Below are 109,110 nucleotides of genomic sequence, written 5' to 3'. Positions count from 1 at the left end.
TCACCACTGCCGCACTCGGCGACAACCGCAAGCCGTCGGCCGCTACCCACCGCCCATAGCACCTCCGACGCGGTCCGCTCACCGCAACAGCGGCCCGCGAGAACCACAAAGGGGAGAACCGTGACGCACGTGTCCGAGCGCAGCGGCGCAGGAACCAGCCCGACGGGCGCCGGCGGCGACCGCCAGCCCTGGACGGCCGGCACGAGCCGTACGCCGCGCAAACGTTCGGTCTCCTACGCCGACGCCGGGGTGTCGATCGAGGCGGGCGACCGCGCGGTCGAGCTGCTGAAGTCCAAGGTCAAGCAGACCCGGCGCCCGGAGGTGCTGGGTGACCTGGGCGGCTTCGCCGGCCTGTTCCGGCTGGACACCAAGAAGTACAAGAACCCGATCCTCGCCTCCTCCACGGACGGGGTCGGCACCAAACTGGTGATCGCCCAGCAGCTCGACATCCACGACACGGTCGGCATCGACCTGGTCGCCATGGTGGTCGACGACCTGGTCGCCTGCGGCGCCGAGCCACTGTTCCTGCTCGACTACATCGCCACCGGTGAGGTCGTGCCGGACAAGGTCGCCGAGATCGGCGCGGGCATCGCCGACGGTTGCCGGTACGCGGGCTGCGCCCTGCTCGGCGGCGAGACCGCAGAGCACCCGGGCGTGCTGCGTCCCGACGAGTACGACATCTCCGCCACGGGTGTCGGCGTGGTGGAGGAGAGCGAGATCCTCAGCTCCGAGCGGGTCGAGGTGGGCGACGTCGTGATCGCGATGCGCTCCTCCGGCCTGCACTCCAACGGCTACTCGCTGGTCCGGCACGTGTTGCTCGGTGCCGGCCGGATGCGGCTGGACGTGGTGATCGAGGACTTCGGCCGGCAGCGCACCCTCGGCGAGGAGTTGCTCACCCCCACCAAGATCTACGCCCAGGACTGCCTCAAGCTGATCGCCGAGGCCGAGGTGCGGGCGTTCGCCCACGTCACCGGCGGCGGCATCCCGGGCAACCTGGTCCGGATCCTGCCGGAGCACGTCGACGCGGTGGTCAACCGCTCCACCTGGAAGCCCCAGCCGGTCTTCGACCTGATCCAGTCCAAGGGCCGGATCGAGGACCCGGAGATGGAGGCGACGTTCAACATGGGCGTCGGCATGTTCGCCATCGTCTCCGCCGAGGACGCCGACCGCGCGCTGGCCACCCTGACCGGCCGGGGCGTCGACGCCTGGCAGGCCGGCGAGATCATCGAGGGCTCCGGCAACGTGCAGATGATCGGGCAGCACACGCGCGGATGATCACGCTCTGGTGATCATCCGGGCACCTGATCGGGGGTTCACCCGAGTAGCCACCGCCGCCTAGCCTGAAGGGCACTTCGGGCTGACGGGGGAGGGTTGATGGCTGCTCGTACGCATCCCGGGATGCGCGGCATCGCCGCCGTCCCCTCGTACGTGGTGATGCAGCCGACCACGCTCTGCAATCTCGACTGCGCCTACTGCTACCTGCCGATGCGGGCGGCGGACCGGCGGATGCCGGTCGCGGTCGCCGAGGCGGTGGCGGCCGCGGTGAACCCGTGGGCGGCCGTCGGCCGCTTCTCCGTCGTCTGGCACGGCGGGGAGCCCCTCGCGGCCGGCCGGGAGCATCTGGCGGCCCTGCTGGCCCCGTTCCACCCGGAGGTGGAGCACCACGTCCAGACCAACGCCACGCTGATCGACGACGCCTGGTGCGCGTTCTTCGCCGAGCACGGCATCCGGGTCAGCGTGAGCGTGGACGGGCCGCGGGAGCGCAACGCCGAGCGGGTCACCCGGGGCGGCCGGCCGGCGTACGAGCGGATCCTGGCCGGCGTGGCCGCGCTGCGCCGGCACGGGTTGCCCTTCTCGGCCCTCGCCGTGGTGTCCCGGCCCGCGCCGGGCCTGGCCACCGAGCTGTACGACTACTTCCTCGACCTCGGCTGCGACGTGCTGGGCGTCAACATCGAGGAGACCGAGGGGGTCAACACCCGGAGCAACGCCCGGGACGCCGTCGCGGTGACCGGATTCTGGGCGGAGCTGGTCGGCGCCTGGCGCCGGGATCCCCGGATCCACCTGCGCGAGGTGGAGTGGACCCTGCGGTACGCCGGGGCCGTCCTGGCCGGCACGGCGGACGACCTGCTGCCCCGCCAGCTCGACCCGATCCCCACCGTCGCCCACGACGGTACGGTGGTGGTGCTCTCCCCCGAGCTGGCCGGCTTCACCGACGCTCGGTACGGGGACTTCAGCAGCGGCAACGTGCTGAGTACCCCGCTGGCCGAGATCCTCTCCGGTGCGGGGCGTACGCCCTGGGTCGGTGAGTTCCTCGCCGGCGTCGAGGCGTGCCGGTCGTCCTGCCCCTACTTCGGGTTCTGTGGCGGCGGCCACGCCGCCAACCGCTACTTCGAGCTGGGCCGTTTCGACGGTACGGAGACCGAGCACTGCCGCAACAGCAAGATCCGCCTACTGGAGGGAGTGTTGGAGCATGCCCGAGACCGCGAGTCGCCGGCAGCCTGAGCGCGTCGGGGAAGCCGCACCGGACCCAGTGGCGGACCGCGTGCGGGAAGCCGCCGTGGGATTGACCGCTCTGCTCCACGAGGCCGAGGCCGCGCGGCTGCTGCGAGCGGAGGTGTCGGGCGGTGACGGGGCCAGTGCGGTGTGCGCCTGGAACCACTTCGAGAACATCCCGACGTTCTACAACTGGAACAACCGGCCGCGCTGACGCCAGCCGTCCGCGATCAAGGACCTGCCGGTGCGCCCGGGCGCGGCCCGGTGCGGCAGGTCCCTGATCGTCGGTCGGTACGCCGGCTTCCGCTGAGCACATGCGTGAGCACGCGGGGGCTACCGCGTGCTCAGATGTGACCGGAGGTCAGCGGGTCGGACGGGCCCAGGTGTCCGGGTCGTCGTCCGCGTGGTCCTCGTCATCGTCGTCGACATACTCTTTGTAGTCGTCGTCGAAGTCGTGGTCCGACTTGCCGCTGCCGCCGAGTTCTCGCTGCAAGGCGGCGAGGTCGGTGTTCGGGGAGTGGTACTTCAACTCCCGGGCCACCTTTGTCTGCTTGGCCTTAGCACGGCCGCGCCCCATGGCTCGACCCCCTCGCACAGAATGCGGGGCAGCCCGAAGGCGGGCCCCGATGACGTCAGGCATCTCTCGTGGCTCATACGGTACATGGGGATGCCACCGTTCGGCACCTCGGGTTACCGCCAGCCGGCCCTGCGCGTCGCAGTGTTCCGGCCGTCACAAATTGTACCCGGTAAGGAGCGGGCACCGTGACTGGCCGTGACACTGGACAAACCGTCGCGAAGCTGCCTAATTTCCAGCTTAACGCCGGCAAGGTCAGCCCCGCACGCCGGGGGACGGAGCGGTGCCCCGCCCCCGGCGTGATGTTCACCGCAGGTGGATCGTCCGCAGCCGGCCGACCTCGGCCATCCGCCGCTCGGCGAGCCGGTCCGCAGCCACCGCCGGCGGGACGCCCTCGTCGTCGGCGAGCCGCAGGATCTCCCGGGTGGTGTCGTAGATCCGGGTCGCCCGCAGCTTCGCCCGCTCGAAGTTGAAGCCCTCGATCTCGTCGGCGACCTGGATCACTCCGCCGGCGTTTACCACGTAGTCGGGGGTGTAAAGGATGCCACGGTCGGCGAGGACCTTCTCGATGCCCGAGTGGGCGAGCTGGTTGTTCGCCGCGCCGGTGACCACCTTGGCCCGCAGCACCGACACTGTGTCGTCGTTCAGGGCGCCGCCCAGCGCGCACGGGGCGTACACGTCGATGTCGGAGGCGATCAGCGCGGCGGTGTCGTCGACCAGCTCGACCTGCGGGTGGGTGGTGCGCACCCACTCGAGGGCCTTCGGGTTGACGTCGGTCGCCACGACCTCGGCCCCGTCGCCCAGCAGGTGCCCGGTCAGGTACTTGCCGACCTTGCCCAGGCCGGCCACGCCGACCCGGCGCCCGGCCAGCGTCGGGGCACCCCAGACGTGCTCGGCGGCGGCCCGCATGCCCTGGAAGACACCCCAGGCGGTCAGGATGGAGGAGTCGCCGGCACCGCCGTGCTCCACGCTGCGTCCGGTGACGTACCGGGTCTCCCGGGCGATCACGTCCATGTCGGCGACGTAGGTGCCGACATCGCAGGCGGTGTAGTAGCGCCCGCCGAGGGACTCCACGAAGCGGCCGTACGCGCGCAGCAGCGCCTCGCTCTTGATCTGCTCCGGGTCGCCCCAGATGACGGCCTTGCCGCCACCGAGGTCGAGGCCGGCCAGGGCGTTCTTGTAGGCCATGCCGCGGGAGAGGTCGAGCACGTCGGCGAGGGCCTCCTCCTCGCTGGCGTACGGGTAGAACCGCGTGCCGCCGAGCGCGGGGCCGAGCGCGGTGGAGTAGATCCCGATGATCGCCTTGAGGCCGGACTGCGTGTCCTGGCAGAACACGACCTGTTCGTGGCCGGTGGATCCGGGGTCGTCGGTGCTGGCGAATACGCCCATTGCTGGCTCCTGTGTCGGTGTGCGTCCTTGTGGGGCGCGGACCTGGTGGCGTGCCGGCGGGATGCTGCCGGTGCTGCAGAGCCTAATATCGGCCGGAACCGTACTGTCGTGCACGTCACGGCCCCCCGTCACGCCGGCGACGCGGGGGTCCCGTCTCGTGGGAGGATCGCCCCGTGCCGTCGCTCTTCGCTTCTTACCTGCGGGTGTACGAGCCGCTGACCGCTTTCGACCGGGACCGCCAGTCGTTCTGGCGCCGGTACGTCAGCGAGGGCCGGGCGGTCGCTCCGTTGGAGGGCCCGGTCCGGCAGCGCACCGCGGTGATCGAGGCGCTCGGCGCGGGCTGGACCCGGCTGCCCGACCTGCCGGACGAGGCGTACGTGCTGGAGACCGACGACACGCTGCTGGTCTGCCCGTGGAACCTGCGGATCCGGGTGGCGGAGGCGGCGCTGAGCGCCCGAGACGGGGTGCCGTCGGTGCTGGCCGACGCGTTCGTCCCGCCCACCCTGGCCGGGCAGGCCAAGGCGGTGGTGGAGGACTGGCGCAGCGGGGCGCGGGTGCTGGAGCACGGGGTGCCCCGGGTGCACGAGCAGATCGCCACCTGGGGGGTGCCACTGCGCTGGTTCGTGCTCTTCGACCGGCAGGAACGGCAGTTGGTGACCGAGCCGGACCGGCGCGCGCTGCGCTACCGGACGGAGATCTCCAAGGCGCGCCGCCGGTCGTCCCGGGCGCTGTCGGTGCTGCGCAAGTCGGTCGGGGACGCCCCGATCACCGAGGCGGTCGAGGAGGCCGCCCGCTGGCTGGAGGAGTTCCACCCGCGCTCGGTGGTGGAGCTGGACTATGGGGGCCTGGTGCAGCTGCTGCCGGACGAGACGCTGGCCGCCGACGACTCGACCGAGCTGGTCGCGACCGGGCTGGCCGGGCTCTCCCGGGGCGAGGCGGAGGAGGCGTCGGCGGCGTACGACAAGCTGGTCGCCCGGTGGCGGGCGGTGCAGCTGCTGGAGCGCTGCAACTAGCCCGAATTGCCCGATAGAGACCTCTCGATGCGAGAGTGTCTCGTAGTTGACGCATCACGAACCGTGATCATGAGTCCTAATAAGGTACTGTCTGCGGCGTAAAAGTCGTAAAAATCGGGCATGGTTCATCCGTCCGTCTAGGGACCTTCAGCCGTTCGGCCCATGTCGGACATCGGGGACTAGCCGGACCATGGGAGACGCGTCGGCCGGCGGGACCCCGGCCGATGTCTATACATGTGGAGGAGTGACCCCGATGGCATCGCGAACGCATGAACCAGAGCCGCTACTCACACCGGCCGAGGTGGCGTCGATGTTCCGTGTCGACCCGAAGACGGTGACCCGGTGGGCCAAGGCTGGCAAGCTTAGCGCGATCCGGACCCTGGGCGGCCACCGCCGCTACCGCGAATCGGAGGTCCGGGCCCTGCTGCAGGGGCAGATTCCCCAGCAGCGCCAGGGGGACTGACCACCGGACTTTCTCAGGCGTTCCGATCAGGGGCGGCCGGACGTACGCGCGAGCGGCGATCCGCCGCCCTTAATCGTGTCCGAGGTTCACTCGTCCAGCACGACGCGCAGCCCCACCGTGCCGCGCTCGCCACGGCGCAGCCGGCTGCCCAGCAGGCTGAGCCGCCCGATCATGCGGTACTTGTGCTTCAGCAGTCCGCGGATCCGTTGGGTGCCGACCAGATCGCAGATCGCCGCGTGCCCCGGTAGCGCCTCGCCGTGCGGCCGGCCGCGGACGTCGCACGGTGCCACGGTCACCCGGCTGTCCCGGCGGATCCGCTTGACCTTGCCGGAGTCCGACGCCGTCCACACCGCCAGCGCGTCCCCGTCCCGCACCGCCCAGACCGGCGTCGCCACTCCCCGGCCGTCCTTGCGGAACGTCGTGAGCAGCACGTACTTCTCCGCCGCCAGGCGGTCCAGGTCGGTCACGCCGCCCAGGATACGGCCGCGACAGCCCGGCCGAGCCCGGATAGCGTGATCGCCGTGAGCGCGAGGAGCGAGCCGGGTCTGCGAGCCCCGCAGTCGCGAACAGAGACAGCGCCCGTGACCGGGGAACCCACGATCGGCGACGTGTTCGGCGAGATGATCCGCGACGCGTACGCGGTCGCCACCGGGGTCGGACCCCGGCCACTTGTCGGCGGGCGGCTGCCCCGACCGGTCATCGAGATCATCGAGCGGGACGACGGCCTGGTCAACGGCGCTCCCGCCGGGCACTACCTGGACCCGCCAGAGGCGTGGCAGCCGTACGACCACCGGGCCGTGGAGCGGGTGCGCGGGCACGCGCTGGACGTGGGCGTCGGTGGCGGCCGGATCGCCCTGCACCTGCAGCAGCGCGGGGTCCCGGTCACCGGGCTGGACACCTCGGCCGGAGCGTTGCGGGTCTGCCGCCACCGGGGCGTACGCGACCTGGTGCACGGCACGATCGACGAGCACGTCGCCGACGGCCGCCGGTATGACACATTCCTGCTGCTCGGGAACAACCTCGGGCTGATCGAGGGACGGGAGCGGGCACCCGGGTTCCTGGCCGCGCTCGCCGCGCTGGCCCGGCCCGGCGCCCAGGTCATCGCCCACGGCACCGACCCGTACGGCACCACCGACCCGGTGCACACGAGCTACCACGAGCGCAACCGGCGGCGGGGCCGGTTCGGCGGCCAGCTCCGGCTGCGGCTGCGCTACCGGCTGCTCGGCACCGAGTGGTTCGACTATCTGGTGTGCTCGGTCGACGAGCTGGCCGAGCTGGTCCACGGCTCGCCGTGGCGACTGGTCGACGTGGACGACCGGGACCATCCGTACTATCTGGCCACGCTGAAGCTGGCCTGAGCACAGGCCCCGAGGCCGGGAAGGGCCCCTGCGTCGCCGCCGCCGAGGCGTTGGCCAGGGGCCCCTCCGTCTCGCTCACACCTGGACGGTCGGGGAGTGCTGCTCCGGCGGGAGGCCACCGTCCCCGTCGACCACCTCGTCGGGGGTGCCGTCCTCGTCGAGGTCGACCATGGTGATGTCCACCTCGCCGTCACCGTCGGTGTCGAACTGGAACAGGTCGGCCTTCCCGTCGCCGTCGGTGTCCACCACCCACACGTCGGTCCGGCCGTCGTTGTTGGTGTCCGCGCGGAGCAGGTCCACCCGCTCGTCGCCGCGGGTCTCCACGGTCTCCGGGTTCTCCGCGTTCTCCGGTGCCTGGCTCATGTCGGTCCTTCCGTGTCGGCTTCGACGGCCGTCGTACCCGATCCGGCGCGCCCCCACGCACGTCGCCCGGGCCGGCCCTGCATAGGGTCGCACCCAGGAACGAGCGGAGCATGCGGGCCGGCGCGGCGGAGACCCCGCGCGCCGCCGCCCGCGGCGAGGGGACGTCATGAGTGGTCGTTTTGTGGTCGTCGGGGCCGGCACCATGGGCCTCGGCATCGCGTACGTGGCGGCCGGCGCCGGTTACGCGGTGGAGCTGGTCGAGGTGGATCCACCCCGCGGGGCGGCCGCCGTGCAGCGCCTCGGCGAGCTGTGGGAGCGCGGGGTGCAGCGCGGCAAGCTGACCGCCGAGGAGGCGACGGCGAACCGGGCGCGGGTCACCCTGCGGGCCGGGTTGGCCGAGGTCGCCGAGGGGCCCGACGTGATCGTCGAGGCGGTCCCGGAGCGGCTCGACCTCAAGCGGTCGGTGCTGCGGGAGGCCGAGGCGCGGCGTCCCGCCCTGCTCGGCAGCAACACGTCCAGCATCCCGATCGCCGACCTGGCCGACGGGCTGGACCGGCCGGCGAACTTCGTCGGGTTGCACTTCTTCAACCCGGTCTGGGCGATGGCGCTGCTGGAGATCGTGGTCGGCCCGGCCACCGCGCCGGGGACCACCGAGGCGGCCGTCGCGCTCGCCGGGCGGCTGGGCAAGGACCCCGTCGTCGTACGCGACATGCCCGGCTTCGCCACCTCCCGGCTCGGCGTCACCCTCGGGCTGGAGGCGATCCGGATGGTCGCGGACGGGGTGGCCAGCCCCGCGGACATCGACAAGGCGATGGTGCTCGGCTACCGGCACCCGGTCGGCCCGCTGGAGCTGACCGACCTGGTCGGGCTGGACGTCCGCCTCGATATCGCCCGCACCCTCCAGGCCGCGTACGGGGACCGGTTCGCGCCGCCGCCGCTGCTGGTGGAGATGGTGGCCGCCGGGAAGCTGGGCAAGAAGTCCGGCCAGGGCTTCTACACGTGGGAAGGCGGGGTCAAGCGGTGAGCGCGAGGAGTGAGCTTGCGAGCCCCGCAGTCGCGAAAGGAAGGTTGGCACCGTGAGCGCGAGGAGTGAGCTTGCGAGCCCCGCAGTCGCGAACGAAGGGTTGGCAGAGTGAGCGGGCTGCGGATCGAGGAGCTGCCGGACCGGCTGGTGGTGACGCTGGACCGGCCGGAGAAGCGCAACGCCATCGACGCCGACCTGATCGCCGAGTTGCACGCGGTCTGCGCCGAGCTGGAGGCGCGGCCCCGGCTGCTGCTGCTCACCGGCGGGGCGGAGGGCATCTTCGCCGGCGGGGCGGACATCGGCCAGCTCCGCGAGCGCGGCCGGCTGGACGCCCTGGCCGCCATCAACCAGGCCGCCTTCGCCCGGATCCGGGCGCTCCCGATGCCGACCGTGGCGGCCGTGGACGGCCCCGCGCTGGGTGGGGGCGCCGAGCTGGCGTACGCCTGCGACCTGCGGGTGTGCACGGCGCGCGCGGTGTTCGGCCAGCCCGAGGTGCGGTTGGGCATCCTGGCCGGCGCCGGCGCGACCTACCGCCTGCCGGCGCTGGTCGGGGAGGCCCGGGCCAAGGAGTTGCTCTTCACCGGCCGCCGGATGGACGCCGACGAGGCCCTGCGGATCGGGCTGGTCAACCGGGTGGTGGCCGAGCCGGCGGAGCTGCTGCCCACCGCGCACGGCCTGCTCGACGAGATCGCGAAGGGTTCGGCGCTGGCGCTGCGGCTCACCAAGCTGGCCGTGGACGCCCCGCCCGCCGCCCACCCGCAGCTCGACCTGCTCAGCCAGGCGGTGCTCTTCGAGGACGAGGAGAAGCACCGGCGGATGACCGAGTTCCTGGAGCGGCGCCGGTCCCGCTGACCGGTCCGGACATGCGACGAGGGCCGCACCGGGCGAACCGGTGCGGCCTTCGTCGTCGCGTTCAGTGCTGGATCGGTACTCCGGCATCGGCCAGCGAGGTGATCACGTGCAACGACTCGCCGAAGCCGATGATCAGCACGGCGTCCGCCCCGTAGTCCTTTATCTCCCTGGCGCCGGCCGAGAAGTCCACCTTCTGCCCGTCGGCCGGCAGCGGGTACGTGAGCAGCTTGACCTGGTCGCCGCCCAGACCGGCCCGCTCCAGCTCGGCGCGGACGTTCTCCTGCAGGCCCTCGCCGTAGGAGTCCTTGCGGGCCACGATGGCGACCTTGTGCGAGCCGTCCCGCATGATCACGTCGGCCAGGGCCCGGCCCTGGAGGATGTCCGACGGGGCGGTGCGGAAGTAGAGCCCCTTGTCGTCGATCGTGGTGAGCCCGGCGTCGGTGTTCGACGAGGAGAAGAGGATCCGGCCGGCGGCCACCACGTCGGGCAGCACGGCCCGGGAGATGCCGGACGCGGCCGCACCGATGATGACCTGGACGCCCTTCTGCACGTGCGACGCCACCGCCGCCTTCGCGACCTCGGGGTTGGTGCCGTCGTCGCCGTCGATCCACATCACCGGCTGGCCCAGCACGCCCTCGGCGGCGTTGATGTCCTTGATGGCGAGCGCCGCGCCGGCGGCCAGCGGCGGGTACGCCAGGGCCAGGTCACCGGTCTTCGGCAGCAGACCGCCGATGATCAGCGGCGTGTCCCCCTTGCCCGGCTTGCCGCGCTGCTTCTTCCCCGGCGGCGGGGCCTTGGTGCTCGCCCCGGACTCGTCACCGGCGCCCACGAACTCGGTCTTGCCGTCGTTGATCCGCTCGTGGTCGAAGTGCAGGGTGGCGTAGCTGGCGGTGGCCGGCTCGCCGGCGTCGGTGAACCCGGCCCGGGTCAGCGACACCCCGCGGTACTCGATGTCCTGGCCGGCGCGGGCGAGCCGCAGGCAGGTCGCCGGGTCCTCGCAGCGCTGGCCGCCATTGGTCACCCCGACGATCTGCTTGGCGATCTCCTCCGGCTGGGTGGTGCCGGCGAGCTGGGCGGCCAGCGCGCTGATCACCACCGCGTCGTACGTCTCGGCCGAGTAGAGGTAGTCGGTCAGCTTCGGGTCTACGGTCCGTAGTCGTTCCTTGAAGCTTTCCGGCAGTTGGGTGAGCGGAATTGTGCCCTTCATGCCGTTCAGAAGGCTCGCCCGGTCCTTCAGTTCGGCCGCGTACGAGTTCTGCATGTTGCCGTCGGTCCCGTAGAGGCGCACCTGGGTGGTGGTGTTCGCCTCCTCGGGCTGGTCGCTCCCGCAGGCGCTGGTGGCGAGCAGGAGCGCCGCGCAGGCCACGGAAATGGCCGCGCGCGACGCGCGTGATACGAGCATTGTCGTCCTTCCTCCGGCGAAGGTCCGCTGCGCACATTAGCGTGCCGGGGCGGCCGGCGGGACCGTGGAGGTGGCTCCGTCGGCAGCCCGACTGCGGATATCACGGACCGTGATGGCTGGGCCGTTTCGGGGTCACGGCTTGACCGTCGGTCCTACTGTTCGGCAGGTGACCGACGAAGCACAGCAGACGCTGGACGACGCGACCGCGGTGCTCCGCTCGGCACTGGCCGGTGACGGCGACGCGGTGGTGGGCACCTTCGATGCCGTGGTGGACCGCTCCGGGCTGGCCGGGGCGTACGGGGTGGCGTGGTGCCTGGCCGCCACGATGGTCGGTGACGACGCCCCGGCGGGCGGCTGCGCGCTCGACTTCCCCGGGATCGACCAGGCCGGCTACGACACCCGGTGGGTGGCCCGCTTCGTCAGCGCGTACGCCAACGACGACGCCGACACCGGCGAGGCGCTCTTCGGCGCCGCGGTCGCCGACGGGCTGCTGCCGGACTGCCTGCTCACCCTGGCCGGGTCGACGGTCGCCACGCTGCGCAGCCGGGCGGGCTGACCGCCGGGTCCACGGCTCAGGGCCGGCGCTGCGGGTCGGCCCGGCACGGCCAGCGCGTCGGGCCCGGCGCATCCCGACCGGTCCCGCCACTGTGGTAGCTCTGGGGGCATGTCCGAGGCGATGCTGAGCAAGGTCCGCAAGCTGCTCGCCCAGGCCGAGGACCCGGCCTGCACGCCGGCCGAGGCGGCGGCGTTCATGGCCAAGGCGACCGAACTGATCGCCCGCTACGGCGTGGACCGCGCCCTGCTCGCCGCCCGGGAACCGGCCACCGACCCGGTCGGCGACCGGGTCGTCGAGGTCGTCGCCCCGTACGCCCGGGACAAGGCCGGCCTGCTCGCGGCGGTCGCCGATCCGCTGCGCTGCCGCTGCGTAAGACGCCGGCAGGGCAGCGGCTTCGCGATGCACCTGTTCGGCTTCGCGAGCGACCTGGAACGGGTCGAGCTGCTCTTCACCTCGCTGCTGGTGCAGGCCGCGCACGGGTTGGCCGGTGCCGCCGTACCGGCCGGGGAGCATCCGGCCGCGTTCCGGCGTACCTGGCTGGCCGGCTTCGCCCACGTGGTGACCGAGCGGCTGCGCGCGGCCGAAGCCGACGCGGTGGCTGAGTCCGGCGCGCCCTCGGCGGCGCTGGTGCTGGCCGACCGCTCCGATCGGGTTCAGCGCCGGCTCGCCGAGGTCTACCCCCGGCTGCGTACCGCGCCGGTCCGTCGGCTGGCCGGCACCGGGTTCGGCTCGGGTGCGGCGGCGGGACGCCGGGCCGACCTGGGGGGAACCGGCGTGGCCGGCCGGGGCGCCGCGACGCGGGGCATCGGGGGGTGAGCCCGACCGGTGCGGGTGGGCCGGTCAGGCCGGGTTGCGGGCGACCGTGGCCAGGTAGCGGCTTAGCAGTTCGTGCCAGCCGGCGGTGAGCGCCTCGCGGTAGCCCTCGGCGGCCGCACCGTGCCGGTCGAAGTAGCGGTGCTCGACGTCGACCCGGGTCAGCTCCGGCCCTTCCGGCTGGAAGAGGACCTCGACCTCGCTCGCCCGCGCCGGGTCCGGCACTGCCACCCGGTCCGGCCCGATCTGCCAGGTGAAGACCAGCCGGCGGGGTGGATCCCAGGTCAGCACCCGGCCCCAGTCGCTGCGGAAGCCGTACGGGCCGATCTCGTAGAGCATGCCGCCGGCCCGGGGCTCCATCCCCAGTTCGGCCAGGGCCTCCGGCCCGGACCAGGTGTATTCGCGTACCCACCAGTCGGCCAGCGACCCGCTGAAGACCGCGAACGCCCGTTCGGCGGAGGCTGGGGCGAAAAGGCTGCTGCGGAGAGTGAACCGGTCGAATTCCTGACGAACCTCATCCGGATCGGCCATCTCCTGTCCCATAGGCCCGGACCATACCGGCTGATGCCTCGCTGTGCAGCTTCACAGTGCGCCCGCTTCCCGACACTGGGAGCGAGATTTCCCGAAAGGGAACTGTCAGGCCCACCATTTCGGATACCACTTCAGAACCTCTTCCGCAGACTTCGGCGGCTTGGATTCCCGCTCCCGCCAAGCGGCAACGACGGTCGGTCCGTGAAAGACGGACAGTCCGGCAGCGAGGAGTAGCGACGTGACCTTGTCGGACCAGCCCAACCACAAACCAACACCCCACGCGAGTCCGAGCAGGGACCCGACAAGCTGCGCCAATCCGAGACGCGGAGGCTTCATGCGGCGAGTCTAGGTCTGATCGACAAGGAGGTCGGGTCCCCGAAGTCCGCAATGGCGTACGGATGACGGCGGGCGTCCGGCGGGAACTGCGGTGCGATCACGTGCGATCAGTGACGGTGATCACGAGGGGAAAGCGGTCAACCACGGCCAGCCGGGACACGGCCATCTGGCTAGACGCCGAACGGTCCCCACCGGCGATTCCGCAGGTGGGGACCTCTGTAGCCCGGCGAAAGGCTATGTGGCCAGGGGTGGGGTCGAACCGCCGACCTTCCGATTTTCAGGCACCCGCATTTCCGCAGGTCGGACAGCCGCCGCACCCCGTCGTGCAACGGCCCGTGCAACTAACTCCGCATGGTGATGTGCCGGGGTAGCCGTGCAACATCGCCATGCGCGGCCAACTCGGACAGGGCTTGGCGATCTCCCGGTCACGCCCGTCGACGGCGTGCAGGTAGCGACGAGCTGCCGCCATGGACGAGTGACCCAGCCGCTTCATCAGGTCGGCCAGGGTCGCGCCGGTCTGTGCGGCGAGGGTCTGCCCCGTGTGCCGCAGGTCGTGAAAGGTGAGGTCATCCAGGCCCACTTTCGCCCGTGCGCGGACGAACGCCTGATACAAGGTGTCCCCCCGCAGGGGCGAACCGTCGCGGCTCACGAACAGTCGGTCTTTGCCCGCGTACTCATCCAGGTGCAGACGGATCACCGGCACGACGTGTGGCGGGATGGCGATGGTGCGTTTACCCGCCTCGGACTTGGGGTCCTTGTCGAACGCCTTCCCCCGGTCATGCAGCGGCTCGACCCGTGCCTTGCGAACTGTGATGGTGTGCCACGCGGATCACCTCGCCGGGCACCACAAGGGCTACCAGCCTCCCCGGACGGGGACAAGGTGGAGCGCCCTACCGGACGAGTCTCAATGGCGGCTGTCAAGCGGGCGTGTGGTGGGCAGGGTCTCCTCGGTCGGGCAGGCGTGTTCCTGCCCGGGGTTCTCGGTCGGGTCAAGGCTCGCCGTAGGCGACCGCGTAGCGGCTTGGCCTTGACCTGGCCGGGGTTCTCGGGCAGCCCTTGTGGTGCCCGGCCGAGGGGACCCGTTGCGGTCTCCGAGGGAGGGTTGGGGTGCGGGGCAGCGCCCCGCCGCTCGTGATCAGCCGTGTGTGGGTGCTTCGAGCCGCATGTCGATGCGCGGTTGACGCACCAGGGCCTCTCCCCAGTCGCCGGTCAGTTCCCAGACCTCGGGTCCGTGATCCGCCGCTAGGTGCAGGGTGTCGATGTGGCCGTAGTCGGGCTCTCCTGAGGCATCCGTTGCCGGTGGCGCCATCGACCGGCGGACGTGGATAGCCGCATCGCTGTGCACGGTCAATGTCGCTCTGCGATAGCAATGCATCTCGCCGGGGCGGGCTAACCGGTAGGCAGGATGCTCCGGCGTGAGGGCGGCGTCGAGCTTGAAGACCACCTGGGTCGCGGAGACGTCTACTTCCAAGACCCAGGAGTCCTCCAAGACGACGCCGGCCAAGTCGGAGAAGACCTCGTAGTAATTGCCACTCTCACGTCCTGCCACAGGCCAAGGATGCCTCCCCGGCAAGTAGCGCTCCAGTCGCTGGGATCGGGAGGTGAGCACGAGGGCGACGGCGTTAAGAGACGGCCCTTATCCCGGTGTTAACGGCGTTGGCGGTGGTTGGAGTTGGAAGCACCGGTTGTCGCGGAGCAGGGCCCACAGCACGTCGACGCGGCGGCGGGCGAGGGCGATCAGCGCCTGTTGGTGCTTGCGCCCTTCCGCGCGTTTGCGCTGGTAGTAGTCCCGGCTGGGGCCGTTCATCCGCAGGGTGCTGAGCGAGGACATGTAGAACACGTGGCGCAGCCGCCGGTTGTAGCGCTGCGGCCGGCGTAGGTTGGCGACCCGTTTGCCAGAGTCACGGGCCACCGGCGCCAGACCGGCGTAGGCGGCGAGGTGATCAGGGCTGGCGAAGGTCGACAGGTCCCCGACGGCGACGATGAACTCTGCCGCTGCCAGTGCCCCCATGCCGGGCAGGCTGCGGATGATGTCGGCCTGCGGGTGGGCAGCGAACGCCTGCTCTATGGCCTTGTCGGTGTTCCGCATCCGTTGGTGCAGTTGCAGCAGGTGGGTGGCCAGCTCGCCGGCGAGGGCAGCAGCCGTGTCCTGTCCCGGCAGGGTGAGATCCTGCTCAGCCGCGGCGGCCAACGCCTGATCGGCCACCTTGGCGGCGTTGACTGCCCTGTGCCGGCGCAGATGAGCGATGATCTCGTCGCGTCCGGCGGCGCGGATCTGCTCGGGCGTCTGATAAGCGCTGATCAGAATCAGCGTCGCGACGTTGGTGAAGGTCAACGCGCGTTCCAACACCGGGGAGATTCCGAGCATCAACCGGCGCAGCCGATTCACGGTGCGGACCCAGTCCTCAACCAGGTCCGCACGGTGCGCGACCAGCAGCGCGAGTTTGGCGATCAGTTCGGTCGGTGTCTCGACCGGCAGGAAGTCATGCCGCATCCGAGCGGTGTTCGCGATGACCACCGCGTCCCGCGCGTCGGTCTTGGCCTCGCCGGCGAACCCGGCGGCCATCGTCTTGACCGTGCGGCCCGGGATATACACCGTCTGCTGCCCGGCCAGCGCCAACATGGCCCGCAGCAGCGCGGTCTCGCAGCCGACCAGGTCGACTGCCCACACCACCTCGTCATCCGCGCCGATCCGGCCGACCAGACCCGCGATCGCCTGCTGATCGTTGGCCACCCGCGTCGACCACAGCACCCGCCCGGACACGTCCACCGCCGCAGCGTGGTGAGCCTGCTTGCCCGCGTCGACGCCTACCCATACCTGCGCCAAGCCGTCCTCCCAAAGCACCCACATCCGGGTCACCTCGGACAACCTCGCCGGCAGTTCCTTAGCAAGCGACGACTCGCAGATCTCAATCAGCGGTCAAGGCGCCCTGGGCTGGCTGGGCGGCCGCTCGTCCATAGCCACCTGACGGCAAACGACCTTGAGCCACACCCAGCCAACCCGGCGGCCCGGAACACCATCCAGACGCAGAAACCCTAAGGAACGACCTTGGCCCCGTCCGGGGAGGCTGGACGGTCTACGACTGCCCGACGAGGAGATCCGCTGACTCAGGGGACGATTCCAGCAGCAGCAGCCCAGCGCCAGAAGCAAGCCGCGATAACTGCCGCAACCGCTGTCGCGATCGCGATCACCAAAGATGTTCGGCCACTCCGGGTCCCGCAGTAGCACCATGCCGAGACGGAACTGAGACCAAGAGCAGCCACCAGCGCCGGCGGGAGTATGACGGCAACCCCTAAGCCCGTCATGTTCTCCGGAACGTCAGCGTGGTTGGCGGCCACCGCCATGGAGACGAGAACACCGACAACCAGCCACGCCAACACTGCGAGGGCGGCAGCGAAGACAAACAGGGGGCGCAGGAAATACGCCAGGTCAGACGGACCCCTAGGTATCCGGGACCAGTCGTCGGGGTCGGCCATCGAGTGATAGTGGCATACCGGCGGGATGCAGGCCATCCGCGCGGCGGTCCGCATCTGGTCCGCAAGAGGTCGACGAACGGCGGGGAGTGGTGTGAGGTGTCGAGAGGCGTTTTCGCTGCTGGGCCCCCATGTGCCCAGGTCGACGGGGCGGGCAGTTTGATCTCGTAATGCGTAGGTCGCCGTGCCATCCACGTGCCAGTAGCCGGTACCCCGGACGGTCACGAGGGGGCGCGAACGGTCACGCATGTGCTGGCTTGACATGGGCGACCAGGCCCTTGACGGCAATGATCTTCGTCCTTCCAAACTGAAGCTCGCTTCTAGGCGAGGTACTCCTCAGCCCGGTCGGCGATGGTGCGCCAACCCCACACTCGGTGGACCGCTCCGACGTGCGACGCATCGGGGTCATCAGCGACCAGGCCGTCCAGATCGAGGGGGCGTATCCCCGGCACCTCGCCGCCAGTGTTGGTGATCGCCTCGAACCGCGACTTGGCTTGCTCAAGGACGGGACGACCGGCGATCTGTTCCGAGGTAGGACGCTCCTGACCCAGCCAGTCCATCAGCCCCACGACTACACCAACCCGATCCCTCGGCCCGAATGCCGGAACGGCCATGACTCGCCCACAAGCGAAGCGCCCGTTCCGTAGCGGTAGTGCCCAGTACTGCCCTGCTCGGAGATGCCGGTTGGATCTCGGTACGAACGGGTAGCGGCCCGGGTCTGTCATCAGCGCATTATCGCGGTCCAGTACAGCCATCCGTACAGCCAAGCCGGCGGACGAACACGGATGACCGGCGGCGCTAACCGACATGACGAGCAGGTCAACCGCAGTAGCCGACGCCAGCCGACAGCAGTCTTGATCTTTGCAAGGCAGGGGTCGGCGACGCTCTCCCGGCCGACCGGCATGACGGGGCCGTGCAATCCCCGTGCAACAAGGAGCGGCCACCAGAGGGATTCCGGGGTCAACGAGGGGCAGACCGGACAGGCGGGACCCCGGGGCGAAAAGCAGAACGCCGACCGGCGTTTCCGCTGGTCGGCGCTCCTGTAGCCCGGCGAAAGGCTATGTGGCCAGGGGCGGGGTCGAACCGCCGACCTTCCGATTTTCAGTCGGACGCTCGTACCAACTGAGCTACCTGGCCGTGCCGCTCGGCTCATGCTACCGCATGGGCCGATACGCAGAACGCCGCGCAGATGAGCGCGGCGTCAGCGCTGGCGGTCCTGACGGGACTTGAACCCGCGACCTCCGCCTTGACAGGGCGGCGAGCACTCCGACTGCTCCACAGGACCTGGCTGGTGTTGCATCCGGCCTGAGCCGGACCGTGCCCCCAACGGGATTCGAACCCGTGCTACCGCCTTGAAAGGGCGGCGTCCTGGGCCGCTAGACGATGAGGGCGGCCCCGCCATCATTGCACACTCGCAACTTCAAGCGGACTTGCTCCCATCCGGCCCCGCCGGAGGCATGAGAAGCATATGCCATGCCCCGGCGGTCGACCAAACCGGTATGCCCCTGGCCGTGAGGACGGGTGGAAGCACAGGTCAGCGGGGTGGGGCGAGACCGTACCGGCGCTTGAGGTCGGGAATCAGCTGCCGGCAGGCCGCCATGGTCTGGCGCCGGTCGCCGCCTCCGTCGTGCATCAGCACGATCGAGCCAGGGCGTGCCGCCGCCGTCACCCGCTTGATGATCGTCTTGGCGGGCGGGTGGTCCCAGTCCTGCGGGTCGACGGTCCAGTGCAGCGGGCGCATGCCGAGCTGGCGGGCGACCGTCACCTCCTCCGGCGTCCACCGGCCGCCCGGCTGGCGGAACCAACTGATCTTGGCGTCCGGCACGGCGGCCCGGATGGCCTGGTTGGTGCGCACCAGGTCCGCCCGGATCTGCGCGACCGGCCGCCGGCCGAGGTTCAGGTCGTGCCGCCAGCTGTGGTTGCAGAGCTGGTGGCCCTCCCGGACGATCCGTGCCACCAGCGCCGGGTGGCGGCGGGCCTGCGTGCCGATCAGGCAGAAGGTCGCCGTGACGTGGGCCGCCCGCAACTGGTCCAGGATCTGCGGCGTCCACCGGGGGTCCGGCCCGTCGTCGAGGGTCAGGGCGACCTCCCGGGTGCCGCTCCGGCGCTGCAGCCCGGCGGGCAGGGTCTTGGGCAGCGGACGCAGCTTCGGCTTCGGCGGGGTGGTGCGCTTGGGCTTCGGGGTGGGGCTCGGCTCCGGCGCTGGGGTGGCCGAGGCCGTCGGCGGGCTGCCCGCCTGGGCGGGGGGCTTGCCGGGCTTGCCGCAGCCGGTCACCAGCAGGACCAGGCCGAGGGTGAGCGCCAGCACGGCGCGTGAACGCATCGTCGCTCCCGAAGAGGGGTCGGGGTATGACTTACCGACGGTAGTGGACGTCGCGCCGAACCGGGAGGGGGTGTCAGCCCGCCGTCGGCTGCTCCAGCGAGTCCCGTACGGCCACCGCCAGCGAGACCGCCTCGGTCAGGTCCACCGGCCGCACCACGCCGGCCGGCAGCGTGTCGGCCTGCCACCCTGGCCCGGCGGCGAGCACCAGCAGCGGCCGGCGAGGGGCGGCGAGCAGCGCGGAGAGCTGGTGCGGACCGGCGGTGGCCCGGGTGTGCGACCAGAGCGCCACGGCGGCCGGCCCGGTCCGGTCGACCGCCTCGAGCAGGGCCGCCACCGGCACCCGTGCCCCCAGCATCCGGTAGCCCACGCCCGTCTCGGCGAGCGCGGCGCCCAGCGCCTCGAGCGGCAGCGTGTGCTGTTCCTCGTCGGCGCAGGAGAGCAGGATCGGGGGTGGGCCGGCGGTCGGGTGCGACCGGGCCGCCGCGGCGAGCGCCTCGGAGACGCACCGGGACATCAGGTGTTCCACCTCGATCAGCGCGGCGGTGGCGGCGTGCCGTTCGCCGATCCCGGCAAGCACCGGCCGGAGCAGCCCGTCCCAGGTCGCCACCACGCCGTCGGTGGCGAGGGCGTGCGTGATCGTCTCGCCGATCGCCACCGAGTCCAGCCGCATGGCGGCGCGGGCCAGCCCGCGGGCGACCGGACCGGCCCGGCCGACCGGGATGGTCGTCCCGCCGCCGTCCCGGGCGGCCTGCGGGGCGATGGCCCCGGGTCGCCGCGCGGCGGCAGACCCGCCGGGCTGGCGTTGTCGCCGGAGCCGCGCGCCAAGGTCGGGCGGGATCACCGCGGGCGCCTGCCGGGCCCAGCGGGCCGCCTCGGCCGGGGCCACCCCTTCGACGGTGAGCCGCCGCATGATCTCCAGGCGGGCGAGGTCGGCCGGCGTGTAGCGCCGGTGGTGTCCCGGTAGGTGCGCACTGGGACCGAGGCCGTAGCGCTGGTGCCAGGTGCGCAGGGTGGTGACCGCGACCCCCAGGCGGCGGGCGACCGCCCCCGCGCTCAGCGCCTCATCGGCCACCCGGCCGCTCCGCTGCCTGATCGGCCGGCGCCGGACGGGACGGGCCGGCGACGGGAGCCGCCGGCCGCAGCAGCCGGCTCACCACCCCGCCCAGCCACGGCGCGTACGCGCGGGGGTCGACGTCGAGGTCGGCCGCCAGTTCGCCCGGGTCGACCCAGCGCAGACCGGCCACCTCTTCGGGGTCGGGTCGGGTGGGCAGATCGGCGGGCACCGCGGCGCGCAGCACGTGGTCGTACTCGAACTCGACGCGGCCGGTGGCCGGGTCCTCGGCGTAGTAGACGTACACCCCGACCTCGGTGAGGTCGACCGGGTCGACGCCCAGTTCCTCGGCCAGCCGCCGGTTGGCGGCCTCGGCCAGCGACTGGCCGGGCAGCGGGTGACCGCAGCAGGAGTTGGCCCAGCGCAGCGGGAACCGCGTCTTCACGGCGGCCCGCTGCTGGAGCAGGATCCGCCCGTCCGGGTCGACCAGCAGCACCGAGAACGCCCGGTGCAGCCGACCGGGCGGCTGGTGGGCGGCGGCCACGGTGGCCTCGCCGAGCGCGTGCCCGGCGTCGTCGACCAACTCGACCAGGTGTTCTTCGCGGGACGTCACGGGACCGGCCTTTCGTTCGGGGCCGCGTCGCGCCACGCGCTCACCGACCGGCTCCGGTGATACGCGCGGCGGCGAGCTTGCCGCTGATCAGGACCATGGGCACCCCCACCCCGGGCTGCGTGCCGGAGCCGACGAAGACCACGTTGCCGAGCGCCCGGTGCAGGTTGGTCGGGCGGAACGGCCCGGTCTGGAATAGGTTGTGCGCGGCGGCGAACGGGGTGCCGGCGGCCATGCCCTGCTCCGCCCACTCGGCCGGGGTGACGGTGCGCAGCACTTCGATCCCGGCCCCGAAGCCGACGTAGCCCCGCTGCTCCAGGGTCTCGACGAGCTGGTCGGCGTACCGGCTGGTCAGGTCGCCGCGCCAGTCGAGGGGCGCCCGGGCGAGGTTCGGCACCGGGGCGAGCACGTAGTAGGTGTGCCGCCCGGCCGGGGCCACCGACGGGTCGGTCCGGCTCGGGTTCGTCACCAGCAGCGACGGGTCGGTCATCAGCTCGCCTCGCCGGATCACCTCGTCGAACGTGCCCTTCCAGGATCGTCCGAAGTGGATGTTGTGGTGGGCGATCTTCGCATAGCCTTGCCTCGAACCGACGTGCAGCACCACGCAGGAGGGCGAGTAGGTGAGCCGCCGCTGCCGGCCGGCGGGCAGCAGGTCCCGGTAGGCGACCGGCAGGTCGGGGTTGAGCACCACGACGTCCGCGGGGACGAACTCGCCGTCGGTGGTCACCACCCCGGTGGCCCGGCCGCCGGCGGTCTCCACCCGGCTCACCGTGGTCGCGTACCGGATCTGCACGCCGTGCTTCTCCGCCGCTCCGGCCATCGCCCGGGAGACCGCGTGGATGCCGCCGCGCGGGAAGGACACCCCGGCCACCGAGTCGAGGTACGCGATGACCGCGTAGATGGCCAGCGCGTCGTGCGGCGCGAGGCCGGCGTACATCGCCTGGAAGGAGAAGATCCGCTGGGTACGCGGGTCGCGGAAGAACTGGTTGATCTTCGTCTGGAGTCGGCGGAACGCCCCGTTGGCCAGCAGCTTCACCAGGTTGGCGGTGAGCAGGTCGGTCGGCGCGTCCAGGTTGCGCTCGATGAAGTCGGTCCGCTCCCACTGCCACAGGTTCCGGGCGTAGTCGACGAACCGCAGGTAGCCGTCGGCCTCGCGGGGGCCGCAGACCCGGGCGATCTCGGCGGCCATCCGGGTGGTGTCACTGATCACGTCGAGCGTCGACCCGTCCGGGTAGTACGCCCGGTACGCCGGGTCCAGCGGGGTCAGGTCGAGCCAGTCGGTCAGTTCCTCGCCGACCGCGCCGAGCGCCTCGGCGATCAGGTCCGGCATGGTGAGCACGGTCGGGCCGGTGTCGAACTCGTACCCGTCGACGGCGAGCCGCCCGGCGCGCCCGCCCGGCACCGCCTCGCGTTCCAGGACGGTCACCTCCCGGCCGTGGCCGGCCAGGTGCAGCGCGCAGGCCAGGCCGCCCAGGCCGGCGCCGACGACCACCACCCGGTCGGTCCGTCCGGTCACGCTCCGCATGTGCCCACCTCCCTCACCGCTGCGTCGGTCTCGCCGCCACCGCGTCGTTGGCCATGTCGGCGAGCGTACCTTAGGCTACGAGTTGCGTCGATTGATGCGTCGATATGAGGAGGAGGGCCGGTGGACGCCGATCTCGCCGCGGCCTACGACCGTTGTCGTGAGCTGCACCGACGTCACGGTCGGACCTACTATCTCGCCACCCGACTGCTGCCCGCTTGGAAACGGCGGCACGTGCACGCCCTCTACGGATTCACCCGGTACGCCGACGAGATCGTCGACTCGACCGAGGACCTGACGCCGGCCGAGCGCGCCGCCCGGCTCGCCGCCTGGTCCGACCGCTTCGCCGCCGGACTGCGCGGGGAGCCGGTCGACGACCCGCTGCTCCCCGCGGTGCTGCACACCATCGCCATCTTCGAGCTGGACCCCGCCGACTTCGCGTCGTTCCTGCACAGCATGGCGATGGACCTGACGGTCACCGGGTACCCGACCTATGCCGACCTGCTCGACTACATGGAGGGCTCGGCCGCCGTCATCGGCACCATGATGCTGCCGATTCTGGGCAGCTCCGACCCGGCCGCCGCCCGGGAACCGGCCCGCCAGCTCGGCCTGGCGTTCCAGCTCACCAACTTCATCCGGGACGTCGCGGAGGACCTGGACCGGGGCCGGACCTACCTCCCCGACGAGCACCTGGCGATGTTCGACGTCACCCGCGCCGACCTGCTCGCCGCCCGGGCGGTCGGGCACAGCACGCCGCAGATCCGCGAGCTGATCAAGTACGCGGTGACGCGCGCCCAGGCCCACTACGCGACGGCCGCGCCGGGCATCCCCCTGCTCACCGCCGCCTCGCAGGCCTGCATGCGCACCGCGTACGAGCTCTACGGCGGGATCCTGGACGAGGTGGCCGCCCAGGGCTACGACGTCTTCGCGCGGCGGGCCCGGGTACCCGTGCCGCGACGGCTGGCGGTGGCCGCGCGGGCACTGCTCACCCCGGCCGGCACGCCGGTGGCCGTCCCCGGGCCGGCGATCCAGCCGGCGCTGGCCGTGTGAAAGGGCCCGTCACAGGCAGGAGTGCAGGGCCTCGACCAGCTCTTCCACCCGGTCGTGCTCGGCGAGGCGGGAGGTCGCGTACGCGAACGTGTAGCCGCGCTCCGGGTCGGCCCAGGCGCTGCTCCCGCCGATCCCGCCCATGCCCCAGCTCCCGTCCGGCTCCCACTGCATGCCCAAGGTCCAGTACGCCCGCCGGTCCAGCACCAGGTCCGGGCCGTCGTACTGCGCCCGGGTCGCCTCGGTGACCAGCTCCGGGCTGACCAGGCGTACCCCGTCGAGGGTGCCACCGGCGAGCAGGCCCGCGTAGAGGCGGGCCAGGCCGGACGCGGTGGCGTGCAGGTTCACCGCCGGCACCTCGGCGGACCGCCACAGCGGGTGGTTCACCACCGCCAGGTCGAGGCCGCCGGCCGGGTTGCCGATCGCCCGGGCCCGCAGCGATCCGGGCTCGCCCAGCATGCGGGTCGGCCAGCCCGGATCGGCGTACGTCAGGTCGGCGCAGCGCCGCTGGTCGGCCGGGCGCAGGCCGAAGCCCAGGTCGAGGCGCCACGGTCCGGCGATCTCCTCGGCCAGGAACCGGCCCAGCGACCGCCCGTCCACCCGGCGCACCAACTCGCCCACCAGGTGCCCGTACGTCCAGGCGTGCTCGCCCGCGACGCTGCCCGGCGCCCACTCCGGCTCGGCGGCGGCCAGGTCGGCGCAGAGCAGCGCCCAGTCGGCGACCGCCCCGGCCGGGCGAGGCACCGGAAACGCCGGCAGCCCGGCGGTGTGGCTGAGCACCTGGCGCACGCTCGCCGGGGTGCGGAACTCCGGCCAGTACGCGGACACCGGCCGGTCCAACTCGACCCGGCCCCGGTCGACCAGCATGAGCAGGCAGAGCGCGGCCACCGGCTTGCCGACCGAGTAGACGTTGACCAGCGTGTCCGGCCGCCACGGGTTACCGGCGGCGGCGCGGTCGGCGGTGGCCGGGCCGGACGGGACGCCCGCGCGGCGCCCGCCTGTCAGGTCGACCACCGGCTGCCCGTCATACCAGATGGTCAGGCCGGCGCCCGTCTCCCGCCCGGTGGCGAGCAGGTCGTGGAAGCAGTCCCGGACCGGGGCGAAGCGCGCGTGCATCCGGCCACGGTAGGCCGTCCACGTCGGACCGGACGCGCGAATTCCGCCCGCTGCGGTGGCTCACCGCCCACGCGTACGGGATGCTGGCGGGATGGCGGAGCCGGAACTGGTGGACGTGGTCGTGGTCGGGCTCGGGGTCGGCGGCGAGGAGGTGGCCGGGCGGCTCGCCGAGGCCGGCCTCACCGTCGTCGGGATCGAGCGGAACCTGGTCGGCGGCGAGTGCCCCTACTGGGGCTGCATCCCCAGCAAGATCATGATCCGGGCGGCCAACGCGCTGGCCGAGGCGCACCGGGTCAACGAGCTGGCCGGCTCGGCGCAGGTCCGGCCGGACTGGGCGCCGGTCGCCAAGCGCATCCGCGAGGAGGCCACCGACACCTGGGACGACAGGGTGGCGGTCGAGCGCTTCACCGGCAAGGGCGGCCGGTTCGTCCGGGGCAGCGGCCGGCTCGACGGCCCCAACCGGGTACGCGTGGGCGACCAGGTCTTCGAGGCCCGGTACGGGATCGTGCTGGGCACCGGCACCCGCCCCTCGATCCCGCCGATCGACGGCCTGGCCGACACCCCGTACTGGACGAACCACCAGGCGATCGAGGTCGAGGAGCTGCCGGCGTCGCTGCTGGTGCTGGGCGGCGGCGCGATCGGGCTGGAACTGGCCCAGGTCTTCGCGCGGTTCGGCGTCCAGGTGACCGTGATCGAGGCGGCCGACCGGGTGCTCGCCATCGAGGAGCCGGAGGCGTCCGAGGTGGCCGCCCGGGCGCTGCGCACCGACGGCGTACGGATCGAGACCGGGGTGCGGGCCGGGCGGGTCAGCCACGACGGCACCACCTTCACGGTGCACGCGGACGGCACCGAGTTCACCGGCGAGCAGTTGCTGGTGGTGACCGGCCGGAGGGCGCACCTGGAGGAGTTGGGCCTGGACACCGTCGGCGTGGACGCCGCCCAGCGCTACCTGCCGGTCAACGAGCGGATGCACGTCACCGAGGGCATCTGGGCGGTCGGCGACCTCACCGGCGAGGGCGCATTCACGCACATCGCCATGTACCAGGCGGCCATCGTGGTGGCCGACGTGCTCGACCACATGCGGCATACCAGGGGCGGCCCGGACGCGAGCGGCACCGCCAGCGTGGTCGGCGGCGCCGCCGGGGCGGCCAGCGCGGTCGGCGGGGCGATGAGCGCCGGCGGGCCGACCGCCGCGCCGGGCAGCGTCCCGCGCGCCGACTACCGCGCGATGCCCCGGGTCACCTTCACCGACCCGGAGGTGGGCGCGGTCGGCCTCACCGAGCGGCAGGCCCGCGAGCGCGGCATCAACGTCCAGATCGGGTACGCCGACCTGACCGCCTCGGCCCGGGGCTGGATCCACAAGGCCGGCAACGAGGGCTTCATCAAGCTGGTCGCCGACGCCGACCAGGGCGTGCTGGTCGGCGCCACCTCGGTCGGCCCGGCCGGGGGCGAGGTGCTGTCCGCGCTGGTGGTGGCGGTGCACGCGGCGGTCCCGATTAGCCACCTCCGGCACATGATCTACGCGTACCCGACGTTCCACCGCGCCATCGAGGACGCGCTGCGGTCGTTGAAGTAGGCCCGGCTCAGTCGGCCGGTGCGCCGTGGCGGCCGGCGCCCTCGGTGAACCGGGCGGCGCCCTTCATCGCGTCGGTGATCAGCGACTCCGTGCCGAAGGCCAGCTCGGTGGCCATCGCCTCCGGCTCGGGCAGGCCGGCGTTGGCGAGCAGTGCCGCGCGGTCGTTGCGCAGGCAGGTCTGCGGGTGCCGGGCGATCTCGACCGCCAGCCGCTCGGCCGCCGCGCGGGCCTCGCCCGGGGCGACCAGCCGGTTCACCAGACCCATCGTGTACGCCTCGTCGGCGGGGACCGGGCGGCCGGTGAGGATCAAGTCCATGGCCCGGCTCTCCCCGATCAGCCGGGGCAGCCGCACCGTGCCGCCGTCGATCAGGGGTACGCCCCAGCGCCGGCAGAACACCCCGAGCGTCGCGTCCGACTCGGCGATCCGCAGGTCGCACCAGAGCGCCAGCTCCAGGCCGCCGGCCACGGCGTACCCGGAGATCGCGGCGAGCACCGGCTTGGAGAGGCGCATCCGGGTCGGGCCCATCGGGCCGTCGCCCTCCGGCTCGACGCGGTTGCCGCGGGGCGTATCGATGGACTTGAGGTCGGCGCCCGAGCAGAAGATGCCGCCCGCGCCCCAGAGCACGGCGACCGCCGCGTCCGGGTCGGCCTCGAACGCGCGGAACGCGTCCGCCAGGGCCCGGGCGGTCGGGCCGTCGACGGCGTTGCGGGCCTCCGGCCGATCCAGGATCACCGTGGTCACCGGCCCGGCGTGCTCGACGCGTACTCCCATCGGGTCAGCATGCCGTCGGCGGCGGCCGGCGCGCCAGAGATCGGCGCGGTGACGGCAGGTCTCGGTCCGTGGTGCGGAACATTCCTCACTTGATCGAACCGGCCGGGGCCAGCCAGCGCATCGGCTGGCCGGTCACCGCGCCGACCTGCTCGAAGTCCCGGTCGTAGTGCAGCAGGGACAGCCCCTGGTATTCAGCCGTTGCCGCGATGAGCAGGTCAACGGCACCAGCCGACCGGTGAGTTCCGCGCTCGGTCAGCTCCAGCTGTATCTCGGCCGCCCGCTCATACACCCGGTCGGGCATCGCCACCCAGCCAAAGGCGGCGCGAAGCTGCTGTTCAAGTCGGGTGCGGTCGGCGACGGAGCGGGCCGAGTAGAGGAACTCCAGCTCGACGAGGGGGCAGATGGCGACCAGACCGGCGGTGATGGTGGGTTCCCAGCGGGCCAGCACCTCCGGGTCGCGGAGTAGCCGGACGAGTGCGCTGGTGTCGACGAGATAGTCGGCGAGCTTCACGACCGGTAGGCGTCCTTGTCGAGCAGCTCGTCGAAGTCACCGGCCTGCCCGCGGCTGGCCAATTCGGCCAGCGCGCGGGCCCGGCGCAGCCGTGCCGCTCCCTCGCGGAGCGCGACGTTGACCGTGTCCTTCTTCGTCTTGGTGCCGAACGCCCTGGCCGCGTCGGCCAGCGCCTCATCGTCGACGTCCACGAGGATCTTGGTCATTCGCGCCTCCTATATACGGCAAGCAGTAGCAGTATATCCGAGCGCGGGCCCTGAACAGGGATGGTGAATGGATCGCGTCAGGCGCGGGTGGGTGGCTGGGTGAGGAAGGTGCGCCAGGCGGTGGGGGTGAAGGTGAGGGTGGGGCCGGTCGGGTCCTTGGAGTCGCGGACGGCGACCAGGTCGGGAAGGTTGTCGGCGACCTCGACGCAGTCGCCGCCGTTGCCGCTGCTGCGGCTGCTGGTGTAGCGCGGTGAGGATCGGTGGAATCGGCACCCGGTAGTGGGCTCCGGCGCAGATCAGCGGCACGGGGAAGGCGTTCCGGCGGGCCAGCTTGTAGGCCGCTGACCGTGAGATGCCGAGGATGTCGGCGGCGGTGGCGAGGTCGGTGGTCAGGCCCAGAGCGGCGGCGGGGTGAGGGGGGAGGATTGCGCCGCGAAGCGAGCGTGGGCTCTCTTGGTTATTGACGGTTAAGGACGGTTCGGCGGAAGCACGCTTCCGGCCGTTCGGTAGCACACTTCCGGCCGTCTGGTACTGCACTTCCGCCCGGTCGCGGACCGGGGGGAAGCTGGCTTCCGCCCGCTTTTCCACAGGCTCCGGGGGCTCGGTCGGGCGGCCCGACTCGGCGGCGTTTGCGCTGGGAAGCTGCCGTGACAGGCGCGAGGTGTAGGTCACGAGCCGACCTGAGAGGTGGGGTTTGGGTGATCCCGCTGGCGCGGGCGCATCTGCAGAGGAGCAGACGGGCGGCGGTGCGAGGAAAGAAAGAAATTTTCACCGTACCTTTGTGACCTGACAGCACCGCGCCTGTCAGGAATCACGACCATGCCTCTGACCTGGGCTGACAGGATTCGTCAGGGCTTGTCAGAGCACGAATACGCCGTCGTCGTAGTTCGGGTTGTCCGCCACGGGCTGGCCGTGGTCGCTGGGCAACTCGGCGAGCCGGATCCGGCAGGTGGCGCCGCCGGGGAGTCAGGCCACTGCGGCGGGGTCGGTGGCGTGGGTGGCGGTCGCGAATGGGGCATCGCCGCGCCTGCCGCGCAGGAGCCGGTGAAGGTGTTCGTCGCGTTGCTGGCTGCGGAGCCAGAACAGCACCGGGTAGCCGGGTCCGCCGCGCCGGGGGAGTGGGGCGTAGCGGTCGAGTTTGGCCACGACCCGGCCCAGGGGTTCGGTGCCTGTGTCGGCCTCTAACCAGAACCCTGCGGTGGTGTCGGCGACGCTCCACAGGCCGTGCCCGTCGGCGGTGATGGTGCGGAACCGCTTGGTGGTCGTCGCCTCCGACCACCACCGGTCCAGCCGCGTCGCGGAGTGCTGGCGGGTGTGTGCGGTGAGTCGGACGAAGAATTCGTTGGTGGTGAGCAGGTGTGTCAGGTGCGGGTTGGCCGACATCCGCTGCACCCTCCGTTGGCTCGCGCGGACGGTGGGCTCGGGCTGGTTGTCGGCGGCGGCCTGGAACCGGTGGCCGTTGTGGCCGAGGGTCCAGTGCCACGGTTGGCTGCCGCCGCCGTCGCGGGCGAACCGGAACCGGTCCAGCAGGCCCAGGGCGGCCAGCTCACCGAGCCGGATCTGACAGGTCCGGTGGGCGTGGAACAGGATGCGGTGGATCTGGTCGGTGGTGAGGACCTGATGGTCGTCGAGCAGCTGGAGCAGCAGGCGGTCGCGGGTGGTGGTGTGGGGATAGGTGGCCAGCAGAGCACGATTGCGGCATAGGTGTGTTCACCCCTGGAGAGAGAATCCCGTAGGGAGTCTGGACGAGTCGATCTTGCATGCGACGCTGTTGTCGGCCGGATTTGGGCAGTTCAGGCACCTGACAGGCCGGATGGAGGGGACTCGTGTGGGGCCTCGTCTCGTGGACACCCCCAAACGAGCCCCCCATGCCGTACCCGGCCGAGCCCCCGAACGAGCGAGCGGGTCAGCGTTCGTGTTCGGCCATGCGCCGCTTCATCGCCGTGCGGGCGAGCTGCTGCAACGGCGGCTCGCCGTCGGTGCGGCGGTGGGCGGCGGCGCACTCCTGCCGGATCGCGGTCGCCTCACCCACGACCGGCGCCGGCGGATTGGTCACGAACGTGAACCCGGGCAGTTCCCGGTTGCCGACCAGCAGCCGGGCGGCGGTGTACACGTCGAGGTGGGCGAGGTCGTGCTCGTCCAGCTCGGGTTTGGTGTGCCGGGACAACTCCCTGGCGTCGCCTGGGTCGACGGTGAAGAACAGCTTCGACCGCCGTTGGCGGACACTGCCGCGGCGACGTCCCTGGGCAACCCGGGGGCGCGGCGCGGTGGTCGAGTCCGCCGTCGCGTCCGGCGCCGCTACGCCGGCGTCCGCCCGGTCCGGCTGCCCGCCAGCCTGGTCAGCCTGGTGCCGGCCGGCAGCCCGCTCGACCCGGCCGCCGCCCCCGCCTGACGATCAGCCCGACCGGCCGGCGCCGGCGTCGGGCGAGGTGCCGCCCCGGCGGCGGCCCGCCCACAGCGCCAGCCCGGCGTAGGGCAGCAGGAAGGTGAACCCTAGCCCGACGGGGCTGTCGAACGGCCAGTGCTGCCGCCGGTCCGCTGGCCCCAGCAACACGCACGCGACCACCACGGCCCAGATCACCGGCATCGCGAACAGCCCTGGTGCGGGCAGCCGCAGGATCCGCGCGGCCAGTGGGCCGACGACGGCCATCAGGACCGGCACGGACAGGATGGCGAGGATCACGGGCCCGAGGTCGGGCAGGCACGGCGCATCCTCGGCGCAGGATGCCGGCTCCCCTCGGCGAGCTTGGCGAGAGCCAGGGCTGCCGCCACCGCGACACCGAGCGTCACCAGTCCGACCAGCAGCCCAGCCGCAACCAGGCGGAGGGCCTTTCGCGGGCGGACAAGGCGGGCCGGAGCGGCCGGGGCAACCGGGTCGTCAGACATCCCGGCAGCATAGGGGCAAATGGATCAGCCGGCGGGGCGGCGAAGGACGCAGACCGCGAAGTCGGCGTCCTCCTGCCACCGACGCAGGTCCCAGGTGGCGGGCCGGTGGATGGCGGCGGAACGGCGGCGTGAGATGAGCCGGGCGTCCCGCCCCCACCTGCCGATGCGTCCGCTGTGGCGGTGCCGGCGATGCGGCGCGGAGTGGCCCTGCCAGCCGGCCCGGCTCGCCCTGCTGGTCGAGTACCGGGCCGACCGGACCGCGTTGCTGATCTACCTGAGCACGCTCATGGCCGAGGCCGGCGCGCAGCTGGCGCAGCTCAACGGGCATGCCGCGCCGGAGGACCTGACCCGGCGCTTCCTCTCATGGGCCCGGGCTCGGTGACCGGCTCGAGGACGCGGCCCGCCCGGTGGGCGGCGCGAGCCGCGTGGCCGGTGAGCACTCAGCCGCGGCGGGCCAGGGTGGCGCCGAGGGCGGCCCCCACCACGCAGGCCACGCCGAGTAGTTGCGGCCAGGCGAGCAACTCGCCGAGCAGCAGCGCGCCCACCAGCGCCGCCACCGCCGGCTCCAGGCTGAGCAGCACCGCGAAGACCCGGGCCGGCATCCGGCGCAGCGCGGCCAGCTCCGCCGAGTACGGCAGCACCGACGACAGCAGCGCGACCCCAAGCCCGAGCGCCACGATGCGGGGGTCGAGCAGTTCCGCGCCGCCGGACGCCACCCCGAACGGGAGTACGCAGAGTGCACCCACCGCCATGCCCAACGCCAGCCCCCGGCTGCCCGGCACGTGCCCGCTCATCGCCTTGCCGAGCAGCACGTACCCGGCCCAGCCGACCGCGATCAGCGCGCAGAGCAGCAGGCCGAGCGGGTCGACCCCGATCCCGCCGAGCCCGGCCAGGAGCAGGACGCCCGCCCCGGCCAGCAGCGCCCAGAGCGCGTCGACCACCCGGCGACTGCCCAGCAGCGACACCAGCAGCGGGCCGGCGAAGCCGACCGTGACCGCCACCCCGAGCGGCACCCGCTGCAGGGCGGCGTAGAAGGCGAGGTTCATGGCGGCCATCGCCACCCCGAACGCCCCGACCAGGCCGGCCGCCCGCCAGCCGGGCCACCGCGTGGGGCGGGTGACAGCCAGCAGGACCAACGCGCCGAGGCCGAGCCGCAGCGTGGTGGTGCCCCCGGCGCTGGTGTCGGCGAAGAGCTGCTTGGCCACCGCCGCACCGACCTGGGTGGACACCATCCCGAGCAGCATCAGCAGCGGCGGGGGTACGGCCTCGGGGCGGCTCAGCGCCGCGACCAGCCGGGCCATTGGCAAAGACGGCGGGGTGCGGGAGGTGTGTGCGTACACCCGGACCACGATGGCGGCCGGCGGCGCGGTAGGCGACGGATTTACCGTCGCGAGGCCGCTCCGCGAGCTGACACCCGATGGGGTGATTCGGGGTTGCCGCCCGGTTTGGGAGCTCGACTGCCGGGAAGTTGGACCGGGTGCGCGGACTATTGATGAAACTCGAACAGAACTCCCGGCTCGACGGGATCGGCGACCGGCTTCAGCGGGCCGTCCAGGGCACCCTGCGCGGCCAGCGGATCCGGGACTTCCTGCACGGTGTCTGGCTCGGGCATCCGCTGCACCCGGCGTTGGTGCAGCTGCCCGTCGGTGCCTGGATGAGCGCCGCGGTGCTGGACCTGATGCCCGGGCAGCGCCGGGCCGCGACCACCCTGATCGCGGCGGGCACGGTGACTGCCGTACCGGCCGCCGTCGCCGGACTCAACGACTGGGCGGCCCTGTCCCGCGATCAGCGGCGGGTCGGCCTGGTGCACGCCACCGCCAACAGCATCGCCCTGGCCTGCTACGTCGGCTCGCTGGTCGCCCGGCGGAACGGCCGGCACGGCATGGGCCGGGCGCTCGCGTATGCGGGGCTGTCGGCGGCGAGCGGCGGGGCGTACCTGGGTGGGCACCTCGCCTACAAGCAGGGGGCGCAGGTCAGCCAGAGCATCTCGGAGATGCACCTGATGAGCGAGGGCTGGCACCCGCTGGGTGACCTGTCCAGCGTGCCGCAGCGGCAGCTCGTCACCCGGGAGATCGACGACGTGGCGGTGATCCTCTACCGGCACGGCGACGACGTCACCGTGATGCTGGAGCGCTGCCCGCACCAGAGCGGCCCGCTCGGCGAGGGCAAGGTGGAGCAGGTGGACGGCCACGACTGCGTGGTGTGCCCGTGGCACGGCAGCACGTTCCGGCTCAACGGTGGCGAGGTGGTGCACGGGCCGGCCGCCAACGACCAGGTCATCCTGCCGACCCGGGTGGTCAACGGCCGGCTCGAGGCCCGCCTGCCCTGACCCGGGCCGCCGGTCAGTCCTTCCGATGCCGGCCGGTGGCCAGCGCCCGGCCGGCGGCCCGGGCGGCCACCGGCCGTCTCCGCAGGCCGAGCACCGCCCCGATCTGCGCGCCGACGATGCTCGCCACCGCCAGCACCGCCGAGATCGCCAGCGGCCGGTTGATGCCGTCCTCGGCGGTGGCCGGGGAGGCTCCCGCCGCCATCGCCGGCGGCTGGCCCGCCGGTTCCGCCACCGTGGACCCCGCCCCGGTCCGCCCTGGGGACGGCTTCGCCTTCGGCGCCTGCCCGGTCGCCCCGGCACCGCCCGCGTTCGACGTCACGCCCGCTCCGTTCAGGGGCGTCGTCGACGATCCGGGCGCCGCCGGTCCGTCCGGAGCGGCGGCCGGCGTACCCGGGCCGGGGGCCGGCCGGGCCGGGGTGACCACCTTTCCGGTGGCGTGCCGGCGGGCTCCCTCGTCCACCGCCCCGGCGGGCAGTTTCAGCAGTTGGCCGGGGCGGATCCGGTCCGGGTCGGCGAGCCGGTTCAGCCGGGCCACCTCCCGGTAGCGCTCGAAGTCGTCCAGGTACCGCTCGGCCACCGTGCCCAGGTAGTCGCCCTTCGCCACCCGGTAGACGGCCGGCCCACCGGCGTCGGACACCGGCGGGGCGGCGAGCGCGGGAGCGGCCACCTGTTCCGGCGGGGCGGCGCGCCTCAGCGTGGCCTGTTCCGGCGGCGCGGCCACGACCGGCGGCGCGGCCACGACCGGCGGTGCGGCCACGACCGGCGGTGCGGCCACGACCGGCGGCGCGGCCACGACCGGCGGTGCGGCCACGACCGGCGGCGCGGCGGCCGGGTGCGGGGCGGCCAGGGTGGCGGCGCTCGCTGCGGCCGGGCTCGCCGCCAGGATCAGCGCCACTGAGCCGACCAGCGCGGCCGCCGCCCGCTGCTGCCGGCGCATCCCGGGCAGCCGGGGCGCCGGCCGGCGCAGCGCCGCCGCCAGCAACTCCACCAGTACGGAGAACGCGAACGTCGCCCAGCCGAACCAGCCCACCACGGCCAGCGCCCGCAGGAAGAGCTGTCCGTCGTCGCGGCTGGTCAACGCCGTACCCACCTCGGCGAGGGTGGGCAGGTGATCGGGGAGGGGGTTGCCGGCGAAGGCGAGGAGCGCGATCGGCCCGCCGGCCAGCACCGCGCAGAGCACCAAGAGGGCGCCGAGCCCGGTGAGGACCTGGCCGGTCCGCCGTACGGCGGAGCGTTGCGGTGCGGCCATGGCTGCCTTCCTTCCTTATGGTGCCCCGGTGAGCGCCCGCGCGGTGGCCTCACCGGTGACGGTGACGGAGTTGCCCAGGCCGAACAGGCCGAGCAGGTCCCGGCGGTAGGTGATGCGGACGCGTACCTGGATCTGCTTCTCGCCGTCGACCACCGGGAAGCTGACGTCGTGCCCGCGGACCCCGCCGGCGGCCCGCAGGTAGTCCGCGACGGCGTCCCGGGCGCCCGCCTCGTCGATCTCCTTCGGGCCGCCCTCGATCGCCCGGGCCCGGTCGATGACCTGGCCACCGCTGCGGGCCGCCTCCGCGGCCAGGTTGTCCGCGCGCTGCAACGAGCGGAGCTGCCCGGCGCCGTCGTAGGCCAGGCTGATGATCACGAGTACGCCGGTCATCGCCACGGCGAGGAAGATGCTCACCCGGCCGCTGTCCGACACGTGCCCACCGCTCATCGTCGGCTCCGGTAGGTGTCCAGCGGGGAGGTGAAGCTCGCCGAGACGGTCTTGCCGCCCGGCACCCCGGGCAGCCCGGGCGCCCTCAGGTCGGCGAAGGAGACCCGGCAGGTCACCGTGACCGTGACGGTGGCCGGCACTCCGGGCGCGCTGCGGTACGCGGCGGCGAAGCTGGTTTCCCTCCCCCGTACCGAGCCTCGGAAGGTCAGTGCGGGCGGGGCGGTGCAGTGCAGCCCCGACCAGTCGAGCTGACGGCGGGCCGCGTCGGTGGCCGCGGTCCGGCCGGCACCCGCGTCCCGAGCGATCGAGGCGGCCCGGGCGGCATCGTGCGCGGCCGACTCCACCGCCTCGGCGGCCACGGCCGTCCGCCCGGCCACCCCGGCCAGCACCATCAGCCCGATGAAGGCCGGGGCGAGCACCGCCACCTCGATCGAGACGGAACCCCGTTCCCGCCGGCCCGCCATGCGCCTCACCCCGTCGTCCAGCGTTCGACCGTGCCGTGCGCGGTCTGCCGGACCGGGAAGTGGACCCCCGGAATCACCGACAGGCTGCGCCCGCTGACCGTGCAGGTGACCTCGGTGGCGGTCGTCGTGCAGGTGGGACCGGGGGCCTGCCAGCCGACGAGCCAGTCACCGGCGGCGCGCAGGAAGGCGCTGGCCCGGTCCCGGCCCGCGTCGGGCGGGGCCTGGAACGCACGCTGGGCGTTGACCCCGGTCTGCGCCGCGTTGAGGGCGGTGGACCGGGCGACGAACCAGACGGCGACCTGGATCGAGGCGAAGAGCAGCACCAGGATCGCCGGCATCACCACCGCCAGTTCGACCGGGTTGGCCCCCCGCTCCGTTCCGCCCTCGGCGAGCCGGCCACGGAAGACGGCGGCGATCCGCCCCGGGTCGCACCGGCCGGTGGGCCGGCTGGCGGACGCCGGCCGGGTCCGGTCCGTACGAGCGGGGCGACGCATCACGGTGCCTTCGGCGCCGTGTTGTCCGGGATGGCGTTCATCCAGTTGTTAGCCTTGGCCAGGGCGAGTCCGGTGACCGCCATGGCGACCGCGACCAGGCCAAAGATGATCACCGCGGTCGGCACCGGGCTGTCGCCGCGCTCGGTGTCCCGCCGTAGCTCGGCCAAGCGGCTGGTCATCGCGGCGTACAGGTAGGTGGACAGGCGCATGGGGTTCTCCTTCTCGCAGGTGGTTCACAGACGGGCGAGGAACGGATATACGGCGAAGCCGAGCAGTACGAAGACCAGCAACGAGCCCGGGATGTCCAGCCGGCTGGTCACCCCCTCGGCCCGGGCCAGGTTGTCGGTGCGGATCTGGTCGCGCAGCGAGTCGGCGCGGCTGCGCAGGGTCTCGTGCACCTGGGCGCCCTCGCTGCCGGAGGAGCGCATGATCGCGCCCACGTCGCCCAACTCCGGGATGCCGATCCGGTCGGCCAGCTCCTGGAGCTCGTCCCAGGGCGAGTGCATCTGGAGCTGAGCGATCCGCAGCGCCTCCCGGATCCGGTCGAAGACCCAGCCGTCGCAGACCGCCGCCGCCCGTTCCAGCGACTGCACCGGGCCGTGCGCCGCGGACAGCTGCAACGCCACCAGGTCCAGGTAGGTGCAGACCGCCTGGCGGAACTCGTCCCGCGCGGCGTCCGCCTTCGCCAGCACCTCGCGGTGGGCGAGCAGGCCGGCCAGGAACGCCACCCCCAGGCTGCCCAACACGGGTACGACCAGCGGCAGCGACACCCCGCCGAGGAACAGCACGGCCGACGTCAGGGCCGGCGTGGCGAACCCGATCAGGGCGGAGAGCAGCACCGACAGGGCGTACTGCTCGGGGGTGCGGTCGAGCAGGGCGAGCTGCCGGTGCGGCGGGCGCAGCCAGCGGGAGAAACCGCCCAACCAGTCCGGCCCGCCCCGGGCGGTGGCCAGTTGCCCGGGCGGCTGGTGCAGCCGGCGCAGCGCGGGGCCGAGCGCGGGGGTGGCCGGCAGCGCCTCGCGGACCAGCAGGAAGAGGCCGAGCCCGACGGCGGCCCCGCCCAGCACGGCCGCGGCGAGCTGCCAGTTGAGGATCACCTGAGCCTCTTTTCGTTCGCGACTGCGGGGCTCGCCAGCACACTCCGCGCGCTCACGCGATCACCTCGTCCGGGTCGGGAGCCGGCAGGAAGCGCGCGGGCCGGGGCGGCTGGCTCATCGACCGGACCCAGACCAGCAGCCCGATGAACGCGCCACCCAGCACCGCCATCACGAGCTGCCCGACCGGCGTCCGGTACGGCCGGATGTACTCGGTGTTGACCAGCCCGTACGCGAGCGCGGCCAGGGTCATCCCGGTGAGGAAGCGGACCGCGAACCGGGGCTGGGTGCGCTTGGCCTCCACCTCCCGCCGGGTGGCCACCTCGGCCGACGCGGCGGCGGCGATCGAGCCGAGCACGTCACCCAGCCGCTCGCCGCGGTCGGTAAGGTGCAGGATCAGCGCGGCCACCACCTGGTCGCAGACCGGGTCGCCGATCTCGTCGGCGAAGGCGAGCAGCGCCGACCTCGCCAGCCAGCCCGCCTGGAGCCGGGCGGCGAGGGTGCGTACCTCCTCCTGGATCTCCTCAGGGGCGGTGGCGATGGTGCCGATGATGGCCTGCTGGAGGCCCTGGCCGGTGCCGCAGATGTCCTTCAGCCGGCGGGTCCACTCGCCGACCGCCTCGACCCGGGCGATGGCCCGCTGCTCGGCCTGGCCCACCCCGAAGAGCCACGGCACCCCCGGCACCGCCAGTGCCACCAGCAGGCCGACCACCGGCAGCCCGGTCAGCAGGAAGGCCACCGCGCCGGCCACCACCGCCGCGCCGAGCAGCACCCGGTACTGGCGCTGCTCCCGTCGGCTCGCCCCGGACCCGGTCCAGACCCGGCGCAGCACCGGCCGGGTGCCCGCCGCCGGACCCGCCGGCCGGTCGGTGCCGACCAGCGCGACCACGGCCAGCACCAGCCCGGCCACGGCCGCCGCGCCGGAGAAGAGAGCGACCAGCTCGATCATCGTCATGAGCCTGCCTCTGTTCGCGACTGCGGGGCTCGCCGGACCGGCTCACTCCTCGCGCTCATGACTGCCGCCCGTCGAGGTGGGTGTGCCGGGGGCGGCGCCAGGCGCCGGTGCCGGCCTCGATGAAGCGGGTCAGCAGCCGGGCGTCGTAGCCGACGCGCAGCAGCTGGTCCCGGATCCGCTCGGGGAGGTGGCGGGGGACCGCCCGGCCGTCCGGCCCCGGCCCGAAGACCGAGGTGGTGGTGATCCGGTTGCCGTCACCGACGCCGATCACCTCCTCGACGTGCGAGACGAAGCGGTGCTTGCGACCGCCGATCGCCGTCTCGTCCTCCACCGTGACGTAGACGATCAGGTCGAGCGCGTTGCCCGCCATCCGGCGCGCCTGGTCGACCGTCATCTCCCGGCCGTGGGAGAGCGCGAGCTCGATGATCCGTTCGCTCACCCCCGCCGGGGTACGGGCGTGGATGGTGCACATCGACCCGCGGCTGGTGGTCATGGCCTGGAGCATCGGCACGATCTCCCGGGACCGGACCTCGCCGACGATGATCCGCAGCACGCCCATCCGCAGCGCGACCGGGATCAGGTCGGCGATGCTCACCTCACCGGCCGGGCGGCCGTCCAGCCCGCGTTCGCCGTGCCCCTCCCGGGCCTCGAAGCTCATCACCGCCCGGTGCCGCTGCCCCCGGCGGGCCGGCAGCAGCTCGCGGCTCTCCTCCAGCAGCACGTACGGCTCGTCCGCCGGGATCTCGTCCATCAGCGCCCGGATCACCGTGGTCTTCCCCGCCCCGGCCAGCCCGGCGACCATGATGTTCAGCCCGGCCCGCAGGGACGCGCGGAGGAAGTCGCGCAGCAGCGGGTCGATCATCTCGTCCAGGTCGGGCCGGCCGCCGGCGATGTCCTCCAGGCTCACCGCCAGGGTGTTGTGCTTGCGGATCACCGCGTACGGGCGATGGCTGACCAGGAAGACCGCGGCGAGCCGGCTGCCGTCCGGCAGTTGCAGGTCGAGGGTCGGCTTCGAGGTGGACAGCGACCGCTCGGTGGCCCCGGCCCGGCGGGCCGCCGCCTGGAGGATCTCCACCAGCTCGTCGTCGCTGTCGGCGATCGGCTCGGCCCAGTCCACGCCGCCGCCGTGCCGGGTGATGCGTACCTGGTCGCAGCCGAGAATGTGCACCTCCTCGATGGTCTCGTCGACCAGCAGCGTCTGAAGTCGGCCCAGGCCGACCAGCTCGGCGGTCACCTGGTCGAGCAGCAGCCGTTCCGCATCGGCGGGCATCGGCGTGCCGGCCCGGCGCACCGAGTCCGCGTATGCGGAGACCACCGAGACGGCCAGCCGGGCCCGCTCGACCTCCTCGGCGTCCGCGTCGAACTCCCGGCCCCGCTGCCAGAGGGTGAGCCGCTCGCTCAACTCCCGGCGCAGCTCGCGGACCACCGCGAAGTCGACGCGGGGGCGGGGCGGCGGTGAAGGCGCCGGCGGCGCGACGGCCGGTGCGCCGGGATGGTGCCGGTTCGGCGGGACCAGCGGCGGCACGGTGGAGGTGGTGCCGGGCTGCTGCCCGCGCGGGTCGTGGGAGACCGGCTCAAACCGCACCGGACACCCCCGGCGCGCTCGGCGCGGTCACCGCCCGCGGTGGCGCCGCCCCCGGCCAGGCCAGCCGGGCCCGCCGCCGGTCCAGCAGCGCCCCGACCGGCACCTCCAGGGCGCCGGCCGCGCGCATCAGCGGCCGGCCGGAGCGTACGGTGCCGCCGAGGCTGAGCACCGCGGCGGTACGCGGGTCGTGCGGCAGCCGGGCGATCACGGGCAGCCGCAGCGCCTTGCTGATCTCGCTGGTGCCGTGCCCGTCCCCGACCACCAGCAGGCGCAGGGTGCCCGGGGGGACCCGGTGCTCGGTGAAGTCCCGTTCGATGGCGCGGACGGTCGACCGGGTGGCCGACAGGTCCGGCAGGTGTGCGCGGGTGACCAGCAGCACCACCGCAGCGGCCCGCAGCACCGGCCACGGTGGGCTGCCCACCTGGAGCCGGCCACAGTCGACCAGCACGTCGTATGGCGGGACACCCTGCTCCAGGCTGGTGAAGAAGTCGGCGAAGCGCTGCCAGAGCGGGCTCACGCTGCCGGCCTGGGCCGGGTCGACCACGCCGGGCAGCAGCAGCCGCTCCCGCTTCGGGGCGTCCAGGTCGACCAGCTGCGACCAGAAGGCGCTCTCCAGGTTGCCGTCGCGCAGCTCCCCGACGGCCAGTTCGCCGATGCCCCGGGGACCGTCGAGCGCGCCGCCGAGGTAGCCGGCGAGGATCGAGCCGCCCGCCGGGTCGCACTCGGCCAGCACCAGCCGTCGGTGCCAGCTCAGCGCGGCGGCCAGCGCGGCGGTGGTGACGCCCGGGGAGCCCTTGGCCGAGACCAGGGCGATGACCGCCATCAGGCCGCCCCGGTGAGCACGAGCGCGATCCGGTCGTCCGCGGCGAGCGCCACCACCGCCGGTACGTGCCGGACGGCCAGGGCCAGATAGACCACCACGTCGTCGTGCTCCGGTGCGACGGTGTCGATCACCGTGGCCTCGAACCGGGTGCCGCCGGCGCGCGCCTCGCCCTCGGCGTTCCTGTCCGGGGTGCTGATCAGCAGGACCTTGTCGCCGGGGTGGAGCGTACGGGCCGGCACCTGGCTCGGCTTGAGCCCGAGCGCGATCTGCTGCTGCCCGGGCCCGAGCAGCGGGGCGTCGGTGAGCTGCGCCGGGGTGAGCAGGGTGCCCGGGGTCAGCCGGACGGCCGCCCGCAGGCCCATCACCTCCTTCAGCCGTCGGGTCGGCACCGGCTGCAGCCCCTGGCCGCCGGAGACCCGTACCGCGACCAGGTCGTCGGCGCTGAGCTGCCGGCCCACCTCGACCGGGCGGGCCACCGCCAGGTAGCTGCCGGTGGACCGGACCGAGGTGACCGCGAAGGCCGCGCCCAGCCCGCCGAGGGCGATCAGCAGCACCGCCAGACCGAGCAGGCCGGGGCGGATCCGCCGCTGCCGGACCAGCCGGGGCGGCGCCACCGGCGCGTCCAGCGGGGTCCCGTTCCGGGTCGCCACACTCACCGGGCCACCATCCTCGCGCTCATCGGGTCACCACCTGGAGTTCGTTGATCTGCACCGGGACCGTGCCGCTGACCCGGCTCTGCGCGATGTCGCCGCTCGCGCCCCCGCCGACCCAGCGCACGGTCCAGTAGGTGGTGGCGCTGACCTGGTAGGTGCCGGCCCGGGCGTACCCGCGGTGGTAGCCGCAGTCCGGGGAGGTCAACCCGGCCCGGGGGCCGTCGGCGGCGTACGGGGTGCCCGGCTTGCGGCAGGTGATGCTGCTGCCGTCGCCCATGTTCCAGACGATCCGGGTCACCCGGGCGGTGATCCGGACTGTCAGCCCCCGGTCCGAGGCGGACGCGCGCAGCGGCCCGAAGTAGGAGGACCCGCCGCTGGCCCACATCCAGACCGGCAGGCCGACCAGGCCCGGCCCCTTGCTCCGCCGGGGTGCGACCGCGATCCGGGGCGGCAGCAGCGTGATCGAGGCGAGCGCGCGGCGGGCCAACTCCTCCGGGTCGGGCGGCGCGCCGTAGCCGGGCGGCGGGGCGTCCCGCAGCACCATGGTCTGCGCGCCCAGGTCACCGCCGTTGCAGGTCTGGAGGTACCACTGCTTGCCCTCGGGCGCGGCCTGCTGCGGCTCGGCCAGCTTGTAGTAGCAGCCGTCAGCGTTGTTGAACCAGCCCAGCTCGTCGTGGTAGCAGGGGATGGTCCGGCCGTTCCACTGGCACTTCGGGGCGGTGCCACCACCGTTGCCGCCCCCGCCGGTGTTCCCGCCGCCGCCCGGACCTGGGACGCCCGGATCGTCGTCCCAGACGTTGCAGTCGTTCTGGCCGGGCGGGCAGCCGCCGCCGGGACCGGCCGCCCGGGCGGGTAGGCCAGGCAGCGTGAGGAGCAGCGCCAGGCCGGCGGCGAGCAGCAGCCTTCGGGGTGCCCCGGCCCGGGTCGGGTGGGCCGGGACACCCCCTCCTCCCCAGGTCAGCACGGCTGGTCCTGATGCGCGGCGCCGGCGTTGATCAGCCATCGGCCGTCCGGGTAGCGGGCGGCGGTGGCGGTGGCCAGGTACCGCCCGCCGCGGGTGCCGGGGACGACCCGGTGGTCCTTGGCGTAGACCAGGCGGTAGCCGGTGGCGTCCAGGCAGTCCTGGATCTCCACGACGGGTGGGTCGGCGGCCAGGTCGACCGACACGACGGTGGGATCGGAAACGAGCGTTCCGGTACGCATGGCACCGTGCTCCTTCGCCGCACGAATTGCCACCCGAACCCGGGTCAGCAGCGGATCCGCCAGGAATCGGGCCAGCGCGGGATGCGTCGGGTCGCTGCGCGCGCTCGCCGCACGGGACGCGTCCAGATAGCCGGAATAGGCGGCGAGGGCGGCTTTTCCGGCCGCTTGTTCGTCGGCCGTCGATTGGGTGGCCGGCGCGCCGCCGGGTCCGGTCAGTGGGTGGGCCGCCGCCTCCGGCTCGGTGCCGCAACCGGTGCTCGCGCCCAGCAGGGCAAGGCTGAGCAGGCAGCTTGTCCAGCGGCGGGAATCCCGTGTGCGCAACGCCGTGCCCTCCTCGGTGATGGCCCGGAGCGGTCGCGCGGGCGTACTCCGGGCATGTGGAAGCGCGCCCGGATGAATGTGACCGGGCCTCAACTGACTGCCGCTGCATTTACCTGTGTTGATCTTCAGGGAATTCGAAAGGTTGTCTCCGATTGGCCTCCGACGCCAATTGCTCGGGGTTGCGTCGTACCCAAGGGGCGAGCATAGGCTGACGTCCGCCGATGCAACAGAGGCAATTCATTCGACTACTTTGAGTGATGACAGGTGGTGGTGCGGGTGGGTGTCCGAACGGCGACGTTCGCCCGACAGTCGGTCAGGCCGGTGGCAGGAGTGCCCGCAACCTGTCAAGAGCCCGGCCGGGCCGGTTGGCGGCCGAGCGGTGGAGGAATGGGTGGCATCGGTGCCTCTGGTCCGATCCGTCCCACCGGAATCCGGGCTGTTCCTCCGCAGTTGGTTAGCGGTCTCCCGGCCTCCGGCCGCTGTGGTCGGGACGCCGGTTTCCGCGCCATCTGCCACACGTTGGCGCGGTCAATATCACTCTCCGTGATCCAGAGTGGAACGGTCAGCAACCGTGGCGGAGGGGTGAGGTGACGACCGTACGGCTCCGGGGCGCCGGACCGGAGACCCCTGCCCGGCGTCCGGTGGTGCGGCTGCTCGCCGCCCTGGCGCTCGTACCGCCGATGCGGCTGGCGGTCGCGCGGTACGCCGTACCCCCGGGCTCGGTGGACCGGGCCGGGTGCGACCGCTGCGGCACGCCGGTCGGCCTGGACCGCCCGCTGCCGGCGCTCGGGCCAGCGGCCCGCTGCCCGGGCTGCCGGGCCCGGATCGGCGCGCCGCCCGGCGCGGTGGAAGCGGCCCTGGCCGCGGCGGTGGTGGTGCTCGCACTGGCCGACGGACCGCTCGGCGGGCGGGCGGCGGTGGCCTGGTGGCTCGCCTGGGCGGTGCCGCTGGCCCTGATCGACGCGGCCGTGCACCGGCTGCCGGACCGCCTCACCTATCCGGCGGCGGCCGGCGTCTGGGCGCTGCTCGGGGTGGCCGCGGTGGCCGGGGCCGGTCCGGCGCCCTGGCTGCGGGCCACTGCCGCCGGGCTCGTCCTCGGCGCGGGATTCGCGGCCACCACCCTGCTGCTCGGCCGGCGCGGGTTCGGGCTCGGCGACGCCAAGCTCGCCCTCGGCGCGGGCGCGCTGCTCGGCTGGTACGGATGGTCGGTGCTGGTGGTCGGGCTGGTGCTCGCCGTCAGCCTCTCCGCGCTGGTCGGGCTGGCCCTGCTGGCGGCGCGCCGGGTCCGCTGGTCCAGCCACCTGCCCTTCGGCCCGTTCCTCATCCTCGCCACCGCCCTGGCCCTCCTCCTCACCCCCTGACGCCGCCCGCCGCGCCTGTCCCTCCGTCGCCACCCGGTGGCCGCACCTTCACCGAAAGAGTGGCCATGACGCGCGGGACAAGGACTGTTTCCGTGAGTCTGCGGCCAGGGCGGGCATGGGCGCGGGCGGCGGCGGGTGGGTCAGCGGCGGGCGGGGCGGGTGAGTGGTCGGGCGGCGCGACGGCTGCGCCGAGCCAGCAACTCGGCGACCGGGCGGGCGGCGAGCGGGGTGAGCAGGGTGCCGACGAGGACCCCGAGCAGCAGGCCAACGGCCACGTCGTGCGGGTAGTGCACCCCGACGAAGGTGCGGGACAGCGCGGCCAGCAGGGCCAGCGGGGCGGCCACCAGGCCGATCCGGCGGTGCAGCAGCAGCGTGGTGGCGGCCAGCGCGCCGGCGATCGTGGCGTGGTTGCTGGGGAACGACCAGTCGCCGACGGGTGGGCAGTGCCCGGCGACGATCACCAGGTCGGCGGGGCTGCGGCAGGGCCGGTCCTCGGCGATCAGGTCCTTGAGCCCCTCGCTGGCGCCGTACGACAGCAGCACCGTGACCGGCGCGGCCAGGGCGAGCGCCCGGCCCCGGACGTCCCCGCCGACCAGCCGGGTCAGCGCGGCCAGCACCATGAGTACGCCGAGCAGCAGGATCGCACCCTCGGTGAAGTGGGTGGCGAACCAGTGCACCGGCTGCGGCGTGCTGTCGGCGTACCGCACGATGTCGTGGTACCAGTCCGCGCTGATATCCGGAACGTCGGTCATGACGGCGTCAGTCATGGATCACCTCACCAACTGTTCATACTCCGTTCACCCGGAGGGTGCCGGGAAAATCCCCATCGGGCACCGGAGTCTCAGGCGGTTCACAGCCGGTGAGCAGCGATCACCCAGTGGCGGGGAGGGGGCTATGGAGCGTCGGACGGGTGGGTCGGCGCCGGCTGCGCGGGCACCCCGGACATGCGCTCGACGATCTCCTCCAGCGCGTCGAAGGCGTACGCCCAGTTGTGGCACTTGAAGCTGCGCAGCCCCTCGATCGGGCTGCGGCAGTCGGCGCAGTGCACGCCGGGGATGGCGTCCGGCACCTCGGTGTTCACGTACTTGCGCTCACCGAGGATCACCCGGGCGATCATCGTGCGGTCGTGCACCCCGTGTAGGGCGGAGGAGACGATGTCGTACCAGTTCACCCGGCGAGCGCACTTCGGGCAGTCCGGCTCATCGCCGCTGACCCAGAGCAGGGCGCCGATGCTGCGCGCCGGCATGTTGAGCAGCTTCTCCAGCCGGCGAACGTCCGACTCCGGGGTGGTCCACCGGTGCCGGCCCGGCAGCGAGGCGGGCGAGTCGTAGACGGCGCGGAACACCAACGGATCGACCTCCACGGTCTCCCGCCTACCGGTCATCGCTACCCCCTCACTGCGGCATGCTTGCCACCGTCGTACCAGGTGGGCGGCGCTCGCAGCCGGATCATGGACACGACGGGCCAGGGGCGTGTCGGCGCGGCCCGCTCGCCCCGGTATCGCTTCCCGGGGCGAGCGGGTGCGGTTCAGCTCTGGGCCACCAGGCCAGCGTCGACCACGTATTCGCCACCGTGGTGGGCGGAGAACTCCGCGCTGCCGATCAGCAGGGTGGGCTCGAACTGGTACGACGTCACCATGTCGGAGTCGGTGGTGTCGTCACCCATGTCGGCGACGGTGCGGCCGTACCGGCTGGACGCCTCGATCCGCACCTGGTAGAGCAGCTCGGTGCGAGCGGTGATGGACCAGGTGCCGTCAGGGTTGACGGTGGTCGAGCCGCCACCGACCGCCTGCCCCTGCCGGGCCCAGAGGCTCACCCGCAGCACGCCGTCCGGGCCGTCCGCGACGGCCGGCTCACCCTCATCGCGCTGCCCGTCCCGGTCCAGGTCCTGCCAGACGGTGCCGCGGATGACGCAGGTGCCGGCGATGGCCACGGTGACCGAGCCGGTGTTGTTGTCGGTGTTCGCCTCCCGCTTCTGCGGGGCGATGCTCGCGGTGATCGGCACGGTGCTGCCCGGGGTGGCGTTGGCCACGACGAGCGGCACGTTCAGCCGAACCCGGCCGCCGGCCACGAGCTGCGGGTACGTGCACGAGTAGCTCGTCGCGCTCGCCACCGTGCAGTTCCACCCCGAGCCGCCGTACGGGGTGGTCGTCTGCAGCCCCGGCGGCACCGAGACGGTCACCTTGACCGGCTCCGAGTCGCCGTTGCCGACGTTCCGGACGTCGATCTGGGCGGTGAAGGTCTCCCCCTCCGCCGGATTCAGCACGTCGGTCGTCACCAGGTCGACCAGCAGGTCGGGCTGGGTGCGCCCGGCCGCCACCGCGTCAGCCGGGAGGACCGCCGCCGTGACTCCGAACAGCGCGAGGCCGGCCAGGGTGGTGGGGATGACATGTCGGAGCGAGCGGGACAGGGAATTCTGTCGCATTGACTTCCTCACGTCGCACGGAACGCCCCTGCCGGATGGTGGGGCGGGTTGGAGATCAACCTCTCCACTCATCCGGCGTTGTCGATGCGACTGCCGTTACGCCGCAGCGATGGTGGGCCGCCTGCTGCGCGCCTTTCGCGTCAGTGTCAGGGCATCAGGTCGAGCTGCGCCATGATGCCCGCCAAGTCGGGGTGGATGCTGAGCTCCACGAACCGCCCATCCCTCGCCCGAGCGAAGTACGCCCCCCGCCCAACCACCGTCTTGCCGGTCGGCGGCACCTGGGTCGAACCCACCGCCATGGGACCGGTGTGGGTTCCGGTGAACTCCACCTCGGCGGCGACCGCGCCATCATCATCGTCCACGAGGCGGCTGGTACGGCGGATCCGCATGTCCGGCAACGCGGTCAGCCATGCCTGCACGTATTCACGCGCGCCCTCCCTGGTGGTGATTGGCGCGCCGACGGTGGTGTCGCGTAGCACGAAATCATCGGCCAGCAGGTCAAGGAAGGCATCGAGACGGTGGGTGTCCCACGCCGCGAGCCGGGCATCATCCAACCTTTCGAGGGCTTCCCTGTCGATCACGCACCTCCAGCTGACCTCCGCACGCTCTCGGCACATCCTGCCTGGGCGCCGCTGGCCAGCTGCCGCGTATCGCTTTTTCCGCCCCGATCAAGGCGGTGTCCGCGTCCGCTGGGGGCTGTGCTGGTTTCGGCTTGGCGAGGTCGGAATCGCCGCCTCTACCGCCAGTGTCGGCGACATCTTCGACAACGCTGTGACGTACGTCTGTTGTGGACCGTGGCGGCACCGACGGTAGTCGCCCGTGTGGATGCGGTGTTAGTCTGCGTCGGCCATGAAATGATCACGGTGAGCAACCGGGGGACACATGGGGGCCGGCGTTCCGAGCGCGGGGGGCTTGCTGGATCCGGACGGCGCGATGGATCGGCTGGCGGCGTGGAAGGGTCGGATCGACCGGTTGGCGGCCGACACCAAGGCGATGAGTGACCGGCTCCAGGAGCTGCGGGTGACGGTTGCCGACGGCAACGGCCTGTGCGAGGTCACGGTCGACTCCGTGGGGGCGTTGGTCGACCTGCGGCTGGGTCCACGGATTCAGCGGGTCGCTCCCGAGGTCGTGGCCAGGACGATCATGGACACGATCCGCGAGGCGAAACGGCAGTTGGCCGACCGCTCGCAGGAAATCATCGCCGACACGGTGGGCACCGAGTCGGCGACGGCGCGAGCGATCGCCGAGCGCGTCGGGCAGCAGCTACGCGACGCCGATCCCGCCGCGGACAGCCCCGACGACCGGCATTCCGGGTGGTGAGCCCGATGGCCGACGGTTTCGCGGTCGACGCCGAGCAGATCCGCGCACATGCCCGCAATGTCGACACGCTGCGCGGGCGTTTCGACGCGGTCAAGACCGCCAGCGCGCACATCGCGCAGAACGACGAGGCGTACGGACTGCTCTGCAGTTGGCTGCCGGCGATCCTGGAGGGCCGGCACCGGCGGCAGGACGAGTTGATCGCGTACGTCGAGGAGAACCTGTCGTTGGTCGTCGCCGGGCTGCGGAAGACCGCCGACAACTACGACAACGCCGACACCGACGCCGACACCGCGATCCGTAAAGCGGGTGGGGGGCTGACGGGGGCGGCGCGATGACCGACACGTCGCTGGTCGCCGACGTCGTCTCGACCCGCAAGCCTTGGACCGGGGCGGCCCTGGCCGACAGCTTCCAGGGGCTGGTCGACGCCATCCACAGCGAGGGCTGGGTCGACGACCTGATCGCGGGCGCGGCGTTCGGGATCGAAGCCGCCGCGAGCGTGATGGATCCGTTCAGCGCGCTGCTGGCCAACGGGCTGGGCTGGGCGATGGAATACTTCGAGCCGCTGCGGCAGATCCTCGACGAGCTCACCGGCATGCCCGACGTGGTGGCCTCGCACGCGACCACCTGGGACAACATGGCCGCCGCGCTGCAGAGCATGGCCACCGACCTCAAGTCCTTCGTCGAGGGGGACACGCCGCACTGGCAGGGGCCGGCCGCCACGGCCTACCACAACCTGATGGAACACAACGTGGAGGCGATCAACGGGCTGGGCGGGATCTCCGCCGCGATGGCCGCCGCCACCCAGGCCGCCGGGAACCTGGTGATGTTCACCCGCGACATCGTGCGTGACCTGATCGCCGACCTGGTGGCCCGCGTGATCGTGTGGGCGGTCGAGGCGATCTTCGTGGTCACGATCCCGGTGATCGCCGCGCAGATCGCGGCAGCCGTGGTCAAGTGGGCCGGGCGCATCCTGACCTACGTCATGTCCCTGATCACCAGCCTCACCAACCTCTCCAAGCTGCTGGACGGCTGAGGGCCCGACGATGGCGAAACCCAAATCCCCTCACGGCGGCGGAAACGGAGACGGCCCGAACCCGTCCCGCCCACCCGGCGACGGTGAGGGCGATGGCACCGGCACCCCGTCAGGGCGACGCCGCACTACCGACGTCCCCGAGAACGTCAGCCGAGCGCAGGAGACCGTCGCCGAGGAGGCACGCCAGGGTCGCCCGGGCGGCGACCAGGGCGGCTCGCAGGGCAAACCCTCGGGCAGCGACGACGGATACCAGACCCCCAAACCCGGCACTCCGGAGTACGACCGCCGGGTGCAAGAGCTCGCCGCCGACCCGGCCCACAACGGAAAGATCAGCGCCAAGTCGCGCCGCGAGGCGGAGGTCGGGCTCGAGGCCGAGGCGCAGGGCAAGATCCCTGGCCCGATTCGCCGCGCCGAGCTCGACAACACCGATCCTGCATTCCAGAAGGACCAGGGCGAGTTCATCGACGCCAACGGAAACAACTGGGACGTCAAGAGTCCCGTCGACACCTTCCCAGCCGGCCGGCAGGCCGGCCAGCCGATGCCCGAGGGCACGAAGGGACGCTACGACGGCGACGAGTTCGAGCAGAAGCTCGCCGACGAGGTGGACGGCGGACAGCATGTCATCATCGACAGCAAAAACCTGTCTCCGAGTTCCCTGGCCGACCTCAAGAGGCGGGTCGCCGGTAACACGGACTTGGACGGCAAGGTGGTGTTCCTCGAATGAGCAGGTACAAGCAGAGCAGCGCTGACGTGACCCGTTGGCCCGACAGTCCCGAGGCCAGGGAGGCGCTCGAGGAATGGTTCACCGCCGTCGCCGCGGACCCCACGTCGTACCTGTCGGGCGATTTTCTCGATTTCCGCGGCGCGGACCTCAGCACCATCGACCTGACGGATGCCTACCTGGTCAGTTCCTGCCTGACCGGCGTCCGATTCGAGGACGCCAATCTCGGCGGCGCAAACCTGAACAACGCAGAGCTTGCGGACGCGGACCTGAGCTTCGCCGACCTGGCCAAGGCGGAACTGGTTGGCTGCTCGGCCCCGAACGCCCGCTTTCGCGCTGCGCGGCTGTTCGCGGCGGAGCTCGACGAAGCCGTCCTGGCGGGCGCCGACCTCAGCCACGCGATTCTCAACTCGGCCAAGCTGTACAAGACCGATCTGCGCGGAGCCAACCTCGAGTTCGCGAGCCTGCGGTGGTGCAACCTCGGAGGCGGCACCATGCCCGCAGTCCTGACCGGCGCACGGATGTTCGGCTGCCAACTTGAGGGCGCCAAGGGGACCGTGGTCGGCCCGGTCGTGGTGGACGAGCACGGGACCCGGTCGCTCGACGGCGCCGAACTCGAGGCGTGGTTCTCGGAACGGGGCGCGGAAAACATCCAGGTGCTCCGCGTCTCGGGCTGAGCAGCGCCTCCTTCGCGAGCGCCTCCACTGGGCCACCCCGCTCCGCCTGGCCAGAGCGGAGAGGGGTGGCGGTTCCCACCGGGATGGCCGCCCCCGCCCGCAGGCTGGGTCCCGCCCCAAGGCCGGCGGCCCGATCCGTCGTGGCCTCCTGCGCCTGATGACTGGCAGTTCTGGGTACGAGACTGAGGGGGCCGCTCCGTTTACCCCTCAGTTCACCAACTACAGGCGAGGAGGCCCCGGCCAGCCTGGTCATCCGGCCGGTCACGCCTTGTCACTTGGGCAGACGTCGTCACCAGTGGTCGTCGTTGGTCGCTCGCGGCCGGCCTGGTGACGGCCTGGGCCTGGTCCTTGTTGATCCATCTGCTCACGTTGTTGATGCTCAGGAAGCGGGCGCAGCTCACGGCTGTGCGGACCGCGCTCGCGGCGGACACGCGATATGGTTGTCTATGCCGTCACCTCCTTTAGCCAACCGAATTTGGTGGCTTGGTCTGATCTCAGCGATCGTGATGACCGGGTGCGATTCCACACGCGAGATCGCATCCGATCCCTTGCCGCAGACGTCCTCATCTGGGCAACGGCAGGCAGCTCAGTCGTCTGCACCGCCTACCGGCTCGGTCTGTCCGGCGACCGCGCAGTACACGTCCCAGGATCTACAGGGCGCCGGTGACGGCGCAACGCTGAGGGCGATGCTGTTTTCAACGGTGCTGAGGACCGGCACAGAAATCAAGGTGGTCTGGCGCATGACCGGCAGTGGCGACTTCTCGATCAGCGCCACAGGTCCCGATGGAAAAGTCGTCAAGCCCGTTTGGGGCCCCGAGCCGCATGGCGGCAGCAACTGGAATCGGCCGGGCGACGAGTGGGGAACCGGCTGGGTCTTTCCCACTCCTGGTTGCTGGACGATCAATGCGACGCGAACCAGCGGGACAGGATCCCTAGTGTTACGGGTCGCTCAATAAGTTCGGTGGCTTTTCGGATGCAGGCCGAAGACTTCGTCGAACTGAGGATCGTAGATGACCAGACCATGGCGCTCCGCCAGACCCAGGACGACGTCGACCGCCGCGTTGCCCCGCGGTGAGTAGGTGATGTGCATGCTCACGTGGTCGATGCCGACGGCGAGAGGTTGTGACATCCACGGCGACTCCGGGTCGTACGGCGGATGATCCGGGAAGCGTGCTCGAAGTTCCCCATAGAAGGAGACGATCCGCTGGTCAAGCTCGCCGTCTCGATGGTTCATGCTGGTGCAGTGATCGGCCATCTGCCGCACATCGTCTGCCGTCGCGGACGGCTCGACCGCCAGGACCACAAGATCAAAGCTCACCGCTACATGCTCCCTGACCAGAGGCGGCCCGGTCGACCTTCTCCGCCGGGCCGACAACAAGCGGCGGGGCATCGCCGCGAGCCAAGATCAGCGCTAGTTTGTGCCCTGGTTGTGCCCGATGATCTTCTCCCGGCGTTGCCGCAGCTCAGCGGCGGTGAAAAAGTGGGCCGCCAGGGACTCGAACCCTGAACCTATGGATTGCCGGCGATCCGGCCGGATCGGGTGCGCTGCGAGGTCATCCGGGCTGCTGGCTTGCTTCTCGGCTCGGTTCGGCTGGCACGGTTGCTGTACTTCGCTGCTGTACTGCTGGCGTCGGCCGAGCCGCCTCCCTGGTCCAGCCGAGAAAGCGGCGGTGCAGCACGCCGGCCGGCGTCCACGGCATGTCCTCGGTGGCTTGGACGAGGTAGGAGCCGAGGTAGAGGGCCAGCGACACCGGGGCGTCGGCGTACTCCGCCCGTAGCTCCCGCTTGCGGGTGGGGCAGGGCCAGGGCAGGTCGCAGCCTCCGCAGCTCCAGATCGGCATGACCGGGCCGTGGGTGGTCACCGCACACCCTCCAGGAAGCGAGCGGTGATCGTCCGGGCCTGCCGGCTGGTCGCCCAGTCCACCTGCCAGCACGGGTACGGAGTCAGCCGCGACCACCAGGCGCGGCAGCCGGCGCACATGCCTTCGAGCCCGCGAACGTGCACGGCCAGGATCGCATGCTCCTGGTCGTATTTCACTGCGCCTCCTCTCCTGGCCAGTGGCCACGATTGATCGGAATCCGGTGCCGGGCGCGACATGGAAGCTCGGCACCGCAGCGGCAGACCCGCCGCCACCGCCGCCAGCACCAGATCGGCCGATGCCGGCGCGCGAGGGTCATCGCCGCAGCGAGCAAGTACTCCTCGTACGAGACACGCCGCAACGGATCTCCCCTCGGATGTCGTCAACGGCACGGCGGCCGGGCCTTGGCTGGTCATCCGGCCGCCGCACCTGCCAGGTCACCGTACATACGTAGGACTGTAGATACAATAACCCGTAGAACTGTTGGACACGTAGCGTCACATTTGTGATCGACCCCAGCGCGGATCGGGCAGTGTTTCGGCAGCTCGCCGACCTACTGCGCGACCGGATCACGTCCGGCGACCTCGCGCCCGGCGCGTCATTGCCTAGTGAGCTGCGGCTGGCTCAGGAGTATGGGCTGAGCCGGACCAGCGTCCGGCAGGCCATCTCCCTGCTCCGGTCGGAAGGGCTCGTGATCGTCCAACCCCCGCGCGGCACCTTCGTCCGCAACATGGAACCGACCGAGACAGTGACCCTGCTCAAGGGCGACACTGCCTCAGCCCGGATGCCCACCCCTGCCGAGCGCAAGGAACTGGACATCGGCGAAGGCGTCCCGGTCCTGGTGGTCTTCCGCGCTGACGGGTCCCGCGAGCTGTACCCCGCCGACCGCATCCGGGTCGGGCGGTAGTTGGCAGCGCCGCCTACGCGGCCTCACTCCTTGATTCGTCCCAGCACAGACAGCGAGTTGAGCGCTCAGGCTTTGCCGGTCACCTTCCCGGCAACACTGATAGCCGTTGCGACAAGCGTGGAGACCATGCCAACGACGGCACCCAGGGTCGTCAACGCGTCTCTCGGCGATGCCCAGAGCCCGCGGTTCATCTGCCGCCAGGCATGCGGGACGATGGCCATCCTGACCTTCTGCCACTTGTGCTGCCGCTTACTACAACCGAGCAAGAGGCCAGAGGAGTTGTTCCGGCACAGGGACCCATCGCGGTTGACCGCGCAGCACCAAACCGGGGCTTGAAACAGGAAGAACGCCGTCACCAACAACGACAGCGCAAGCAATGCCACCGGACCAGCGGCGCGTGTCCACCAGGCCGTGACAAGGATGACGAACGCCAGATAGCCCCAGTACCGCCCCAGACTCTTCATGAGCATCGAACGTAGTTGATGGGGGACAGAGCGTTACGGGCCTCTGTCCGGCACCCGACAGCAATCGATCACCTTGGCCTCGCCTGCTCCATGAGAGCCGACCCGAGGAAGTCACTTGGCGTTGTATTGATCAAAGGTGAGGGCATAGTCGATCAACACGGACAAGATGACGTCTGAGCTGCCCGTTCACTGGTCATCGGTGGTTAACGTTCGTTGCTCTTGGTCTACCTCTGACGGCCTGGATACGGCATGATCTTGGGGCTTTCCTCGGCTGCGCCAGGACGACCGCTTGACGGCCCAGACGGCCCAGAGGCGGTTCAGGTCGACCCCTCGCTTGTAAGTTCTGGGCGCTCCGTTCGGGACGGTCCGCGCACGTCTCTGACGTCGGGCGCTGATCCGCGCTCGGCCACTGGCGGCTGTCCTCGTCCGCGCTGGTTGCTGTCACCGTTGCTGTCGGCGGCCACCTCTCGCCGCGACCCCGTCACGGGCGTCACCCGGTCACGCCCACGTTGGGCTCAGCTCGGGTGGACCGGCGACGGCGGAGCATTGTGCGGCGGTCCTGGGTCACACCCGGTCTGCGCCCGTCCGCAATACTCCACCGCATGTCTCGTCTGGAGTTGCGCCTCGCCCTCTACATCCTCAGCATGCTGATCCTCAACGGCGTAGCGGTCGCGATCCTTTTCCACGCAGGCGGCTGGCTTGTGGCGCTCCTGCCAGTGCTGGGTACATTCATCGCGATTGAGTACGGACGCACCCTGCCTCGAAGAGGCGGGACGCCGTGAGGTGTCACGAAGGAAGCGGCTACCGCCGGCTCGCCCAACCTGCGACAGCTGGGGATGCGTGACGGACTGAGGTGCGACTCGGTCCCCGTTCATCGCTGGTCGCCGACGTTTCACGCTGTCTCGTGCCCCATGCATGCCCCGAGGACCCCTTGACCCCCAGGCAACCAACACGGGCCGCTGACCTGGATCGCCAGACTGGTCTAGCTGCGGACCCCTTCCGCTGGCGTCCGTGGAAGTCCGTGGTTGTGCGCCCCGGTTGTCACCCAGTTCGTCACCCAGCTCGGCTCCTGTGCATCCGGGATAGCCTCCGAGCATGCGTTACCTCACCCGGCCGTTCGTCCTCGGTGCGCTCGGCCGCAGGAAAGGCGTTGAACAGTTCGTCGGACCCATCACGCTGGCGGGCGTCCGAGGCATCCGCTGGGTCGCGGTATGGCCCTGGCAGGACGGCTACAACGTGTCCGTCCATGACGTACAGGACCTGGACGACGAGCACTACCGCGATCTTTCCGTGTTCCCGCCCCTCGACCCCGAAGACGAAGACGACACGGGCTACGGCCGCGTGATCGGCCACACTCAAGACCCGGCCGAAGCGTTGGAACTGGCGGAGCGGGACACCGGGGCCTCCCCGGATCGGTGGGTCAACCACGGGGTTGCCGGGGAGGACTACGCGGACTTCGTGTTGGCGAGGCGAGCCCAGCACCAGCCCTGACCGTCAGCTTGGAAGGTGCCTTGACCGGACCTGAGCCGACAGGTCGAGCTACAGGGTGAGCAGTCACCTCCCTAGTCTCGTGGTAGGGAGTGACGGGCGCTAGAGCACGCCGAGTGCCCGCCGTTGGCCGGTGTTGACCGCTAGATCGGGCACGTGTCGGGCACGCTGGCGGCGGTGGCTAGGCTGCTGCCGGAGTCCGAGGACCGGGCCACGACCCGTGCATTACGAGATCAAGATGGGCCACCCGTCGACCTAGGCACATGGTGCTCTAGCAGCGAAACTGCCTTCCGACATCTCTCACCCCCCACTGTCCGTGGACCTCTTGCAGACTGGATGCGGACCGATCGCCGGGCGGGACAGTGAACATGGCTGGCACGCTGTTGGCTGCTCCTTGTCCTGGTGCAGCACTATCGACTCATGACCGAGCATGCTGCGACCTTGGCAGCGGAAGGAACAGAGGTCGATCCTTGGGCGTGGGACTGGGCTGCCGTTGGCTCGATCGCCACGGCGGCTGGTGTCCTGCTCGCGCTCGTGGTCGCTCTCGTCCAGATGACGGACTTGATTGCCCTACGTAGGCGCGAAGCCCAGGACCGGAGACGCGACCAGGCCCTTCGCGTGTCTGCATGGGCTACCTCGGAAACCGGTTTTCCCGACACGCCGCGCGCCAACGTTGTTGGTAACCCATGGTTTGCGTCAGTTCGTGTATTTAATGGCAGCAGCGCGGCCATCAGTGACGTACGCGCGGAAATTGGCTACCGCTCCAACGGGCAATGGTGCGGATTGCAGGAAGCCAAAGAATGGCCAATCGTGCCGCCTGGCGAACCTGTCCGGACTGACTTCAGACAGGGACATGTCCGCAACTTCGCTGGCCCTCCGAATGTACTGGTCTGCAAACTGTGGTTCCGGGATAGCAACAACGTCCGCTGGCACCGCGATGGCTTCAATGTGCTTACGGAGGTGCAGGACCACGCTTCTTCGCCGTGAGGTCAGTCTGCACGTCCCAAGGAAGCCCTACTCCCGATACAACTGCCGATAGGATGACTGCGTGGCTAGCTACGAATCTTACATACGAATCGGCGAGGTAAGCGCGCCGTGGGGAACTTGGGGTGACGAGTTCCTACATCGTCTGGAAGATGGCTTAGCGTCGTCCGGTTCAGGGCTTTCCTTGGCCGGCCACAAATTCGATAGCACTACCCAGCCTTTCATAGAGGTTAAGGCCAACATGCCGGATGGCACGCCGGCAAGCTCGGTCCTTCTCGTCGCACCGCTCATCGATGGAACTGCCGCCGTCTTCGTAGGACAGAATGAACAGAATTTCGAGCTCGTGGAGACATGGGCCCGTGCCGTGCTGCATGCGGCGAGTAGCCTCGGCAAAGAAGGGCCGCTCCATGAGTGGACGGCCATTATCGGTCCTCCTCCCGTCAGAATTGGCGGCATGGAGGCGTTTCCCGCCGAAAGAGGAAGGATCGGTCCGTTCGAAGTCGTTGCAGTGGACAAGCCGATTGTGGAGGGGTCCCACAACCCCGAGCACCCGTCTTTACACTCGGCGTCCATACATGCCGCAATTCTGACCACGGTCCGAGCGAAACACCGTGGATACTCGTGGCAGGCGGCCAGTAAGAACGCTGCCCAGGAGCTAAATAGACTGTGCGGCCTTCTGTCGGTCGTGTGGGACTCTTGTCTTGTGATCAGGGAGTCACCTGCACCGCTAGAGTGGGGTGAGCGTCGTCCTCCGGACCGCATCTATTGGCAGGACTTCGGCCCGGCGGGGGACGTGGAAGAGTCCACACAGGTGGGGACACCAAAGTCGCTGCCGGAGTGGATAGACGGCGCATGGCAAAGACTGGTCGAATCGCGACGTCTCTCGGATGCGGTGGCCGCACACCACGAGGGAATGCGGGCCAGGTTTGATGCACCCCAGCCTATCGCTGGTCGCCTTCGTCGCCTCCATAGAGGCCGTTAGCCAGCTCTTGTATCGCGAGGATCGCTGCGAGAAGTGCCGCGCCCAGCTCCACATCTCTGCGAAGTTCCGTGAGGCGTTACGGCTGGTCATGAACGAGGATGACGCCGCCGAGTTGGGCTCGGCATACGGACCAAGATCTCTAACCGTACACCGAGGGCGGCTGCATGGGAGCGAGTCAACCACTGGTTCCTTTAGTTTCAGCATTTGGTCAGGCAATACCGCCTCCGACTTCCAATGGAAGACTGTCGAGAAAATGGGGCAGGCAAGCTCTCGCCTTCTCCAGCTCGCCTTGCGGGGGGAGCTTCCTGCCAAAGCCCGCTTCGTGCCATGAGGGCTGGCAGCAGGCATGCTGAGCAACTATCGCTGATCAGCATGCCGTCCTGACGTCCCTCATCGCGTCTATCGCCACACCCCCGACCTCTTCTGTCGAAACCCCCCGGGCAAGGAATCAACATGCGCTGGCTGTTTGGAAATAGGATTACACAATGGCATAGTGATGGATCGTTCGAAAGTGGGCCAATTCGGCTCAATATCGATGATATCACCGATATTGTGCGCGCCTTTGAGGAAGCGGGAATTAACTCACCGAAAATCGAGGGTGCTCCTCCTGATCGAGATGTCGCCATGCTGCATTATCGGCCCCTTGGGGACCTAGCAACTACTAGTGCCGCAGAGGTGTATCACCTGCAAATCTGGGGAGAGGTCGACGAGGCAGACCAATCAAGATGGACGCGACTGGGGCTGAGCATCTCACCGGACGGCGTACGAATCGATACCGTCATTGCGCCACCTGAGAGACAGCAGGCCATGGCCAATGCCCTGGCCAAAATCCGTGGGATTGCCGAGCATGCGCCACGAGGGCCTTTGGCCCCGGAGAGGAAAGCAGCTGCCACTGTCCTACTCCTGAACACTGCGCTGCTTGCCGCGCTCGCGGCATGCTGGATCTGGCTCGCCTTTAGCTGGAATAGCTGGCCAGGCAGGATCATGGGTGCAATCGTGGTCGCGCTGGCATTTAAAGCTGCCATGGTTCGGAAGGTCCATTTGGACCGTCGCTTCCGTGTGCATCCCAAGCGATGGTGGCTTGATCAGAAGTCGCGGGCAGAGCTGTACAGGGAACGTGCGAATGCCAGGCGTGATTTCAAGGTCAGCCTTGTATCCGGCACGGCGGGCGCTGTGCTCGGTGTGATCGGTACGATCCTGGCGGCATTGCTTAGTGGCAACTAGACGACCTCTAGAGACGTCAGGAGTCATCTACCACCATCCCGTCTGCCGCCGACCCGCTCTCCTGGGGAGCGGGTCGCCGCCCGGCCCGCCACGTCAAGCGGGCCTTGACGGCTCGTACGGACGCTGGCGGGCCGGGCGGCGGTCTGCTCGGCTCGCCCGGGTCGTCGGCTGGCGGATGGCCCCGCGCAACCACCCACGGACCGCGACCCGCCGACGCAGCCCCGGCCATCCTGGAGTCGTTGCGCCCCCGCCGGAGGCGCAGTGACCGCGACCCGGCCACCGGCGCGACCCGCCGCGCGGACCCGGCGTGCCCTTCCCTGCGCCGCGTCGCTCAGGCGCGGCGCGGCCGGCTGCCGGCCCGCGAACCTCAACCACCCTCGGCGCTGCCGTCTGCGGCGGCCCCGGGCTCCCCGCTCTCCGCGCCAGCCGCCGGGCGTGTTGCGTGGCCGGCGTGGAGCGACAGCGGAGCGTCGGACGCGCGCCCAGGCGGCGGCGCATGCGGCCCGCTCAGGGCCGCCTTGATAGACGTACAGAAAGTCCTCCCACACCGGCCGGCAGCCGGCCGTCCCGCCCCGGCCGCAGGAGTCACGACGGGTTGACGTGTCGGTACCCGGTGCTACTCTGGCGCTCGTCGAGCACGCCAGCGCGGCCTTCCTGCCGGATCGCTGGACTCGACGTCGGAGATGCCGAGCGGCCTTCCTGCCGCTGATGCGAGCCACGTCCCGCCGGCTCTCAATCGCACCGGCCGCTATGCCGGTCCCCGAATCCGCTGATCGGCCCAGCACGGTCTTCCCTGCTGTCCACGGTGGCCCGGATTCGCTCACCTCCACGGGCGGGGGCAGCCTGCGGCCACCGCCGGATGCCGATATCCCAGGCTCCCCACCCGTGCCGGCCCCCAATTGCCAAGTCCACGAGCGTGAAAGGACATGACCCATCGGCGGGAAGTGGCACGACCACGATTCCGCCCTCCGGCGTCGGCCGCCCTCTCGGCGGTGCCAGGAGACACGACGAACGCCACCAGCGGACCCACGTCCACGGCTGGTGGTGCTTCGTCTCCCCTCCCTGCCACCCCCTGATGAGGAGACAGTCGTGTCCACCACCCCGCTCACCATCTACCGCCCCGGTCTCGCCGTCGGCCGGGACGCTCAAGCCCTGCACCGCGCCGCCACGCCGGAGTTCTCCGGCTGGCTGGAACACATCCGCCCCGCCGGCGGCTGTGCCCGCCCGATCCGCCTCACCGGCACCATCGCCGCCGTCGACCGGAACACCGGCCGCATCACCGGCCAACTCCACACCGACGAGCTGCCCGGCCGAACGCTCTACAAGGCGTGCGGCAACCGCCGCGAATCGGTGTGCCCGGACTGCGCCTGGGTCTACCAGGGCGACGCCTATCAGGTCGTCTGTCGCGGCCTGACCGGCGGCAAGGGCGTCCCCGACTCGGTCGGCCGGCACCCGGTCGTCTTCGCCACCTTCACCGCCCCGTCCTTCGGGCCGGTCCACCACCGCCACGTCGCTCGCCACACCTGTCGCAGCCGGGAGCGCTGCGACTGCCGGCCCGCCCCCTGCCGCGCCCGCAGCAACGCCGGCACCTGCGAGCATGGGCAGCCCGCGGCGTGCTTCGCCCGCCACGACGCCGACGATCCGCGGCTCGGCCAGCCGTTGTGCCTCGACTGCTACGACCACGCCCACCAGGTCGTCTGGAACTACTTCTCCGGCGAACTGTGGCGGCGCACCAAACAGGCCAGCGAACGTCACCTCGCCGCCATCTGCCGCAAGCGCGGCATCCCCCTCGTCCGGGTCGTCACCGCCTCGGGCAAGGTCCGATGGGTGCCGCCCGTGCGGGTGTCGCACGGCAAGGTCGCCGAGAGCGCCGAGCAGCGGTGCACTTCCACGTCCTACTACGCCTCGACGGCGTCGACCCGGACAACCCGGACGCCCTCGTGCCGCCGCCGGCCGGCATCACCCTCGACGACCTGGAAGACGCGGTCCGCGTCGCCGCCCGGCAGATCACCGTCACCACGCCCGCACACCCCGACCGGCCGCAAGGCTGGCAGGTCGCGTGGGGCGAGCAGATCGACGTCCGGCGCATCAACACCGCCGGCGGTGAGCTGACCGACGGCAAGGTGGCCGCCTACCTCGCCAAGTACGCCACCAAGGCCACCGAAGCCACCGGCCACTCTTTCGCCCGGCTCACCCCGGCCACGATCGACGACTACGCCGATCCCGAAGGTGACCACGTCGCCCGCCTCATCGATGCCTGCTGGCACCTCGGCCGCCCTACCCACACCGACACCGCCAGCGACGCCGCAACCGCCGACGACCGTCAAGACAGCCTTGACGCCAAACCCAACATCTACGGCGGCTTGCGCCGCTGGGCGCACATGCTCGGCTTCGGCGGTCACTTCCTCACCAAAGCCCGCCGCTACTCCGTCACCTTCGCCCTGCTCCGCGCCACCCGCGCCACCTACCGCCGCACCGAAGACAACGAACCGACCGACACCTTGACTGTCGGCACCCTCACCTACCTCGGGTCCGGCTGGCTCACCGAAGGTGACGCCTTGCTCGCCAACACCGCCGCAAGACAGCGACGCGAGAGCCGACGTATCGGCCGGGAAGAACTCGCCCACGAAGCAGGGCTCGCCGGAGCCGCCGCATGACCTACGACCTCCGTCCCCGCTGGTACTCGCCGGCAGAAGTCGCCGTGCTGCTCGGCTTCGGGATCTCCAAGGTCAAGATGAAGATCGCCACCGGCGAGCTGCGCTCCATCAAGGACGGCAAGTATCGCCGCATCCTCCCCGAGTGGGTCGACGACTACATACGCGAGCAGGTCGAACGCCAGGAGGCCGCCTGATGCCCGCACGCGCCCGTGCCAACGGCGAGGGGTCGATCTTCCCGTACCGGAACGGCTTCGCCGCGTACGTTTGGGTCGAGAAGCCCGACGGGAAGCGGGGTCGGAAGTGGGTCTATGGCAAGACCCGCGAGGAGGTCCACGACAAGTGGATCAAGCTGCACGGGCAGGCCAAGGCCGGCCCGGTGGCGACCCGCTCCCCGACGGTAGGGGAGTACGCCGGCTACTGGCTGCGCGAGATCGTCAAGCCGAACCTCGCTCCCGGCAGCTACGTCACCTACGAAGTGGTGGTCCGGCTCTACCTCGCACCCGGGCTGGGCCGGAAACGCCTCGACAAGCTCCGGGTCAGCGACGTGCAGACCTGGATCAACGAGGTCGGGCGGACCTGCCAGTGCTGCGCCCAAGGCAAGGACGAGCGGCGCAAGCCCGCCCAGCGTCGATGCTGTGCCCTCGGCCGCTGCTGCCGGGATCTGCCCTCGGCAACCAGCGTTACGCACCTGCGGACTGTGCTCCGGACGCTGCTGTCGCAGGCGATCACCGAAGGGCTGATCAGCCGCAACGTCGCGTCCCTGGTGAAGCTGCCACCGATACGGAAGCGCAAGCGGAAGGCATGGACGAGCGACGAGGCACGGCGCCTTCTGGAGTCGGCCCGCGCCGACGACGACCCGCTCTACGCCGCGTACGTCCTGGTCCTGGTGCTCGGTCTGCGCAAGGGCGAAATGCTGGGGCTCACCTGGGCTGACGTCGACCTCGACGCGGGGGAGTTGACCATCGATCGACAGCTCCAGCGGGTCGGTGCCGAACTGCTGCACCGGGAGACGAAGACGGCCGCCTCGGACGCCACCCTGCCGCTGCCGGACATCTGCACCGTAGCCCTCAGCCGTCGCCGTGTCGCGCAGACCGCCGCCCGCCATGCCGCCGGCCCCGCCTGGCAGCCCTCGGACCTCATCTTCGCCACGCGCTACGGCAGGCCGGTCGAGCCGCGCAACTTCAACCGCTTCTGGGACCGCCGCTGCCACGCGGCCGGGGTCCGACGGATCACGGTCCGGGACGCCCGGCGGACCTGCGCCTCGCTCCTGGCCGACCTGGACGTGCACCCCCGGGTGGCGATGCAGATCCTCCGGCACGCGCAGTTCGCCATCACCATGGAGATCTACACGGTGGTCTCCTCGGCGGCCACCCGCGACGCCCTCAAGCGGCTCGGCAGCGCACTGGACCGGTAAGGCCCTACTGCTGTACTTCGCTGCTGTACCGGCCCCGATCGCGGCAGCAGCGGCCCCGGTCGGGGCCGCTGAGCTGCGGAAGAGTGGGCCGCCAGGGACTCGAACCCTGAACCTATGGATTAAAAGTCCACAGCTCTGCCATTGAGCTAGCGGCCCGCCCGCCCAGGCTACCGGAACCCGCCCGCGCCGGGATTCCGGCTTCCCCACCGTCCATCGATGTCCGGCACCCGACGCCCAGCCGATCAGGGGTGGCCGGCGGCGCGGTTCTCCGCTTGGCTTACCGGCATGATGATCGTACGTACGGGGGTGCTGGTCGCGGCGACCCTGCTGACCGGGCTGATGGCGGGGTTGTTCTTCGCGTACTCGTGCTCGGTGATGCCGGGGCTGGCCGCGACGGACGACCGGAGCTTCGGGCAGACCATGCGGTGGATCAACCGGCGGATCCTGAACGGGTGGTTCCTCACCGCCTTCCTCGGGTCGATGGTGCTGCTCGTGGCGGCGGTCGCGCTGCACTTCAGGAACGGGCCGGTGCTGGCCTGGACGGGCGCGGCCCTGGTCCTCTACGGCGCCACGCTGGTGATCACCATGCGGTGGAACGTGCCGCTGAACGACCAGCTCGACCGGGCCGGCCCGGCCGACGACCCGGCGGAGGTCCGCAGGCGCTTCGAGGCACCGTGGGTGCGGTGGAACCTGGCGCGGACGATCACCTCGGTCGCGGCGTTCGGCTGCCTGATCGGGGCCCTGGTGGGCAGCGACTGACGCACGGCGGCGGATCGGCGACGTGGTGGTGTCCTGCCAGTGGGTCACCGCCAGATCGCCGACCCGGCGTCGCACCAGTCTTGCCGGGCATGGCACCGGCCCGGTGGGGAACCGGGTGGGGCATGAGGTTGAGCAGCCGGCCCGCGGTGGCCGCGTCGAGCGAGGTGGCGGGGGCCGACGGGGTACGCCGGCCCGGTGGTGAGGTGCACGCCTGGCTGCCCGGGCAGAACCAGACGGTCTGCGGGCTGCCGCTGAGCCGTACCCGGCTGCGTCGCTTCCCGCACGTGCCGTTCGACTACTCGTCCACCGACGTGCTCACCGATGCCGACCCGGAGGGGTACGTCTGCCCGCGCTGCCTGGCCGCCACCCAGGGCCGCCGGCGGCAGGAGCGGAGCTGGGTACGGCACGCGCCACGGCCCTGACCGGTCCGCGGTTGGGACCCGCCGCAGCGGGTACGGCAGGCGACATGCGCATCGTGATCGTGGGGGCCACCGGCAACGTGGGGACGGCGCTGCTGCGCCGGTTGCGGCGGGAGCCCGGGACGGAACTGGTCGGCGTGGCGCGCCGGCTGCCGGGGCTGGACCCGGGGGAGCCGTACGACCGGGTGGCGTGGCACTCCTGCGACATCGGCGACCCGGGGGCGGTCGAGCGGCTGGCCGCGATCTTCGCCGGGGCGCGGGCGGTGGTGCACCTGGCCTGGCAGATCCAGCCCAGCCACGACCGACGCACCCTGTACCGGACCAACGTCGACGGCAGCCGGGCGGTGATCGACGCGGCCGTCCGCGCCGACGTCCCCGCCCTGGTGTACGCCTCGTCCGTCGGCACGTACGCGGCCGGCCCGAAGGACCACCCGGTCAGCGAGCGCTGGCCGGCGACCGGGGTGCCCGAGTCGTCGTACAGCCGGGACAAGGCCGAGGTGGAGGCGCTCCTCGATGCGGTCGAGCGGGAGCACCCGGAACTGCGGGTGGTCCGGCTGCGGCCGGGGCTGACCTTCCAGCGGGACGCCGCCACCGAGATCAGCCGCTACTTTCTCGGCCCGCTGGCCCCGGTGCGGCTGCTGCGGTACGGCCGCATCCCGCTCGTACCCACGAACCGCCGCCTCCGGATCCAGGCGGTGCACGCCGACGACGTGGCCGACGCGTACGCGAAGGCGGTTCTGGGTGACGCGCGCGGTGCCTTCAACGTGGCCGCGGACCCGGTGCTGACCCCGGAACTGGTGGCCCGGCACTTCCACGGCTGGACGCTGCCGGTGGCCGCGCCGGTGCTGCGGGCGGCGGCGGCGCTGACCTGGCAGGCGCGGCTGCAGCCGGTCGACGCCGGCTGGGTGGACCTGGCGTTGAACGTGCCGCTGATGTCCAGCGAGCGCGCCGAGACCGAGCTGGGCTGGACCCCGCAGATCGACTCGGTCACCGCCCTCCGGGAACTCTTCACCGGCATGGCAGACCGCGCCGGCACCCACTCGCCGCCCCTGTCGACCACCCCCACCCTCCCCGGCCGCCCCGCCGCCCTGCTCCACTCCCGCCTCCCCGGCCACCCCAACCCCTACTAACCACCCACCCGCCCACCCCCCAACCCCGCCGGGTTGATCAAGGAGTTCGCGTCGGAGCGGATCTTCCAGGCGACGCAAACCTCTTGATCACCGAGTTCGAGCCGGAGGGGGCGGTGTGCGGGGGCGGGTCAGGTGTGGGAGAGGGCGAAGGCGACCAGGAAGCCGAGGACGGTGATCAGGCCGACCAGCAGGTGGGCGTCCTCGAACGCCTCGGGGACCATGGTGTCGGTGATCATCGCGAGGATGGCGCCCGCCGCCAGCGCCGTGATGGCGGCCAGCACCTCGGGCGGCGCACCGCCGAGCAACGCGTACCCGGCCAGCGCCGCCACGCCGCTGACCAGGGCGATCGCTGTCCAGAGCAGGAAGACATAGCGCCGGGTGCGGCCGGCCCGGCGCATGCCGGCGGCGCTGGACAGGCCCTCAGGCACGTTGCTCAGGAAGACCGCGATCACCGTGACCAGGCTGACCGGGCCGCCGGCGAGCAGGCTGGCGCCGATCACCACCGACTCCGGTACGCCGTCCAGCAGCGCGCCGACCGCGATCGCCGTACCGGAGCCGGGCTGCTCCTGCTCGGAGGGCTGCTCCTCGCCGGAGCGCTTGCGGTGCTGGGCCCCGCGCCGGGCCAGCAGCACGTTCGCCCCGGTGTACGCGAGCGCCCCGCCCACCGCCCCGATCACGGTCGGGGTCAGGCCGCCCCGCTCGTGCGCGTCGGCGATCAGCTCGAACGAGACGGCGGAGAGCAGCACACCCGCACCGAACGCCATGACGGAGGCGATGACCCGGCGGGGCACCCGCGCGAAGTATCCGGCGACCGCCCCGATCAGGAGGGCGGACCCGGCCAGCAGGCCCCAGAAACCCGCTTCCAGCCACTGCGGCACGGGCAGCACCCTACGCCCGAGCGGGGACGAGAACCAGCTCAGAAGTCGGCGAAGAGGTACGGCAGTTGGCGCGGGAAGATGCGGCGGAGCTCGGTGGCCGCGTCCACCGGCACCACGCCGAGCCCCCGGATGGCGACCTCGGCCGGGTCGAGCACGCCGTACGCCAGGGCGCTGAGCCCGGCGGCGGTGAGCGTCGCGGTGGGGACGGTGCCGACGGCGGCGGCGCCCCCGGGCAGCACCTCCAGCCGCCCGGTGGCGCCGTCGAGCAGGTGGGTGCCGGCCAGCCAGCGGTCGCCGACCAGCTCCACGGTGACCCGGCCGGTCCCGGCCGGCAGGCCGGCGAGCGCGTCCAGGCTCAGCAGCCGGGCCATCGGGGCCGGCGACCCCGGCCGGGACACCCGCGCCTCGACGTGTACCGCCAGGTCGGTGAGCCACAGTTCGGGCAGCTCGTCGGCGGGCAGCTGGACGCGGACCCGGTCCACCTGATCGACGTGGCGGGCGAAGAACTGCAGCAGCGACGCCCGGGCGTACGGGTCGCCGGCGAGCAGGTCGTCGGCGATCAGCTCGCCGCCGTGGTCGTCGATGCGGTAGGTGACCGCGCCGACCGTCTCGCCGTCGCGGACGACGGTGAGCAGCCAGCGGTCGTCCCGGTCGCGTAGCCCGACCGCGCGGAAGTCGGGGAAGACGGCGAACCCGTGCCGCTCCTGCAGGCACCGTTCGGTGAACGCGCGCCACGCCGGGTAGCCGGCGCCGATCCGCTCCCAGACCACCTCGCCGGGCAGCTCGGCCCGGAGCAGCGGGGCCAGGTCGGCCGGGGAGAAGACCGCGGTACGCCGGGCGGGCAGCCCGACGTATCCGAAGCGCTCGTAGAACGAGGCACGGAACGGGTAGAGCGCGGTCAGCGAGTGCTCCTCGGCGCGCATCTCGTCGAGGAGCTGGTGCAGCAGCGCCCGGACGTGGCCGCGCCGGCGGGCCAGCGGGTGGGTCGCCACCCCGGCCACCCCGGCCATCGGCAGGACGCGTCCGCGCAGGTTCTGCCGCATCGGCACCGCCGAGACGGCGGCCGTGGTGCCGCCGTCCTCCTCGACGACCAGCGTCCGGTTGCCCGCGTTGTACGGCAGGTACTCCCGGAACTGCTCGACCCGGCCCGGCCCCATCGGCGACGCCTCGAACGCGTACGCCTGGAGCGGGAAGCTGTGGGTGAGGCGTTCCTCGGCGGTCAACCGGCGGATGATCATTCGTCCATCCCAACCCGGCCCGGCGGTCGGCGCAACCCGATTGCCGGGGTCAGACCGCGGTGACGTCGGAGACGATGACGGTGACGTTGTCCGGCGCGCCGGCCTGGTGGGCGAGCTTCACCAACTGCTCGCCGCACTGCTGCCGGTCGCCGTACGTGGCCAGCGCCGAGGCGATCGCGGCGTCCTCCACGTAGTCGGAGAGGCCGTCGCTGCAGAGCAGCAGCCGGTCGCCGGGTGCGACGGTGAGCATGCCGATGGCGGGCGGCGCGTCCGAGCCCTGCACGGCGCGGGTGACCAGGGAGCGCTGCGGGTGGTGCCGGGCCTGGTCGGGGGAGAGCGCACCCTGGTCGACCAGCGCCTGGACGAAGGTGTCGTCCCGGGTGAGCTGGGCCAGCGCATTGTCCCGCAGCAGATAGCAGCGGGAGTCGCCGACCTGGGCGAGGACCAGGGTGTCGCCCGCGAGCAGGCCGGCGGTCAGCGTCGTACCCATGCCGTCGCGGGCCGGGTCCACCGTGATGGCGGCCCGGATGCGCTGGTTGGCGGTGCTGACCACGGCGCGCAACGCGTCGGCGGCCTCGTCGGGGACGGTCGGCGGGGTCAGCTCGTCCAGGATCCGGATGACGATCTCGCTGGCCACCTCGCCGGCGGGCAGTCCGCCCATGCCGTCCGCGACCGCCAACAGGCGGTCACCGGCGAGAGCGGAGTCCTCGTTGTTGGTCCGGACGAGGCCGACGTCGTTGAGGATGGCCGAGCGGAGGATGAGCGTCATGGGGTCAAGCTTGCCAAGAAGACCCCACCGGCGTCTCTACGCTACCGGTGGGTATGCCGGAGAAAGATTCCCGGTGACCGGTCGGCAGCATCGTCCACAGTGGTCACCGGCGAGGGTAGCGCAGCAGCAGGCTCGCCCGTACCTCCTCGTCGCCGACTGCGGCGTAGCTGTGCGGGACGTCGGAGGTCCAGCGCAGGTGTTCGCCGGTCGCGGCGGTCAGCGGGGCGTCCAGCGGCCCGGCCCGCAGCACGCCGGCGAAGACGGTGATGTGTTCGGTCACCCCGGGCTGGTGCGCGGGGGAGAGCTGGCCCGGGCCGGGGGCGACCCGCATCCGGTAGAGCTCGTAGGTCGCGTCGGTGTCGGTGAACACCTCCAGCAGGGTGGCGGTGACCGCCGCACCGGTGACGGTGGGGGCCGCCGCGGGCTCGGAGAGGACGGCGGTGAGCGGTACGCCGAGTTGCGCGGTGATCGCGTACAGGGTCTCCAGGGTCGGGTTGCGGGTGCCGTTCTCCAGGCCGGAGAGGGTGGCCTTCCCGACGCCGGCCAGCCGGGCCAGCGTGGAGAGGGACATGCCCCGCTCCTCGCGCAGGGCACGGACCCGGCGGCCGACCGTCTCGGGCGCCCGGTCCCGGGCTGGTGGGGCTGCTGCCATGCGGCTATGGTGCTACACCGAGGCGTTCCGTAAACGGAACGGTGGACAGTCCGACGGTCGGGAGGATGACGTGGCCGGTCGACTCCAACCGGTGCTGGCCGGTCTGGTGACCGCGCTGGTCGGGTTCGCCAGCTCCTTCACGGTCGTGCTGGCCGGGCTGCGGGCGGTCGGCGCGGACCAGGCGCAGGCCGCCTCCGGCCTGCTCGCGCTCTGCCTCGCCACCGGCGCCTGCGCGGTCTGGCTCGGCCTGCGGCACCGGCTGCCTCTGGCGATCGCCTGGTCCACCCCGGGCGCGGCGCTCCTGGTGGCCACCGGTCCGGTGCCCGGCGGGTGGCCGGCCGCAGTCGGCGCGTTCCTGCTCACCGGCCTGCTGATCACCGCCGCCGGACTGGTCCCGGCACTCGGCCGGGCGGTCGCCGCGATCCCCGCCCCGGTCGCCAGCGCCATGCTCGCCGGGGTGCTCCTGCCGCTCTGCACCGCGCCCGTCCGGGCCCTGGTCGAGGTGCCCGAGCTGGCCGGGCCGGTGGTGCTCACCTGGCTGGTGCTGCACCGCTTCGCCCGCCGCTGGGCGGTGCCGGGCGCGCTGGCCGTGGCGGCCGTGGCGATCGCGCTGACCGCGTCCGGGCCGGCCCGACCGCACCTCGCCCCGGCCGTCGCGCTGACCGGGCCGGCCTGGACCGTGCCCGCCGTGGTCGGCCTCGCCCTGCCGCTGTTCCTGGTCACCATGGCCGCGCAGAACGTGCCCGGGACGGCCGTCCTCGCCGGCTACGGCTACCGCGCCCCGCTGGGCTCCGCGCTCCGGGTGACCGGGCTCGCCACCGCGCTCGGCGCGCCGGCCGGCGGGCACGCGGTGAACCTGGCGGCGATCACCGCCGCCCTGGCCGCCGGCCCCGACGCCCATCCCGACCCGGAGCGGCGCTGGATCGCCTCGGTCACCGCCGGGATCGGCATGGCGCTGCTCGGCCTCGGTGCCGGGATGGCGACCGCCCTGGTGCTGCTCTCCCCGCCGATCCTGGTCGAGGCGGTGGCCGGGCTCGCGCTGCTCGGCGCGCTGGCCGGCGCGGTCTCGGCGGCCGTCGCCGAGCCGGACGCCCGCGAGGCGGCGGTGGTCACCTTCGTGGTCACCGCCTCCGGGGTGAGCCTGCTCGGTGTGGGCGGCGCGTTCTGGGGCCTGGTCGCCGGCTGGCTGATGCTGCTGCTCTTCCGCCGCCGCCGGGGCGCCGAGCGTCCGGCACCACCCCCGACGGACGCGTCCGCGGCGGAGCCGGCCACCCCGGCGCGGGTCGGCTGATCGAATGCGTAGCGCGCAGTCCCCCGGCTTTAGCCGTGGGGATAGCGCGTCAATTTGGGACGGACAGTAGATAGCAAGATGCTGCATATTGCACGGGTGTCCGTTGCCCTGCGGTCGAACAGTGACGTCGTCTTCCAGTGCGCTTTCCATGTGGTGTGGTGCCCGAAGTACCGACGTAGGGTGCTCGGCGGCCGGATCGAGGAGCGGTTGACGCAGCTCATCCGGGAGGTGGTGGAGGAGAAAGGGGCGTGGCTGGTGGCGTTGGAAGTCATGCCCGACCACGTTCACCTGCTGGTCGAGGTGGACCCGCAGTTCGGTGTCCACAAGCTCGTCAAGGCGATCAAGGCACGGACGTCGCGGGTGTTGCGGGAGGAGTTTCCGTCGCTGCGTTCCCGGCTGCCTACCTTGTGGACGAACTCGTACTTCGTGGCGACCACCGGCGGCGATCCGGTGGCAGCGGTGGAGCGGTACGTTGAGCAGCAGAAGGGCCGTTGAATGCTGACCGGCCGCCGCTATCTGCTCGCGTTCTCCGACGAGCAGGCTGCCTACGCCGAGCAGGTGGGTGCGGTGTGTCGGGCGGTGTGGAACACCGGGTTGGAGCAGCGGCGTGAGTACCGCCGACGCGGCGCGTGGATCACTTATAACGAGCAGGCCCGGCAGGTGGCCGAGGCGAAGAGGGACCCGGCTTGCGGGTGGCTGGCTGACGCGCCGTCGCACACATTGCAGCAAACCCTGCGGGACCTGGACCAGGCGTGCAAGACGCATGGCACGTGGAAGGTGCGCTGGCGGTCCAAGGCCCGCACGGCCCCGTCGTTCCGGTTCCCCGACCCCAAGCACATCGCGGTGCGGCGGTTGAACCGCAGGTGGGGTGAGGTACGGCTGCCGAAGTTCGGGCCGGTCAAGTTCCGGTGTACCCGCCCGCTCGGCGGCACTATCCGCAACGTCACCGTCTCCCGCGACGGCGGACGCTGGTACATCTCGTTCTGCGTCGAGGACGGCGTTGCCGAGGCGGCGCCGAACGGTAAGCCGCCGGTCGGTGTGGATCGGGGTGTGGCCGTGGCGGTGGCTACCTCTGACGGGGGTCTGGACGATCGGGAGTTCGTCACTCCCGGCGAGGCGGTCCGGCTCAAGCGGTTGCAGCAGCGCCTGTCGCGGTCGCTGCGGGTCCATGGCCGCAACCGCGGGTCGAAACGTCGGGATGCTATCCGCGCGCAACTCGGCCGGCTGAATGCCCGTATCCGGGCCCGCAGGGCGGACTTTGCTGCGCAGACCGCCGTGCGGCTGGTCCGCGAGCACGGCATGGTCGCTGTCGAGGGCCTGCGGATCAAGAACATGACCGCGAGCGCGAAGGGCACCGTTGACCAGCCCGGCCGGAATGTGAAGGCCAAGGCTGGCCTGAATCGGGCCATCCTGTCAAAAGGCTGGGGCGGATTCCTGCTGAAACTGGAACACGCTGCCCGCTACCACGGAGCACACATCGAGAAGGTCAACCCCGCGTACACGTCGCAAACCTGCAATGCCTGCAAGCATGTCGCCCCGGAGTCCCGCGAGAGCCAAGCGGTCTTCCGGTGCGTCGCCTGCGGGCATCAGGACCACGCCGACGTGAACGCGGCCAAGAACATCCTCGCCGCCGGGCTGGCGGTAACAGGGCGCGGAGACCTCGCCGCAGGGCGGTCCGTGAAACGCCAACCACCCGAACGGCTCGCGGCGTGAACGCGCCTCAGCCACGGGAATCCCCCCGCCTTCAGGCGTGGGGAGGAAGTCAACAGGGCGTCACTCCTCCTCGGGCAACTCGGTGGCCGGGACGTCGAGGCGTACGCCGTCGTCGGTGACGGCCGTGATCCGGTCGGCCAGCACGTAGACCGCGCCGGTCCGGGCCCGTTCGGTGGAGACCTTGAGATATCCGGTACGTAGCAGTCGGGCGGCCAGGTCGGCGGGGACGTCCGGCTCCTCGACCGCCGCCGACTCGATCAGCTCGTCCAGGCTGCCGCCCGGGTCGACCCCGGCGGGCGCCTGCACCGTCACCGCGTTCGGGTCGCCGCGCTGGACGAGATCCACGGTGCCGACCTCGGCGCCGGTCGAGTCGACTACCCGCATGCCGGTGGTGACCCGGGAAATGACCTGCTGACTCATGTCGTCAGCGGTTCCCGGGCCGGCCCGGCGCTAAACGGGCGGGGCCCAGCCGCTCGGCGGGCGGGGCGACAACTCGCGCCAGGTGTCCGTCCCCTCCAGCAGCGCCCGGACCGTCTCCTCCGCCTCCTCCACGCTGCCGTACTCGTAGAACTGGGAGACCCCCTCGGCGCCGCCGGCGCGCTGCTCGACGTGCCAGCGGTCGCCGTCGACCCGGAGGAAGACGTCCCGCCGGGCCAGCCGCCCCCATTTCCCGTTCCACCAGTGCCTGCGCTGCTCCATGACGCGGACTCTATCGAACATGTGTTCGACACACGTCGGCCCCCGTGGGATTCCCACGAGGGCCGGTGTGCTCGGGTGGGTCAGCGCGCGGTGGGCGGCTCCTGCCGGCGGCCCAGCACGTCGTCCAGCGCGCCCCGCTGGCCCGGCGTGGCGTGGTTGCCGGCGAGCAGCGCGTCCCGGATCTCGGTGAGCAGCTTGATTTCCTCGCTCGGCGCCTTCGGCGGCGGCTCCTCGCCACGCCGCCGCCGCTCGGCGAGCTTGTTCATCGGGAAGACCACGAGGAAGTAGAGCGCCGCCGCGGTGAGCAGGAAGGTGATCACCGCGTTCACGAAGGCGATCCAGTCGAACGCGATGCCCCGGAACTCGGGAGCGGTGCCGGCCAGTCCCTTGTCGCTGCCGGTGATCAGCAGCACGAAGACCCGGATCAGCGGGTCGAGGAACGACTTGGTCAGCTGGGTGACCACGCCGGTGAACGCGGCGCCGATGACGACACCGACCGCCAGGTCGACGACGTTGCCGCGCATGATGAAGTCTTTGAAGCCCTTGAGCATCCGCACTCCAGTGCTGTCCGGTATCGGGGGTCCGGGACAACCTATGCCCTGGGCTGTGCCTCCAGAAAAGCACCGGCCTCGAGTGCGGCCCGGGTCGGGTCGCCGTCCCGGATCGCGTCGACCAGGCGACCGTGGTCGACGTACCGCTCGGGCTCCAGTGCGTCGCCCATCGCCTGGGCGACCGTGCTGCGCAGCGCGGCGCCGACCGAGGCGTACAACTCGGCCAGCATGGCGTTGTGCGCGGCGGCCACCACCGCGGTGTGCAGTGCGGCGTCCGCCTCGACGAACTCGTCCACCCGGCCGGAGCGCCACGCGGCCTCCCGGGTGGCGAGCGCGCCGTCGAGCGCCGCCAGGTCCTCGGGGGTACGCCGCAGCGCGGCGAGCCGGGCGGCCTCCACCTCGAAGGCGCGGCGGACCTCGATCACCTCGGTCATCCGGTCGTCGGTGAGCCGGCGGGCCACCACCGGGGCCAGCTCGTCGGTCGACACCACGTACGTGCCGGAGCCCTGGCGGCACTCCAGCACCCCGGCGTGCACCAGCGCCCGGACCGCCTCGCGGACGGTGTTCCGCCCCACGCCCAGCGCGGCCACGAGCTGCGGCTCGGTCGGGATCCGGCCGCCCACCGGCCACTCGCCGCCGAGGATGCGGGCCCGGAGCTGCTCGATGGTCTGGCGGACCCGGTGGCCGCGTGGGGGCACGGCGACGGCGTCGACGGGGGGTGTCACCGGTAACAACTCCTGCCGAAATTCATCCCATGATTGTAGGTTGGAGGTCATGACGCCGCCACCCACCTGCACCGAGGCACCGGCCGCCGACCAGATCACCGCCGACGTGACGCCCGGTCCGGCGCCGGCGGCGGCCCCGCCCGCAGTGGCCCCGCCGGCGGCCCGGCGGGCGGCCGGCGGCGGCGCCCTGGTGCTGGTCGGCATGCTGCTGGTCGCGCTCAACCTGCGCGCCGCGGTGACCAGCCTGGGCGCCCTGCTGGACGAGGTGCGCGGCGGCCTCGGCCTCTCCGGCACGATGGCCGGCTTCGTCACCACCCTGCCCACCATCGCGTTCGCCGGGCTCGGCGCGCTCACCCCGTGGCTGGTCCGCCGCTGGCCGGCCGCCCGGGTGCTGGTGGTGGCGATGCTCGCGCTCACCGTCGGGCAGGTGCTCCGGGTGGTCACCGACTCGGCGGCGGTCTTCGTGCTCACCAGCGCGCTCGCCCTGGCCGGCATCGCGGTGGCGAACATCCTGCTGCCGATGCTGGTCAAGCAGCACTTCGCGCACCGCACCGGGCTGGTCACCGGGGCGTACACGATGGCCCTGACCACGGGCACGACGGTGGCCGCCGCCTCGGCGGTGCCGGTGGCGCACGCCTTCGGGTCGTGGCGGGCCGGGCTCGGCGTCTGGGCCGGGCTGGCCGCGGTGGCCGTTCTCCCGTGGGTGCCGCTGGCACGGCGCGCCCGCGCCGCGCGGCGGACGGCGACCCGGGACGCGGCCGTCGCGACCTCGGCCGGGGTACGACCGGCGCGGACCCGGCTCGGCTGGGCCATGGCGGTCTACTTCGGGGCGCAGTCGCTCAGCGGGTACGCGATCATGGGCTGGCTGGCCCAGCTCTTCCGGGACGCCGGCTACGCACCGGGCACGGCCGGCCTGCTGCTCGCCGGGGTGACCGCGCTCGGCGTGCCGGTGGCGCTGGCGATGCCGACCCTCGCCGGCCGGCTGCGGACGCTGCGGCCCCTGGTGCTCGGGCTGACCGTCTTCTCGGCGGCCTCCTACCTCGGTCTGGCCGTCGCCCCGCATGGCCTCGCGCCGCTCTGGGTGCTGCTGCTCGCCCTCGGCCAGGGCGCGTTCCCGCTGATCCTGACCACCATCGGGCTGCGTGCCCGGACCGCCGAGGGCACGGTGGCGCTGTCCGCCTTCGCGCAGAGCACCGGATACGTCATCGCCGCGCTGGGTCCGCTGCTGGTCGGCATCCTCTACGAGGCGACCGGAGGCTGGACCGCGCCGATCGGTTTCCTGCTGGTCGCGCTCGCGGTGCAGACCGCGGCGGGCCTGGTGATCGCCCGCCCCCGCTACATCGAGGACGAGCGCTGAGGCGGGACGGTCAGGAGGAGGCCGGCGTCGGGTCGCCCGCGACCGCCTGCTCCACCGTCGGGTAGGTGTGCAGCACCTCGACCAGGCCGCTGACCTCGAGGATGCGGAGCACCCCGCGTTGCGGGGCGGCCAGCCGGACCACGCCGCCGGCCTCGTCGCAGCTGTTCTTCGCCCGTACGAACACGGACAGCCCGGTCGAGTCGCAGAACGACAGCTCAGCCAGGTCGAAGACGAGCCGGTTGCGCCCCTTGTCCAGCAGGTCCGTGATCTGGTCCTGCAGCTGCGGTGCCGTCGCCATGTCCAGCTCGCCCGCGACCGACACGACGACCACGTCGCCGCGCTGTTCCGTGTGCACCGTCAGGGACATACGCAGACCTCCTGTGTTCGGTGGAACGGTATCCCACGAGAAGGGGGATACGCAGAACGGGAGCCGGCATCGTGCTGTCGATCATTCCTTTGCTGCGTGACAAGTAGCGCGCAGATTCCGGTGATAGAGTCCGCCCGTCCAGAATCAGGAGGTCGTCGTGGCGTTGAGCGCGATCATCCTCCCTTCGGCCGGAGCGTGACGGTGGACGGCGGCGCGGCCATGGTCCGCTACCACGAGGCCCGGCAGCGGGCCGAGTTGCTTGCCGAGCGGCTGGTCGCGCTGGCCGACACGACTGTGCAGATGCATGCCGCGCCGAACTTCGGCCGGCTGCTGGCGGCGGCCGCGGCCGGTGCGGCACGGATCTTCAAGAGTCCGGCGGCGGTGATTGCCGAGGCCTTCGACGGCGACGGCCTGGCCGCGGTGGCCGCCGCGCCGGCCGCCGCCGGGGTCCTCGTCCCGTGGACCATCGACAGCGCCGGGGTGCCGATCGGCACCACCGTCCGGATCGACGAGCCGGGCAACTGGGGGTTGGTGGGCTGGCCGACCGGCGACACCGTCACGGTCGCCGCCGCCCGGCTACGCGAGGACCGGGCTCCGCTCTACGTGGTGGTGCCGACCGCCACGCAGACCGTCCGTACGCCGGTGCTGGTGCAGCTCGCCCAAGCCGTCGCCTCGGCGGTGGAAGCCCAGCGCTCCTTCGACCAGGAGCACCGGATCGCGGTGACCCTCCAGCGCAGCCTGCTGCCCCGCCGGCTGCCCGAGATCGCCGGCCTGGACCTGGCCGTCCGGTACGAGCCGGCGAGCGCCCACACCGAGGTGGGCGGCGACTTCTACGAGCTGGTGATGCTCGACGGCCACCTGCTGATGGCGATCGGCGACGTGGCCGGGCACTCGCTGCACGCCGCGACCGTGATGGCCGAGCTGCGGCACGCGGTGCGGGCGTACGCGGTCGAGGGGCACCCGCCGGGGGTGATCCTGGACCGGGTCAACGAGCTGATGCGCATCCTGCTGCCGAACGAGCTGGCCACGCTCTGCCTGCTGCTGCTGGACCCGGGCAGCGGGCTGGTCCGGCTGGCCAGCGCGGGGCACCTGCCGGCCCTGATCAGCACCGGCGGCCGGGTGGAGTTCGTGCAGCAGTCCGCCCCGCTGCTCGGGGTTCGCGCGCCCCGCCCGCCGGACCTGGAGTTCGTGCTGCCGGCCGGCGCGACGCTGGTCCTCTACACCGATGGCCTGATCGAGCGCCGGGACACCACCATCGACGAGGGGATGGCGGCGCTGGCCGCCGTCGCCACCCGGGTGGACGACGACCTCGACCAGTTCTGCCAGCGGCTGCTGGTCGAGCTGGCGCCGCCGGAGATCCACGACGACGTCGCGGTGGTCGCGGTCCGCCGCCGCTGAGTGCCGGTCCGTCCGCGGCACACCGTCACCCACCGCGTGACGCGGCCAGCGAGCGGGCGTACGCGGCGGGGGAGACACCGGTGACCGCGCTGAACTCGCGGACCAGATGGGCCTGGTCGGCGTACCCGAGGTCGGCGGCGACCCGCGCCCAGTCCAGCGGCCCGGCGGCGGCCTGTTCGATCGCCTCCTGGAGCCGGTACCGCCGGATCACCCACTTCGGGCCGACGCCGACGTGGTCGAGGAAGAGCCGTTGCAGCCGCCGGGTCGAGACGCCGTGCCGCCGGGCGAAGTCGTCCACCCGCAGGATCCGCCGGTCGGCGCGGATCTCCTCGACCAGCGCGGTGGCCTCGGCGGCGAGCGGGTCCGGCGCGGGCGCCCAGGCGGTGAGCAGCGCGTCCAGCCGGCGGCACCGCTCGTCGTCCGGGCCGGCGCAGTGTTCGCCCTCGACCGGCAGCCCGACCTGGGTGAGCGGCCGGCGCCGTCCGGTCAGCTCACGGACCGGCCGCCGCCAGAAGGGCCGGAAGCCGCCCGGGCGGAACTGGATCCCGCTGACCCGGCCGGTGCCGTGCAGCGTGACGGTGAACAGTTCGAGGCCGACCCCGGCGACCTCGCCGGTCTCCGGGCCGCCGGCCTGGGCCTGGAACACCACGTTGACCGCCGGGTGCGGCACCACCCGCTGCCGGTGCGGCTCGGTCAGCGCCCAGTCGACCAGCCAGTAGTGCTCGACGTACGGGCGCAGCGCGGGGGCGGCCAGCCGGCGCCGGAAGCGGACCGTCCGCAGCAGCCGGCCGGGGTCGAGGATGCCCCGGCTGTCCTGTCGCGGTTCGTGTCGCATTTTTTCAAGACCACCCCCATACGCTGGCCCTATGAGCACGAAGACTAGTGAGCTGCTGGCCGCCGCCGCGCCCCGGACGGTGGCGGTGGTCCAGGGCATCTCCGACGACCAGCTCGACCTGCCCACCCCGTGCCCCGACTACGCCGTGCGCGACCTGATCAACCACCTGTACGACGTGGTGGTCAACTTCCAGGCGCTGGCCCGGCGGCAGGAGGTGGACTGGTCGGCGAAGGAGGACCACCTGACCGAGGGGTGGCGGGACCGGTTCGCGGTGGAGACCGGGCGGCTGATCGAGGCGTGGTCGGATCCGGCGGCGCTGGAGGGCGTCTCGCCGGGGATGGGGTTGCCGCAGGAGACGGTCGGCGACATGGCCCTGATCGACCTCGCGGTGCACGGCTGGGACCTGGCCCGGGCGACCGGTCAGCGGCTCGAGATCGAGCCGGCGGTGCTGGCCGCGGGGCACGGCTTCATGGACCGGATGGGTGAGACCGGCCAGCGGATGGGCGCCTTCGGTGAGCCGGTGCCCGCCACCTCGGAGGCCACCGCGCTGGACCAGTTGCTCGGCCGGACCGGCCGGAATCCCGCCTGGACGCCCTGACGCCACGGCCCGCCCGGCACCGCGCCGCGCGGGCCGTCCTTGACACTGCTATTCGCTGAGTGAATAGTTAACCAGGTGTCCACCCCGCACGTTCTGCTCGGGCTGCTCGCCGGGGGCGCCCGGCACGGGTACGAGCTGAAGCGCGCGCACGACGAGCGGCTGCCCCGGGCCCGGCCGCTCGCCTTCGGGCAGGTCTACGCCACCCTCGCCCGGCTGCAGCGGGACGGCCTGGTGGTCCCCGCCGGCCAGCAGCGCGACGGCGGCCCCGACCGCACCTCGTACGCGCTCACCCCGGAGGGCCGGGCCGCGCTCGACCGGTGGCTCGCCACCGTCGAGCCGCCGATGCCGTACGTGGCCAGCACCCTCTTCGCCAAGGTGATGGTCGCCCTGCTGGTCGACGACGCCGACCGGGCCCGGTCCTACCTGATCGCCCAGCGCCGGGCGCACACCGAGCGGCTCCGCGAGCTGACCGCGGTGAAGACCGCCCCCTCGGCCAGCCTCGACGAGGTGATCGCGGCCGACTTCGCCATCGCCCATCTCGACGCCGACCTGCGGTGGCTGCACACCACCCTGGAACGCGTCGCCGACTGGCACCGGGAGGTGCACTCGTGACATATCTGGAGGCCCGCGGGCTGGTGAAGGCGTACGGCAGGACACCCGCCCTGCGCGGCGCGACGTTCGACGTGGCGGAGGGGGAGATCCTTGCGGTCACCGGGCCGAGCGGCTGCGGCAAGTCGACGTTGCTGCACTGCCTCGCCGGCATCCTGCGCCCCGATGCCGGGCAGGTCACCTGGCGGGGGGAACGGATCGACCTGTGGTCGGAGGCGGTCCGGTCCCGGCTGCGCCGCACCGAGTTCGGGGTGCTCTTCCAGTTCGGTCAGCTCGTCGCCGAGCTGACCGCGGCGGAGAACGTCGCCCTTCCGCTGCTTCTCGCCGGCACGGGGCGGCGAGAGGCGCGGACGGCGGCGTTGACCTGGCTGGATCGGCTCTGCGTGGCCGAGGTGGCCGACGTCCGGCCGGGCGAGATGTCCGGCGGGCAGCAGCAGCGCTGCGCCACCGCCCGGGCCCTGGTCACCGAGCCTCGGGTGCTATTCGCCGACGAGCCGACCGGCGCCCTGGACACGCTCACCGGCGAGCAGGTGCTCACCCAGCTGGTCCGGCTCGCCCGCGAGCAGCACACCACCGTCGTGCTGGTCACCCATGAGCCGCGGATCGCCGCGTACGCCGACCGCGAGGTGATGCTGCGCGACGGGCTGGTCGACCAGTCGGGCCTGGGACTCGACGCGCCAGTACCGGGCGGCCACCGGTGAAGCCCCACACCCTGTTCCGGCTCGCCCTGGCCGGCACCCGGACCGACCTGGCCCGGGTCGCGCTGACCGCGCTGAGCGCCGCGCTGGCCACCCTCGCCGGCCTGGCCGCGCTGACCGTGCTGGCCATCCGCAAGCCGCCCGGTGACGCGTGGACCCAGTCGGAGCAGTACAGCAACGCCCTGCTGCGGGAGCCGGGGCTGCGCGGCGGCACCGCGTTCGCATTGCTGCTGCTCACCCTCCCGGTGCTGGCGCTGGCCGGGCAGTGCGCCCGACTCGGCGCCCCGGCCCGGGACCGCCGGCTTGCCGCGCTCCGGCTGGCCGGGGCCACGCCCGGCCAGGTCACCCGCGTCGCGATGGCGGAGACCGGGCTGGCGAGCCTGCTCGGCACGCTCGTCGGCCTGGCTCTCTATCTCGTCGGCCACCGGCTGCTGCACCGACCCGACGCGCAAGGGCAGCTTCCGCTGCCCACCGACGTGTATCCGGCCGCGGTCGGGACGCTGGCGGTGGTGCTGGGGCTGCCGGTGATCGCCGCGGTGGCCACCGCGCTGATGCTCCGCAGGGTGACCACCACCCCGTTCGGCGTGGTGCGCAGAGTGCGGACACGAGCGCCCTGGCCCTGGCCGGGGCTGTTGATCATCGTGGGGTTGGCGGCCTTCGCGGCATTCCGGCCGGTCATCCTCTGGTACGACCGGCGGCATGCCGCACCGCCGCCGTGGCTGCTGCCGACGCTGCTGGTCGGCGGGGGCCTGGTCGCCATGATCGGCGTGGTCACCGGCACCGGTTGGATCTCCCACACCACCGGCCGGCTGCTGCACCGGTACGCCCGGCGCCCCGCCGTGCTGTTGGCCGCCCGTCGGCTGATGGCCGACCCGTGGATGGGCAGCCGGACGTTCGCCGCCCTGCTCGCCGCGCTCATCTTCGGGGCCGGCGCCGCCGTCATGAGCGCCTGGTTCGAGGCGCGGCAGGCCGCGTACGCAGCAGGCCAGCGCCGCTTCGACGAGTTGGTCGGGCAGCCGGGTGTGCCCTCCGGCGAGCAGGAGGACTTCTACCTGCGGACCATGGACCTCGTGCACACCTCGGTGGTGGTCGCCCTGGTGATCGCGGCCCTCGGGCTGCTCGTCGCGATCAGCGAAAGCGTGGTCAGTCGTCGCCGTGCGTACGCCGCGCTGGTGGCGACCGGGGTGCCGCGCAGCGTGATCGGGCGGTCCATCGCCTGGCAGGCCCTGGTGCCGGCGGTGCCGGCGATCCTGATCGCATTGGCCGTGGGCACGCTGCTGGTCTTCGGCGTCTTCGGCCGCACGGTGCGGGACGGGGGATCGACGTACGGCTCGTGCGAGGGCGGCCCTGAGGTCTGCGACAACCCGGTGACAGCGGCTGAGCACACCCGCGAGATTGTCGTCCCGGCGGTCGAACGGGTCGTGCACGTACCCGTCGAGCTGCTCGCCCTCTACGGCGCGGGTGCCCTGGCCGCGGTGCTGGTGACCGTCGGCGTCGGCGTGCTCTTCCTGCGTCCGAGCACGGAGACGACGGAGCTGCGGACCACCTGATGTGACGCGGTGACCAGCGCGAACGCTGTTCGCACCGGGAGGCCTGTCGATGGCCTTCCCGGAGCCGGGCCGCAGCGGCCAGCGGAGAGCGCGACAGCGGGAGACCACCAGCATGCACAACCAGCCCGGCAGACCGGCACCGGTGTTCGTCGACCGGACCGGCCGCCGCCGCCGGCTGACCATGGTCGCGGGCACAGCGATGGGCCTCGGCCTGCTCACCAGCCTCGGTCTGATCTTCGCCGGCCTCTTCTTCGACTCCTCCGTGCCACTGCCCGGGTGGTCGGAGACGAAGGTCGGGCCGCCGCTCGAGGTCGGGGTGGAGGTCTCGCCCCCGGCCGGGCAGACCAGGCCGCGCCCTCGTCCCGAGCCGGTGACCAGCATCACCCCGCCCGTGCCCTCGCCCACCACCATCCAGCCGACCGGCGCCGTCCGGGCCGCAACTCCGGCCCCCCGCCGCTCCGGCAGTGTGCCGGGTCAGGGTGACGAGCGGCGCAACAGCGCCAAGCCGAGCAAGAGCCCGGGCAAGCCCTGACCATGGCACGACACGTGGCCCGCCGCGACCCTCGGGCACACTGGTTGCTGCTCCTGCTGGGGCTGGTCGCCCTGCTTGCGGCGCTCAGCTTCAACGGCCTGGTCACCAACGTCCGCGGCGGCTCGGGCCCCGCCCAGACGCCCACCGCACCGGCACCGAAACAGGTCAGCGCCGCGGGACCCGTGCTGCGGCTGGACGGCCCCGCGCCGGTCACTCGGCGGCTCGCGCCGCGCACCCTGGCGCTGACCTTCGACGACGGACCGGACCCGCGGTGGACGCCGCAGGTGCTGGACGTGCTGCGCCGGCACCACGCCCGCGCCACCTTCTTCGTGGTCGGTGCCCGGGTGAACGAGCACCCCGACCTGGTCCGGCGGATCCTGGCCGAGGGGCATGAGATCGGCTCGCACACCTTCACCCACGCGGACGTGGGCAACGTGCCCGGCTGGCGGGCCAGGGCCGAACTCGCCTGGACGCGGAACGCGATCGCCGGCGCCACCGGCCGCGAGGTGACCCTGTTCCGGCCGCCCTTCTCGTCGACCCCGGCGGCGCTGACCCGGCCGCTCTACGACGCGCTGCGCGACGCCGCCGGCAGCGGGCACGTCGCGGTGCTCGCCGACCGGGACACCAGGGACTGGGAGCGCCCCGGTGTCCCGGCCATCGTCCGGGCGGCCACGCCGCAGGGCGGTGCCGGGGCGGCGGTGCTCATGCACGACGGCGGTGGCGACCGCAGCCAGACCGTGGCCGCCCTCGATCAGTTGCTGCCCGGCCTGGGCCAGGCGGGATACCGGTTCACCACCGTGTCGGAGGGGGTCGGGGCTCCCGCGTCGATGCTCCCGGCCGGCGTCGGCACCCGGCTGAGCGGGATCGCGGTTCGCTGGGCGCAGACCGGGGCCGGCTGGCTGGCCTCGGCCATGAATCTGCTGCTCGGCGTGGCGCTGCTGCTCGGGGTGGCTCGGCTCGGCGTGCAGGTGGCCTGCGCCCAACTGCACGTACGCCGGGTCCGCCGGCCCCGACGTCGCCGGCCCGTGGTGGGCGCGCCGGTCTCGGTGATCGTGCCGGCGTACAACGAGGCCGCGAACATCGCCGCCACCGTGCGGTCGCTGGTGGCCAGCGCATACCCGACGCTGGAGGTGATCGTGGTGGACGACGGCTCCAGCGACGGTACCGCCGAGATCGTCGAGCGGATGCGGCTACGGGGGGTACGCGTCATCCGGCAGGCGAACGCCGGCAAGCCGGCCGCGCTGAACACCGGCATCCGGGCCGCGCGCGCCGACCTGCTGGTGCTGGTCGACGGGGACACCGTCTTCCAGCCGGACACCCTCCACCGGCTGGTCCAAGGCTTCGCGGACCCTCGCGTCGGCGCGATCAGCGGCAATACCAAGGTGGCCAACCGGCGCCGGCTGCTCGGCCGCTGGCAGCACCTGGAGTACGTGATCGGGTTCAACCTGGACCGCCGGATGTACGACGTGCTCGAGTGCATGCCGACCATCCCCGGCGCGATCGGGGCGTTCCGCCGCGAGGTGCTGCTCGCCGTCGGCGGCGTCCCCGCCGACACCCTTGCCGAGGACACCGACCTGACCATGAAGGTGCTCCGGGCCGGCTGGCGGGTGGTGTACGAGGAGCGCGCGATCGCCTGGACCGAGGCGCCGTCGTCGCTGCGCCAGCTCTGGCGGCAGCGGTACCGCTGGTGCTACGGCACCCTGCAGGCGATGTGGAAGCATCGGCACGCGCTGTACGAGCCGGGGGCGGGCGGGAAACTGGGCCGACGGGGTCTGCCGTACCTGACCGTGTTTCAGGTCGTGCTGCCGTTGGCCGCTCCGGCGGTCGATGTCTTCGCCCTGTACGGACTGCTCTTCCTGCCCTGGTCGAAGCTCGTGCTGGCCTGGGTCGGGCTGCTCCTGCTCCAGGGCTTCACCGCCGCGTACGCGCTGCGCCTGGACCGGGAGCGGTTCGGGCCCCTGTGGGCGCTGCCGTTCCAGCAACTCGTTTACCGGCAGGTGATGTACCTGGTGGTGGTGCAGTCGGTGGTGACCGCGGTGATCGGCAACCGGCTGCGCTGGCAGCGGATGGCGCGTACCGGGGAGGCGGCCGCCCTGGCCCCGCCGGCCCCGGTCCGTTGAGCGGTTGCTGGGTGACCCGGTGACGCCCCTGCGACGCGGCGAACGTGGCGGGCGTCAGCGGGTGGTGAGGAGGCCGGCGGACCAGGCGACGACCAGGCCGATCACCGCCGAGCAGCAGCAGACCAGCAGGGCGGCGGCCACCACCGCGAGGATCACCCAGGTCGGCCCGCGCCGGGCCGCCCCCGTCGGGGGTGCCTCCGCCCCGGCCGGCTCCTCCTCGGCGGTCATCCTGGCAGTCTAGGGGCGGCGAAGGTTCGCGGCGGCGGGGCAGGATGGGCCGATGGAGCTGATCTCGATCGAGGACGTCCAGGCTGCTGCCGACGACATCGCCGGAACGGTCGTGCGTACCCCACTGCTGCCGGCACCGTGGGACGACGAACTCTGGCTCAAGCCGGAGAGCCTGCAACCGGTGGGGTCGTTCAAGCTGCGCGGCGCGACCCACGCGGTGGCCCGGCTCGACCCGGCCGCCCAGTCCCGGGGCGTGGTGACCCACTCGTCCGGCAACCACGGGCAGGCCCTCGCGTACGCGGCGCGGGCGTTCGGGGTCCGGTGCTCGGTGGTCGTCCCCGAGGGAGCGCCGCAGGTCAAGGTGGACCGGATCCGGGCGCTCGGCGCCGAAGTGCGGTTCGTCCCGCGGGCCCGCCGGCTGCCGGAGGCGGAGCGGATCGCCGCCGACACCGGGGCCACGCTGGTGCCGCCCTTCGACGACCGGCGGATCATCGCCGGGCAGGGCACCATCGGGCTGGAGATCGTGGCGGACCTGCCCGACGTCGACGTGGTGCTGATGCCGGTCGGCGGCGGCGGGCTCTCCTCGGGAGTCGCCACCGCGGTGAAGGCGCTGCGTCCGTCGGCCACCGTCGTCGGGGTGGAACCGCTGCTCGCCGCGGACGCCCAGGAGTCGCTCGCCGCCGGTGAGCTGGTGGTCTGGGACGTCGAGCGGACCTACCGGACCAGCGCGGACGGGCTGCGTACCAACCTCTCCGAGTTGACCCTCGCCCACCTGCGGGAACGCCTCGACGGCATTATCACGGTGACCGAGGAGGAGATCGCCGCGACGATGGGCCGGCTGGCCCGGGAGGCCCGGCTGGTGGTGGAGCCGAGCGGAGCCGTGGCGGTCGCCGCCCGCCTCTTCCACGCCGACGCGCTGCCGTCCGGCCGGACCGCCGCCGTGCTCACCGGCGGCAACGTCGACCCGGCGGTCCTGGCGTCGGTGCTCACCGCTCCCGCCCCCTGAGGCCCTCGCGCACTTGCCCGGGAAGAGTGGCTATCGGAGTCGAAATAGGCACTCCTTCCGGGAAAGCGGGGCCAAGGGCGCGGCGCGTCAGCGGCGGGATCAGGCTCGGCCCAGCCGGTCGAGGATCCAGGCGTTGATGAACGCCTCCTCGCGCCAGGCGTCGTAGCGACCGCTCGGGCCGCCGTGGCCGGCGCCCATCTCGGTCTTGAGCAGGTAGTTGCCCTCCGGGGCGACCGCCCGCAGCCGGGCGATCCACTTGGCCGGCTCGTGGTAGAGCACCCGGGTGTCGTTCAGGCTGGTCACCGCGAGGATGGCCGGGTAGGCGACCGGGGCCACGTTCTCGTACGGGGTGTACGACTTCATGTACGCGTACACCTCGGGGTCGTTGAGCGGGTTGCCCCACTCCTCCCATTCGGTGACGGTGAGCGGCAGCGACGGGTCGAGGATCGAGGTGAGCGCGTCCACGAAGGGCACCTGCGCGACGATCCCGGTGAACGCGTCCGGCGCGAGGTTGGCCACCGCGCCCATCAGCAGGCCGCCGGCCGACGCGCCCCGGGCCACCAGGCGGTCGGTGGCCGTCCAGCCGGCCTTGACCAGGTGCCGGGCGCAGGCCACGAAGTCGGTGAAGGTGTTCTTCTTGGCGAGCAGCTTGCCCTCGTCGTACCAGCGCCGGCCGAGTTCGCCGCCGCCGCGGATGTGCGCCACGGCGAAGATGACGCCCCGGTCGAGCAGGCTGAGCCGGGCGATGGAGAACCACGGGTCCATGCTCGCCTCGTACGAGCCGTAGCCGTAGATGAGGCAGGGGGCGGAGCCGTCACGCGGGGTGTCCTTCCGGCAGACCAGCGAGATCGGCACCCGGGTGCCGTCGTCGGCCAGCGCCCAGTCCCGGTGCTGCTCGTAGTCGGCCGGGTCGTACGCCCGCCCGTCCGGCCCGGGGCGGACCGGCTTCTGCTTGCGCAGCACCATCTGCCGGGTGACCAGGTCGTAGTCGTAGACCGAGTCCGGGGTGACCAGCGAGGTGTAGCGGAGCCGCAGCTCGCGGGTGCGGTATTCCGGGTTGGCGTCCAGCCCGACGCTGTAGATCGGCTCCGGGAAGTCGATGTCGTACGGGTCGCCGCCGCCGACCGGCAGCACCCGCAGCCCGGTCAGCCCGTTGCTGCGCAGCGAGACGACCAGGTGGTTCTCGAACGCGTCGACGGACTCCAGCCGGGTGCCAGGCGAGTGTTCGATCAACGGGGTCCAGTCGCCGGGCGTGTCCGCCGAGGTGAACGCGAGGGCGAAATCCTCCGCGCCGTCGTTGTGCAGGATCAGGAACCGGTGCCCGTGGTGCTCCACCGAGTATTCGACGCCCTGCCGGCGCGGGGCGATGACGGCGGGCTCGCCGGTCGGGTTGGCCGCCGGGACGACCCGTACCTCGCTGGTGATCTTGCTGTGGATGTCGATCAGCACGAACCGCTCGGAGCGGGTCAGCTCGACGCCCACCCAGAACCGCTCGTCGTCCTCCTGGTGGACCACCACGTCCTCGCTCGACGGGGTGCCGACGGCGTGCCGCCAGACCCGGTTCGGCCGCCAGGCGTCGTCCACCGTGACGTAGAAGAGCGTCGAGGCGTCGCTCGACCAGGCGGTGCCGTAGAAGGTGTCCGGGATCTGGTCGGGCAGCACCTCGCCGGTGCTCAGGTCCTTGATCCGCAGGGTGAACCGCTCGTCGCCGGCGAGGTCCGTCGAGTATGCGAGCCAGCGCCCGTCCGGGCTGACGTCGAACGCGCCGAGGGCGAAGAAGTCGTGCCCCTCGGCGAGCAGGTTCTCGTCGAGCAGCACCTCCTCGCCGTCCAGCGGGGCGCCGTCGGCGCTGATCGGGGGCGCGGTCTCGCCGTCCCGGACGCCCCGGCGGCAGTGCACGCCGTACTGCTGGCCCTCGACCGTGCGGGTGTAGTACCAGTACCCGTCCTTGCGGGTGGGCACCGACAGGTCGGTCTCCTGGGTGCGCCGGCGGGTCTCCTCGAACAGTTGGGACCGCAGCTCCGCCAGGTGCGTGGTGCGGTCCTCGGTGTACGCGTTCTCCGCGGTCAGGTAGGCGATCGTCGCCGGGTCGTCCTTGGCCGCCAGCCAGGCGTACTCGTCGACGACGGTGTCGCCGTGGTGGGTGCGCTCGCTCGGCACGCGCTTGGCGACGGGAGTCTCGGTGGTCACGGCGTCACGTTACCGGCCGGCCGCCCGGCTCCGGGCCTGCGCTCTGCCGGATCCGGCAACTTGCCGCCGAGGCTTTCGAACATGTGTACGATGACCGCCATGGCGGCTGCAGCGAGTTCCACCCATCGTCCCGGAGCCCTCGACATCACCCGGCGCCTCGCCGAGATCTGCGGCCCGCCGTTCGCCCGGTTCGCCGGCCCGGCCGACGAGGTGGCCGGCCGGACAGCCCGCTGGGTGGCGGTGCCGGGCGGCCCGCACGCCGCCGCGGAGGTGTTGCGGCTGGCCGCCGCGCACGACCTGACGGTGGTGCCGCGCGGCGCCGGCACGAAGATCGACTGGGGGGCCGCCCCGGCGCAGGTCGACATCATGCTGGACACCGGCCGGCTCGCCGGGGTCTGGCACGAACCGCAGGGCTCCGGGGTGGCCGAGATCGGCGCCGGCACCCCGCTCCGGGCGGTCCAGGCCACCCTGGAACGCACCGGCCAGCGCCTCCCGGTCGACGCGCCCTCCCCGGGGGCGACCCTGGGCGGAGTGCTCGCCGCCGACGAGGCCGGCCCGCTCCGGCTCCGGCACGGCAGCCCGTGCGCCCAACTCGTCGGAGTGCGCTACCTCGACGCCGACGGCGAACTCGTCAGCGTCGGCGAGCCCGGAACGGCGTCGCTGGGCCGGGCGGCACCGACGGCTCGCGACCGGGCGAGCGGCGCGGCGGCGCCCGCCGGCGGGCCTGGCGGCGGTGCCGCGGCGCTCTTCGGCACGGGCGACCTGCCGGGGCTGGACGTGGCCCGGCTGCTCTGCGGCTCGCAGGGTGGCCTGGGCGTGCTGGTCTCGGCCACCCTGCGGGTGCAGGCCGCGCCGGCCAGCCGGGTCTGGGTGTCCCGGCCGGTCTGGACCCCGCTGGAGGTGCACGACCTGGTCCGGGCGGTGCTCGCCGCGCGGCTCGACCCGGCGGCCGTCGAGCTGGACCTGCCCGTACCGGTGCCGCTGCCGCGCCGGCGGGTCTCCCCGTGGCACCCGTCGGTCGCCGGGCGACCCGACCACCCGGCGCTGACCGGGCAGGCCACCCGGCCGGCCGCCGCAGGCAGCCTGGTGGTGCTGCTGGAGGGCGGCCCGGCGGACGTCGCGGAGCGGGCCGAGCGGCTCACCGCCCTGCTGGGCGGCGATGCGGTCGTCGGCCACGCGGCGCCGGAGTGGTGGGGGCGCTACCCCTTCGCCCCCGGCGACACCGCGCTGCGGATCGAGGTGCCCATCAACGACCTGCACGCGGCGGTCTACGCGCTGCGTGACGCGGCCGGCAGCCCGGTGCCGGTCCGGGGCTCCGCCGGGGTCGGCACGGTGCACGCCGCGCTGCCCGGCTCGCTGGCCCCCGACCGGGTGGCCTCGATCCTCGCGGCCGTCCGTGGCGTGCTCCTCGCCCGGCAGGGCCGCTGTGTGGTGGTGTCCGCCCCGGCGCCGGTCCGCCGCACCGTCGACCTCTGGGGTGAGCTGCCCACCCTGCCCTGCCTCCGCACGGCGAAGGCGCACCTCGACCCCCACCACCGCCTGGCCCCCGGCCGCCTCCCCGGCGGCCTCTGACCCCCGGCCCCCGCTCTCGTTGATCAAGGAGTTTGCGTCAGGATCCGGCCCGCGCCGGACGCAAACCCCTTGATCAACGCCGCCAGAGGGGGCGGCGGTCAGAGGGTGTCGTTGCGGAGGACGAGGATGGCGATGTCGTCGCGGGGGGTCTCCACGGAGAAGCCGATCGCCGTGGCGCGCAGCCGGGCCGCGACCACGTCGGCGGAGTAGCCGGCCAGCGGGGCCGCAGACTCGCGCAGCCGTTCGGTGCCGAACAGCTCCCGGCCGCGCCGGCGCTCGGTGACCCCGTCGGTGTAGAAGATCAGCGCGTCACCCCGGCCGAGAGTGATCTCGGCCGTCGGGGTGGTGATCGAGTCGAGCAGCCCGAGCGCCGTACCGCCGGTGCCGACGAAGGCCGCCCCGCCGCCACCGGGCAGCAGTACCGGGCGGTCGTGCCCGGCCAGGTGCAGGGACACGTCGAGCTGGCCGCCCTCACCCGGCCCGACCGCCGCCAGCGCCAGCGTGCAGTACCGGCCGCTGCCGCGCTCCACCAGCGTCTCGTTGAGTCGGCCCAGCACCTCCGGCAGCGGCTTGCCGTCGCCGACCAGCACCCGGATCACGTCCCGGACCAGACCGGTCACCGCCGCCGCCTGCACGCCCTTGCCGGAGACGTCCCCGATGACCACCAGCCACCGGCCGTCCGGCAGCGGGACCACGTCGTAGAAGTCGCCGCCGACGTCGGCATCGTCGCCGGTCGGGACGTACTCGGCGGCGAAGCCGATGCCCTCGACGACCGGGAGCACCGGCGGCAGCAGCGACTGCTGGAGGGTCTGGGCCACCCGGCGGCGCTCGGCGTGGATGCGGGCGTTCTCGATGGCGAGGGCGGCCCGACGGGCCACGTCCTCCAGCACCGAGACCTCGTCCGGGTCGTGCCGCTGCCGCTGGTGGCGGCCGACGGCCAGGGTGCCGAGCCGTTGCCCGCGGGCGATCAGCGGCACGGCGAAGCCCTCCATCGGCCCGCTGAGCGGCACCTGCGCGGCGCTCCGGGACGCCTCCCGCAGCCGGGCCTGGATCGAGTCCGGTCCGGTCTCCTCGAGCACGCGGTGCAGCTGCGGCAGCACCGACTCGTCGGCGTGGCTGCACGCGGCGAGCCGCAGCCGCCCCCACTCGTCGGTGGTGTGCACCGCGCACCACTGGCCGAGCCGCGGCACCACCAGCTGCGGGATGAGCGCCATGGTCAGCTCGACGTCGAGGGACTGGGCGAGCAGCTCGCTCGCCTCGGCGAGGAAGGTCAGCCAGGCCGACCGACGGACGTCCGCCCGGCGCAGCCGGTCGTTCTCTAGGTGCAACGAGAGCCGTTCGGCGGCCAGCACCGCGAGCGGCCGGGCGTACGCCGACGGCGCCGCGTCCAGCTCCAGCTCACCGGCGTACGGCCGGTGCACGGCGAGCGGCACCCGGAGCAGCTCGCTGCCCGCCCGGGGCTGCCGGCCGTACCGGGCGAGCACCTGGGTGCCCTGCCCGTCGCCCCGGTCCAGCCGGACCACGCCGCCGGCCGCGCCCACCATCTCGGCGAGCCGGGCCAGCAGCCCGTTGGCGAACTCCGGCAGCGGGTCGTCCGCGTACGGGTCGGGGGTGGTCTGCATCAGCTCGCTCATCGCGGCGGCGCTCGGGGCGCTGTCTGTCGCCCCGCCCGGGGTGACCGCCGTGTGGTGCTCGGCCACGGCCGGTGGCGCGGCGGACGTCACCTCGTGCCGGTCGAGCCGGAACCAGACGCCCTTGCCGGTGGGCAGGTAGGTGGTGCCCCACCGGCTGGCGAAGTGGTCCACCAGCAGCAGGCCGCGCCCGCGCTCGGCCACCTCGGCGATCTCGGTGCTGACGTTGCGTACCCCGACGATCAGTTCCTCGACCGGACCGGACGCGAAGTCGGTGACCGTGACGGTAAGCCCCCCGTTGTCCGCCTCGACCTCGATGTCGAGTTCGGTGCGCGCGTGCTCGATGGCGTTGGTGGTGAGTTCCGTGGTGAGCAGCAGGGCCTCGTTGAGCAGTTCGTCCAGATCCGCCTCGCCGAGGACGGACCGGACCAGCGCCCGGGCCGCGGCGGGCGTACGCCGGTCGGCGGGGAGCCGGACACGCCGGACGTGCTCATCCGCGCCGCCGTCCATCGCGGGCCCCGCCTCCGCTGACACCTTCGTATCCTCCACCGCCGCCGTCCCTGGTGCCAAGCGCCCCCCCGCCGCGCCACTCCGCCAAGCGAGCGGGCGCGCCGGGTCGGCTGGTCGTCACCTCGACCTGCCGCGGGCAGAATGGTGGGATGTCGGCACGAGCCGGTTGGCCCCGAGCTGAGCGAGGAATGATGACCACGGCGAAACAGTCGCTAGCCGCGGACCCGTCCGCGCCCGAGCACGAGGCGCTCCTCGGCGACCTCGTCGAGGCGCTGCGGCAGGTGCGCCGGGGCGACCTCAAAGTCCGGCTGCCTCGACGGGCCGGCCTGGCCGGTGAGGTGGCCGACGCCTTCAACGACGTGGTGTCGCTGCAGGAGCGGCAGCACCTGGACCTGCGCCGGATCAGCCGGATCGTCGGCCGGGACGGCCGGCTGACCGAACGCCTCGACGACGAGGGCCTGGACGGCTCGTGGGCGGAGGGGCAGCGGGCAATCAACTCGTTGATCGACGACCTGGGCCGGCCGACCACCGAGATCGCCCGGGTCATCGTGGCGGTGGCCGACGGCGATCTGTCCCAGCACATGGCGCTGGAGATCGACGGTCGCCCGCTGCGCGGTGAGTACCTGCGCATCGGCCGCACCGTCAACACCATGGTCGATCAGCTCTCGTCCTTCTCGAACGAGGTGACCCGGGTGGCCCGCGAGGTGGGCACCGAGGGCAAGCTCGGCGGGCAGGCCGACGTACGCGGGGTCGCCGGCACCTGGAAGGACCTCACCGACTCGGTGAACACCATGGCGTCGAACCTCACCTCGCAGGTGCGGTCGATCTCCCAGGTGGCCACGGCGGTGGCGAAGGGTGACCTGTCGCAGAAGATCACCGTGTCGGCCAAGGGCGAGGTGGCCGAGCTGGCCCACACCTTCAACTCGCTCACCGACACCCTGCGGCTCTTCGCCGAGCAGGTGACCCGGGTGGCCCGTGAGGTGGGCACCGAGGGCAAGCTGGGCGGCCAGGCGGAGGTGCCGAACGTCGCCGGCACCTGGAAGGACCTGACCGACAGCGTCAACTCGATGGCGTCGAACCTGACCGCGCAGGTGCGCAACATCGCCCAGGTCTCCACCGCGGTGGCCCGGGGCGACCTCTCCCAGAAGATCACGGTGGCCGCGCAGGGCGAGATCCTGGAGCTGAAGGACACCGTGAACACGATGGTGGATCAGCTGTCGTCGTTCGCGGACGAGGTGACCCGGGTGGCCCGTGAGGTGGGCATCGAGGGCAAGCTGGGCGGTCAGGCCCAGGTACGCGGGGTGTCCGGCACCTGGCGCGACCTCACCGAGAACGTCAACCAGCTCGCCGGCAACCTGACCAGTCAGGTGCGGAACATCTCGCAGGTGTCCACGGCGGTGGCGAAGGGTGACCTGTCGCAGAAGATCACGGTGGACGCGCAGGGCGAGATCCTGGAGCTGAAGAACACCGTGAACACGATGGTGGATCAGCTGTCGTCGTTCGCGGACGAGGTGACCCGGGTGGCCCGTGAGGTGGGCACCGAGGGCAAGCTGGGCGGTCAGGCGCAGGTGAAGGGTGTGTCCGGCACCTGGCGGGACCTGACTGACAACGTGAACTCGATGGCGTCGAACCTGACCAGTCAGGTGCGGAACATCGCCTCGGTCACCACGGCGGTGGCGAAGGGTGACCTGAGCCAGAAGATCACGGTCGACGCCCGGGGCGAGATCCTGGAGCTGAAGTCCACCGTGAACACGATGGTCGATCAGCTCTCCTCGTTCGCCGACGAGGTGACCCGGGTGGCCCGTGAGGTGGGCACCGAGGGCAAGCTCGGCGGCCAGGCCCAGGTACGCGGCGTCGCCGGCACCTGGCGCGACCTGACCGACAACGTGAACTCGATGGCGTCCAACCTGACCAGCCAGGTGCGCAACATCGCCCAGGTGTCCACGGCGGTGGCGAAGGGTGACCTGTCGCAGAAGATCACGGTGGACGCGCAGGGCGAGATCCTGGAGCTGAAGAACACCGTGAACACGATGGTGGATCAGCTGTCGTCGTTCGCGGACGAGGTGACCCGGGTGGCCCGTGAGGTGGGCACCGAGGGCAAGCTCGGTGGTCAGGCGCAGGTGAAGGGTGTGTCCGGCACCTGGCGGGACCTGACTGACAACGTGAACTCGATGGCGTCGAACCTGACCAGTCAGGTGCGGAACATCGCCTCGGTCACCACGGCGGTGGCGAAGGGTGACCTGAGCCAGAAGATCACGGTCGACGCGCAGGGCGAGATCCTGGAGCTGAAGTCCACCGTGAACACGATGGTCGATCAGCTGTCGTCGTTCGCCGACGAGGTGACCCGGGTGGCCCGTGAGGTGGGCACCGAGGGCAAGCTGGGCGGTCAGGCGCAGGTGAAGGGCGTCTCGGGCACCTGGCGCGACCTCACCGAGAACGTCAACCAGCTCGCCTCGACCTTGACCACCCAGCTCCGGGCGATCGCCCAGGTCTCCACCTCGGTGACCCGGGGCGACCTGACCCAGCGGATCGCCGTCAAGGCGCAGGGCGAGGTCGCCGAGCTGAAGGACAACATCAACCAGATGATCGTCACCCTCCGGGAGACGACGAAGAAGAACGCCGAGCAGGGCTGGCTGGACTCCAACCTGGCCCGGATCGGCGGCCTGCTCCAGGGCCAGCGGGACCTCGGCGAGGTCTGTCGCATGATCATGATGGAGGTGACCCCGCTGGTCGACGCGCAGCTCGGCGCGTTCTTCCTGGCGGACAGCTCCGAGGGGAGCATGCGGCTGCGGCTCACCGCCTCGTACGGGTATGTGGCGCGGGGGCACGACGTGACCTTCGGGCCCGGCGAGGGGCTGGTCGGCCAGGCCGCCCTTTCCCGGCGGACCATAAGGGTCAGCGCCCAGCCCGACGGGCGGCTGATGCTGCGCTCCGGGCTGGCCGAGACGCCCCCGGCCGACCTCGTGGTGCTGCCCGTCCTGTTCGAGGGCGAGCTGCTCGGCGTGATCGAGTTCGCCGGGGTGATCACCTTCTCCGAGCTGCACCTGTCGTTCCTGGAGCGGCTGGTCACCACGATCGGCATCGCGGTCAACACGATCCAGGCCAACCGGCGTACGGAGGAGCTGCTGGCCCAGTCGCAGCGGCTGGCGCTCGAACTTCAGGAGCAGTCGGCGGAGTTGCAGCGCACCAACGCCGAACTGGAGGACAAGGCCAAGCTGCTCTCCGAGCAGAAGGCCAACATCGAGACCCAGAACCGGGAGATCGAGCTGGCCCGGCTCGGCCTGGAAGAGAAGGCGCAGCAGCTCACCCGGGCGTCGGCGTACAAGTCGGAGTTCCTGGCGAACATGAGCCACGAGCTGCGCACGCCGTTGAACTCGCTGCTGCTGCTGGCCCGGCTGCTGGCCGAGAATCCGGACCAGAACCTGACGCCGAAGCAGACCGAGTTCGCCCGCACCATCCACAGCGCCGGATCGGACCTGCTCTCCCTGATCGACGACATCCTGGACCTGGCCAAGATCGAGGCTGGCCGGATGGACGTGGAGCCGACCGAGGTGCGCTTCTCCGAGCTGCGCGGCTACGTCGAGCAGGCGTTCGCCCCGCAGGCCGAGGAGAAGGGCCTCGACTTCCAGGTACGGATCAGCAAGGATCTGCCCCCGGCGCTGGTCACCGACGCCCAGCGGTTGCAGCAGATTCTGCGCAACATGCTCTCCAACGCGGTGAAGTTCACCGACCACGGCGCGGTGACGCTGCGGATCGCCCCGGCCGCCGAGAACGCGGTCTTCGACGTGCCCGCGCTGACCAACGCCCGGCGGGTGATCGCGTTCACGGTGATCGACACCGGGATCGGTATCTCCGATGACAAGCTGTCGCTGATCTTCGAGGCCTTCCAGCAGGCGGACGGCACCACGAGCCGCCGGTACGGGGGCACCGGGCTGGGCCTGTCGATCAGCCGGGACCTGGCGCGCCTGCTCGGCGGCACGATCACCGTGTCGTCGGCGCCCGGCCAGGGGTCGACCTTCACCCTCTTCGTACCGGACGTGCTGGCACCGGACGCGGTGGTGGCGCCGGCGCCACCCTCGCCGAGCCGCGCGGGCCTGCCGTCGTCGCTGCTCATGCCGATGGAGCTGCCGCAGCCGCAGGAGACTCCGGCGGCCCGGCGGCTGGAGGGCGTGACCGTCCTGATCGTCGACGACGACGTCCGTAACGTGTTCGCCCTGACCTCCGCGTTGGAACTGCACGGGATGACCGTGCTGTACTCGGACAACGGGGCGGACGGCGTCCGCCAGTTGGCCGAGCATCCGGAGGTGGACATCGTGTTGATGGACGCGATGATGCCGGACCAGGACGGCTACGAGACGACCCGGCAGATCCGGCGCAATCACCGCTTCGTGGACCTGCCGATCGTGTTCCTGACCGCCAAGGCGATGCCCGGTGACCGGGATTCGGCGATCACGGCCGGGGGTAGTGACTACATCACCAAGCCGGTGGACCTGGACGAGCTGATCGAGATGATGGCGTCCTGGATCGGCCGGAGCCGAGGCGAGGAGACCCCGTGACCCAGACGGCCAAGGCGCTGCTGGTGGACGACCGGCGGGAGAACCTGATGGCCCTGGAGGCGATCCTCCAGGGGCTGCCGGTGCAGTCGGTCGCGGTGGAGAGCGGCGAGGCGGCGCTGAAGCAGCTCCTCGTCGACGACTTCGCGGTGATCCTGCTCGACGCGCAGATGCCCGACATGGACGGCTTCGAGACCGCCACCCACATCAAGCGGCGGGAGCGGACCCGGCACGTGCCGATCATCTTCCTCACCGCGGCGGACAAGGACGCCCAGCTCGCCCTGCGCGGCTACGCCGTGGGCGCGGTCGACTACCTGACCAAGCCGTTCGACCCCTGGGTGCTGCGCGCCAAGGTGTCGGTCTTCGTGGAGCTGTGGGTGAAGACCCGGCAGCTCGCCGCCCAGTCCGACCTGGTGCGGGAGCGGGACACCCAGTGGCGGGTGCTCACCGACGCGGTCGACGAGGCGACGGCGCTGCTGCGCGCGGACGACGGCCCGGACGCCCGGGAGCGCGCGGTGGACCTCCTGGAGCAGGCCCGCTGGGGCAACACCCGCTGAAGGGTCAGCCGGCCCGGTCGCCGTGTCCCCTCGCGGCGCGCCAGGCCCGCCACCGGTCGCCCATCGTGTCGAGTTCCCCCTGTACGAAGAGGAAGAAGTCCCGCATCTCGGCCACCCGCTCGCCGGCCGGCGTGTCTCGCCCGAGCAGCGCGTCCACGCCGCCGTTGGCGATGTCGATGAAGTTCTTGTAGAGGGCGGTCTTGGTGATGGTGGCCTCGTACCAGGGGTTGTCCGGCATCCGGTATCGGTCCCTCCGGGAGCCCTTGACCGGCTCGCGGACCAGCATGGCGAACTGGGTCAGGTAGCGGACCGCGCCGGAGACCGCCGCCGCACTGACCCCGAGCCGCTCGCCGATCTCGGCGGCGGTCAGCGGCTCGTCCGCGCTCATCACGGTGAACAGCACCCGGCCGGCCATCCGGGGAAAGCCGACGTCCGCGAAGGCCATCGCCATCCGTTCGACGAAGAGGTGGACCTCCTCCTCGTTGCGGGCCGGGCGGTGGTCAAGCATCGGCGGTGGCTCCTCCCGTTAAAAAGTCGTGAAGACGATGGTGCCCCAGCTCTCACAGTCTTCACAAGTTTATGAAACGAGCGTAGCTTCCGAAGTATGGAAACCCCAATTGAGGTGTCCGGCCTGGTGAAGAATTTCGGCCGGACCCGGGCACTCGACGGACTCGACCTCACCGTCCGCACCGGGGAGGTGCACGGCTTCCTGGGCCCCAACGGCGCCGGCAAGTCGACCACCATCCGGGTGCTGCTCGGCCTGCTGCGGGCGGACGCGGGGGCCGTCCGGCTGCTCGGCGGTGACCCGTGGCGGGACGCCGTCGCCCTGCACCGCCGCCTCGCGTACGTCCCCGGTGACGTCACCCTCTGGCCGAACCTGAGCGGCGGCGAGGTGATCGACCTGCTGGGCCGGATGCGCGGCGGGCTGGACCCGAAGCGCCGCGCCGAGCTGCTGGACTCCTTCGAGCTGGACCCGCGCAAGAAGGGCCGGGCCTACTCCAAGGGCAACCGGCAGAAGGTGGGCCTGGTGGCCGCGCTCGCCTCCGACGTCGAGCTGCTCATCCTCGACGAACCGACCTCCGGGCTGGACCCGCTCATGGAGGAGGTCTTCCAGCACTGGGTCCGCCGGGCCAAGCAGGACGGCCGCACCGTGCTGCTCTCCAGCCACATCCTGGCCGAGGTGGAGGCGCTCTGCGACCGGGTGACGATCATCCGCAACGGCCGCGCCGTCGAGTCCGGCACCCTCGGCGAACTGCGCCACCTGCACCGCACCGCGATCGACGCCGAGGTCGCCGCGCCACTGGACGGGCTGGCCGACCTGCCGGGTGTGCACGACCTGCGGGTGGACGGCAACCGGGTGCGCTTCGACGTGGACTCCGCCGCCCTGGACACCGCCCTGCGCCGGCTCACCGAGCTGGGCGTACGCAGCCTGGTCAGCCAGCCGCCGACGCTGGAGGAGCTGTTCCTGCGGCACTACGAGGCGATCCCCGGCCAACCGGCCCCTGCCGAGGCGACCCGATGAGCACCTTGACCGGCACGCGTCACCTGGCCCGGCTGATCCTGCGCCGGGACCGCGTCCTGCTCCCGCTCTGGGTGCTGCTGCTCGCCGTCCTGCCGATGACGTACGCGACCAGCTTCTTCGAGCTCTTCCCGACGGACGCCGACCGGGCCGCGTACGCCGCCGGCACGGCCCGCAACCCGTCGATCGTCGCGCTGCTCGGCCCCGTGTACGGCGACAGCGTCGGCGCGCTGACCGCCCAGCGCTCCGGCTTCCTGCTGGTGATCATCGCGCTGGCCAGCCTGCTCACCGTCGTCCGGCACACCCGCACCGAGGAGGAGGCCGGCCGGCGGGAGCTGCTCGGCGGCACGGTGCTCGGCCGGTACGCCGGGCTGACCGCCGCGCTGCTCGTGACGTACGCGGCCGACCTGCTGCTCGGGCTGCTCACCGCGGCCGGGCTGGTCTCCACCGGGCTGCCGGCGGCCGGCTCGTACGCGTACGGCCTCTCCGCCACGCTGACCGGCGTCGTCTTCGCCACGATCGGTGGGCTGGCCGCCCAGCTCACCGAGACCGCGGGCGGGGCGCGGGGCATCGCCATCGCGGTGCTCGGTGCCGCCTTCGGGCTCCGGCTGCTGGGTGACACCGCCACGCACGACTGGCCGAGCTGGCTCTCCCCGCTGGGCTGGGCGCCGCGGGTGCGGCCGTACGAGGGGGAGCGCTGGTGGGTGCTGGTCCTGCCGCTCGTCGCGTCGGTGTTGATCGCGGCGGTCGCGTACCCGGTCTCGGTGCGCCGCGACCTGGGGGCCGGGGTGCTGCCGCCCCGGCTCGGGCCGACCACCGCCGGCCGGGCCCTCTCCGGATCGTTCGGGCTGGCCTGGCGGCTGCACCGAGGGCAGATCCTCTGGTGGTCGGTCGGCTTCGGTCTGCTCGGGTTGATCCTCGGCGGGGCGGCGCAGGCCGCCGGCCGGTCCGTCGAGGGCAACCCGCAGTTGGAGGAGATCATGGCCCGGATCGGCGGTGCCTCGGGGCTGTCCGACGCCTACCTGGGCGCCACGCTGAGCCTGGCCGGCCTGGCCGCGGCCGGGTACGGCGTCCAGGCCGCCCTGCGGATGCGGGCGGAGGAGACCGCCGGGCGGGCCGAGCCGCTGCTGGCGACCGGCGTGCACCGCTCGACCTGGCTGCTGTCCCACGTGGTGTTCGCGCTGCTCGGGCCAGTGGTGGTGCTCGCCGTGACCGGCTTCACCACCGGCCTGACCTACGGGCTGAGCGTGCACGACGTGCCGGCGGAGCTGCCCCGGATGGTCGGCGCCGGGCTGGCCCAGGTGCCGGCGGCGTGGGTGCTGACCGGGATCGCCGTGCTGCTCTTCGGGCTGCTGCCCCGGCTCGCCTCGGTGGCCTGGGCGGTGCTCGCGGTCTGCGTGCTGCTCGGCCAGCTCGGCGCCGTGCTGAAGCTGGACCGGTGGCTGCTGGATCTCTCCCCGTTCAACCACACCCCGCAGGTGCTGCGGGAGCATTGGAACGCCACCCCGCTCTACGTGCTGGCCCTCGTGGCGCTGCTGCTCGCGCTCGCCGGCCTCACGGCCTTCCACCGCCGCGACACCCCCGTCACCTGACCCCTGCGGCCCGCACCGTTGATCAAGGAGTTTGCGTCAGAACATCGCCGCCGGCAGACGCAAGCTTCTTGATCAACGCAGCAAACGGGCGGGGTGGGTCAGGGGGCGGTTTCGTTGCGGATCATCAGGGCCGAGCGGAGGCCGGTGATGTCCAGGACGCGCAGGAGGAAGTCGCCGACGTTGCTGAGGACCAGGAGGCTCTGCGCGTGGCTGGCCTTGCGGCTCAGCACCACCAGCGTGCCGAGCCCCTGCGAGTCGCAGAAGGTCACCCCGCCGAGGTCGAGCACGATGCGCGGCGGCGCATCGGTCAGCACCTCATTGACGACAGTCGACAGCTGGGCGGCCGTGAGCATGTCGATCTCACCAGCGAGGCGAAGCACGGCTTCGTCGCCCGACCGGTGTACCGCGATGGACAGTTCGGCACGATCCACCCGGTTAGCCTATCGCGATCTCGACCGCCCGGCCCGTCGAGGCACCCCAGCTGTCGATCTCGGCCGGACGGACGGCGTGAGCCCGGTAACCCCCCGTGCGGGGTGGCTGCTGATCAGCCGCCCGACGCTGACACAATGGCGGCATCGTGACCGAGACCATTTCCGCCGGATCCGGCCGTTACCCGGCCGACGCGCCGGCCTCCGAGGCCCTGTTCGACCGCGCCAAGGCCATCGTGCCGGGCGGGGTGAACTCCCCTGTACGCGCGTTCCGTGCCGTCGGCGGCACCCCGCGCTTCATGGTCCGGGGGGAGGGTCCCTGGCTCTTCGACGCCGACGGTCGCCGCTACGTCGACCTGGTCTGCTCCTGGGGCCCGCTGGTCCTCGGCCACGCCCACCCCGCGGTGGTCGAGGCGGTGCAGGCCGCCGCCGCGTACGGCACCAGCTTCGGCACGCCGACCCCGGGCGAGGTCGAGCTGGCCGCGGAGATCGTCGACCGCACCCCGGTCGAGCAGGTCCGCCTGGTCAACTCGGGCACCGAGGCGACCATGTCGGCGATCCGGCTGGCCCGCGGCTTCACCGGTCGCGCAAAGATCATCAAGTTCGCCGGCTGCTACCACGGCCACTCGGACGCGCTGCTCGCCGCCGCCGGCTCCGGCGTGGCCACGTTCGGCCTGCCCGACTCGCCCGGCGTGACCGGCGCGGCCGCCGGCGACACCATCGTGCTGCCGTACAACGACCTCCGTGCGGTGGAGGAGGCCTTCGCCGCCGAGGGAGCGCACATCGCGGCGATCATCACCGAGGCGGCCGCCGGCAACATGGGCGTGGTCGCCCCGCGCGACGGCTTCAACCAGCAGCTCGCCCGGATCGCCCACGCGCACGGCGCGCTGCTCATCGTCGACGAGGTGATGACCGGGTTCCGGGTCTCCCGCGCCGGCTGGCACGGCCTCGACGCCAGCGACGCGGACCTGTGGACGTACGGGAAGGTCATGGGTGGCGGGCTGCCCGCCGCGGCGTTCGGCGGGCGTGCGGAGGTCATGTCCAGGCTGGCGCCGGCCGGCCCGGTCTACCAGGCCGGCACCCTCTCCGGTAACCCGCTGGCGTGCGCCGCCGGCCTGGCCACGCTGCGGCTGGCGGACGACGCGCTCTACCGGAAGCTGGACGAGACGGCCGCCGTGGTGGGCAAACTCGCCACCGACGCGCTGGCCGCCGCCGGCGTCCCGCACCGCCTGTCGACCGCGGGCAACATGTTCTCGATCTTCTTCACCGACGCCGACGTGGTCGACTACGACAGCGCCCGCACCCAGCAGGTGCCCGCGTTCAAGGCGTTCTTCCACGCGCTGCTCGCGGCCGGCGTCTACCTGCCGCCGAGCGCGTTCGAGGCCTGGTTCGTGTCGGCGGCGATCGACGACGCCGCCCTGGAGCAGATCGCCGACGCCCTGCCGGGCGCGGCGACGGCGGCGGCAGCGGCGGGACACGGGGGGTAAAGGCCGTGAGCGAGCGGAGCGAGCGAACCATCAGGCTCAGTAGCGTGGCGCCTCGCGCCGCCGCGGAGCGGAGCGGAGTGGCGGCGTGAGCGAGACGGTGGTCCACGTGCTGCGGCACGGCGAGGTGTACAACCCGAACGGCATCCTCTACGGCCGGCTGCCCGGTTTCCGTCTCTCCGAGCTGGGCGTCCAGATGGCCAAGGCCGCCGCCCAGGCGCTCGCCGACAAGACCGTCGTGCACGTGGTGGCGAGCCCGCTGGAACGCGCGCAGCAGACCGCCGAGCCGATCGCCGCGCAGTTCGGTCTCCCGGTCGGGGTGGACGAGCGGCTGATCGAGAGCGCCAACTGGTTCGAGGGCAAGAAGGTCTCCCCGGGCGACGGGTCGTTCCGCGACCCGCGCAACTGGTGGGTGCTGCGCGACCCGGTCACCCCGTCCTGGGGTGAGGCCTACCGGGCGATCGCCGAGCGGATGTTCGCCGCGCTGCACGCCGCCCGGATCGCCGCCGAGGGACGCGAGGCTGTGCTCGTCTCCCACCAGCTCCCCATCTGGACGCTGCGCCGGTACGTCGAGCGCAAGCGGCTCTGGCACGACCCGCGCAGGCGGCAGTGCGGGCTGGCCAGCCTCACCTCGTTCCACTTCGACGGCGCCAAGATCGTCGGCATCGGGTACTCCGAGCCGGCGGCCCACCTGATCGCGATCTCGCCGACCGCCCGGACGGCCAAGGGGGCCTGATGCTCACCCGGAGGCTCGTCGCCGCCCTGCTCGCCGCCGTCACCGCCGGTACGGCGCTGGTCGGCTGCTCCTCCGGAAGCCAGGAGAGCCGCTGCTCCGACCAGAACGGCGTCATCGAGTGCGCGCCCGACCAGCGGTCGAAGGCCCCCAAGCTCGCCGGTGACCTGCTCACCGGCGGCCGGTACGACGTCGCCGACGCGCGCGGCCAGGTCGTCGTGGTCAACTTCTGGGGCTCCTGGTGCGCGCCCTGCCGGGCCGAGGCCGACGACCTCGAAGCCACCTACCAGGCCACCAAGGCGTCCGGGGTCAGCTTCCTCGGCATCAACGTGCAGGACAGCAAGGACAAGGCGATCGCCTTCGAGGAGGGCCGGGTCACCTACCCGAGCCTCTTCGATCCGGCGAGCCGGCTGGCGCTGGCCCTGGACATCCCGCCGAACACCATCCCGGCCACCGTCGTGCTGGACCGCGAGGGGCGGATCGCCGTCGTGATCCGGGCCGCGGTGACCCAGGACCGGCTGCGGCCCGTCGTCGAGCGGATCGCCGCCGAGCAGCCGGCGTCCGGATCCCGCTGATGGGTGAGACCTTCCGCCAGCTCGCCGAGTCCGGCCCGCTGCTGCTGGCCGTGGGCGCGGCGGCGCTCGCCGGGCTGGTCAGCTTCCTGTCCCCGTGCGTCCTGCCGCTGATGCCCGGCTACCTGTCGTACGTCACCGGGCTGGCCGGCGCCGACCTGGAGGGGCGGGCGGAAAGGAACGGTCCCCGGTCGACGTCCCCGGCCCCGGCGGACAGCGAAGGCGGCGGGGACGGCCCGACCGGCGGCGCGGTGGCCGTCGCGGCGCCCCCGGCGGCCCGGCCGGTGGCGGCGGTCAAGGGACGGGTGCTCGCCGGCACGCTGCTCTTCATCGCCGGATTCACCGCCGTGTTCACCGCCACCGCGATCCTCTTCTCCAGCGTCGGCAGGCTCTTCTTCGAGCACGAGCGCACGCTGGAGATCGTCATCGGCGCACTGGTCGTGGTGCTCGGGTTCGGCTACCTCGGGGTGATCCCCGGGCTGCAGCGCGAGTTCCGCATCCGCCGGCTGCCCGCCGCCGGGCTGCTCGGCGCCCCGGTGCTCGGCGCGGTCTTCGCGCTGAGCTGGCTGCCGTGCACCGGCCCGACGCTCGGCGCGGTGCTCGGCCTGGCGACGGCGGAGGGCAAAACCGACCGGGCGGTGCTGCTCGCCGTGGCCTACTGCCTCGGGCTGGGGGTACCGTTCGTCGTCTTCGGGCTGGGCTTCCGCCGCCTGCTCGGGGTGTTCCGCGCCGTCCGGCGCAACAGCCGGTGGGTTACCCGGATCGGCGGTGCCCTGCTGATCCTGATCGGCCTGGCGCTGGTCACCGGCGGCTGGCAGAACTTCGTGATCTGGCTGCAGACGCACGTGGGCGTGGGCGAGGTGAGCATCTGATGACGACCGTGGACGACCGGCCGGCGGCCCCGCCCGCGCCCCGGCGGCGGGTCAACCCGGTGCTCGCCCTGCTGCGCAACTCGTGGCGGCAGCTCACCAGCATGCGTACCGCGCTGATCCTGCTCTTCCTGCTCGCCGTCGCCGCCATCCCCGGCTCGGTGCTCCCGCAGCGCGGCGTCAGCCCGGAGAAGGTCAACCAGTGGTTCGTCGACCACCCCGACCTCGCCCCGCGCCTGGACCAGCTCGGCATGTTCGAGGTCTTCGGCTCGGTCTGGTTCTCCGCGATCTACCTGCTGCTCTTCACCTCGCTGGTCGGCTGCATCCTGCCCCGGGCCCGCGACCACGTCCGCGCGCTGCGGCTGAGGCCGCCGGCCGCCCCGAAGCGCCTGGAGCGGCTGCCGCAGCACACGGTGCTGGAGGCCCCGGCCGCCGCCGACCCCGAGGCGATCGCGGCGGTGCTGCGCCGCCGCCGCTGGCGGGTCGTGGTCCGCGGCAACGAGGTCTCCGCCGAGAAGGGCTACCTCAAGGAGACCGGCAACCTGCTCTTCCACGTCTCGCTGGTCGCCGTCCTGCTCGGGGTCGCGGTCGGGTCCTGGTACGGCTGGCACGGCAACCGCATCCTCGTGGCGGGCGCGGACAACGCCTTCTGCAACACCCGGCAGCAGTACGCCGAGGCGACGCTCGGCCCCCGGGTGGACAGCGCCGACCTGCCGCCGTTCTGCCTCACCCTGGAGCGGTTCGAGGCGGACTACCTGGCCTCCGGGCAGGCCGCCCGCTACTGGGCCACGGTGAAGGTCGACCACCTGGCCGACGGGTCGGAGCGGAGCGCCGGCTTCTCGGTGAACTCGCCGCTGCGGCTCGGCTCGGCCAACGTCTACCTGCTCGGCAACGGGTACGCGCCGATCCTCAGGTACACCGACAAGTACGGCAACACCCAGACCAGCGAGGCACCGTTCCTGCGCACCGGCGACGCGAACGCGACGGAGGAGGGGGTGGCCGCGTTCCCGGACGCGAACGTCGACCCCAGGACCGGCCAGCGGGACCCGGCCCAGCAGATCGCCTTCGACGGGCTCTACCTGCCCACCGCTCCGGAGAGTGCCCCGTTCGTCGCGTCGCAGTTCCCCGAGGAGCGCAACCCGGCGGTGAACCTGCGGGCCTACCGGGGAAACCTCGGGTTGGACGCCGGCATCCCCGGGTCGGTCTACCAGCTCGACCAGCGGCAGATCGACAACGGCAAGCTCAAGGAGATCGGCAACAAGAAGCTGGCCATGGGCGAGAAGTGGACCCTGGACGACGGCAGCACGCTGGAGTTCGTCGGCACGAAGCCCTACATCACCATCGCGGTCCGCCACGCCCCCGGGCAGACGCTGATGCTCGGCGCCTGCGTGACGCTGCTCGCCGGCCTGATGGGCTCGCTCTTCGCCCGGCGGCGGCGGGTCTGGTTCCGGGTTTCGCCCCCCGAGGGTGGATCTCCGACGTGCGGTAGTAGTTTGGTGGAGGCCGGTGGGCTGCCGCGCACCGAGCATCCGGGGTTCGCCGACGAGTTTGCGCAGCTCGTCGCCGCGGTCAGCGACGACGGGCGACGCGCCGGCCGGGCGCGAGAAGGGGTCGAGTGATGTCCGCACTCTCCGACCAGCTGGTCACGTACGCGATCCTGGCGTATCTGGTCGCGATGATCAGTCACGCCGTCGAGTACGCGCTCGGCAACGCCCGCGCGGTGGCGGTGAAGGCGGCCGCCCCGGCCCGCGAGCTGGTGGGCGCCGGTGTCGGCGGTGCCGGCGGGACCGTGTCGGCGCCGGCACCGGCCCCGGCCGGGACCCGGCCCAGCCGCTCGGCCACCCGGGCCGTGCTCGCCGGGCGGATCGCCGGCTGGGTCACCGCGCTCGCCGTCGTCCTGCACCTGGGCGCGGTCGTCACCCGTGGCGTGGCCGCCGAGCGGATGCCCTGGGGCAACATGTACGAGTTCGTGCTGACGGTCACCTTCATCGGGGCCGCGGCCTGGCTGGCGGTGCTCTGGCGGCACCCCGCGCTGCGCCGGCTCGGGCTCTTCCTGACCCTGGTCATGGTGCTGCTGCTGGCGTTCGCCGAGCTGAAGCTCTACGTGCAGGTCACGCCGCTGATGCCGGCGCTGCAGTCGTACTGGTTCATCATCCACGTGTCGACGATCATCTTCGCCTCCGGCATCTTCCTGCTGGGCGTGGTGCCGGCCGCGGCGTTCCTGATGCGGGCCGGCTGGGAGCAGGGGCGGCGGAGCTTCCCGTACACCCTGGCCCGCCGGCTGCCGGCGGCGGCCGGCCTGGAGCGGCTGACCTTCGCGCTGCACGCCTTCGCCTTCCCGATCTTCACCTTCGCGGTGATCGCCGGGGCGATCTGGGCCGAGGCGGCCTGGGGTCGGGCCTGGGGCTGGGACCCCAAGGAGACCTGGGCGTTCATCTCCTGGGTGGTGTACGCCGGCTACCTGCACGCCCGAGCCACTCCGAGCGTCAAGCGGAACGTGGCCACCTGGATCTCGATCCTGGGCTTCCTGACCATGCTGATGAACCTGTTCGGGGTCAACTTCTTCTTCACCGGCCTGCACTCGTACGCCGGCGTCAACTGATCCCCGTCGGGCGGCGGCCGGTGAGCACCCGGTCGACGCCGAGCGCCACCTGGTAGGCGATCTCGGGAACGTCGGCCAGCTCGATCCGCTCGGCCCGCATGGCCAGCTGGGCGTGCAGCTCCCTGGCGACCGCGTCCCGGATCTCCCGCAGCAGCGGGGAGAGGCCGTCCGGGTCGCCCACCACGTACGCGTCACTCATCCTCGTACGGTCGCGCCACGGGGCGACCCTGTCTACTCCTACCTCTGCAAAATGTAGGACTACACTTCTAAGAACTGTAGTTCTATGAAATGCGGTGGCTCTCGTGGCTCAACTGTCCAAGCCGAAGGGGATCTTCGACCGGGACGTCGAGTGGGCCGAGCTGACCCGCTTCGCCACCGACGAGCGCCCTGGCGCGACGCTCGGGGTGGTCAGTGGGCGACGCCGGCAGGGTAAGACGCTCCTGCTCTACGAGCTGGCCCGAGCCAGCGGCGGCTTCTACTTCGGGGCCACCGAGGCGACGGCGGCGGAGTCGCTACGGCGGCTCGGCGAGGCGCTCGGCGCCTTCGCGGATGCGCCGGGCCCGGTTCAGCTGGCGGACTGGAGCGCGGCGGTGGATGCCCTGCTCGCCCTGGGCCGGGAACGCCCGGTGACCGTGGTCATCGACGAGTTCCCGTATCTGGTACGTGCGGCCCGGGACCTTCCGTCGATCATCCAGCACGCCCTTACGCCCGGGCGGCCGGAACGTGCCGAGTCCCGTACCCGCCTGCTGCTCTGCGGATCGGCCCTGTCCTTCATGGGTGGCCTGCTCGCCGGGTCCGCCCCGCTGCGCGGCCGGGCCGGCCTGGAGCTACCGGTGCAGCCGCTGGACTATCGGGCCGCCGCGGCGTTCTGGGGCATCGAGGACCCGTTGCTGGCCGTGAAGGTCTTCGCCATCGTGGGTGGGACGCCGGCCTACCGTCGGGAGTACGTCCAGGACGACGCGCCGAGCGGTCCGGACGACTTCGACAGTTGGGTGGTGCGTGCGGTCCTCAACCCGGCGCGGCCGTTGTTCCGGGAGGCGCGTTACCTGCTCGCCGAGGATCCTGATCTGCGGGATGCCGCGCTCTACCACTCCGTGCTGTCGGCGGTTGCCGAGGGCAACGCCAGTCGTGGCGGGATCGCCGGTTACATCGGACGCAAGGCGAATGACCTGCAACATCCACTCACCGTGCTGGAGGATGCCGGCCTGCTGGTGCGGGAACCGGACCCGCTGCGGAGCGGACGCAGCAGCTACCGGATCACCGAACCGCTCATCACCTTCTACCAGGCCGTCATGCGACCCGCCTGGACCGCGCTGGAACAGCGGCGCGGCGGAGACGTCTGGCGTAGGTCGAAGCGTCGATACGCCAGTGCGGTCCTCGGCCCCCGATTCGAGGAGATCGTTCGGCAGTGGGCCATCCGTTTCGCCGATCTCGACGTCTTCGACGGCATCGTCGCGGAGGCCAGTGCCGCGACCGTGACGGACCCGTCCTCCCGTACCAGCCACGAGCTGGATCTCGTCGCGCTGGGTGAGCCGCCGCTCGGCGACGGTCCGCGTCCGCTGCTCGCGATCGGGGAGACGAAGTGGGGCCGACGGTTGGGTCAGGCGGACCTGGAGCGGTTGCGGCGCGTACGGGAATTGCTCGTCCGCCGTCCAGGAGTCGACACCGCCCGCACTCGCCTGCTGTTGGCGAGCGCGGAGGGGTTCACTGAGGACTTGATCATGGCCGCGTCGACGCGACCGGACGTCATCCTGGTGGACCCGGGAGTGCTCTATGGCATCGAGGGCAGGGCCTCCACTTCTCTTCCAGGACCTGAGCTGCGGGCCTGACAGGACGCTTTCCGGGTCGCTACCGTCCGACGCGATCGGGCTGTTTGGCCCGTCACCGGGCGGCCCGACCGGGCCTCCTGCCGTGTCAGCGCCGCCGCGCGCTCAAGATTCGCATAACTTCTGCTCCTGCAGGTCGGGTCGCTGAGGCGTAGCCGGTCCTGACGGGTCAGGTGCCGAACCAGCCGGGGACGTCGAGGCGGAAGACGTCGGCCGGGACCATCCGGCGCAGGTCGTCCTCCAGCGCCGCGACCCGGTCGGTGCCCAGGACCGCCGCCCAGCGATCCCGGAGCTGGTCGAACACGACCGCCGAGCGGCGCAGCCCGTCCAGTCCTCGATCGGTCAGCCGGACCAGCTTGCGGCGCGCGTCGGCGGGGTCGTCGGCGCGTTCCAGGTAGCCGAGCGTCACCAGCCGGTCGACGGTCTTGCCCGCCGCCTGCTTCGAGACGCCGAGGCGCTGGCCCAGCTCGCTGGCGGTGATGCCGGGCACGCCGACCGCCTGGAGGACGAAGCCGTGCACCGGGCGCAGGTCGGGGTGGCCCTGCCGGGCCAGCTCGGCGTGCAGGTCGTCGATGAGCGTACGGAAGCCGGCGAGCAGGAGCAGCGGGAGCGCGAAGCCGGCGCGGTCAGGCGTTGTCACGTTCGACAACCACGTTTACTATTTGGTCAACCACGTTGACTATCGTACCTGGGAGGGCTCGGCATGTCCCGAGGCGTCTTCACCGCACACACCCCCGACACCGCGCCCGCCGCCGCCCGCGCCACCATGGCCGGCGTCCACCGCAAACTCGGTCACCTGCCCGCCGCCGTTGCGCTGATGGCCGAGTCCCCGGAGCTGCTCAAGGGCTTCCTCACCGCCAACGCCGTCTTCGAGGCCACCGACCTGGACCCGGTTGCCCGGGAGGTGGTGGTGCTGACCGTCGCCACCCGCAACGAGTGCCACCTCTGCGTGGCCATGCACACCGCGACCCTCACCCGGCACGACGGCCCGCCCGAGCTGGTCGCGGCGCTCCGCGTGGGCACCGACCTGCCCGACCGGCGCCTCGACGCGCTGCGCCGGTTCACCCTCGCCGTGCTCGACCACCGGGGCGCCGTGCCCGACGACGAGCTGCACGCCTTCCTCGCCGCTGGCTGGCTGCCCCGGCACGCGCTGGACGTGGTGCTCGGCGTCGGCACGTACACCATCTCCACCTTCGCCAACCGGCTCACCGACGCCCCGCTCGACCCGCCCCTCGCCGCGTACGCCTGGGAGCCGGCCGCCTGACCGAGGATTGCCGTGAATCCTCCTGGTTTCTCGTCGTTTACGGGCCCTGTAGCGCTGCGTCCTATCGGGACGGGATCCGGTAAGTTGCCCCGTCATGGGACGCTCGATCTTGTTCGCACTCATCGCTGGCGTGCTCTGCCTGGCGGTCACCGGCGCCATTGCCGTGGCAATCGTGCTGTTGACGAAGCGGGGCAAAAGGTAGCGCGCCGCGAAGCAGATCACCGACAGAACCTCCTGCTCACCTGACCGTGCGGCGAAGCGGTGGGCACCGCGGGTGCGGGTGCCCACCGCTGTTGCCGTGCTGGTGATCAGCGTGACGCGAGGGCCGGTAGCCTGCTGCGCGCTGCGGCCCGGCGGCCGGCGAGGAACAGGAACAGGCCGACGGCCAGACCGAGCAGTCCGAGCCCGCCGCCGATGCCGCCGATGACGAGGTACGCCGGGTCCCACGGTTGCCCGATGCGCTGCGGGGTGCCGTCGTCGCCGGGGCCGAAGTGGCCGCCCGCGCCCTGCTTGCCGACCGGCAGGCCGGCCGTGCCCGGCTTCAGGCCGGCGGCCGCCCTGAGCGCGGCTTCGGCGTCGACCATGCCGTACCCGGTCTGCGGGTTGTGTCCCTTGCGGTGGGTCGAGGCGGTCCGCTGGAGGAGTTGTTCGACCTGGCGCGGCGACAGGTCGGGATACTTCGACACGATCAGCGCCGCGACGCCTGCGGCGAGCGCGGTGGCCGACGAGGTGCCCTGGACCTTCTTGCGTCCGCCGCTCATGTAGGCGGAGTAGATCTCCACCCCGGGCGTGACGACGTCGACGTAGTTGTGGACCTGGGAGAACTCCGCCCGGGTGCCCTGTGGGGTGGCCGCGCCAACGGCGATCACCCCTGGGTACGCGGCCGGGTAGGACAGCTCGTTGAGCTCGTCACCCTCGTTGCCGGCGGCGGCGATCACCACCACGCCTTTCGACAGGGCGTACGCGATCGCCTCGGCCTGGTCGTCAACATAGGACGCAAAGCCTGACTCACTGCCGAGCGACATGGAGATCACCTTGGCGCCCTTGTCGGTGGCGGCACGGATCGCCCGCTCCAGGGCCAACCCCTCGCGCTTCTCCTTCTCCGGGTTCTCTCCGTAGCTCTCCATCTGCTCAAGCCAGGTCTGGAAGTCCGGATCTTCATCGTCGCGGATGGCTCGAAGGCCCAGCACCTTGGCGGCTGGCGCGACGTCCAGCACGCTGGAGGCCATGGAGGTGCCGTGGCGGCCGTACCACGACTCGTTCTGATCGGTTTCGCCGAGGAAGTCGGTGCCCTCCGTGGCCCGGCCGCGCAGCGCCTTGTGGTCGGTGCGGATCCCGGTGTCGATGACGGCGACCGTGACCCCCTCGCCTTTGCTGATCTTGTGTGCGGCCGGCACGGACATCGCCGCCAGTTCCCACCCGTTCGGTGCCGCGAAGGCCGGGCTCCACGTGCCGGTGACGATGCCGGCGGTTGCGGCGAGCACGGCCGGAACGGCGATCATCTGCCGTACCCGTGACGAGAGCCTGATCATTCGCCCCGTCCCGTGATCGCGTAATCCAGCGCCCGGGCGAAGCCCATTAGCAGCGTGTTGGAGGTCTCCCAATAGCTCTGCGTCTCGTGTCTGCCGTCCAGCTTCCACTCCCCCGGCAGGACGCCGATGTCCCGGGTGCCGTCGGCCGGGCCAACCGAAAT

At 72.0% G+C, this 109,110-nt stretch carries 120 protein-coding genes, 4 tRNA genes and 3 pseudogenes (2 of these 127 running past the window's edge); 59 read left to right on the top strand and 68 right to left on the bottom strand.

From position 1 onward, the window contains the following. The 4 genes from purF to amcA form a co-directional block, all read left to right on the top strand. A protein-coding gene (gene purF, locus ACGF4F_RS18895) for an amidophosphoribosyltransferase (protein WP_357434593.1) crosses the window boundary here: on the top strand, positions 1-59 show its 3' end. Its footprint begins 1,489 nt before the window's first position; only the last 59 of its 1,548 coding nucleotides appear in the window; its start codon lies beyond the left edge, outside the window; it ends in the stop codon at positions 57-59. A 61-nt stretch (positions 60-120) separates the two neighbouring features. Beyond that, positions 121-1,275 carry a phosphoribosylformylglycinamidine cyclo-ligase gene (purM, locus tag ACGF4F_RS18890; RefSeq protein ID WP_357434594.1) on the top strand — a complete coding sequence of 385 codons (1,155 nt, stop codon included), beginning with the start codon at positions 121-123 and terminating at the stop codon, positions 1,273-1,275. Positions 1,276-1,398: 123 nt separating this feature from the next. Beyond that, positions 1,399-2,502, top strand: coding sequence for a cyclophane-forming radical SAM peptide maturase AmcB (gene amcB, locus ACGF4F_RS18885; RefSeq protein WP_393078954.1), 1,104 nt, complete (start codon positions 1,399-1,401; stop codon positions 2,500-2,502). Continuing rightward, complete coding sequence (amcA, locus tag ACGF4F_RS18880; RefSeq protein ID WP_073834996.1) at positions 2,471-2,707, top strand: multiple cyclophane-containing RiPP AmcA; 237 nt, start codon at positions 2,471-2,473, stop codon at positions 2,705-2,707. Before amcB ends, amcA begins: the two co-directional genes overlap by 32 nt. 147 nt (positions 2,708-2,854) lie before the next feature. Here the strand turns inward: amcA and ACGF4F_RS18875 are convergent, their stop codons facing one another. Together ACGF4F_RS18875 and ACGF4F_RS18870 are read right to left on the bottom strand one after the other, a co-directional pair. Continuing rightward, positions 2,855-3,070 carry a DUF3073 domain-containing protein gene (locus ACGF4F_RS18875; protein WP_073834995.1) on the bottom strand — a complete coding sequence of 72 codons (216 nt, stop codon included), beginning with the start codon at positions 3,068-3,070 and terminating at the stop codon, positions 2,855-2,857. 303 nt (positions 3,071-3,373) lie between these two features. Continuing rightward, positions 3,374-4,456: a Glu/Leu/Phe/Val dehydrogenase dimerization domain-containing protein gene (locus tag ACGF4F_RS18870; protein WP_357434595.1), complete on the bottom strand. Its 1,083-nt coding sequence runs from the start codon at positions 4,454-4,456 to the stop codon at positions 3,374-3,376. 173 nt (positions 4,457-4,629) lie between these two features. Between ACGF4F_RS18870 and ACGF4F_RS18865 the strand changes: the two genes are divergently transcribed. After that, positions 4,630-5,469 carry a hypothetical protein gene (locus ACGF4F_RS18865; RefSeq protein ID WP_357434596.1) on the top strand — a complete coding sequence of 280 codons (840 nt, stop codon included), beginning with the start codon at positions 4,630-4,632 and terminating at the stop codon, positions 5,467-5,469. A gap of 253 nt (positions 5,470-5,722) precedes the next feature. Continuing rightward, positions 5,723-5,932 carry a BldC family transcriptional regulator gene (locus ACGF4F_RS18860; RefSeq protein ID WP_007073996.1) on the top strand — a complete coding sequence of 70 codons (210 nt, stop codon included), beginning with the start codon at positions 5,723-5,725 and terminating at the stop codon, positions 5,930-5,932. An 86-nt stretch (positions 5,933-6,018) separates the two neighbouring features. Here ACGF4F_RS18860 and ACGF4F_RS18855 read toward each other — a convergent pair whose 3' ends face one another. Then, positions 6,019-6,399: a PPOX class F420-dependent oxidoreductase gene (locus ACGF4F_RS18855; RefSeq protein WP_357434597.1), complete on the bottom strand. Its 381-nt coding sequence runs from the start codon at positions 6,397-6,399 to the stop codon at positions 6,019-6,021. Positions 6,400-6,513: 114 nt separating this feature from the next. Here ACGF4F_RS18855 and ACGF4F_RS18850 point away from each other — a divergent pair, with 114 nt between their 5' ends. Continuing rightward, complete coding sequence (locus tag ACGF4F_RS18850; protein ID WP_357434598.1) at positions 6,514-7,290, top strand: methyltransferase domain-containing protein; 777 nt, start codon at positions 6,514-6,516, stop codon at positions 7,288-7,290. Between the two features lie 75 nt (positions 7,291-7,365). Here the strand turns inward: ACGF4F_RS18850 and ACGF4F_RS18845 are convergent, their stop codons facing one another. Next, entirely contained in the window at positions 7,366-7,653 is a 288-nt protein-coding gene (locus ACGF4F_RS18845) for a hypothetical protein (RefSeq protein ID WP_357434599.1), read from the bottom strand. Positions 7,654-7,819: 166 nt separating this feature from the next. Between ACGF4F_RS18845 and ACGF4F_RS18840 the strand changes: the two genes are divergently transcribed. Next, a complete protein-coding gene (locus ACGF4F_RS18840; RefSeq protein WP_393078801.1) occupies positions 7,820-8,677 on the top strand; it encodes a 3-hydroxyacyl-CoA dehydrogenase family protein in 858 nt (285 codons plus the stop codon). Between the two features lie 108 nt (positions 8,678-8,785). Continuing rightward, on the top strand, positions 8,786-9,529 hold the full coding sequence (locus tag ACGF4F_RS18835; protein ID WP_357434601.1) for an enoyl-CoA hydratase/isomerase family protein: 744 nt from the start codon (positions 8,786-8,788) through the stop codon (positions 9,527-9,529). Between the two features lie 61 nt (positions 9,530-9,590). Here ACGF4F_RS18835 and ACGF4F_RS18830 read toward each other — a convergent pair whose 3' ends face one another. Beyond that, positions 9,591-10,931 (bottom strand): ABC transporter substrate-binding protein, encoded by a 1,341-nt coding sequence (locus tag ACGF4F_RS18830; protein ID WP_357434602.1) that lies wholly within the window; start codon positions 10,929-10,931, stop codon positions 9,591-9,593. Between the two features lie 166 nt (positions 10,932-11,097). On the opposite strand from ACGF4F_RS18830, the gene ACGF4F_RS18825 reads away from it, so the two are divergent. Next, the gene (locus tag ACGF4F_RS18825) at positions 11,098-11,487 is read left to right on the top strand and encodes a hypothetical protein (RefSeq protein ID WP_357434603.1); all 390 of its coding nucleotides are present in this window, start codon (positions 11,098-11,100) and stop codon (positions 11,485-11,487) included. A 108-nt stretch (positions 11,488-11,595) separates the two neighbouring features. After that, positions 11,596-12,303: a DUF2786 domain-containing protein gene (locus tag ACGF4F_RS18820; RefSeq protein WP_357434604.1), complete on the top strand. Its 708-nt coding sequence runs from the start codon at positions 11,596-11,598 to the stop codon at positions 12,301-12,303. 24 nt (positions 12,304-12,327) lie between these two features. Here ACGF4F_RS18820 and ACGF4F_RS18815 read toward each other — a convergent pair whose 3' ends face one another. From ACGF4F_RS18815 to crtI, 13 genes are all read right to left on the bottom strand, one after another. Beyond that, complete coding sequence (locus tag ACGF4F_RS18815) at positions 12,328-12,843, bottom strand: SRPBCC family protein (protein ID WP_357434605.1); 516 nt, start codon at positions 12,841-12,843, stop codon at positions 12,328-12,330. Positions 12,844-13,444: 601 nt separating this feature from the next. Next, a complete protein-coding gene (locus ACGF4F_RS18810; protein ID WP_393078797.1) occupies positions 13,445-13,864 on the bottom strand; it encodes a tyrosine-type recombinase/integrase in 420 nt (139 codons plus the stop codon). Between the two features lie 438 nt (positions 13,865-14,302). After that, positions 14,303-14,716: a hypothetical protein gene (locus tag ACGF4F_RS18805; RefSeq protein WP_393078794.1), complete on the bottom strand. Its 414-nt coding sequence runs from the start codon at positions 14,714-14,716 to the stop codon at positions 14,303-14,305. Positions 14,717-14,803: 87 nt separating this feature from the next. Then, positions 14,804-16,018 carry an IS110 family transposase gene (locus ACGF4F_RS18800; protein WP_393078951.1) on the bottom strand — a complete coding sequence of 405 codons (1,215 nt, stop codon included), beginning with the start codon at positions 16,016-16,018 and terminating at the stop codon, positions 14,804-14,806. A 257-nt stretch (positions 16,019-16,275) separates the two neighbouring features. After that, the gene (locus tag ACGF4F_RS18795) at positions 16,276-16,644 is read right to left on the bottom strand and encodes a hypothetical protein (protein ID WP_393078791.1); all 369 of its coding nucleotides are present in this window, start codon (positions 16,642-16,644) and stop codon (positions 16,276-16,278) included. Positions 16,645-16,961: 317 nt separating this feature from the next. Then, positions 16,962-17,210: a hypothetical protein gene (locus ACGF4F_RS18790; protein WP_393078788.1), complete on the bottom strand. Its 249-nt coding sequence runs from the start codon at positions 17,208-17,210 to the stop codon at positions 16,962-16,964. A gap of 494 nt (positions 17,211-17,704) precedes the next feature. Beyond that, positions 17,705-17,778, bottom strand: a tRNA-Phe gene (locus tag ACGF4F_RS18785). 71 nt (positions 17,779-17,849) lie between these two features. Further along, positions 17,850-17,926 (bottom strand) — tRNA-Asp (locus ACGF4F_RS18780). A gap of 33 nt (positions 17,927-17,959) precedes the next feature. Beyond that, positions 17,960-18,032, bottom strand: a tRNA-Glu gene (locus tag ACGF4F_RS18775). Between the two features lie 143 nt (positions 18,033-18,175). Then, entirely contained in the window at positions 18,176-18,964 is a 789-nt protein-coding gene (locus ACGF4F_RS18770; RefSeq protein ID WP_393078785.1) for a polysaccharide deacetylase family protein, read from the bottom strand. Positions 18,965-19,037: 73 nt separating this feature from the next. Continuing rightward, on the bottom strand, positions 19,038-20,036 hold the full coding sequence (locus ACGF4F_RS18765; protein ID WP_393078782.1) for a MerR family transcriptional regulator: 999 nt from the start codon (positions 20,034-20,036) through the stop codon (positions 19,038-19,040). Next, positions 20,026-20,628, bottom strand: a complete 603-nt coding sequence (idi, locus tag ACGF4F_RS18760) for an isopentenyl-diphosphate Delta-isomerase (protein ID WP_393078779.1) — start codon at positions 20,626-20,628, stop codon at positions 20,026-20,028. Before idi ends, ACGF4F_RS18765 begins: the two co-directional genes overlap by 11 nt. Before the next feature lie 40 nt (positions 20,629-20,668). Then, entirely contained in the window at positions 20,669-22,150 is a 1,482-nt protein-coding gene (crtI, locus tag ACGF4F_RS18755; protein WP_393078776.1) for a phytoene desaturase family protein, read from the bottom strand. 120 nt (positions 22,151-22,270) lie between these two features. Between crtI and ACGF4F_RS18750 the strand changes: the two genes are divergently transcribed. Beyond that, positions 22,271-23,197: a phytoene/squalene synthase family protein gene (locus ACGF4F_RS18750; protein WP_393078773.1), complete on the top strand. Its 927-nt coding sequence runs from the start codon at positions 22,271-22,273 to the stop codon at positions 23,195-23,197. Positions 23,198-23,206: 9 nt separating this feature from the next. On the opposite strand, the gene ACGF4F_RS18745 is transcribed toward ACGF4F_RS18750, so the two are convergent. Further along, positions 23,207-24,310 (bottom strand): serine hydrolase domain-containing protein, encoded by a 1,104-nt coding sequence (locus ACGF4F_RS18745; RefSeq protein ID WP_393078770.1) that lies wholly within the window; start codon positions 24,308-24,310, stop codon positions 23,207-23,209. A gap of 91 nt (positions 24,311-24,401) precedes the next feature. Here ACGF4F_RS18745 and ACGF4F_RS18740 point away from each other — a divergent pair, with 91 nt between their 5' ends. Next, positions 24,402-25,886 (top strand): FAD-dependent oxidoreductase, encoded by a 1,485-nt coding sequence (locus ACGF4F_RS18740; protein ID WP_357434612.1) that lies wholly within the window; start codon positions 24,402-24,404, stop codon positions 25,884-25,886. 7 nt (positions 25,887-25,893) lie between these two features. On the opposite strand, the gene ACGF4F_RS18735 is transcribed toward ACGF4F_RS18740, so the two are convergent. The 5 genes and pseudogenes from ACGF4F_RS18735 to ACGF4F_RS18715 form a co-directional block, all read right to left on the bottom strand. Beyond that, on the bottom strand, positions 25,894-26,658 hold the full coding sequence (locus tag ACGF4F_RS18735) for a crotonase/enoyl-CoA hydratase family protein (RefSeq protein ID WP_357434613.1): 765 nt from the start codon (positions 26,656-26,658) through the stop codon (positions 25,894-25,896). Positions 26,659-26,743: 85 nt separating this feature from the next. Beyond that, positions 26,744-27,169, bottom strand: a complete 426-nt coding sequence (locus ACGF4F_RS18730) for a PIN domain nuclease (protein WP_357434614.1) — start codon at positions 27,167-27,169, stop codon at positions 26,744-26,746. After that, positions 27,166-27,375 (bottom strand): type II toxin-antitoxin system VapB family antitoxin, encoded by a 210-nt coding sequence (locus ACGF4F_RS18725; protein WP_357434615.1) that lies wholly within the window; start codon positions 27,373-27,375, stop codon positions 27,166-27,168. The genes ACGF4F_RS18730 and ACGF4F_RS18725 overlap by 4 nt, the downstream gene beginning before the upstream one ends. Positions 27,376-27,452: 77 nt before the next feature. Then, positions 27,453-27,614 (bottom strand): annotated as a pseudogene (locus ACGF4F_RS18720) (DUF397 domain-containing protein); the annotation flags it as partial. A gap of 727 nt (positions 27,615-28,341) precedes the next feature. Further along, positions 28,342-28,962, bottom strand: coding sequence for a replication-relaxation family protein (locus ACGF4F_RS18715; RefSeq protein ID WP_393078948.1), 621 nt, complete (start codon positions 28,960-28,962; stop codon positions 28,342-28,344). Here ACGF4F_RS18715 and ACGF4F_RS18710 point away from each other — a divergent pair. Further along, positions 28,861-29,079, top strand: coding sequence for a hypothetical protein (locus ACGF4F_RS18710; protein ID WP_357434616.1), 219 nt, complete (start codon positions 28,861-28,863; stop codon positions 29,077-29,079). The two genes, ACGF4F_RS18715 and ACGF4F_RS18710, sit on opposite strands and share 102 nt — an antisense overlap. A 202-nt stretch (positions 29,080-29,281) precedes the next feature. Here the strand turns inward: ACGF4F_RS18710 and ACGF4F_RS18705 are convergent. Next, positions 29,282-29,622 (bottom strand): annotated as a pseudogene (locus ACGF4F_RS18705) (type VI secretion protein); the annotation flags it as partial. On the opposite strand from ACGF4F_RS18705, the gene ACGF4F_RS18700 reads away from it, so the two are divergent. Then, on the top strand, positions 29,591-29,767 hold the full coding sequence (locus tag ACGF4F_RS18700; protein WP_357434790.1) for a hypothetical protein: 177 nt from the start codon (positions 29,591-29,593) through the stop codon (positions 29,765-29,767). The pseudogene ACGF4F_RS18705 and the gene ACGF4F_RS18700 overlap by 32 nt on opposite strands. Before the next feature lie 3 nt (positions 29,768-29,770). Here the strand turns inward: ACGF4F_RS18700 and ACGF4F_RS18695 are convergent, their stop codons facing one another. Further along, a complete protein-coding gene (locus ACGF4F_RS18695; protein ID WP_393078765.1) occupies positions 29,771-30,058 on the bottom strand; it encodes a hypothetical protein in 288 nt (95 codons plus the stop codon). A gap of 312 nt (positions 30,059-30,370) precedes the next feature. On the opposite strand from ACGF4F_RS18695, the gene ACGF4F_RS18690 reads away from it, so the two are divergent. After that, complete coding sequence (locus ACGF4F_RS18690; RefSeq protein ID WP_393078762.1) at positions 30,371-30,643, top strand: flavin reductase; 273 nt, start codon at positions 30,371-30,373, stop codon at positions 30,641-30,643. 58 nt (positions 30,644-30,701) lie between these two features. Here the strand turns inward: ACGF4F_RS18690 and ACGF4F_RS18685 are convergent, their stop codons facing one another. Continuing rightward, entirely contained in the window at positions 30,702-31,601 is a 900-nt protein-coding gene (locus ACGF4F_RS18685) for a DMT family transporter (RefSeq protein WP_393078759.1), read from the bottom strand. Positions 31,602-31,738: 137 nt separating this feature from the next. On the opposite strand from ACGF4F_RS18685, the gene ACGF4F_RS18680 reads away from it, so the two are divergent. Next, positions 31,739-32,590, top strand: a complete 852-nt coding sequence (locus ACGF4F_RS18680) for a Rieske 2Fe-2S domain-containing protein (protein WP_393078756.1) — start codon at positions 31,739-31,741, stop codon at positions 32,588-32,590. Between the two features lie 13 nt (positions 32,591-32,603). On the opposite strand, the gene ACGF4F_RS18675 is transcribed toward ACGF4F_RS18680, so the two are convergent. The 12 genes from ACGF4F_RS18675 to ACGF4F_RS18620 are packed head-to-tail and all read right to left on the bottom strand — an operon-like array spanning position 32,604 to position 41,773. Further along, positions 32,604-33,839: a LysM peptidoglycan-binding domain-containing protein gene (locus tag ACGF4F_RS18675; protein WP_393078753.1), complete on the bottom strand. Its 1,236-nt coding sequence runs from the start codon at positions 33,837-33,839 to the stop codon at positions 32,604-32,606. A 15-nt stretch (positions 33,840-33,854) separates the two neighbouring features. Beyond that, on the bottom strand, positions 33,855-34,286 hold the full coding sequence (locus ACGF4F_RS18670) for a hypothetical protein (RefSeq protein WP_357434622.1): 432 nt from the start codon (positions 34,284-34,286) through the stop codon (positions 33,855-33,857). Continuing rightward, on the bottom strand, positions 34,283-34,750 hold the full coding sequence (locus tag ACGF4F_RS18665) for a TadE/TadG family type IV pilus assembly protein (protein ID WP_393078750.1): 468 nt from the start codon (positions 34,748-34,750) through the stop codon (positions 34,283-34,285). The genes ACGF4F_RS18670 and ACGF4F_RS18665 overlap by 4 nt, the downstream gene beginning before the upstream one ends. A 5-nt stretch (positions 34,751-34,755) precedes the next feature. After that, a complete protein-coding gene (locus ACGF4F_RS18660) occupies positions 34,756-35,244 on the bottom strand; it encodes a TadE family protein (RefSeq protein WP_393078747.1) in 489 nt (162 codons plus the stop codon). Further along, a complete protein-coding gene (locus ACGF4F_RS18655; RefSeq protein WP_393078744.1) occupies positions 35,244-35,453 on the bottom strand; it encodes a hypothetical protein in 210 nt (69 codons plus the stop codon). The genes ACGF4F_RS18660 and ACGF4F_RS18655 overlap by 1 nt, the downstream gene beginning before the upstream one ends. Before the next feature lie 24 nt (positions 35,454-35,477). Next, entirely contained in the window at positions 35,478-36,338 is an 861-nt protein-coding gene (locus ACGF4F_RS18650; protein WP_357434780.1) for a type II secretion system F family protein, read from the bottom strand. 55 nt (positions 36,339-36,393) lie between these two features. Then, positions 36,394-37,293 (bottom strand): type II secretion system F family protein, encoded by a 900-nt coding sequence (locus ACGF4F_RS18645; protein WP_393078742.1) that lies wholly within the window; start codon positions 37,291-37,293, stop codon positions 36,394-36,396. 55 nt (positions 37,294-37,348) lie between these two features. Next, a complete protein-coding gene (locus ACGF4F_RS18640) occupies positions 37,349-38,878 on the bottom strand; it encodes a CpaF family protein (protein ID WP_393078739.1) in 1,530 nt (509 codons plus the stop codon). Further along, the gene (locus tag ACGF4F_RS18635) at positions 38,868-39,701 is read right to left on the bottom strand and encodes a ParA family protein (RefSeq protein ID WP_393078736.1); all 834 of its coding nucleotides are present in this window, start codon (positions 39,699-39,701) and stop codon (positions 38,868-38,870) included. Before ACGF4F_RS18635 ends, ACGF4F_RS18640 begins: the two co-directional genes overlap by 11 nt. Further along, the gene (locus tag ACGF4F_RS18630; RefSeq protein ID WP_393078733.1) at positions 39,701-40,357 is read right to left on the bottom strand and encodes an SAF domain-containing protein; all 657 of its coding nucleotides are present in this window, start codon (positions 40,355-40,357) and stop codon (positions 39,701-39,703) included. Before ACGF4F_RS18630 ends, ACGF4F_RS18635 begins: the two co-directional genes overlap by 1 nt. A gap of 19 nt (positions 40,358-40,376) precedes the next feature. Next, positions 40,377-41,318, bottom strand: coding sequence for a hypothetical protein (locus ACGF4F_RS18625; RefSeq protein WP_393078730.1), 942 nt, complete (start codon positions 41,316-41,318; stop codon positions 40,377-40,379). Continuing rightward, a complete protein-coding gene (locus ACGF4F_RS18620) occupies positions 41,312-41,773 on the bottom strand; it encodes a hypothetical protein (RefSeq protein WP_393078945.1) in 462 nt (153 codons plus the stop codon). The genes ACGF4F_RS18625 and ACGF4F_RS18620 overlap by 7 nt, the downstream gene beginning before the upstream one ends. 785 nt (positions 41,774-42,558) lie before the next feature. Here ACGF4F_RS18620 and ACGF4F_RS18615 point away from each other — a divergent pair. Then, entirely contained in the window at positions 42,559-43,239 is a 681-nt protein-coding gene (locus ACGF4F_RS18615; protein ID WP_357434781.1) for a prepilin peptidase, read from the top strand. A 140-nt stretch (positions 43,240-43,379) separates the two neighbouring features. Here the strand turns inward: ACGF4F_RS18615 and ACGF4F_RS18610 are convergent, their stop codons facing one another. The 4 genes from ACGF4F_RS18610 to ACGF4F_RS18595 all read right to left on the bottom strand — a co-directional run bounded on the left by ACGF4F_RS18610 (position 43,380) and on the right by ACGF4F_RS18595 (position 46,244). Then, positions 43,380-44,006 carry a phosphatase PAP2 family protein gene (locus ACGF4F_RS18610; RefSeq protein ID WP_393078727.1) on the bottom strand — a complete coding sequence of 209 codons (627 nt, stop codon included), beginning with the start codon at positions 44,004-44,006 and terminating at the stop codon, positions 43,380-43,382. A 125-nt stretch (positions 44,007-44,131) separates the two neighbouring features. Beyond that, complete coding sequence (locus ACGF4F_RS18605; protein ID WP_393078724.1) at positions 44,132-44,623, bottom strand: hypothetical protein; 492 nt, start codon at positions 44,621-44,623, stop codon at positions 44,132-44,134. Between the two features lie 143 nt (positions 44,624-44,766). Continuing rightward, positions 44,767-45,663, bottom strand: a complete 897-nt coding sequence (locus tag ACGF4F_RS18600; protein WP_393078721.1) for an SdrD B-like domain-containing protein — start codon at positions 45,661-45,663, stop codon at positions 44,767-44,769. Between the two features lie 146 nt (positions 45,664-45,809). Continuing rightward, the gene (locus ACGF4F_RS18595; RefSeq protein WP_393078718.1) at positions 45,810-46,244 is read right to left on the bottom strand and encodes an ester cyclase; all 435 of its coding nucleotides are present in this window, start codon (positions 46,242-46,244) and stop codon (positions 45,810-45,812) included. Positions 46,245-46,596: 352 nt separating this feature from the next. Between ACGF4F_RS18595 and ACGF4F_RS18590 the strand changes: the two genes are divergently transcribed. The 5 genes from ACGF4F_RS18590 to ACGF4F_RS18570 all read left to right on the top strand — a co-directional run bounded on the left by ACGF4F_RS18590 (position 46,597) and on the right by ACGF4F_RS18570 (position 49,414). Beyond that, positions 46,597-46,983 carry a YbaB/EbfC family nucleoid-associated protein gene (locus tag ACGF4F_RS18590; protein ID WP_393078715.1) on the top strand — a complete coding sequence of 129 codons (387 nt, stop codon included), beginning with the start codon at positions 46,597-46,599 and terminating at the stop codon, positions 46,981-46,983. A gap of 5 nt (positions 46,984-46,988) precedes the next feature. Then, positions 46,989-47,318 carry a type VII secretion target gene (locus ACGF4F_RS18585; RefSeq protein WP_357434636.1) on the top strand — a complete coding sequence of 110 codons (330 nt, stop codon included), beginning with the start codon at positions 46,989-46,991 and terminating at the stop codon, positions 47,316-47,318. Continuing rightward, positions 47,315-48,016 (top strand): hypothetical protein, encoded by a 702-nt coding sequence (locus ACGF4F_RS18580; RefSeq protein ID WP_357434637.1) that lies wholly within the window; start codon positions 47,315-47,317, stop codon positions 48,014-48,016. Before ACGF4F_RS18585 ends, ACGF4F_RS18580 begins: the two co-directional genes overlap by 4 nt. A gap of 289 nt (positions 48,017-48,305) precedes the next feature. Next, positions 48,306-48,740, top strand: a complete 435-nt coding sequence (locus ACGF4F_RS18575) for a hypothetical protein (protein WP_357434638.1) — start codon at positions 48,306-48,308, stop codon at positions 48,738-48,740. Beyond that, positions 48,737-49,414, top strand: a complete 678-nt coding sequence (locus ACGF4F_RS18570; RefSeq protein WP_357434639.1) for a pentapeptide repeat-containing protein — start codon at positions 48,737-48,739, stop codon at positions 49,412-49,414. The genes ACGF4F_RS18575 and ACGF4F_RS18570 overlap by 4 nt, the downstream gene beginning before the upstream one ends. A 586-nt stretch (positions 49,415-50,000) precedes the next feature. Here ACGF4F_RS18570 and ACGF4F_RS18565 read toward each other — a convergent pair. From ACGF4F_RS18565 to ACGF4F_RS18550, 4 genes are all read right to left on the bottom strand, one after another. Next, positions 50,001-50,189, bottom strand: coding sequence for a hypothetical protein (locus ACGF4F_RS18565; protein ID WP_393078712.1), 189 nt, complete (start codon positions 50,187-50,189; stop codon positions 50,001-50,003). Positions 50,190-50,363: 174 nt separating this feature from the next. Continuing rightward, positions 50,364-50,732 carry a hypothetical protein gene (locus tag ACGF4F_RS18560; RefSeq protein WP_393078710.1) on the bottom strand — a complete coding sequence of 123 codons (369 nt, stop codon included), beginning with the start codon at positions 50,730-50,732 and terminating at the stop codon, positions 50,364-50,366. Positions 50,733-50,967: 235 nt separating this feature from the next. Next, positions 50,968-51,276 (bottom strand): hypothetical protein, encoded by a 309-nt coding sequence (locus ACGF4F_RS18555; RefSeq protein WP_393078707.1) that lies wholly within the window; start codon positions 51,274-51,276, stop codon positions 50,968-50,970. Beyond that, positions 51,273-51,689 carry a hypothetical protein gene (locus ACGF4F_RS18550; protein WP_393078704.1) on the bottom strand — a complete coding sequence of 139 codons (417 nt, stop codon included), beginning with the start codon at positions 51,687-51,689 and terminating at the stop codon, positions 51,273-51,275. Before ACGF4F_RS18550 ends, ACGF4F_RS18555 begins: the two co-directional genes overlap by 4 nt. An 89-nt stretch (positions 51,690-51,778) precedes the next feature. On the opposite strand from ACGF4F_RS18550, the gene ACGF4F_RS18545 reads away from it, so the two are divergent. Continuing rightward, positions 51,779-52,180, top strand: a complete 402-nt coding sequence (locus ACGF4F_RS18545) for a GntR family transcriptional regulator (protein WP_393078701.1) — start codon at positions 51,779-51,781, stop codon at positions 52,178-52,180. 65 nt (positions 52,181-52,245) lie between these two features. On the opposite strand, the gene ACGF4F_RS18540 is transcribed toward ACGF4F_RS18545, so the two are convergent. Beyond that, complete coding sequence (locus tag ACGF4F_RS18540; protein WP_393078698.1) at positions 52,246-52,644, bottom strand: hypothetical protein; 399 nt, start codon at positions 52,642-52,644, stop codon at positions 52,246-52,248. A gap of 602 nt (positions 52,645-53,246) precedes the next feature. Here ACGF4F_RS18540 and ACGF4F_RS18535 point away from each other — a divergent pair. The 7 genes and pseudogenes from ACGF4F_RS18535 (at position 53,247) to ACGF4F_RS18505 (ending at position 61,393) form a co-directional block, all read left to right on the top strand. Beyond that, positions 53,247-53,426 (top strand): hypothetical protein, encoded by a 180-nt coding sequence (locus ACGF4F_RS18535; protein WP_393078695.1) that lies wholly within the window; start codon positions 53,247-53,249, stop codon positions 53,424-53,426. 313 nt (positions 53,427-53,739) lie between these two features. Further along, a complete protein-coding gene (locus ACGF4F_RS18530; RefSeq protein ID WP_393078692.1) occupies positions 53,740-54,135 on the top strand; it encodes a hypothetical protein in 396 nt (131 codons plus the stop codon). A gap of 417 nt (positions 54,136-54,552) precedes the next feature. Next, entirely contained in the window at positions 54,553-55,119 is a 567-nt protein-coding gene (locus tag ACGF4F_RS18525; RefSeq protein WP_393078690.1) for a hypothetical protein, read from the top strand. 1,432 nt (positions 55,120-56,551) lie between these two features. Beyond that, positions 56,552-57,322 (top strand): hypothetical protein, encoded by a 771-nt coding sequence (locus ACGF4F_RS18520; protein WP_393078687.1) that lies wholly within the window; start codon positions 56,552-56,554, stop codon positions 57,320-57,322. Positions 57,323-58,411: 1,089 nt separating this feature from the next. Beyond that, positions 58,412-59,979, top strand: a pseudogene (locus ACGF4F_RS18515) (replication initiator). Continuing rightward, positions 59,976-60,173, top strand: coding sequence for an excisionase family DNA-binding protein (locus ACGF4F_RS18510; RefSeq protein ID WP_393078684.1), 198 nt, complete (start codon positions 59,976-59,978; stop codon positions 60,171-60,173). The pseudogene ACGF4F_RS18515 and the gene ACGF4F_RS18510 overlap by 4 nt, the downstream one beginning before the upstream one ends. Continuing rightward, positions 60,173-61,393 (top strand): tyrosine-type recombinase/integrase, encoded by a 1,221-nt coding sequence (locus ACGF4F_RS18505; RefSeq protein ID WP_393078681.1) that lies wholly within the window; start codon positions 60,173-60,175, stop codon positions 61,391-61,393. The genes ACGF4F_RS18510 and ACGF4F_RS18505 overlap by 1 nt, the downstream gene beginning before the upstream one ends. Positions 61,394-61,477: 84 nt before the next feature. Here the strand turns inward: ACGF4F_RS18505 and ACGF4F_RS18500 are convergent. After that, a tRNA-Lys gene (locus ACGF4F_RS18500) sits at positions 61,478-61,549 on the bottom strand. Positions 61,550-61,678: 129 nt separating this feature from the next. Between ACGF4F_RS18500 and ACGF4F_RS18495 the strand changes: the two genes are divergently transcribed. From ACGF4F_RS18495 to ACGF4F_RS18485, 3 genes are all read left to right on the top strand, one after another. Then, entirely contained in the window at positions 61,679-62,152 is a 474-nt protein-coding gene (locus ACGF4F_RS18495) for an anthrone oxygenase family protein (RefSeq protein WP_357434642.1), read from the top strand. 122 nt (positions 62,153-62,274) lie between these two features. Next, positions 62,275-62,574, top strand: a complete 300-nt coding sequence (locus tag ACGF4F_RS18490; protein WP_357434643.1) for a hypothetical protein — start codon at positions 62,275-62,277, stop codon at positions 62,572-62,574. A 44-nt stretch (positions 62,575-62,618) separates the two neighbouring features. Then, complete coding sequence (locus ACGF4F_RS18485; RefSeq protein ID WP_357434644.1) at positions 62,619-63,701, top strand: NAD-dependent epimerase/dehydratase family protein; 1,083 nt, start codon at positions 62,619-62,621, stop codon at positions 63,699-63,701. A 128-nt stretch (positions 63,702-63,829) separates the two neighbouring features. Here ACGF4F_RS18485 and ACGF4F_RS18480 read toward each other — a convergent pair whose 3' ends face one another. From ACGF4F_RS18480 to ACGF4F_RS18465, 4 genes are all read right to left on the bottom strand, one after another. Next, positions 63,830-64,579, bottom strand: a complete 750-nt coding sequence (locus ACGF4F_RS18480; RefSeq protein WP_357434645.1) for a ZIP family metal transporter — start codon at positions 64,577-64,579, stop codon at positions 63,830-63,832. 38 nt (positions 64,580-64,617) lie between these two features. Continuing rightward, positions 64,618-65,817: an enhanced intracellular survival protein Eis gene (gene eis / locus ACGF4F_RS18475; RefSeq protein ID WP_393078676.1), complete on the bottom strand. Its 1,200-nt coding sequence runs from the start codon at positions 65,815-65,817 to the stop codon at positions 64,618-64,620. A gap of 49 nt (positions 65,818-65,866) precedes the next feature. Beyond that, positions 65,867-66,586 carry a PP2C family protein-serine/threonine phosphatase gene (locus ACGF4F_RS18470; protein WP_393078673.1) on the bottom strand — a complete coding sequence of 240 codons (720 nt, stop codon included), beginning with the start codon at positions 66,584-66,586 and terminating at the stop codon, positions 65,867-65,869. A gap of 103 nt (positions 66,587-66,689) precedes the next feature. Beyond that, the gene (locus ACGF4F_RS18465) at positions 66,690-67,238 is read right to left on the bottom strand and encodes an XRE family transcriptional regulator (protein ID WP_357434648.1); all 549 of its coding nucleotides are present in this window, start codon (positions 67,236-67,238) and stop codon (positions 66,690-66,692) included. A gap of 70 nt (positions 67,239-67,308) precedes the next feature. On the opposite strand from ACGF4F_RS18465, the gene ACGF4F_RS18460 reads away from it, so the two are divergent. The 3 genes from ACGF4F_RS18460 (at position 67,309) to ACGF4F_RS18450 (ending at position 70,242) form a co-directional block, all read left to right on the top strand. Beyond that, positions 67,309-68,529 (top strand): benzoate/H(+) symporter BenE family transporter, encoded by a 1,221-nt coding sequence (locus tag ACGF4F_RS18460; protein WP_393078670.1) that lies wholly within the window; start codon positions 67,309-67,311, stop codon positions 68,527-68,529. 96 nt (positions 68,530-68,625) lie between these two features. Beyond that, complete coding sequence (tnpA, locus tag ACGF4F_RS18455) at positions 68,626-69,024, top strand: IS200/IS605 family transposase (RefSeq protein WP_393078667.1); 399 nt, start codon at positions 68,626-68,628, stop codon at positions 69,022-69,024. Then, on the top strand, positions 69,025-70,242 hold the full coding sequence (locus ACGF4F_RS18450) for an RNA-guided endonuclease InsQ/TnpB family protein (protein ID WP_393078664.1): 1,218 nt from the start codon (positions 69,025-69,027) through the stop codon (positions 70,240-70,242). 60 nt (positions 70,243-70,302) lie between these two features. Here ACGF4F_RS18450 and ACGF4F_RS18445 read toward each other — a convergent pair whose 3' ends face one another. The 4 genes from ACGF4F_RS18445 to ACGF4F_RS18430 all read right to left on the bottom strand — a co-directional run bounded on the left by ACGF4F_RS18445 (position 70,303) and on the right by ACGF4F_RS18430 (position 72,217). Continuing rightward, a complete protein-coding gene (locus ACGF4F_RS18445) occupies positions 70,303-70,662 on the bottom strand; it encodes a hypothetical protein (RefSeq protein WP_387271439.1) in 360 nt (119 codons plus the stop codon). 30 nt (positions 70,663-70,692) lie between these two features. Then, complete coding sequence (locus ACGF4F_RS18440) at positions 70,693-70,941, bottom strand: hypothetical protein (RefSeq protein WP_073834232.1); 249 nt, start codon at positions 70,939-70,941, stop codon at positions 70,693-70,695. 80 nt (positions 70,942-71,021) lie between these two features. Next, on the bottom strand, positions 71,022-71,492 hold the full coding sequence (gene mscL / locus ACGF4F_RS18435; RefSeq protein ID WP_357434653.1) for a large conductance mechanosensitive channel protein MscL: 471 nt from the start codon (positions 71,490-71,492) through the stop codon (positions 71,022-71,024). A 41-nt stretch (positions 71,493-71,533) separates the two neighbouring features. Then, positions 71,534-72,217 (bottom strand): FadR/GntR family transcriptional regulator, encoded by a 684-nt coding sequence (locus ACGF4F_RS18430; RefSeq protein WP_357434654.1) that lies wholly within the window; start codon positions 72,215-72,217, stop codon positions 71,534-71,536. Between the two features lie 49 nt (positions 72,218-72,266). On the opposite strand from ACGF4F_RS18430, the gene ACGF4F_RS18425 reads away from it, so the two are divergent. Beyond that, a complete protein-coding gene (locus tag ACGF4F_RS18425; RefSeq protein ID WP_393078659.1) occupies positions 72,267-73,574 on the top strand; it encodes an MFS transporter in 1,308 nt (435 codons plus the stop codon). A 10-nt stretch (positions 73,575-73,584) separates the two neighbouring features. On the opposite strand, the gene ACGF4F_RS18420 is transcribed toward ACGF4F_RS18425, so the two are convergent. After that, positions 73,585-73,941 carry an STAS domain-containing protein gene (locus ACGF4F_RS18420; protein WP_073834183.1) on the bottom strand — a complete coding sequence of 119 codons (357 nt, stop codon included), beginning with the start codon at positions 73,939-73,941 and terminating at the stop codon, positions 73,585-73,587. Positions 73,942-74,160: 219 nt separating this feature from the next. On the opposite strand from ACGF4F_RS18420, the gene ACGF4F_RS18415 reads away from it, so the two are divergent. Then, entirely contained in the window at positions 74,161-75,339 is a 1,179-nt protein-coding gene (locus ACGF4F_RS18415; RefSeq protein ID WP_393078941.1) for a PP2C family protein-serine/threonine phosphatase, read from the top strand. 25 nt (positions 75,340-75,364) lie between these two features. Here ACGF4F_RS18415 and ACGF4F_RS18410 read toward each other — a convergent pair whose 3' ends face one another. Continuing rightward, positions 75,365-76,174 carry a DUF6597 domain-containing transcriptional factor gene (locus tag ACGF4F_RS18410; RefSeq protein ID WP_393078656.1) on the bottom strand — a complete coding sequence of 270 codons (810 nt, stop codon included), beginning with the start codon at positions 76,172-76,174 and terminating at the stop codon, positions 75,365-75,367. A gap of 31 nt (positions 76,175-76,205) precedes the next feature. Here ACGF4F_RS18410 and ACGF4F_RS18405 point away from each other — a divergent pair, with 31 nt between their 5' ends. The 6 genes from ACGF4F_RS18405 (at position 76,206) to ACGF4F_RS18380 (ending at position 82,281) form a co-directional block, all read left to right on the top strand. Next, complete coding sequence (locus tag ACGF4F_RS18405) at positions 76,206-76,772, top strand: TIGR03086 family metal-binding protein (protein WP_393078653.1); 567 nt, start codon at positions 76,206-76,208, stop codon at positions 76,770-76,772. 75 nt (positions 76,773-76,847) lie between these two features. Continuing rightward, on the top strand, positions 76,848-77,384 hold the full coding sequence (locus ACGF4F_RS18400) for a PadR family transcriptional regulator (RefSeq protein WP_393078650.1): 537 nt from the start codon (positions 76,848-76,850) through the stop codon (positions 77,382-77,384). Continuing rightward, positions 77,381-78,082 carry an ABC transporter ATP-binding protein gene (locus ACGF4F_RS18395; RefSeq protein ID WP_393078647.1) on the top strand — a complete coding sequence of 234 codons (702 nt, stop codon included), beginning with the start codon at positions 77,381-77,383 and terminating at the stop codon, positions 78,080-78,082. The genes ACGF4F_RS18400 and ACGF4F_RS18395 overlap by 4 nt, the downstream gene beginning before the upstream one ends. After that, positions 78,079-79,629, top strand: coding sequence for an FtsX-like permease family protein (locus tag ACGF4F_RS18390; protein WP_393078644.1), 1,551 nt, complete (start codon positions 78,079-78,081; stop codon positions 79,627-79,629). The genes ACGF4F_RS18395 and ACGF4F_RS18390 overlap by 4 nt, the downstream gene beginning before the upstream one ends. A 49-nt stretch (positions 79,630-79,678) precedes the next feature. Beyond that, complete coding sequence (locus tag ACGF4F_RS18385; RefSeq protein WP_393078641.1) at positions 79,679-80,161, top strand: hypothetical protein; 483 nt, start codon at positions 79,679-79,681, stop codon at positions 80,159-80,161. A 2-nt stretch (positions 80,162-80,163) separates the two neighbouring features. Then, positions 80,164-82,281, top strand: coding sequence for a bifunctional polysaccharide deacetylase/glycosyltransferase family 2 protein (locus ACGF4F_RS18380; RefSeq protein ID WP_393078638.1), 2,118 nt, complete (start codon positions 80,164-80,166; stop codon positions 82,279-82,281). Between the two features lie 54 nt (positions 82,282-82,335). Here ACGF4F_RS18380 and ACGF4F_RS18375 read toward each other — a convergent pair whose 3' ends face one another. Continuing rightward, complete coding sequence (locus ACGF4F_RS18375; protein WP_393078635.1) at positions 82,336-82,509, bottom strand: hypothetical protein; 174 nt, start codon at positions 82,507-82,509, stop codon at positions 82,336-82,338. A gap of 52 nt (positions 82,510-82,561) precedes the next feature. Between ACGF4F_RS18375 and ACGF4F_RS18370 the strand changes: the two genes are divergently transcribed. Next, complete coding sequence (locus tag ACGF4F_RS18370; RefSeq protein WP_393078632.1) at positions 82,562-83,515, top strand: threonine/serine dehydratase; 954 nt, start codon at positions 82,562-82,564, stop codon at positions 83,513-83,515. 99 nt (positions 83,516-83,614) lie between these two features. Here ACGF4F_RS18370 and ACGF4F_RS18365 read toward each other — a convergent pair whose 3' ends face one another. Then, positions 83,615-85,705, bottom strand: a complete 2,091-nt coding sequence (locus ACGF4F_RS18365) for a S9 family peptidase (RefSeq protein ID WP_393078629.1) — start codon at positions 85,703-85,705, stop codon at positions 83,615-83,617. A 99-nt stretch (positions 85,706-85,804) separates the two neighbouring features. Here ACGF4F_RS18365 and ACGF4F_RS18360 point away from each other — a divergent pair, with 99 nt between their 5' ends. Further along, complete coding sequence (locus ACGF4F_RS18360; protein WP_393078627.1) at positions 85,805-87,277, top strand: FAD-binding oxidoreductase; 1,473 nt, start codon at positions 85,805-85,807, stop codon at positions 87,275-87,277. A gap of 98 nt (positions 87,278-87,375) precedes the next feature. Here ACGF4F_RS18360 and ACGF4F_RS18355 read toward each other — a convergent pair whose 3' ends face one another. Beyond that, on the bottom strand, positions 87,376-89,442 hold the full coding sequence (locus ACGF4F_RS18355) for a SpoIIE family protein phosphatase (RefSeq protein WP_393078624.1): 2,067 nt from the start codon (positions 89,440-89,442) through the stop codon (positions 87,376-87,378). Positions 89,443-89,606: 164 nt separating this feature from the next. Here ACGF4F_RS18355 and ACGF4F_RS18350 point away from each other — a divergent pair, with 164 nt between their 5' ends. Together ACGF4F_RS18350 and ACGF4F_RS18345 are read left to right on the top strand one after the other, a co-directional pair. Then, a complete protein-coding gene (locus ACGF4F_RS18350; protein ID WP_393078621.1) occupies positions 89,607-93,974 on the top strand; it encodes a HAMP domain-containing protein in 4,368 nt (1,455 codons plus the stop codon). Then, complete coding sequence (locus tag ACGF4F_RS18345) at positions 93,971-94,528, top strand: response regulator (RefSeq protein ID WP_357434666.1); 558 nt, start codon at positions 93,971-93,973, stop codon at positions 94,526-94,528. Before ACGF4F_RS18350 ends, ACGF4F_RS18345 begins: the two co-directional genes overlap by 4 nt. A 4-nt stretch (positions 94,529-94,532) precedes the next feature. Here ACGF4F_RS18345 and ACGF4F_RS18340 read toward each other — a convergent pair whose 3' ends face one another. After that, positions 94,533-95,036, bottom strand: coding sequence for a MarR family transcriptional regulator (locus ACGF4F_RS18340; RefSeq protein ID WP_357434667.1), 504 nt, complete (start codon positions 95,034-95,036; stop codon positions 94,533-94,535). 96 nt (positions 95,037-95,132) lie between these two features. Here ACGF4F_RS18340 and ACGF4F_RS18335 point away from each other — a divergent pair, with 96 nt between their 5' ends. Both ACGF4F_RS18335 and ACGF4F_RS18330 read left to right on the top strand, forming a co-directional pair. Beyond that, positions 95,133-96,050 (top strand): ABC transporter ATP-binding protein, encoded by a 918-nt coding sequence (locus tag ACGF4F_RS18335; RefSeq protein ID WP_357434668.1) that lies wholly within the window; start codon positions 95,133-95,135, stop codon positions 96,048-96,050. Continuing rightward, positions 96,047-97,639, top strand: a complete 1,593-nt coding sequence (locus tag ACGF4F_RS18330; protein WP_393078616.1) for an ABC transporter permease — start codon at positions 96,047-96,049, stop codon at positions 97,637-97,639. The genes ACGF4F_RS18335 and ACGF4F_RS18330 overlap by 4 nt, the downstream gene beginning before the upstream one ends. Positions 97,640-97,737: 98 nt before the next feature. Here ACGF4F_RS18330 and ACGF4F_RS18325 read toward each other — a convergent pair whose 3' ends face one another. After that, positions 97,738-98,070, bottom strand: coding sequence for an STAS domain-containing protein (locus ACGF4F_RS18325; protein ID WP_357434670.1), 333 nt, complete (start codon positions 98,068-98,070; stop codon positions 97,738-97,740). A 146-nt stretch (positions 98,071-98,216) separates the two neighbouring features. Between ACGF4F_RS18325 and hemL the strand changes: the two genes are divergently transcribed. The 6 genes from hemL to ccsB all read left to right on the top strand — a co-directional run bounded on the left by hemL (position 98,217) and on the right by ccsB (position 104,327). After that, a complete protein-coding gene (hemL, locus tag ACGF4F_RS18320) occupies positions 98,217-99,554 on the top strand; it encodes a glutamate-1-semialdehyde 2,1-aminomutase (RefSeq protein ID WP_357434671.1) in 1,338 nt (445 codons plus the stop codon). An 85-nt stretch (positions 99,555-99,639) separates the two neighbouring features. Beyond that, complete coding sequence (locus tag ACGF4F_RS18315; RefSeq protein WP_357434672.1) at positions 99,640-100,287, top strand: histidine phosphatase family protein; 648 nt, start codon at positions 99,640-99,642, stop codon at positions 100,285-100,287. After that, positions 100,287-100,859: a TlpA disulfide reductase family protein gene (locus tag ACGF4F_RS18310; RefSeq protein ID WP_073834163.1), complete on the top strand. Its 573-nt coding sequence runs from the start codon at positions 100,287-100,289 to the stop codon at positions 100,857-100,859. Before ACGF4F_RS18315 ends, ACGF4F_RS18310 begins: the two co-directional genes overlap by 1 nt. Beyond that, positions 100,859-101,728 carry a cytochrome c biogenesis CcdA family protein gene (locus tag ACGF4F_RS18305; RefSeq protein ID WP_393078611.1) on the top strand — a complete coding sequence of 290 codons (870 nt, stop codon included), beginning with the start codon at positions 100,859-100,861 and terminating at the stop codon, positions 101,726-101,728. Before ACGF4F_RS18310 ends, ACGF4F_RS18305 begins: the two co-directional genes overlap by 1 nt. After that, positions 101,728-103,344, top strand: a complete 1,617-nt coding sequence (locus ACGF4F_RS18300) for a cytochrome c biogenesis protein ResB (protein ID WP_393078607.1) — start codon at positions 101,728-101,730, stop codon at positions 103,342-103,344. Before ACGF4F_RS18305 ends, ACGF4F_RS18300 begins: the two co-directional genes overlap by 1 nt. Continuing rightward, the gene (gene ccsB, locus ACGF4F_RS18295; RefSeq protein WP_393078604.1) at positions 103,344-104,327 is read left to right on the top strand and encodes a c-type cytochrome biogenesis protein CcsB; all 984 of its coding nucleotides are present in this window, start codon (positions 103,344-103,346) and stop codon (positions 104,325-104,327) included. Before ACGF4F_RS18300 ends, ccsB begins: the two co-directional genes overlap by 1 nt. On the opposite strand, the gene ACGF4F_RS18290 is transcribed toward ccsB, so the two are convergent. Further along, positions 104,320-104,526 carry a hypothetical protein gene (locus tag ACGF4F_RS18290; protein ID WP_393078601.1) on the bottom strand — a complete coding sequence of 69 codons (207 nt, stop codon included), beginning with the start codon at positions 104,524-104,526 and terminating at the stop codon, positions 104,320-104,322. The two genes, ccsB and ACGF4F_RS18290, sit on opposite strands and share 8 nt — an antisense overlap. Positions 104,527-104,629: 103 nt before the next feature. On the opposite strand from ACGF4F_RS18290, the gene ACGF4F_RS18285 reads away from it, so the two are divergent. Beyond that, complete coding sequence (locus ACGF4F_RS18285) at positions 104,630-106,156, top strand: ATP-binding protein (protein WP_393078598.1); 1,527 nt, start codon at positions 104,630-104,632, stop codon at positions 106,154-106,156. Positions 106,157-106,322: 166 nt separating this feature from the next. Here the strand turns inward: ACGF4F_RS18285 and ACGF4F_RS18280 are convergent, their stop codons facing one another. Next, on the bottom strand, positions 106,323-106,793 hold the full coding sequence (locus ACGF4F_RS18280) for a MarR family winged helix-turn-helix transcriptional regulator (protein ID WP_393078595.1): 471 nt from the start codon (positions 106,791-106,793) through the stop codon (positions 106,323-106,325). Positions 106,794-106,856: 63 nt separating this feature from the next. Between ACGF4F_RS18280 and ACGF4F_RS18275 the strand changes: the two genes are divergently transcribed. Next, a complete protein-coding gene (locus ACGF4F_RS18275) occupies positions 106,857-107,417 on the top strand; it encodes a carboxymuconolactone decarboxylase family protein (RefSeq protein WP_393078592.1) in 561 nt (186 codons plus the stop codon). A 308-nt stretch (positions 107,418-107,725) separates the two neighbouring features. Here the strand turns inward: ACGF4F_RS18275 and ACGF4F_RS18270 are convergent, their stop codons facing one another. Continuing rightward, positions 107,726-108,919 (bottom strand): S8 family serine peptidase, encoded by a 1,194-nt coding sequence (locus ACGF4F_RS18270; protein ID WP_393078589.1) that lies wholly within the window; start codon positions 108,917-108,919, stop codon positions 107,726-107,728. 26 nt (positions 108,920-108,945) lie between these two features. Then, positions 108,946-109,110, bottom strand: partial view of a hypothetical protein gene (locus tag ACGF4F_RS18265; protein WP_393078586.1) — the final stretch only. Its footprint extends 495 nt past the window's final position; 165 of the gene's 660 nt are visible here — the last part of the coding sequence; its start codon lies off the right edge, out of view; it ends in the stop codon at positions 108,946-108,948.

The organism is Micromonospora sp. NPDC047740 (genome assembly GCF_043204735.1).
Classification (GTDB): domain Bacteria; phylum Actinomycetota; class Actinomycetes; order Mycobacteriales; family Micromonosporaceae; genus Micromonospora.
The sequence above is the reverse complement of the archived record's forward strand: the minus strand, read 5'-3'. Positions and strand labels throughout refer to the sequence as shown.

Coding starts and splice junctions, on each gene's coding strand:
- amcB (WP_393078954.1), top strand. CDS start 1,399: ATGCGCGGCATCGCCGCCGTCCCCTCGTACGTGGTGATGCAGCCGACC.
- amcA (WP_073834996.1), top strand. CDS start 2,471: ATGCCCGAGACCGCGAGTCGCCGGCAGCCTGAGCGCGTCGGGGAAGCC.
- ACGF4F_RS18875 (WP_073834995.1), bottom strand. CDS start 3,070: ATGGGGCGCGGCCGTGCTAAGGCCAAGCAGACAAAGGTGGCCCGGGAG.
- ACGF4F_RS18870 (WP_357434595.1), bottom strand. CDS start 4,456: ATGGGCGTATTCGCCAGCACCGACGACCCCGGATCCACCGGCCACGAA.
- ACGF4F_RS18860 (WP_007073996.1), top strand. CDS start 5,723: ATGGCATCGCGAACGCATGAACCAGAGCCGCTACTCACACCGGCCGAG.
- ACGF4F_RS18845 (WP_357434599.1), bottom strand. CDS start 7,653: ATGAGCCAGGCACCGGAGAACGCGGAGAACCCGGAGACCGTGGAGACC.
- ACGF4F_RS18840 (WP_393078801.1), top strand. CDS start 7,820: ATGAGTGGTCGTTTTGTGGTCGTCGGGGCCGGCACCATGGGCCTCGGC.
- ACGF4F_RS18830 (WP_357434602.1), bottom strand. CDS start 10,931: ATGCTCGTATCACGCGCGTCGCGCGCGGCCATTTCCGTGGCCTGCGCG.
- ACGF4F_RS18820 (WP_357434604.1), top strand. CDS start 11,596: ATGTCCGAGGCGATGCTGAGCAAGGTCCGCAAGCTGCTCGCCCAGGCC.
- ACGF4F_RS18815 (WP_357434605.1), bottom strand. CDS start 12,843: ATGGGACAGGAGATGGCCGATCCGGATGAGGTTCGTCAGGAATTCGAC.
- ACGF4F_RS18800 (WP_393078951.1), bottom strand. CDS start 16,018: ATGTGGGTGCTTTGGGAGGACGGCTTGGCGCAGGTATGGGTAGGCGTC.
- ACGF4F_RS18795 (WP_393078791.1), bottom strand. CDS start 16,644: ATGGCCGACCCCGACGACTGGTCCCGGATACCTAGGGGTCCGTCTGAC.
- ACGF4F_RS18770 (WP_393078785.1), bottom strand. CDS start 18,964: ATGCGTTCACGCGCCGTGCTGGCGCTCACCCTCGGCCTGGTCCTGCTG.
- crtI (WP_393078776.1), bottom strand. CDS start 22,150: ATGCGGAGCGTGACCGGACGGACCGACCGGGTGGTGGTCGTCGGCGCC.
- ACGF4F_RS18745 (WP_393078770.1), bottom strand. CDS start 24,310: ATGCACGCGCGCTTCGCCCCGGTCCGGGACTGCTTCCACGACCTGCTC.
- ACGF4F_RS18740 (WP_357434612.1), top strand. CDS start 24,402: ATGGCGGAGCCGGAACTGGTGGACGTGGTCGTGGTCGGGCTCGGGGTC.
- ACGF4F_RS18735 (WP_357434613.1), bottom strand. CDS start 26,658: ATGGGAGTACGCGTCGAGCACGCCGGGCCGGTGACCACGGTGATCCTG.
- ACGF4F_RS18725 (WP_357434615.1), bottom strand. CDS start 27,375: ATGACCAAGATCCTCGTGGACGTCGACGATGAGGCGCTGGCCGACGCG.
- ACGF4F_RS18690 (WP_393078762.1), top strand. CDS start 30,371: ATGGCGGCGGAACGGCGGCGTGAGATGAGCCGGGCGTCCCGCCCCCAC.
- ACGF4F_RS18675 (WP_393078753.1), bottom strand. CDS start 33,839: ATGGCCGCACCGCAACGCTCCGCCGTACGGCGGACCGGCCAGGTCCTC.
- ACGF4F_RS18670 (WP_357434622.1), bottom strand. CDS start 34,286: ATGAGCGGTGGGCACGTGTCGGACAGCGGCCGGGTGAGCATCTTCCTC.
- ACGF4F_RS18665 (WP_393078750.1), bottom strand. CDS start 34,750: ATGGCGGGCCGGCGGGAACGGGGTTCCGTCTCGATCGAGGTGGCGGTG.
- ACGF4F_RS18660 (WP_393078747.1), bottom strand. CDS start 35,244: ATGCGTCGCCCCGCTCGTACGGACCGGACCCGGCCGGCGTCCGCCAGC.
- ACGF4F_RS18655 (WP_393078744.1), bottom strand. CDS start 35,453: ATGCGCCTGTCCACCTACCTGTACGCCGCGATGACCAGCCGCTTGGCC.
- ACGF4F_RS18645 (WP_393078742.1), bottom strand. CDS start 37,293: ATGACGATGATCGAGCTGGTCGCTCTCTTCTCCGGCGCGGCGGCCGTG.
- ACGF4F_RS18635 (WP_393078736.1), bottom strand. CDS start 39,701: ATGGCGGTCATCGCCCTGGTCTCGGCCAAGGGCTCCCCGGGCGTCACC.
- ACGF4F_RS18615 (WP_357434781.1), top strand. CDS start 42,559: ATGCGGCTGGCGGTCGCGCGGTACGCCGTACCCCCGGGCTCGGTGGAC.
- ACGF4F_RS18610 (WP_393078727.1), bottom strand. CDS start 44,006: ATGACTGACGCCGTCATGACCGACGTTCCGGATATCAGCGCGGACTGG.
- ACGF4F_RS18605 (WP_393078724.1), bottom strand. CDS start 44,623: ATGACCGGTAGGCGGGAGACCGTGGAGGTCGATCCGTTGGTGTTCCGC.
- ACGF4F_RS18600 (WP_393078721.1), bottom strand. CDS start 45,663: ATGCGACAGAATTCCCTGTCCCGCTCGCTCCGACATGTCATCCCCACC.
- ACGF4F_RS18590 (WP_393078715.1), top strand. CDS start 46,597: ATGGATCGGCTGGCGGCGTGGAAGGGTCGGATCGACCGGTTGGCGGCC.
- ACGF4F_RS18585 (WP_357434636.1), top strand. CDS start 46,989: ATGGCCGACGGTTTCGCGGTCGACGCCGAGCAGATCCGCGCACATGCC.
- ACGF4F_RS18580 (WP_357434637.1), top strand. CDS start 47,315: ATGACCGACACGTCGCTGGTCGCCGACGTCGTCTCGACCCGCAAGCCT.
- ACGF4F_RS18570 (WP_357434639.1), top strand. CDS start 48,737: ATGAGCAGGTACAAGCAGAGCAGCGCTGACGTGACCCGTTGGCCCGAC.
- ACGF4F_RS18550 (WP_393078704.1), bottom strand. CDS start 51,689: ATGACCAGCCAAGGCCCGGCCGCCGTGCCGTTGACGACATCCGAGGGG.
- ACGF4F_RS18540 (WP_393078698.1), bottom strand. CDS start 52,644: ATGAAGAGTCTGGGGCGGTACTGGGGCTATCTGGCGTTCGTCATCCTT.
- ACGF4F_RS18535 (WP_393078695.1), top strand. CDS start 53,247: ATGTCTCGTCTGGAGTTGCGCCTCGCCCTCTACATCCTCAGCATGCTG.
- ACGF4F_RS18530 (WP_393078692.1), top strand. CDS start 53,740: ATGCGTTACCTCACCCGGCCGTTCGTCCTCGGTGCGCTCGGCCGCAGG.
- ACGF4F_RS18525 (WP_393078690.1), top strand. CDS start 54,553: ATGACCGAGCATGCTGCGACCTTGGCAGCGGAAGGAACAGAGGTCGAT.
- ACGF4F_RS18520 (WP_393078687.1), top strand. CDS start 56,552: ATGCGCTGGCTGTTTGGAAATAGGATTACACAATGGCATAGTGATGGA.
- ACGF4F_RS18510 (WP_393078684.1), top strand. CDS start 59,976: ATGACCTACGACCTCCGTCCCCGCTGGTACTCGCCGGCAGAAGTCGCC.
- ACGF4F_RS18505 (WP_393078681.1), top strand. CDS start 60,173: ATGCCCGCACGCGCCCGTGCCAACGGCGAGGGGTCGATCTTCCCGTAC.
- ACGF4F_RS18495 (WP_357434642.1), top strand. CDS start 61,679: ATGATGATCGTACGTACGGGGGTGCTGGTCGCGGCGACCCTGCTGACC.
- ACGF4F_RS18490 (WP_357434643.1), top strand. CDS start 62,275: ATGAGGTTGAGCAGCCGGCCCGCGGTGGCCGCGTCGAGCGAGGTGGCG.
- ACGF4F_RS18485 (WP_357434644.1), top strand. CDS start 62,619: ATGCGCATCGTGATCGTGGGGGCCACCGGCAACGTGGGGACGGCGCTG.
- eis (WP_393078676.1), bottom strand. CDS start 65,817: ATGATCATCCGCCGGTTGACCGCCGAGGAACGCCTCACCCACAGCTTC.
- ACGF4F_RS18470 (WP_393078673.1), bottom strand. CDS start 66,586: ATGACGCTCATCCTCCGCTCGGCCATCCTCAACGACGTCGGCCTCGTC.
- ACGF4F_RS18465 (WP_357434648.1), bottom strand. CDS start 67,238: ATGGCAGCAGCCCCACCAGCCCGGGACCGGGCGCCCGAGACGGTCGGC.
- ACGF4F_RS18450 (WP_393078664.1), top strand. CDS start 69,025: ATGCTGACCGGCCGCCGCTATCTGCTCGCGTTCTCCGACGAGCAGGCT.
- ACGF4F_RS18445 (WP_387271439.1), bottom strand. CDS start 70,662: ATGAGTCAGCAGGTCATTTCCCGGGTCACCACCGGCATGCGGGTAGTC.
- ACGF4F_RS18440 (WP_073834232.1), bottom strand. CDS start 70,941: ATGGAGCAGCGCAGGCACTGGTGGAACGGGAAATGGGGGCGGCTGGCC.
- mscL (WP_357434653.1), bottom strand. CDS start 71,492: ATGCTCAAGGGCTTCAAAGACTTCATCATGCGCGGCAACGTCGTCGAC.
- ACGF4F_RS18425 (WP_393078659.1), top strand. CDS start 72,267: ATGACGCCGCCACCCACCTGCACCGAGGCACCGGCCGCCGACCAGATC.
- ACGF4F_RS18420 (WP_073834183.1), bottom strand. CDS start 73,941: ATGTCCCTGACGGTGCACACGGAACAGCGCGGCGACGTGGTCGTCGTG.
- ACGF4F_RS18415 (WP_393078941.1), top strand. CDS start 74,161: ATGGTCCGCTACCACGAGGCCCGGCAGCGGGCCGAGTTGCTTGCCGAG.
- ACGF4F_RS18410 (WP_393078656.1), bottom strand. CDS start 76,174: ATGCGACACGAACCGCGACAGGACAGCCGGGGCATCCTCGACCCCGGC.
- ACGF4F_RS18405 (WP_393078653.1), top strand. CDS start 76,206: ATGAGCACGAAGACTAGTGAGCTGCTGGCCGCCGCCGCGCCCCGGACG.
- ACGF4F_RS18385 (WP_393078641.1), top strand. CDS start 79,679: ATGGCCTTCCCGGAGCCGGGCCGCAGCGGCCAGCGGAGAGCGCGACAG.
- ACGF4F_RS18380 (WP_393078638.1), top strand. CDS start 80,164: ATGGCACGACACGTGGCCCGCCGCGACCCTCGGGCACACTGGTTGCTG.
- ACGF4F_RS18375 (WP_393078635.1), bottom strand. CDS start 82,509: ATGACCGCCGAGGAGGAGCCGGCCGGGGCGGAGGCACCCCCGACGGGG.
- ACGF4F_RS18370 (WP_393078632.1), top strand. CDS start 82,562: ATGGAGCTGATCTCGATCGAGGACGTCCAGGCTGCTGCCGACGACATC.
- ACGF4F_RS18360 (WP_393078627.1), top strand. CDS start 85,805: ATGGCGGCTGCAGCGAGTTCCACCCATCGTCCCGGAGCCCTCGACATC.
- ACGF4F_RS18350 (WP_393078621.1), top strand. CDS start 89,607: ATGATGACCACGGCGAAACAGTCGCTAGCCGCGGACCCGTCCGCGCCC.
- ACGF4F_RS18340 (WP_357434667.1), bottom strand. CDS start 95,036: ATGCTTGACCACCGCCCGGCCCGCAACGAGGAGGAGGTCCACCTCTTC.
- ACGF4F_RS18335 (WP_357434668.1), top strand. CDS start 95,133: ATGGAAACCCCAATTGAGGTGTCCGGCCTGGTGAAGAATTTCGGCCGG.
- ACGF4F_RS18330 (WP_393078616.1), top strand. CDS start 96,047: ATGAGCACCTTGACCGGCACGCGTCACCTGGCCCGGCTGATCCTGCGC.
- ACGF4F_RS18310 (WP_073834163.1), top strand. CDS start 100,287: ATGCTCACCCGGAGGCTCGTCGCCGCCCTGCTCGCCGCCGTCACCGCC.
- ACGF4F_RS18305 (WP_393078611.1), top strand. CDS start 100,859: ATGGGTGAGACCTTCCGCCAGCTCGCCGAGTCCGGCCCGCTGCTGCTG.
- ACGF4F_RS18300 (WP_393078607.1), top strand. CDS start 101,728: ATGACGACCGTGGACGACCGGCCGGCGGCCCCGCCCGCGCCCCGGCGG.
- ccsB (WP_393078604.1), top strand. CDS start 103,344: ATGTCCGCACTCTCCGACCAGCTGGTCACGTACGCGATCCTGGCGTAT.
- ACGF4F_RS18290 (WP_393078601.1), bottom strand. CDS start 104,526: ATGAGTGACGCGTACGTGGTGGGCGACCCGGACGGCCTCTCCCCGCTG.
- ACGF4F_RS18275 (WP_393078592.1), top strand. CDS start 106,857: ATGTCCCGAGGCGTCTTCACCGCACACACCCCCGACACCGCGCCCGCC.
- ACGF4F_RS18270 (WP_393078589.1), bottom strand. CDS start 108,919: ATGATCGCCGTTCCGGCCGTGCTCGCCGCAACCGCCGGCATCGTCACC.